At 38.8% G+C, this 115343-nt stretch carries 107 protein-coding genes and 1 riboswitch (1 of these 108 running past the window's edge); of the genes, 55 read left to right on the forward strand and 52 right to left on the reverse strand.

Annotated features, from left to right (window positions below; genetic code table 11):
- Window positions 1-41 precede the first annotated feature (41 nt).
- Complete coding sequence (locus WBF63_RS05800) at window positions 42-308, reverse strand: integrase core domain-containing protein (RefSeq protein ID WP_424368764.1); 267 nt, start codon at window positions 306-308, stop codon at window positions 42-44.
- Between the two features lie 124 nt (window positions 309-432).
- Between WBF63_RS05800 and WBF63_RS05805 the strand changes: the two genes are divergently transcribed.
- Complete coding sequence (locus WBF63_RS05805; RefSeq protein ID WP_424368765.1) at window positions 433-993, forward strand: REP-associated tyrosine transposase; 561 nt, start codon at window positions 433-435, stop codon at window positions 991-993.
- Window positions 994-2252: 1259 nt separating this feature from the next.
- The gene (locus WBF63_RS05810; RefSeq protein WP_424368766.1) at window positions 2253-4037 is read left to right on the forward strand and encodes an aromatic amino acid hydroxylase; all 1785 of its coding nucleotides are present in this window, start codon (window positions 2253-2255) and stop codon (window positions 4035-4037) included.
- Here the strand turns inward: WBF63_RS05810 and WBF63_RS05815 are convergent.
- The 3 genes from WBF63_RS05815 to WBF63_RS05825 form a co-directional block, all read right to left on the reverse strand.
- Window positions 3997-4443, reverse strand: a complete 447-nt coding sequence (locus WBF63_RS05815; protein ID WP_424368767.1) for a hypothetical protein — start codon at window positions 4441-4443, stop codon at window positions 3997-3999. The genes WBF63_RS05810 and WBF63_RS05815 overlap by 41 nt on opposite strands.
- 6 nt (window positions 4444-4449) lie before the next feature.
- The gene (locus tag WBF63_RS05820; protein WP_424368768.1) at window positions 4450-4827 is read right to left on the reverse strand and encodes a RidA family protein; all 378 of its coding nucleotides are present in this window, start codon (window positions 4825-4827) and stop codon (window positions 4450-4452) included.
- A gap of 86 nt (window positions 4828-4913) precedes the next feature.
- Complete coding sequence (locus WBF63_RS05825) at window positions 4914-7511, reverse strand: putative LPS assembly protein LptD (RefSeq protein WP_424368769.1); 2598 nt, start codon at window positions 7509-7511, stop codon at window positions 4914-4916.
- A 61-nt stretch (window positions 7512-7572) separates the two neighbouring features.
- Here WBF63_RS05825 and WBF63_RS05830 point away from each other — a divergent pair, with 61 nt between their 5' ends.
- The 10 genes from WBF63_RS05830 to dgt all read left to right on the forward strand — a co-directional run bounded on the left by WBF63_RS05830 (window position 7573) and on the right by dgt (window position 16346).
- Window positions 7573-8868, forward strand: coding sequence for an N-acetylmuramoyl-L-alanine amidase family protein (locus WBF63_RS05830; RefSeq protein ID WP_424368770.1), 1296 nt, complete (start codon window positions 7573-7575; stop codon window positions 8866-8868).
- Window positions 8869-8911: 43 nt separating this feature from the next.
- Window positions 8912-9871, forward strand: a complete 960-nt coding sequence (locus tag WBF63_RS05835) for an MlaD family protein (RefSeq protein WP_424368771.1) — start codon at window positions 8912-8914, stop codon at window positions 9869-9871.
- Window positions 9872-9874: 3 nt separating this feature from the next.
- Window positions 9875-11203, forward strand: coding sequence for a 4Fe-4S dicluster domain-containing protein (locus WBF63_RS05840; protein ID WP_424368772.1), 1329 nt, complete (start codon window positions 9875-9877; stop codon window positions 11201-11203).
- A gap of 18 nt (window positions 11204-11221) precedes the next feature.
- Complete coding sequence (locus tag WBF63_RS05845; RefSeq protein WP_424368773.1) at window positions 11222-12004, forward strand: (Fe-S)-binding protein; 783 nt, start codon at window positions 11222-11224, stop codon at window positions 12002-12004.
- Window positions 12005-12028: 24 nt separating this feature from the next.
- Window positions 12029-12394, forward strand: a complete 366-nt coding sequence (locus WBF63_RS05850) for a methylglyoxal synthase (protein WP_424368774.1) — start codon at window positions 12029-12031, stop codon at window positions 12392-12394.
- An 86-nt stretch (window positions 12395-12480) separates the two neighbouring features.
- On the forward strand, window positions 12481-12957 hold the full coding sequence (locus WBF63_RS05855) for an ABC transporter ATPase (RefSeq protein ID WP_424368775.1): 477 nt from the start codon (window positions 12481-12483) through the stop codon (window positions 12955-12957).
- 129 nt (window positions 12958-13086) lie between these two features.
- A complete protein-coding gene (locus tag WBF63_RS05860; RefSeq protein ID WP_424368776.1) occupies window positions 13087-13689 on the forward strand; it encodes a LemA family protein in 603 nt (200 codons plus the stop codon).
- 6 nt (window positions 13690-13695) lie between these two features.
- A complete protein-coding gene (locus WBF63_RS05865; RefSeq protein WP_424368777.1) occupies window positions 13696-14127 on the forward strand; it encodes a TPM domain-containing protein in 432 nt (143 codons plus the stop codon).
- Window positions 14108-14917, forward strand: coding sequence for a TPM domain-containing protein (locus WBF63_RS05870; RefSeq protein WP_424368778.1), 810 nt, complete (start codon window positions 14108-14110; stop codon window positions 14915-14917). Before WBF63_RS05865 ends, WBF63_RS05870 begins: the two co-directional genes overlap by 20 nt.
- A gap of 64 nt (window positions 14918-14981) precedes the next feature.
- Window positions 14982-16346 (forward strand): dGTP triphosphohydrolase, encoded by a 1365-nt coding sequence (gene dgt / locus WBF63_RS05875; RefSeq protein ID WP_424368779.1) that lies wholly within the window; start codon window positions 14982-14984, stop codon window positions 16344-16346.
- 91 nt (window positions 16347-16437) lie between these two features.
- Here the strand turns inward: dgt and WBF63_RS05880 are convergent, their stop codons facing one another.
- Window positions 16438-17115, reverse strand: coding sequence for a hypothetical protein (locus WBF63_RS05880; protein WP_424368780.1), 678 nt, complete (start codon window positions 17113-17115; stop codon window positions 16438-16440).
- A 260-nt stretch (window positions 17116-17375) separates the two neighbouring features.
- On the opposite strand from WBF63_RS05880, the gene WBF63_RS05885 reads away from it, so the two are divergent.
- From WBF63_RS05885 to WBF63_RS05895, 3 genes are all read left to right on the forward strand, one after another.
- The gene (locus WBF63_RS05885; protein WP_424368781.1) at window positions 17376-18845 is read left to right on the forward strand and encodes a hypothetical protein; all 1470 of its coding nucleotides are present in this window, start codon (window positions 17376-17378) and stop codon (window positions 18843-18845) included.
- Window positions 18846-19242: 397 nt separating this feature from the next.
- The gene (locus WBF63_RS05890; protein ID WP_424368782.1) at window positions 19243-19716 is read left to right on the forward strand and encodes a hypothetical protein; all 474 of its coding nucleotides are present in this window, start codon (window positions 19243-19245) and stop codon (window positions 19714-19716) included.
- Between the two features lie 96 nt (window positions 19717-19812).
- A complete protein-coding gene (locus WBF63_RS05895) occupies window positions 19813-20004 on the forward strand; it encodes a hypothetical protein (RefSeq protein WP_424368783.1) in 192 nt (63 codons plus the stop codon).
- A gap of 87 nt (window positions 20005-20091) precedes the next feature.
- Here WBF63_RS05895 and WBF63_RS05900 read toward each other — a convergent pair whose 3' ends face one another.
- The 3 genes from WBF63_RS05900 to WBF63_RS05910 all read right to left on the reverse strand — a co-directional run bounded on the left by WBF63_RS05900 (window position 20092) and on the right by WBF63_RS05910 (window position 22912).
- Window positions 20092-21165 carry an iron-containing alcohol dehydrogenase family protein gene (locus tag WBF63_RS05900; protein WP_424368784.1) on the reverse strand — a complete coding sequence of 358 codons (1074 nt, stop codon included), beginning with the start codon at window positions 21163-21165 and terminating at the stop codon, window positions 20092-20094.
- The gene (kdsB, locus tag WBF63_RS05905) at window positions 21165-21911 is read right to left on the reverse strand and encodes a 3-deoxy-manno-octulosonate cytidylyltransferase (RefSeq protein ID WP_424368785.1); all 747 of its coding nucleotides are present in this window, start codon (window positions 21909-21911) and stop codon (window positions 21165-21167) included. Before kdsB ends, WBF63_RS05900 begins: the two co-directional genes overlap by 1 nt.
- A gap of 113 nt (window positions 21912-22024) precedes the next feature.
- Entirely contained in the window at window positions 22025-22912 is an 888-nt protein-coding gene (locus WBF63_RS05910) for a DUF4349 domain-containing protein (protein WP_424368786.1), read from the reverse strand.
- Between the two features lie 252 nt (window positions 22913-23164).
- On the opposite strand from WBF63_RS05910, the gene WBF63_RS05915 reads away from it, so the two are divergent.
- Together WBF63_RS05915 and rsmD are read left to right on the forward strand one after the other, a co-directional pair.
- Window positions 23165-23914 (forward strand): DUF3822 family protein, encoded by a 750-nt coding sequence (locus WBF63_RS05915; protein WP_424368920.1) that lies wholly within the window; start codon window positions 23165-23167, stop codon window positions 23912-23914.
- Window positions 23875-24423 carry a 16S rRNA (guanine(966)-N(2))-methyltransferase RsmD gene (gene rsmD / locus WBF63_RS05920; protein WP_424368787.1) on the forward strand — a complete coding sequence of 183 codons (549 nt, stop codon included), beginning with the start codon at window positions 23875-23877 and terminating at the stop codon, window positions 24421-24423. The genes WBF63_RS05915 and rsmD overlap by 40 nt, the downstream gene beginning before the upstream one ends.
- Here the strand turns inward: rsmD and WBF63_RS05925 are convergent, their stop codons facing one another.
- The 6 genes from WBF63_RS05925 to WBF63_RS05950 form a co-directional block, all read right to left on the reverse strand.
- Complete coding sequence (locus WBF63_RS05925; RefSeq protein WP_424368788.1) at window positions 24424-25470, reverse strand: endonuclease/exonuclease/phosphatase family protein; 1047 nt, start codon at window positions 25468-25470, stop codon at window positions 24424-24426.
- Window positions 25471-25550: 80 nt separating this feature from the next.
- Window positions 25551-25922, reverse strand: coding sequence for a septal ring lytic transglycosylase RlpA family protein (locus tag WBF63_RS05930; protein WP_424368789.1), 372 nt, complete (start codon window positions 25920-25922; stop codon window positions 25551-25553).
- A gap of 190 nt (window positions 25923-26112) precedes the next feature.
- Entirely contained in the window at window positions 26113-27183 is a 1071-nt protein-coding gene (locus WBF63_RS05935) for a phytase (RefSeq protein ID WP_424368790.1), read from the reverse strand.
- Window positions 27184-27189: 6 nt separating this feature from the next.
- Window positions 27190-28182: a metallophosphoesterase gene (locus tag WBF63_RS05940; protein ID WP_424368791.1), complete on the reverse strand. Its 993-nt coding sequence runs from the start codon at window positions 28180-28182 to the stop codon at window positions 27190-27192.
- A gap of 72 nt (window positions 28183-28254) precedes the next feature.
- Window positions 28255-31086, reverse strand: a complete 2832-nt coding sequence (locus WBF63_RS05945; RefSeq protein WP_424368792.1) for a TonB-dependent receptor — start codon at window positions 31084-31086, stop codon at window positions 28255-28257.
- A gap of 89 nt (window positions 31087-31175) precedes the next feature.
- On the reverse strand, window positions 31176-31625 hold the full coding sequence (locus WBF63_RS05950; protein WP_424368793.1) for a GatB/YqeY domain-containing protein: 450 nt from the start codon (window positions 31623-31625) through the stop codon (window positions 31176-31178).
- A gap of 182 nt (window positions 31626-31807) precedes the next feature.
- Here WBF63_RS05950 and WBF63_RS05955 point away from each other — a divergent pair, with 182 nt between their 5' ends.
- From WBF63_RS05955 to WBF63_RS05990, 8 genes are all read left to right on the forward strand, one after another.
- A complete protein-coding gene (locus tag WBF63_RS05955) occupies window positions 31808-33196 on the forward strand; it encodes a trigger factor (RefSeq protein WP_424368794.1) in 1389 nt (462 codons plus the stop codon).
- 80 nt (window positions 33197-33276) lie between these two features.
- Window positions 33277-33939, forward strand: a complete 663-nt coding sequence (clpP, locus tag WBF63_RS05960; protein WP_424368795.1) for an ATP-dependent Clp endopeptidase proteolytic subunit ClpP — start codon at window positions 33277-33279, stop codon at window positions 33937-33939.
- Window positions 33940-33951: 12 nt separating this feature from the next.
- A complete protein-coding gene (locus tag WBF63_RS05965; protein ID WP_424368796.1) occupies window positions 33952-34545 on the forward strand; it encodes a hypothetical protein in 594 nt (197 codons plus the stop codon).
- Entirely contained in the window at window positions 34542-35384 is an 843-nt protein-coding gene (locus tag WBF63_RS05970; protein ID WP_424368797.1) for a hypothetical protein, read from the forward strand. The genes WBF63_RS05965 and WBF63_RS05970 overlap by 4 nt, the downstream gene beginning before the upstream one ends.
- Window positions 35385-35428: 44 nt before the next feature.
- Complete coding sequence (gene clpX / locus WBF63_RS05975; RefSeq protein WP_424368798.1) at window positions 35429-36652, forward strand: ATP-dependent Clp protease ATP-binding subunit ClpX; 1224 nt, start codon at window positions 35429-35431, stop codon at window positions 36650-36652.
- 93 nt (window positions 36653-36745) lie between these two features.
- Entirely contained in the window at window positions 36746-38746 is a 2001-nt protein-coding gene (locus tag WBF63_RS05980; protein WP_424368799.1) for a T9SS type A sorting domain-containing protein, read from the forward strand.
- 31 nt (window positions 38747-38777) lie between these two features.
- Window positions 38778-38990 carry a hypothetical protein gene (locus WBF63_RS05985; RefSeq protein WP_424368800.1) on the forward strand — a complete coding sequence of 71 codons (213 nt, stop codon included), beginning with the start codon at window positions 38778-38780 and terminating at the stop codon, window positions 38988-38990.
- A gap of 74 nt (window positions 38991-39064) precedes the next feature.
- On the forward strand, window positions 39065-40366 hold the full coding sequence (locus WBF63_RS05990; protein WP_424368801.1) for a TlpA family protein disulfide reductase: 1302 nt from the start codon (window positions 39065-39067) through the stop codon (window positions 40364-40366).
- A gap of 17 nt (window positions 40367-40383) precedes the next feature.
- Here the strand turns inward: WBF63_RS05990 and WBF63_RS05995 are convergent, their stop codons facing one another.
- Genes WBF63_RS05995 through WBF63_RS06015 form a run of 5 tightly spaced genes read right to left on the reverse strand, consistent with a single transcriptional unit; the run spans window position 40384 to window position 45708 of the window.
- Window positions 40384-41712: a DUF58 domain-containing protein gene (locus WBF63_RS05995; RefSeq protein WP_424368802.1), complete on the reverse strand. Its 1329-nt coding sequence runs from the start codon at window positions 41710-41712 to the stop codon at window positions 40384-40386.
- On the reverse strand, window positions 41712-42767 hold the full coding sequence (locus WBF63_RS06000; RefSeq protein ID WP_424368803.1) for an AAA family ATPase: 1056 nt from the start codon (window positions 42765-42767) through the stop codon (window positions 41712-41714). Before WBF63_RS06000 ends, WBF63_RS05995 begins: the two co-directional genes overlap by 1 nt.
- Window positions 42742-43965 (reverse strand): DUF4350 domain-containing protein, encoded by a 1224-nt coding sequence (locus tag WBF63_RS06005; RefSeq protein WP_424368804.1) that lies wholly within the window; start codon window positions 43963-43965, stop codon window positions 42742-42744. The genes WBF63_RS06000 and WBF63_RS06005 overlap by 26 nt, the downstream gene beginning before the upstream one ends.
- Window positions 43962-44711 carry a hypothetical protein gene (locus WBF63_RS06010; protein WP_424368805.1) on the reverse strand — a complete coding sequence of 250 codons (750 nt, stop codon included), beginning with the start codon at window positions 44709-44711 and terminating at the stop codon, window positions 43962-43964. The genes WBF63_RS06005 and WBF63_RS06010 overlap by 4 nt, the downstream gene beginning before the upstream one ends.
- Window positions 44698-45708 (reverse strand): stage II sporulation protein M, encoded by a 1011-nt coding sequence (locus WBF63_RS06015; protein ID WP_424368806.1) that lies wholly within the window; start codon window positions 45706-45708, stop codon window positions 44698-44700. The genes WBF63_RS06010 and WBF63_RS06015 overlap by 14 nt, the downstream gene beginning before the upstream one ends.
- Window positions 45709-45803: 95 nt before the next feature.
- On the opposite strand from WBF63_RS06015, the gene WBF63_RS06020 reads away from it, so the two are divergent.
- The 4 genes from WBF63_RS06020 (at window position 45804) to WBF63_RS06035 (ending at window position 49658) form a co-directional block, all read left to right on the forward strand.
- On the forward strand, window positions 45804-46640 hold the full coding sequence (locus WBF63_RS06020) for an RDD family protein (protein WP_424368807.1): 837 nt from the start codon (window positions 45804-45806) through the stop codon (window positions 46638-46640).
- Between the two features lie 132 nt (window positions 46641-46772).
- Window positions 46773-47420: an NUDIX hydrolase gene (locus WBF63_RS06025; protein ID WP_424368808.1), complete on the forward strand. Its 648-nt coding sequence runs from the start codon at window positions 46773-46775 to the stop codon at window positions 47418-47420.
- Between the two features lie 30 nt (window positions 47421-47450).
- A complete protein-coding gene (locus tag WBF63_RS06030) occupies window positions 47451-48266 on the forward strand; it encodes a lysophospholipid acyltransferase family protein (protein WP_424368809.1) in 816 nt (271 codons plus the stop codon).
- A gap of 42 nt (window positions 48267-48308) precedes the next feature.
- Entirely contained in the window at window positions 48309-49658 is a 1350-nt protein-coding gene (locus WBF63_RS06035; RefSeq protein WP_424368810.1) for a UDP-N-acetylmuramate--L-alanine ligase, read from the forward strand.
- A gap of 199 nt (window positions 49659-49857) precedes the next feature.
- Here the strand turns inward: WBF63_RS06035 and WBF63_RS06040 are convergent, their stop codons facing one another.
- A complete protein-coding gene (locus tag WBF63_RS06040) occupies window positions 49858-55173 on the reverse strand; it encodes a hypothetical protein (RefSeq protein WP_424368811.1) in 5316 nt (1771 codons plus the stop codon).
- A 941-nt stretch (window positions 55174-56114) separates the two neighbouring features.
- Window positions 56115-56699: a DUF4126 domain-containing protein gene (locus WBF63_RS06045; RefSeq protein WP_424368812.1), complete on the reverse strand. Its 585-nt coding sequence runs from the start codon at window positions 56697-56699 to the stop codon at window positions 56115-56117.
- A 336-nt stretch (window positions 56700-57035) separates the two neighbouring features.
- On the opposite strand from WBF63_RS06045, the gene WBF63_RS06050 reads away from it, so the two are divergent.
- Genes WBF63_RS06050 through WBF63_RS06070 form a run of 5 tightly spaced genes read left to right on the forward strand, consistent with a single transcriptional unit; the run spans window position 57036 to window position 61031 of the window.
- Window positions 57036-57692 carry a SanA/YdcF family protein gene (locus tag WBF63_RS06050; protein ID WP_424368813.1) on the forward strand — a complete coding sequence of 219 codons (657 nt, stop codon included), beginning with the start codon at window positions 57036-57038 and terminating at the stop codon, window positions 57690-57692.
- Between the two features lies 1 nt (window position 57693).
- Window positions 57694-58320, forward strand: coding sequence for a uridine kinase (udk, locus tag WBF63_RS06055; RefSeq protein WP_424368814.1), 627 nt, complete (start codon window positions 57694-57696; stop codon window positions 58318-58320).
- Window positions 58317-58673, forward strand: coding sequence for an FtsB family cell division protein (locus tag WBF63_RS06060; protein WP_424368815.1), 357 nt, complete (start codon window positions 58317-58319; stop codon window positions 58671-58673). The genes udk and WBF63_RS06060 overlap by 4 nt, the downstream gene beginning before the upstream one ends.
- Complete coding sequence (locus WBF63_RS06065) at window positions 58657-59937, forward strand: methylmalonyl-CoA mutase family protein (RefSeq protein WP_424368816.1); 1281 nt, start codon at window positions 58657-58659, stop codon at window positions 59935-59937. Before WBF63_RS06060 ends, WBF63_RS06065 begins: the two co-directional genes overlap by 17 nt.
- Complete coding sequence (locus tag WBF63_RS06070) at window positions 59934-61031, forward strand: AI-2E family transporter (protein WP_424368817.1); 1098 nt, start codon at window positions 59934-59936, stop codon at window positions 61029-61031. The genes WBF63_RS06065 and WBF63_RS06070 overlap by 4 nt, the downstream gene beginning before the upstream one ends.
- On the opposite strand, the gene WBF63_RS06075 is transcribed toward WBF63_RS06070, so the two are convergent.
- The gene (locus tag WBF63_RS06075) at window positions 61032-62336 is read right to left on the reverse strand and encodes a mechanosensitive ion channel family protein (protein ID WP_424368818.1); all 1305 of its coding nucleotides are present in this window, start codon (window positions 62334-62336) and stop codon (window positions 61032-61034) included. It lies immediately after the preceding gene.
- A gap of 122 nt (window positions 62337-62458) precedes the next feature.
- Here WBF63_RS06075 and WBF63_RS06080 point away from each other — a divergent pair, with 122 nt between their 5' ends.
- The 3 genes from WBF63_RS06080 to WBF63_RS06090 all read left to right on the forward strand — a co-directional run bounded on the left by WBF63_RS06080 (window position 62459) and on the right by WBF63_RS06090 (window position 65813).
- Window positions 62459-63655, forward strand: a complete 1197-nt coding sequence (locus WBF63_RS06080; RefSeq protein WP_424368819.1) for a class I SAM-dependent methyltransferase — start codon at window positions 62459-62461, stop codon at window positions 63653-63655.
- Between the two features lie 244 nt (window positions 63656-63899).
- Window positions 63900-64835 carry a hypothetical protein gene (locus WBF63_RS06085; RefSeq protein ID WP_424368820.1) on the forward strand — a complete coding sequence of 312 codons (936 nt, stop codon included), beginning with the start codon at window positions 63900-63902 and terminating at the stop codon, window positions 64833-64835.
- Window positions 64836-65813, forward strand: a complete 978-nt coding sequence (locus WBF63_RS06090) for a polyprenyl synthetase family protein (protein WP_424368821.1) — start codon at window positions 64836-64838, stop codon at window positions 65811-65813.
- Between the two features lie 2 nt (window positions 65814-65815).
- Here the strand turns inward: WBF63_RS06090 and WBF63_RS06095 are convergent, their stop codons facing one another.
- The 10 genes from WBF63_RS06095 to holA form a co-directional block, all read right to left on the reverse strand.
- A complete protein-coding gene (locus WBF63_RS06095) occupies window positions 65816-65962 on the reverse strand; it encodes a hypothetical protein (protein WP_424368822.1) in 147 nt (48 codons plus the stop codon).
- 34 nt (window positions 65963-65996) lie between these two features.
- The gene (locus WBF63_RS06100) at window positions 65997-66161 is read right to left on the reverse strand and encodes a hypothetical protein (RefSeq protein ID WP_424368823.1); all 165 of its coding nucleotides are present in this window, start codon (window positions 66159-66161) and stop codon (window positions 65997-65999) included.
- A complete protein-coding gene (locus WBF63_RS06105) occupies window positions 66162-66362 on the reverse strand; it encodes a hypothetical protein (protein WP_424368824.1) in 201 nt (66 codons plus the stop codon). It lies immediately after the preceding gene.
- A gap of 7 nt (window positions 66363-66369) precedes the next feature.
- Window positions 66370-67230: an SDR family oxidoreductase gene (locus WBF63_RS06110; RefSeq protein WP_424368825.1), complete on the reverse strand. Its 861-nt coding sequence runs from the start codon at window positions 67228-67230 to the stop codon at window positions 66370-66372.
- A 133-nt stretch (window positions 67231-67363) separates the two neighbouring features.
- Window positions 67364-67939: a ferritin-like domain-containing protein gene (locus tag WBF63_RS06115; protein WP_424368826.1), complete on the reverse strand. Its 576-nt coding sequence runs from the start codon at window positions 67937-67939 to the stop codon at window positions 67364-67366.
- A gap of 192 nt (window positions 67940-68131) precedes the next feature.
- A complete protein-coding gene (locus WBF63_RS06120) occupies window positions 68132-68530 on the reverse strand; it encodes a hypothetical protein (protein WP_424368827.1) in 399 nt (132 codons plus the stop codon).
- 67 nt (window positions 68531-68597) lie between these two features.
- Window positions 68598-69191, reverse strand: a complete 594-nt coding sequence (locus WBF63_RS06125) for a Crp/Fnr family transcriptional regulator (RefSeq protein ID WP_424368828.1) — start codon at window positions 69189-69191, stop codon at window positions 68598-68600.
- 203 nt (window positions 69192-69394) lie between these two features.
- Complete coding sequence (locus WBF63_RS06130) at window positions 69395-69562, reverse strand: hypothetical protein (RefSeq protein ID WP_424368829.1); 168 nt, start codon at window positions 69560-69562, stop codon at window positions 69395-69397.
- A 182-nt stretch (window positions 69563-69744) separates the two neighbouring features.
- Window positions 69745-71064: a Na+/H+ antiporter NhaA gene (gene nhaA, locus WBF63_RS06135; protein ID WP_424368830.1), complete on the reverse strand. Its 1320-nt coding sequence runs from the start codon at window positions 71062-71064 to the stop codon at window positions 69745-69747.
- Window positions 71065-71073: 9 nt separating this feature from the next.
- Complete coding sequence (gene holA / locus WBF63_RS06140) at window positions 71074-72081, reverse strand: DNA polymerase III subunit delta (protein WP_424368831.1); 1008 nt, start codon at window positions 72079-72081, stop codon at window positions 71074-71076.
- On the opposite strand from holA, the gene WBF63_RS06145 reads away from it, so the two are divergent.
- The gene (locus WBF63_RS06145) at window positions 72080-72538 is read left to right on the forward strand and encodes a type I restriction enzyme HsdR N-terminal domain-containing protein (RefSeq protein ID WP_424368832.1); all 459 of its coding nucleotides are present in this window, start codon (window positions 72080-72082) and stop codon (window positions 72536-72538) included. The genes holA and WBF63_RS06145 overlap by 2 nt on opposite strands.
- Window positions 72539-72715: 177 nt before the next feature.
- Here WBF63_RS06145 and WBF63_RS06150 read toward each other — a convergent pair whose 3' ends face one another.
- The 7 genes from WBF63_RS06150 to WBF63_RS06180 form a co-directional block, all read right to left on the reverse strand.
- A complete protein-coding gene (locus tag WBF63_RS06150) occupies window positions 72716-74512 on the reverse strand; it encodes an acyl-CoA dehydrogenase family protein (RefSeq protein ID WP_424368833.1) in 1797 nt (598 codons plus the stop codon).
- 69 nt (window positions 74513-74581) lie between these two features.
- Window positions 74582-75760, reverse strand: coding sequence for an acetyl-CoA C-acyltransferase (locus WBF63_RS06155; protein WP_424368834.1), 1179 nt, complete (start codon window positions 75758-75760; stop codon window positions 74582-74584).
- A 52-nt stretch (window positions 75761-75812) separates the two neighbouring features.
- Window positions 75813-76175 (reverse strand): four helix bundle protein, encoded by a 363-nt coding sequence (locus WBF63_RS06160; RefSeq protein ID WP_424368835.1) that lies wholly within the window; start codon window positions 76173-76175, stop codon window positions 75813-75815.
- A 31-nt stretch (window positions 76176-76206) separates the two neighbouring features.
- On the reverse strand, window positions 76207-78564 hold the full coding sequence (locus WBF63_RS06165) for a 3-hydroxyacyl-CoA dehydrogenase NAD-binding domain-containing protein (protein ID WP_424368836.1): 2358 nt from the start codon (window positions 78562-78564) through the stop codon (window positions 76207-76209).
- Window positions 78565-78575: 11 nt separating this feature from the next.
- The gene (locus WBF63_RS06170) at window positions 78576-79040 is read right to left on the reverse strand and encodes a MarR family winged helix-turn-helix transcriptional regulator (protein WP_424368837.1); all 465 of its coding nucleotides are present in this window, start codon (window positions 79038-79040) and stop codon (window positions 78576-78578) included.
- Window positions 79041-79150: 110 nt separating this feature from the next.
- The gene (locus WBF63_RS06175; protein WP_424368838.1) at window positions 79151-79312 is read right to left on the reverse strand and encodes a DUF5522 domain-containing protein; all 162 of its coding nucleotides are present in this window, start codon (window positions 79310-79312) and stop codon (window positions 79151-79153) included.
- Between the two features lie 17 nt (window positions 79313-79329).
- On the reverse strand, window positions 79330-80277 hold the full coding sequence (locus WBF63_RS06180) for a PhoH family protein (protein ID WP_424368839.1): 948 nt from the start codon (window positions 80275-80277) through the stop codon (window positions 79330-79332).
- Window positions 80278-80346: 69 nt separating this feature from the next.
- Between WBF63_RS06180 and WBF63_RS06185 the strand changes: the two genes are divergently transcribed.
- Window positions 80347-81171 carry an SAM hydrolase/SAM-dependent halogenase family protein gene (locus WBF63_RS06185; protein WP_424368840.1) on the forward strand — a complete coding sequence of 275 codons (825 nt, stop codon included), beginning with the start codon at window positions 80347-80349 and terminating at the stop codon, window positions 81169-81171.
- On the opposite strand, the gene WBF63_RS06190 is transcribed toward WBF63_RS06185, so the two are convergent.
- Window positions 81164-81700 carry a GNAT family N-acetyltransferase gene (locus tag WBF63_RS06190; RefSeq protein WP_424368841.1) on the reverse strand — a complete coding sequence of 179 codons (537 nt, stop codon included), beginning with the start codon at window positions 81698-81700 and terminating at the stop codon, window positions 81164-81166. The genes WBF63_RS06185 and WBF63_RS06190 overlap by 8 nt on opposite strands.
- A gap of 83 nt (window positions 81701-81783) precedes the next feature.
- On the opposite strand from WBF63_RS06190, the gene WBF63_RS06195 reads away from it, so the two are divergent.
- From WBF63_RS06195 to gldG, 5 genes are all read left to right on the forward strand, one after another.
- Window positions 81784-82029 (forward strand): ribbon-helix-helix domain-containing protein, encoded by a 246-nt coding sequence (locus tag WBF63_RS06195; protein WP_424368842.1) that lies wholly within the window; start codon window positions 81784-81786, stop codon window positions 82027-82029.
- Window positions 82026-82358 carry a type II toxin-antitoxin system PemK/MazF family toxin gene (locus tag WBF63_RS06200; protein WP_424368843.1) on the forward strand — a complete coding sequence of 111 codons (333 nt, stop codon included), beginning with the start codon at window positions 82026-82028 and terminating at the stop codon, window positions 82356-82358. The genes WBF63_RS06195 and WBF63_RS06200 overlap by 4 nt, the downstream gene beginning before the upstream one ends.
- Before the next feature lie 282 nt (window positions 82359-82640).
- On the forward strand, window positions 82641-83177 hold the full coding sequence (locus tag WBF63_RS06205; protein ID WP_424368844.1) for a CopD family protein: 537 nt from the start codon (window positions 82641-82643) through the stop codon (window positions 83175-83177).
- A 115-nt stretch (window positions 83178-83292) separates the two neighbouring features.
- Window positions 83293-84021 (forward strand): ABC transporter permease subunit, encoded by a 729-nt coding sequence (locus WBF63_RS06210; RefSeq protein ID WP_424368845.1) that lies wholly within the window; start codon window positions 83293-83295, stop codon window positions 84019-84021.
- 39 nt (window positions 84022-84060) lie between these two features.
- Complete coding sequence (gldG, locus tag WBF63_RS06215; RefSeq protein WP_424368846.1) at window positions 84061-85734, forward strand: gliding motility-associated ABC transporter substrate-binding protein GldG; 1674 nt, start codon at window positions 84061-84063, stop codon at window positions 85732-85734.
- Window positions 85735-86265: 531 nt separating this feature from the next.
- Here the strand turns inward: gldG and purF are convergent.
- From purF to purB, 6 genes are all read right to left on the reverse strand, one after another.
- Window positions 86266-87756, reverse strand: a complete 1491-nt coding sequence (gene purF / locus WBF63_RS06220) for an amidophosphoribosyltransferase (RefSeq protein ID WP_424368847.1) — start codon at window positions 87754-87756, stop codon at window positions 86266-86268.
- Between the two features lie 74 nt (window positions 87757-87830).
- Window positions 87831-88589 (reverse strand): phosphoribosylaminoimidazolesuccinocarboxamide synthase, encoded by a 759-nt coding sequence (gene purC, locus WBF63_RS06225; protein ID WP_424368848.1) that lies wholly within the window; start codon window positions 88587-88589, stop codon window positions 87831-87833.
- Window positions 88579-88935 carry a four helix bundle protein gene (locus tag WBF63_RS06230; protein ID WP_424368849.1) on the reverse strand — a complete coding sequence of 119 codons (357 nt, stop codon included), beginning with the start codon at window positions 88933-88935 and terminating at the stop codon, window positions 88579-88581. Before WBF63_RS06230 ends, purC begins: the two co-directional genes overlap by 11 nt.
- A 78-nt stretch (window positions 88936-89013) precedes the next feature.
- Window positions 89014-92748 carry a phosphoribosylformylglycinamidine synthase gene (locus WBF63_RS06235; RefSeq protein WP_424368850.1) on the reverse strand — a complete coding sequence of 1245 codons (3735 nt, stop codon included), beginning with the start codon at window positions 92746-92748 and terminating at the stop codon, window positions 89014-89016.
- Window positions 92749-92793: 45 nt separating this feature from the next.
- Window positions 92794-92891: riboswitch (purine riboswitch) on the reverse strand.
- 102 nt (window positions 92892-92993) lie between these two features.
- Entirely contained in the window at window positions 92994-93389 is a 396-nt protein-coding gene (locus tag WBF63_RS06240; protein WP_424368851.1) for a DUF1398 domain-containing protein, read from the reverse strand.
- 3 nt (window positions 93390-93392) lie between these two features.
- Entirely contained in the window at window positions 93393-94829 is a 1437-nt protein-coding gene (purB, locus tag WBF63_RS06245) for an adenylosuccinate lyase (RefSeq protein ID WP_424368852.1), read from the reverse strand.
- A gap of 113 nt (window positions 94830-94942) precedes the next feature.
- Here purB and WBF63_RS06250 point away from each other — a divergent pair, with 113 nt between their 5' ends.
- Window positions 94943-95260: a hypothetical protein gene (locus tag WBF63_RS06250; protein WP_424368853.1), complete on the forward strand. Its 318-nt coding sequence runs from the start codon at window positions 94943-94945 to the stop codon at window positions 95258-95260.
- 88 nt (window positions 95261-95348) lie between these two features.
- Here the strand turns inward: WBF63_RS06250 and WBF63_RS06255 are convergent, their stop codons facing one another.
- A complete protein-coding gene (locus WBF63_RS06255; RefSeq protein ID WP_424368854.1) occupies window positions 95349-96635 on the reverse strand; it encodes an adenylosuccinate synthase in 1287 nt (428 codons plus the stop codon).
- A 210-nt stretch (window positions 96636-96845) separates the two neighbouring features.
- Between WBF63_RS06255 and WBF63_RS06260 the strand changes: the two genes are divergently transcribed.
- The 5 genes from WBF63_RS06260 (at window position 96846) to WBF63_RS06280 (ending at window position 103662) form a co-directional block, all read left to right on the forward strand.
- The gene (locus WBF63_RS06260; RefSeq protein WP_424368855.1) at window positions 96846-97169 is read left to right on the forward strand and encodes a cytochrome C; all 324 of its coding nucleotides are present in this window, start codon (window positions 96846-96848) and stop codon (window positions 97167-97169) included.
- Between the two features lie 33 nt (window positions 97170-97202).
- Window positions 97203-99527, forward strand: coding sequence for a penicillin-binding protein 1C (gene pbpC, locus WBF63_RS06265; protein WP_424368856.1), 2325 nt, complete (start codon window positions 97203-97205; stop codon window positions 99525-99527).
- Window positions 99528-99592: 65 nt separating this feature from the next.
- Complete coding sequence (locus WBF63_RS06270) at window positions 99593-101242, forward strand: S8 family serine peptidase (protein WP_424368857.1); 1650 nt, start codon at window positions 99593-99595, stop codon at window positions 101240-101242.
- A gap of 77 nt (window positions 101243-101319) precedes the next feature.
- Complete coding sequence (locus WBF63_RS06275) at window positions 101320-102255, forward strand: hypothetical protein (protein WP_424368858.1); 936 nt, start codon at window positions 101320-101322, stop codon at window positions 102253-102255.
- 60 nt (window positions 102256-102315) lie between these two features.
- The gene (locus WBF63_RS06280; protein WP_424368859.1) at window positions 102316-103662 is read left to right on the forward strand and encodes a dicarboxylate/amino acid:cation symporter; all 1347 of its coding nucleotides are present in this window, start codon (window positions 102316-102318) and stop codon (window positions 103660-103662) included.
- A gap of 147 nt (window positions 103663-103809) precedes the next feature.
- Here the strand turns inward: WBF63_RS06280 and fumC are convergent, their stop codons facing one another.
- Window positions 103810-105195 carry a class II fumarate hydratase gene (gene fumC, locus WBF63_RS06285; protein WP_424368860.1) on the reverse strand — a complete coding sequence of 462 codons (1386 nt, stop codon included), beginning with the start codon at window positions 105193-105195 and terminating at the stop codon, window positions 103810-103812.
- Between the two features lie 184 nt (window positions 105196-105379).
- Here fumC and WBF63_RS06290 point away from each other — a divergent pair, with 184 nt between their 5' ends.
- The gene (locus WBF63_RS06290; RefSeq protein ID WP_424368861.1) at window positions 105380-105586 is read left to right on the forward strand and encodes a hypothetical protein; all 207 of its coding nucleotides are present in this window, start codon (window positions 105380-105382) and stop codon (window positions 105584-105586) included.
- Window positions 105587-105665: 79 nt separating this feature from the next.
- Here the strand turns inward: WBF63_RS06290 and WBF63_RS06295 are convergent, their stop codons facing one another.
- Window positions 105666-106322, reverse strand: coding sequence for an OmpA family protein (locus tag WBF63_RS06295; protein WP_424368862.1), 657 nt, complete (start codon window positions 106320-106322; stop codon window positions 105666-105668).
- A gap of 138 nt (window positions 106323-106460) precedes the next feature.
- Here WBF63_RS06295 and WBF63_RS06300 point away from each other — a divergent pair, with 138 nt between their 5' ends.
- On the forward strand, window positions 106461-107411 hold the full coding sequence (locus WBF63_RS06300) for a UDP-3-O-(3-hydroxymyristoyl)glucosamine N-acyltransferase (RefSeq protein WP_424368863.1): 951 nt from the start codon (window positions 106461-106463) through the stop codon (window positions 107409-107411).
- A gap of 62 nt (window positions 107412-107473) precedes the next feature.
- Window positions 107474-108775: an L-lysine 6-transaminase gene (gene lat, locus WBF63_RS06305; protein ID WP_424368864.1), complete on the forward strand. Its 1302-nt coding sequence runs from the start codon at window positions 107474-107476 to the stop codon at window positions 108773-108775.
- 76 nt (window positions 108776-108851) lie between these two features.
- Here lat and WBF63_RS06310 read toward each other — a convergent pair whose 3' ends face one another.
- Together WBF63_RS06310 and WBF63_RS06315 are read right to left on the reverse strand one after the other, a co-directional pair.
- The gene (locus WBF63_RS06310; protein WP_424368865.1) at window positions 108852-109388 is read right to left on the reverse strand and encodes a hypothetical protein; all 537 of its coding nucleotides are present in this window, start codon (window positions 109386-109388) and stop codon (window positions 108852-108854) included.
- A gap of 118 nt (window positions 109389-109506) precedes the next feature.
- Entirely contained in the window at window positions 109507-110019 is a 513-nt protein-coding gene (locus WBF63_RS06315) for a hypothetical protein (RefSeq protein ID WP_424368866.1), read from the reverse strand.
- Window positions 110020-110189: 170 nt separating this feature from the next.
- On the opposite strand from WBF63_RS06315, the gene purM reads away from it, so the two are divergent.
- Entirely contained in the window at window positions 110190-111179 is a 990-nt protein-coding gene (gene purM, locus WBF63_RS06320; protein WP_424368867.1) for a phosphoribosylformylglycinamidine cyclo-ligase, read from the forward strand.
- Between the two features lie 14 nt (window positions 111180-111193).
- Here purM and WBF63_RS06325 read toward each other — a convergent pair whose 3' ends face one another.
- Window positions 111194-113515: an ATP-dependent helicase gene (locus WBF63_RS06325; protein ID WP_424368868.1), complete on the reverse strand. Its 2322-nt coding sequence runs from the start codon at window positions 113513-113515 to the stop codon at window positions 111194-111196.
- 136 nt (window positions 113516-113651) lie between these two features.
- Between WBF63_RS06325 and WBF63_RS06330 the strand changes: the two genes are divergently transcribed.
- A protein-coding gene (locus tag WBF63_RS06330) for a LuxR C-terminal-related transcriptional regulator (RefSeq protein ID WP_424368869.1) crosses the window boundary here: on the forward strand, window positions 113652-115343 show its 5' portion. It continues 1092 nt past the right edge of the window; only the first 1692 of its 2784 coding nucleotides appear in the window; it begins with the start codon at window positions 113652-113654; its stop codon lies beyond the right edge, outside the window.

A 115343-nucleotide genomic window follows, 5' to 3' on the forward strand; every position in this document is an offset into this window, starting at 1 on the left:
TGTAAGTCCCCCGTTTTTCCGACAATTCAAAACTAAACAAATTACGCACTTCTTTTTAATTTAAATTCGATAGGTGAACAATCAGCTAAACTTGAATGTGGGTGATTATGATTGTAATCCTCCATCCAGTCTTGGGCGATGGTTCTTGCCTGTTCGATATTTTCAAACCAATAAGCATCTAGCACATCTTCTCTAAATGTTTTATTGAACCGTTCACAAAATCCATTCTGCATGGGTTTTCCTTTCTGGATTCGGATATGCCGGATCGAGGAGTTGGAGCAAAAGCCCCGCTGCCGCACGATTAGCATCAGCGTATCGTGTGGCTTCAAACCACCGGAGACGCCAACGATAATGAAATCCCCGAAACGAAAATGTATCGTATGGTAGTTTATATTTTCTTAAATTTAAACCATCCAATTAATCTAAAATCCAATGAGTAGAAACTATAAATTTCATAACTCTGAAGGATTGTATTTCGTAAGTTTTGCTGTGGTAGAATGGTTGGATGTATTTACTCGAAATGAATACAAAGATATTCTTGTAGATAGTCTTATCTATTGTCAAAAAGAGAAGGGAATGGAGATAATTGCATGGTGTATTATGACCAATCATATCCATTTGATTTTTAGAAGTGTGAGAGGACAAAAGCCTGAATTACTTCTTGGCGATTTCAAAAGATTTACAAGCAAGAAGATTGTCAAGGCTATTCAAGAAAATCCAAGAGAAAGTAGAAAAGAAATCCTTTTGGAGCAATTTGAAAAAGCAGGGTCTAAATCTTCAAATGTAAAGAAATATCAATTTTGGAGACATGATAACAAACCAATTGAACTATGGAGTCATAAAGTAATTTTAGAAAAAATTAATTATATTCACCAAAATCCAGTTGAAGCAGGAATAGTCTATAAGCCTTGGAATTATCTATATAGCAGTGCTATTGATTATGCAGGAGAAAAAGGAATGATTGATAAATTGATTATTTATAGAAATTTTTAATTTATAGAAAAGAAATAAAACCACACGATACAATCGTGCGGGAGCGGGGGTTTAAAAAACAGTTAACGTAAGCACAAACACCTTCTACATTCAAACTTCTAACCTCTAAATTCCATCCTCTAAACTCATCAAAAAATCACCCATCCAAAAAATAAAAATACCCCTAAACGGCGAAAAAAATCCCCTTATTCCATAGATACTCCATAGATACTCCCAGTGTACTCCCAGTCAACCCCCAGTCTACTCCCAGTCAGAAAACCCCAGAAAACCATGACATACATGCGTTTAAACGCCATAATAGGACAAAAGCGACATATTGCACAAAAAGCCGATACCCCAAAACGGCGAAATTTGGACTTCGATTTTTAATGCCAAAAACAGCCAAATTCCAGGCCTCATTTTAACTTAAAAATACGGAAATTTACCTTCGAAATTCGGACAGAGATAAAGAAAAAATCACCACACAAACTTCTAACTTCTTTTGAGTTTGAAACTTAATTCCTTAATGGTTAAAATCATACTGAGCTTTGTAGAGATTCTTCACACTCATTCTTCGTGTTCTGAATGACAGCTAACCCCTTTTTTCTTGTCTGCCGAAGCTCCTTGTCATCCAGACGATAGGAAGGATCTAAGGAGCGTGTAGAGATTCTTCACACTCATTTTTCGGGGCTTCGGGAGACAACATCTTTTTTTTTACAGTTGTACTATGTCACTCAAAGCATTTAATATTAAGAATTTGATATTAAGAGGAGAGACCGATAGGTTTCGGAAAAAGGTTCGGTAAAAGTTTTCTGTAATTGCTTTTTTGGCAAAAGGATTTTAGATAACGGTTTTCTGTGAGATTTGATAATAAGATGAAAATCTTCCAGTCGAAGATTGGAAAAGCGAAGCGAAGAGTCTCAGGTTTTCTTGCTGTAAAATGTATATTGTATTCTTGTATATTGTACTTCGAACTTCGCCCTCCTATGTACTACGCAAGTAGCTATGAACACTATACCACGCTCACTAAAAAACTACTGTAACTATCCACCTGCGGCGGACACCTGTGGTTTAAAAAAATATTAGCGTACATCTGCGCAATCAGCGGGGAAAACAATATACATTGCTTTTACCCGAAAATAGGAGGTATGCCCAAGAGTATATTACACAATCATTCAGTCCATCATCTTTAAATAAGACCTTCATTTTCATGAAATCCAAAGGCTTCATTCGAAACTATAATTTATTTTCGTAAATTAGTAAATCCAAAACACGCAAAAATGGCTTACGAAGAAAATGAAGTATTGAGGCGATTGCCGGAACATTTAAAACAGTTTATCAATGACCAGCATTACGAATCCTATACGCCCATCGATCAGGCGGTATGGCGGTATGTGATGCGTAAAAATGTCGATTATCTGAAAAAAGTGGCACACGGTAGTTATGTAGAAGGACTTCAAAAAACAGGAATCTCCACCGAAACCATTCCGAGTATGTACGGGATGAACCGGATTTTAAAAGACATAGGATGGGCAGCAGTTGCTGTGGACGGATTCATTCCGCCGACGGCTTTTATGGAATTTCAGGCGTACAATGTTTTGGTAATTGCGCAAGATATCCGACAAATTCAAAACATCGAATACACGCCCGCACCCGACATCATCCATGAATCAGCCGGACATGCACCCATCATCGCCAATCCCGAATATGCCGAATATTTAAGACGTTTCGGTGAAATCGGAAGCAAAGCGATTTCCTCTTCTCTGGACTATGAAATGTATGAAGCCATTCGACACCTTTCCATCGTAAAAGAAGACCGCGAAAGCGACCCAAAAGTCATAGACCGAGCCGAAGAAAAAGTATTGGATTTACAGAATTCCATGACCGAACTCTCGGAAATGGCCAAAATCAGAAACCTGCATTGGTGGACGGTTGAATACGGACTCATCGGAACCGTTGAAAATCCCAAAATTTACGGAGCAGGACTCCTTTCGTCCATCGGAGAAAGCAAATGGTGCATGGGAAGTGAAGTGAAAAAGCTGCCTTATGATATTTCGGCAGCCGAAGTCAATTTCGATATCACACAGCCCCAACCCCAATTGTTCGTAACGCCGGACTTTGCACATCTGAACTTTGTATTGGAACAATTCGCCAATCAAATGGGACTTCGCACCGGTGGAACCGAAGGCATCAAACAATTAATCGAATCCAAAAATCTGGGAACGATTGAGTACAACACCGGAATTCAGGTTTCGGGTGTATTCAAACGCGTAATTACAGACAGCCACGACAATCCGGTTTATATCCAAACCGAAGGTCCGACTGCGCTTTCTTATCATGAAAAAGAACTGATTGGGCATGGAACGGTCTATCATTCGCACGGATTTGGTTCGCCGGTAGGCAAATTAAAAAATATCAATATCGCCATTGAAAATATGTCGCCTTATGATTTGGAAGCTTATAAAATCAGAGAAGGCGAAATGACCAAACTGGAATTTGAAGGCGGAATCACCGTGGAAGGCGAAGTCATCACTGGCGCCAGAAACCGAAAAGGAAAAGTGCTTTTGGTTTCATTTAAAAATTGTACGGTTAAGCATTATGATGAAATCCTTTTCCATCCGGATTGGGGCGTTTATGACATGGCCATCGGGAAATCTATCATTTCGGCTTATGCAGGTCCGGCAGATTTTACTTCTTTCGATATGATTACGCATCAGCTGGAAACCAAAGTCAAGAAACTGGAAGTTCCGGCCAAAGAACAAAAACTGAGAGAAATGTATCAGCAGCTGAGAGGGATGCGTGAAAATAATTTAATAAACGAAGAGAAACTTTCGCAGATTTTTGAAACGCTAAAATCGGAATATCCGACCGAATGGTTGCTTCCGGTAGAGATTTACGAACTCGCTTTCCTGAACAAATATGTTTTGCAACAAGAGATTAAGGATTACTTAAATAATTTAGCAAAACAGCAAAAAGAAGTGACACATTTGATTGAAGATGGAATTCATCTCTCAGAAAATCCGGTTATTTCAGCTGAGCCAGTTTCTTCGACACCAGATCTGTAACCAGTCCGCCCAGCCAGGAAAAAAAGAAGAGAACCGGCATGATGGAAAGTTCATACCAAGTCGGGTGATAAGCCGTAAAAATCACATCGCCCAATGCGATCAGAAATAAAATGAAGCCTACAAAAACTGCGTAGGCTTTTTTTGCTTTCGTCACAAGGATCGCCGTAACCAGTCCACCGAAAATAGCGCCTACACCGTTTGAAAACAGCAAGGCAAGAAAGAATTCATCCCGGACTTCAGGCGTGCGGGCTGCATATTTTATTACACGATTCCAGTGTTCATACGGAAATCGCGAATAATCGTATTCAATCCAGTTGTCATTGAGTGTAATCCCAAAAGTGATGATGACCATCGCCACCGCCAGTCCCAGAATTACAGCAAAAAAATTTCTTAAAAATGTCAGCATGATGAATTAAAGATGGGCAATCATGGAGATTTCAACTTTGACATCGCTTGGCAGTTTCGCAACCTGAACCGTTTCCCTTGCCGGATAAACGCCTTCCTGAAAGTAAGAAGCATAAATTTCATTTACCACTGCAAAATCATTCATGTCTTTTAAGAAAATAGTCGTTTTCACAACATTTGAAAAATTGGCTCCGGCTTCAGTCAAAATGGCTTCCAGGTTTTTCATTACCTGATGCGTAGCTTCAGAAATTTCTGAAACGATTTCCCTTGTCTGTGGATTTGCAGGAATCTGTCCCGAAATAAACAACAGATTATTAATTGAAACAGCCTGACTATAAGGTCCGATGGCCTGAGGTGCGTTTTGAGTATGTATAATTTTTTTCATTATAAATTTAATTTGTGTCAAAGGATTTAGTGAAAGTCATAATAAAAGGCCTTTGAATTCCTTTATTATGCAAATATAAACAAGTTTTAGAAGTTTGCGTTTCTCAATTGGGTAGATGCATTTTCATCATATTTCACCGCATCTTTCAGGATGTTTGCTTTGATTCCGATGAAGAAATCCCAGGTTTTATATCGTCCGAACGGAACCCAGGAAAACGAAATATTGAAACTTCTCAAATCCCGGTTAAGCGAAATTCTGGCCTGTGAAAACTCCTTTGATCTGAAGTCATAAGAAGTAGAAGTGCTCAGACTCCAGTAAGGTGAAGGCGATACCGAAGCATTAATGGCTAAAACCGTGGTATGTGTACCAATCCGGCTGTCACCACGATTATAATTATGGGTGAAATTCAGTCCGAGTTTCCATGGAATCGTGAAATGTGCATAATCATATTCGTCAAAATAAAAATGCTCATTGCGGACTTCCCCGCGTTTAGAATATTCCTTATCGTCAATAGATCCGCCGCCAAATGTTTTATTGTCAAAATTATATCCGAAATTGATGCTGTAACTGCTCAGCCTGAATGCGCCCAATTCATTAACCGGAGTTCCGAATTCCTGACCTTCTTCAAAGACAATTTTGTACGGATCAAATGAAGCCCGGTATTGTAAATTCAGTTTTTGATTGAACAAACGTGTCATCCCAGAAATATTGATATCTGACCATTTGAATTCTTCCGCCGCCATATTGTAGGAAGATGTAATGTCCAGATATTCAAATATTTTCACTTTTGTATAGCCGGTTGAATCTGTTTTGGAACGAACTTTCATTTCCAAATTATTCCGAAGTCCGAAGTTCATGGAGGCATTTTGACCTCTGGATGGCGCACCATAATATCCACCTTCAAATCTTGAATAAAGAACTTTCCGTCCGTCCGGGCCACGATAATAATCATAATAACCCCATTCTTCCGAAGCAAAATCAGGGCGATAACCTACACCAACCGTAGGAGATATCACGTGCCGTATTCCTTTTATCAAAGCATCTTTATCCTGCGGAGCGATATAAGTTCCATATAAATTTGTGGAAATACTGGCGCCCATATTGAAAGTCCGATAAGAATCAAAACCATTGATATCATGTTCAATCACTGCATTTTCTTCCGGGTCAAATCTTTTTTCGAAGGTTTTCAAATACCAGGTTTCATCATAAGAAGCATTTAATGTAAGCGGGAAATAAGTTCCTAATGTAACGCCGGAATTCAAATCAATCCGATGTCTCGCACCGTTTTTGGCATTGTCCCACATTCGGCTTGTAAACAAATCATCTTCAGTCGTATTGATGCTATTGACTACATTCAAATTATAGCCAACGGCAAGATTTTTGAGCAATCCTTTTTTGCTTCCGGCTTTGGGCGCAAAGGGATAAATCCGGCTCATGTTAAAAGTCAGTTGAGGCAACATAAACTGCATTACACCCGTGTTGAAATTCGAGTTGTTTGATGCCGTCAATGCCAGACTGAAAGGCGAATTCGGGAAAGTTTTATTAATCGAAATGGACGAACTACTGTTGTTTTCATACACATTTCCGTTGATGATGTTTCCGTTGTTGATTCCGTCGCGGTAATACCTCGTACTTCGGTAGTTGATACTTGAATTAAAAATCAAATTCGGATTGGCTTTCGGATCCTGAGAATGGCTCCAGGTCAGTGCATACATCGTGGCTTTGGAATAATTGTCCAGCCCTTTGATGCCCGTTACTCTGTTTTGATAATCAAATCCGAAATTCCCACTGAATCTATATCGTTTGCGATAAGTAGAATTTGTTTTCACACCCCAACTTCCTTTGGTATAAATATCGCCCCTGATTGCCAAATCAAGAAAATCACCGATTGGTAGATAAAATCCGCCGCCTTCCAGGAAAAATCCGACATCATTTCTTTCACCAAAAGAAGGAATCAGTATTCCGGCAGAGCGTGTGTCGCCCATCGGCAAATAGGCAAAAGGCAACGTCAGTGGAGTTGGAACATCATAAATCCGCATATTGATGGGGCCTGTGACCATCGCTTTGTTTTTTCCGTCAATGTATTTGGCCGTTTGGGTACGCAATACATAATCAGGTTCATCAGTTTTTTTCTCGATGAAATAAGTATCGGTCGTATAATCGGCACCTCGCACGTACATCGTACTATCGTTGGCTCTTTTCACACGATCGCCTACCAAAACGCCTTCGCCTTCGGTAATTCGTACATTATAAGCAACTCCTATTTTGGTTTTGAAATTAATTTTGAAGCTATGTTGTTCGTATTCTTGACCGGCTTGTTTAAAAATAGTAGGTTCGGTAATGATGCCGAGCGAATCCCGTTTCCCATCGGCATAAATATCTCCGGTATCCCAGTTGATTTCGATATAATCTGCCCGGATTTCCATATCGGTGTACTGAATAATGGCATTTCGGAGCAGGTAACTCATCTTTTTGCGCCATTCGTGAATTTGGTCATCTGAATTATAAACCAGAATATCTTCCAGTCTTTCTTCTCTTACGGTATCAATTTTGATAGAATCGACAAGCACCCCAGAACTGTCAGTGTCGTTTACAGGGTCTGGATCGACCTGTGAAAAAACAGTGCTGTTGAAAAGCAGTAGAAAAAATAATGCAAATAGATATTTAAAAAATCTTTTATGCAAACTAATAAACTTATTTTTGCGCTAAATCGTGTCAAAAGTAAACAAAAATTGTGGCTGAATAATGAGATTATTAAGGATTAACAAACAAATTTTATTAGCATTTCTATTTATCCTGTTTTCTGGAATGAATTCTTTTGCTCAAAGCAAGCAAAATTTCACCATTGTAATTGACCCCGGACACGGCGGAAAGGACTCCGGAGCGCGTGGTGTGGTTGAGGATGAAAAGAGCATCGTTTTGGATGTCAGTCTTCGGTTTGGAAAGATGATAGAGCAGAATTACAAAGACGTAAAAGTTGTCTATACACGCAAGACCGATGTCTTTCTCGAACTTTGGGAACGGACCCAAATCGCCAATCGAAATCATGCCAATCTCTTTGTTTCCATTCATTGTAATGCCGCCAACAACCGTAGTGCCTACGGAACAGAAACCTTTGTGATGGGTTTGAGCCGGAGCCAGGAAACCATGGATGTCTCAAAACGTGAGAACAGTGTAATCTTGTTGGAGGACAATCAGGAAAAATACCAGAAATTTGATCCAAATGATCCTGAAGCGGTCATTGCATTTGATATTATGTTTTCTGCTTATAAAGACCAAAGTCTGAATTTTGCGAAATATGTAGAAGATGAATTTGTCAGAAACGGACGTTCAAGCCGTGGTGTTAAGCAGGCGAACTTCCATGTTTTACGCACCAATGCATCACCGGCCGTACTTGTAGAACTTGGATTTATTTCCAATCAGGACGAAGGCTCGTATTTGGCAACAGAGCAGGGAAAACAGAAGATGACGCAAAGTTTGTTTGAAGCTTTTGAGAAATTCAAAAAAGAATTTGACCGCAAAACACGTCCGCAGGAAGACGAAAAACCAAAAGAAGTTGAAAAACCTGTAGCCGGAAAAACATATAAAATCCAGATTTTGGTTTCGAAAAACAAATATGGACCGAGTGCCACACAACTCAACGGACTCACAGGTGTCGAAGTGGTGCAGGTGGGAGATGTTTACAAATATTATTACGGAAATACCAATCTGGCTTCAGAGCGTGATGAACTCTTGGCTTATGCCAAAAGAAAAGGCTTCAAAGATGCATTTGTGGCAGAATTCGTGAACAATGAAAAACTCCAGGGCAACCAGAATTATCGCATTCAGTTCCTGGCTTCCAACAAAAGATATCGTGATCGTGATAATAAATTCGGCGGACTTAAAAATGTGTTGAGAGTTAAAAAAGGAAATATGAATCTTTATTTCTACGGTTCGACTAAAACTTACGAAGAAGCGCTCAAAGATTTAAAAACCGCTCAGGACAGAGGATTTAAATCAGCATTTATTGTAACCTTTGAGGGAGAAAAATTAATAGAATAAACTACCCGGAAATTGTCTATTTTTGGGCCAAATTTAAATGAAGATGAGGATCACAAAAGAAGTGAAAACAGGATTTGTTGTAATCGTTACACTGGTAGCTTTTTATGCATTATATAATTTTCTGAAAGGTAAAAATCTCTTTGCAGGTGGAAATACCTACTATGTGAAATATGAAAATGTAAGTGGTCTTGCTCCTTCCAAGCCCGTTACAGTAAATGGTTTGAGAATTGGTCGTGTAGATGATATCCAAATCATTGACAACGTAACGCCTATTTATTTTGTGGTAACTGTCAAGTTGGATCGAGATATAGATTTTTCAACCGAAACTCTTGCCGAAATCCATGAACCAGGACTTATGTCGGGATCCGAAATTCGTCTATTGCTGAATTACGAAGGTAGAAAAGCCGAAAGTGGAGATACACTTCGTGGAACGGTGAAATCTTCTTTGACCGATGTTTTTTCAAAAGAATTAGAACCTACCAAACAAAGACTTGATTCCTTGCTGGTAACTTTTAATTCCACGATGGGAAGTGTGGACAAAATGCTTGATGAAGAAAACCGTCAAAACCTAAAACAAATTCTGAAAAGTCTGGATGCAACATTGGTTTCATTTGGACAAACTTCACAATCGCTTACCAAGACTTCCGATGCTGCCAATCAATTAATCCTTGACAATAATGTTCAGCTGAGAAGCACACTTGCTTCGGCCGAACAGGCAATGGATAAATTCGGTAATGTGGCGGACAAAATGAATAATTTAGAATTAGAAAAAATTATCACCAATTTTGAAGAGGCTTCGGTGAAATTAAATTCAACTTTAGACAACATAAACAACAGTAATGGTACTATGGGAGCGCTTTTGAACGATCGCGAACTTTATGACAATCTCACCAGAACTTCCAAAACTCTTGATGAACTACTCTATGACCTGAAAGAAAACCCAAACAGATATGTACAATTTTCTATCTTTGGGAAAAAGCAGGCAGAGCCTAAAGAAGACTAGTTTATGCAGTACATAGACAACATCATTTTTATCCTGATATTGGGGTATGCGATTTGGTTTTTCAGCCGAAACGTAAAAAAGATCATTCGAAACATCAAACTGGGAAAACCGATCAATCGGTTTGACAACCCCGGCGAAAGATGGAAAACCATGTTCCGGGTCGCACTCGGACAAGGGAAAATGGGCGTTCGTCCCATTCCCGCCATACTACACGGTTTTGTGTATGTCGGCTTTCTCTTGATCAACATAGAAGTGATGGAAATCCTGATTGATGGAATTTTCGGAACTCATCGCGTTTTAAGTTTCCTCGGTGGATTCTATACCGCTATGATCGGATTCTTTGAATTCTTGGCGTTTATGGTGATGATTTCCTGTATCATTTTCTTGATTCGCCGAAACATTGTCAAAGTCCGACGTTTCCTGAATCCCGAAATGAAAGGTTGGCCCAAAGCCGATGCCAATTATATCCTTTATATGGAAGTAGCCTTTATGGTGGCACTGCTCACCATGAACGGAGCCGATGCCGCCTTGCAGAAATTAGGCTCAGAACATTATACCCAAACCGGAAGTTTCCTCATCAGCGGATGGCTGACCGAACCTTTGCTTAGTGGTTTGAGTGAATCTACTCTAATTATCATCGAAAGAATTTGCTGGTGGTTCCATATCGTAGGGATTTTATTCTTCCTGAACTATTTATACTATTCGAAACATTTGCATATCATTTTAGCTTTTCCGAATACTTATTTTTCCAAATTAAAACCAAAAGGAGAATTCAATAACTTGGAATCGGTAACCAATGAAGTGAAACTGATGATGGATCCAAATGCTGATCCGTTTGCAGCACCGCCGGAAGGAACCGAAATGACAGAACCAGAAACTTTCGGAGCCAAAGATATCTTTGACCTAAACGGCGTCCAATTGCTAAATGCTTATACTTGTACCGAATGTGGTCGTTGTACAGCCGAGTGTCCGGCCAATATCACCGGCAAAAAACTATCGCCCCGAAAAATCATGATGGACACACGTGACAGAATCGAGGATGTCAGTAAAATCATCGACGAAAAAGGAAAATGGGAGGATGACGGAAAGAAATTAGTTCATGATTATATCTCTGCTGAAGAACTTTGGGCTTGTACGACTTGTAATGCCTGTACACATGCCTGTCCGATAAACATCGATCCACTTTCGATCATCATGGATTTGAGAAGGTACCTGGTCATGGAAGAATCGGCGGCACCACAGGAATTAAATCTGATGATGTCCAATATAGAAAATAACAGCGCCCCATGGCAGTTCAACCAACAGGATCGACTGAACTGGGCAAAAGATTAAAATATTAAAGGAAGCGAGATGGAAGTAAAAACAATGGCGCAATATATGGCAGAAGGCAAACAACCCGAAGTTTTATTCTGGGTGGGATGTGCCGGAAGTTTCGACGATAGAGCCAAAAAAATTACTCGCGCATTTGTAAAAATTCTGAACAAAGTAGGAACCGAATTCGCCGTTTTGGGAACTGAAGAAGGTTGTACAGGCGATCCGGCCAAAAGAGCAGGAAATGAATTTGCGTTTCAAATGCAGGCCATGATGAACATCGAAGTGCTGAATGCCTACGAAATCAAAACCATCGTGACCACTTGTCCGCATTGTTTCAATACACTGAAAAATGAATATCCTTCGCTGGGCGGAAATTACGAAGTGCTTCACCATTCCCAATTCCTTCAAAAACTCATTAACGAAGGAAAATTAACCATCGAAGGAAATAAACCTTTCAAAGGAAAACGAATCACTTTCCACGATCCCTGTTATTTGGGACGAGGTAATAATATCTATGAAGCACCGCGTACACTGATTGAAAAATTAGATGCCGAACTCGTGGAAATGAAACGTTGCCGTACCCGCGGACTTTGCTGTGGAGCCGGAGGAGCACAAATGTTCAAAGAGCCGGAACCAGGCAGAAAAGACATCAACGTAGAAAGAACCGAAGAAGCTTTGGAAATCCAACCCCAAATCATTGCAACCGGTTGCCCGTTCTGTAATACGATGATGACCGACGGCGTGAAAAGCATGAACAAAGAAACCGAAGTACTGGTAAAAGATTTGGCGGAATTGATAGCGGAAGCAGAAGACTTATAAGATTAATCGAATATTTTTCGGATTATGGAACTTGCAATCATTGCACACGACGGGAAAAAAGCTGAAATGGTCAATTTCCTGATGCAGAATTTCGACAAACTCAAAAACAACGATGTTCAGATAATTGCAACCGGAACCACGGGGAATTTCGTGGAGAAAACCGGACTTAAAGTTCAAAAAATGCTTTCCGGACCCAGAGGAGGAGATGCACAAATTGCCGCAAGAGTCGCCGAAGGCAAAACCAATATGGTGTTTTTCTTTCGCGATCCGCTCGACCGTCATCCGCATGAACCCGACATTGCTATGCTCATGCGACTTTGTGATGTTTGGAATGTGCCGCTTGCCACTAATCCAGCCACAGCTTCTTTATTAATTGATCATCTGAAGTAAAGAATCCACAGATTTAAATTCGTATTAAAACCCCTTCAAGGTTTTTCTCTAATTTTCCCGATATTTGTATTCTAAATAATTAGAAAATGAATTTATCACAAAACTCCAAAATATGGATTTTTCAATCCACACGAAATTTTAACTCCGAAGAAATAACCGAAATCGAATCCACACTTGATGCATTTATGCAGGAATGGAACGCCCACGGAGCCAAACTTACCGCGGCTTATGCCATTCCTTATGACAGATTTATCGTATTGGCAGTCGATGAAAATGTCGAGCCGGCTTCCGGTTGTTCCATTGACAGTATGACGCGGATTGTCAAAGCACTTGAAGAAAAATACAACTTCGGATTGTTAAATCGTATGCTGGTTTCGTATAAAATTGAAGACGAAATTTTCACTTTGCCTTTAAACGAATTCAAACAAAAAGTAAAAAACAACGAAATTCCCGAAGAAGCAAGTGTTTTCCACAATGGAATCACTAAACTCAGCGAATTTGAAGAAAGCTGGGAACTTCCGCTTGCCGAAAGCTGGGTGAAATCTTTATTGGTTATTTCCTGATAATCCGTTTCAAAGAATTCATCAGAAAAACCAAAAAATAATTACATTTACAATTATAATTTAAACTGAAAACTATAAAATGCCTTGTGCATTGCATCTAACCATTATTAACAAAAAAACTAAAACTATATGAAAAAAGGATGTTTAATCGGAGGAATTGTAGGATTACTGGCTTTGGTTGTAATCGTTGTGCTTTGGGGCGTAGGGATTTATAACAATATCATTCCAAAGGATAATGCAGTAAAAGCTCAGTGGGGAAATGTGGAAACTGCTTACCAGAAACGTGCTGACCTGATTCCGCAATTGGTTGAAACCGTAAAAGGAGCCAAAAACTTTGAACAGGAAACATTGACCCAAGTCATTGAAGCCCGTTCAAAAGCAACTCAAACGACAATTGATCCGACTAATCTGACACCGGAAAATATTGCCCAATTCCAGCAAGCACAAGATGGGTTGAGCAGTGCATTGAGCAGACTGATGGTTGTGGTGGAACGCTACCCGGAATTAAAATCCAATCAGAATTTCCTTGCGTTGCAGACAAGTTTAGAAAGCATTGCTGACGAAGTTCGGTTTGAACAAAGGAAATTCAATGAAGCAGCTGAGCTTTACAATAATTATATTCAGACAGTTCCCAATAATATGATTGCGAATTTTGGCGGATTTGACGAAAAAGGATATTTCAAAGCGGCAGAAGGCGCTGAAGTAGCTCCGTCTGTTGATTTTTCAAACTAAAATAAATTGAAAAAATTTTCATTATCCGAAAAGGAAGAGGAAAAAATTATCAGGGCGATTCAGGAAGCTGAGCGCAATACCAGCGGAGAAATTCGTGTGCACATTGACGCTGAGCCAAACGGAAATCACCTTGATATCGCCACTGCGGTTTTTCATTCGCTCAAAATGAATGAAACCAAAGACCGCAATGGCGTTCTTTTTCACGTTTCGCCTAAAGACCACAATTTTACCGTAATCGGTGACATCGGAATCGATGCGGTTACTTCTGAAGATTTCTGGGACGAAATAAAGGATACTGTAATCAAAAAATTCAAAAAAGGAAAATACGCAAAAGGCCTTGTAAAAGGAATTGAAATGGCCGGAATTGCATTGCAGAAATATTTCCCCTATGATGATGAAGATAAAAATGAATTGCCGGATGAAATCAGTTGGGGTTAGAATTTCAGTTTTTCTTTTTTTGTGTTTCGCAGGAATTTCGCTTGCGCAGACACCTTATGACGTAACGAAAAAAGGTTATACACCCGAAGTCAAACTCGTTCACGATTTCGGGAACATGCTGAATGCGGTGGAAAGAAGCCAGCTGGAAAATAAATTGGTGGCTTATGACGATTCCACTTCGGTTCAGATTGTAATTGTAACTTTCAAAAATCTGGAAGGTTATCCCATCGAATTATTGGGAAACGAAATCGGGGAAAAATGGGGCGTAGGACAGAAAGATACCCATAACGGAATTGTGATTGTCCTGAGTGATGAAGACCGGAAAGTGACTTTGCGAGGTGCTTATGGAATTCAGGCCAAAATGCCGCCTACCGTTGAAAAACTTATCATTGACCAAGAAATGATTCCTCAATTCCGAAACGGAAATTATTATCAGGGACTGGACAATGCCATCAATGCGATTCAGCAACAATTAGCCGGACAATATCAGGCCAAACCAAAATCATCTTCATCCGGCGATGGCGGTGGAATACTCGTTTTTCTTTTCTTTCTGTTTGTTATTATAATCTTTATCATCATCGCAAGCAAAGGCGGCGGTGGTGGTGGCGGAAACCGTTCGAAACGCGGATTTAACTGGGGTGATGTGATTTTCACCAGCGGCGGAAGCAGAAGTTGGGGCGGTGGCAGTGGATCATCCTGGGGCGGAGGCGGAAGCTTTGGTGGAAGTGGTGGTTTCGGAGGATTCGGTGGCGGAAGCTTTGGTGGAGGTGGAGCCAGCGGAAGTTGGTAGGTAGCGATGTTCGAAGCTCGAAATTCGAAATTCGATTTTCATCACAAAAAACTATCTTTGCGGTATGACGGATTTGAACTTGATTTATTCGCCAAAAAGGTTGGGCGTAAACCATACAAAAGATACCCGAAGCGAATACCAGCGTGACTTTGACAGAATAATTTTTTCTTCAGCTTTTCGCAGATTACAAAATAAAACACAAGTGTTTCCCTTGCCTGGAAGTGTATTTGTCCACAACCGATTGACACATTCCCTGGAAGTAGCTTCAGTAGGTCGTTCGCTGGGAAGTCTGGCCGGAGAATTCATTGTGAAAAAATTCAAAGATCAGTTAACAAAAGAATCCCGTCAGTTTTATCGGCACAACCTTTACAATGTTATTTCATCTGCCTGTCTTTGCCACGACATCGGAAATCCGGCTTTCGGGCATTCGGGTGAAGATGCGATTGCTTCTTATTTCGAACGAAATGAATCTTCTTTAAAAAATAAATTTACTGATAAAGAATGGGCTGATTTTATTCATTTCGAAGGAAATGCCAACGCCATAAGAATTCTTACCCAACAACAAACCGGCAAATCAGAAGCTTCATTCGGGCTGACTTTCGCAACCTTGGTTTCGATTGCCAAATATCCCTGTGAATCAGTAGCGAAAAATAAAAAAATACTGCATCGCAAAAAATTCGGATTCTTTCAGGCCGAAAAAGAAAATTTCCTGAAACTGGCTGATGAAAGTAAAATGATTCAGGAATCTGAAAATCCGATTATCTACAAACGCCATCCTTTTGTCTGGCTGGTGGAAGCGGCAGACGATATTTGTTATAACATCATTGACTTGGAAGATTCGCATAGATTGGGGATCATTGACCACGATAAATGCGTGAAATTACTCGAAGAACTGATTGCTTCTTTTGATCCGAAAGGAATTGAAAAAGTGAAATTAAGACTGAATGAAATTTCAGACAAAAACGAAAAGATTTCCTATCTGCGTGCAAAATCAATCGGACAATTAATTCGGGTGGCAGCCGAAGCTTTTGAAGAAAATTTTGAAGCCATTTGCAACGGAAGTCTGGAAAAACCTTTGCTGGATTGTGTAAAAGAAAAAAATGAAAATTCCGCCCGGATTTTAAAGGAAATTGAAGCTTTTTCGATTGAATTCATTTACAATCACCATTCGGTAGTGGAAATTGAAAACGCAGGTTATAATGTGATGTACGAATTGCTTTCGCATTTTGCGGAACCAATTCTGAAGTCAAACCGCAGCAAATGGGAAGAAAAAGCGGTAAAACTGATACCTTCTCAATTTCTGTATGAGGACGGAACTGATTACCAGAAAATGCTGGGCGTTCTGGACTTTGTTTCAGGAATGACCGATAATTATGCAACTGAACTTTACCGAAGAATCAAAGGAATTGAAATCGGAATGAGGCGGTAAGTGTTTTGAGTTGAGTGTTAAGGGTTATGAGTTATGAGTTAGAAAAAACTCAAAACGCATAGCGCACAACACAAAACACAAAACTCACAACTCAAAACTTAAAAACCTTATCATCTATCGTCGGATTGATCTGAATGGATGAGAAATGGATAACATATTCGCCGCCGTCTTTGGGTTGCCCCACAATTCGCGTAGCAAATTCAAGACCATTGAACTTTTTATAATCGTAATAGAATAATTTTTCGTCTTTGTTTTCTTCCCAAAGCAAAGCATAATTCTGAGTCGAGAAACAATAAGTCACTTTGTTTACGTTTTTGGTCAGCTCGACTTTATAGCATTCTTTACCGTCAGAAGTTGATTTTCCGGTATAATTAGCCGTAAATCCTTTTTTTGCGTAATCCATTATGTCAGAATCAAATGCATCGGGCTGATAGTTTTTCAGGATTTCGTTTTTTCCCGATAATTCATTGTAGGTCCAGCCATTTTTGCCGTCATAACCTTCGTTCAGCATTTCTTTTCCTTCGACAGTGAAAACTACTTTTTTCTCGTATGGACGACGATGGTAAACGCTCATCGGATAAGATTGATCCAATCCCAGAATTACGTCGCCTTTTAAAATAATGCTATTTAATTTTTTCCAGTTAGCGGTGCCACCCGAACTTTCCAGATGATTGTGGATAATTTGCTCAGCTGTTTGCGCATTCAAATTCAGCGAAGTGAAAATTAATAAAAAACAGAAAATTATAAATCGGAAATCGTGCATTTTCATGATAGAACTTTTTGAAAGCATAAATTAATTCAAATGTAGGACAATCTTAATAATCGGAGGTAAATAGACCAAAATTCATAAGTTAAAAATTTTTAACTAAATTTGTTAAAATGAATATGAAAAAGATAATTTATTTTTTTCTGCTGTGCTAAGCAGGTTTATTGTTTTCCTGTTTAGAAGACGGGGAAATCTCAAAACATGAAGATGTTCATGAAAAACCCCACATTGGATACAAAAGAAGTATCGTGGATTTTCAAGAAATGAAATCAAAACTATCTTTATCAAAAGGGCGGGCAATTTCATTATTTTCCAATTTAGCCAATAAAGGAGGGGATGATTACATTCTGGCAATTGACAGTACTTACGTTATTCAATTCAGTAATGATTCACTTACAACATTTACTATGGGAGTAAGCACATTGGACGATGAGAATTACTCATATTCCAACCTGATTATAAGGCTAATGGATGGCGAAACGGAAGAGTTTATAGCACATTATTCCCCCACAGATGAGTGGCAAACCGCACATAATAATGGAGAATATTTACCTTATGAAGGTACCTTGCAAGTAACAGATGCAGATGGTGTTTCTATTTTGGATAATAATGAAGAAGGGTCTCAGGGGAAATTATCTACATGTTATTTCGCATTAGAATCGGAATATGTTGAATGTTATGGATCTACATGTCCTTGTACTGATGGAAACGGCACTACAAATTATAGCATTACTCTTGTCTGCACAGGATCTGGAGGAGGAGGTACACCTCCGGATTATGGTGACCCCGGATACCCACCAAGTGGAGGAGGTGGAAGTGGATCAGGTGGTTCAGGATCAGGCGGTGAGGATCCAGGTTTACCTACTGATCCTACGGAGTGGGCATTGATGCAACTTGAATACGAATTAGAAGACAACACATACTTACTATTAGATTTAGATTTTCCTTGTAGTCAACTTGACAAATGGAGAGAAGTAATTGATTATGATTTCCCATATGAAGTTCTGCAAAGACTCGATTACATTAATAATCAAATAGGATTCAATGGATTTGATCTACAATTAATTGAGTTTGCAGACGGGGCAAAAGTTAATATGGACTATTATCCTATTACGATTTCAAATTTTCCTATAAACCCTAATACTGGTCAAGCATTTACACCTCAAAGTTTTTTTGAATTAATGAGAAAATCATTAAATTCATTCTTATCTGGAACACCTACATCTTTTAGTGCATATAATTCGACAGAATTGACTAAATGGAATTCAAATGAATATTTAACTAGCATAATGAGGTTTGATATTGATGTTAACGAATGGATTACACAAGATGGAAGTGTAATTTGTGTGGAACAGCATCCCGAAAGATGGAAGTTTGCCACTATGAGAACACCTCAAGATTTTGATCATCCTGTTAGTGGTGTAAGAGAGTTTGGATACTATGAGGATGTTAATGGAAATTATGTGTACTATACTAGAGGGGTAGATAGAGTGCAAAATAATATTCAAGAATGGATTGGTAATGTTGATGGATTACAACAACAATTTGAAGAGGCAGATGTTTTATGGAATAAATTTCAAGATAATATGGTTAATTTTGTTAATGATTTTGGTGGTAATGCAGTTGAAAATAATGATTTTAGATCAATACCTGACTGGAATCAATTGAAGGATGTACTTTTCCATAATGCACCAATATATTCATTACCAGGTTTTGATAATCCATGTGAATAATTCTTAATGAGGATTTTAACAATAGTATTCGTATTTATTTATTCAGTAATAGCTATGGTAAGTCATTTGTTTGCCTATTCTATTTTAAATAATCCAACAAAGTATAATTTTTTATTTTCCGGATATTTTTATTTGTATATGATTTCGATGATTATTCCAATTTCTTTCTTTGGAAGTTTTGCATTTTTTTTATTGTATAAAAAATTTAAATTTCTAAATACTTATATCTATACGTTTATAATTGTATTAAGTCAGATAATTTACTTTATTCCAAAAATAAGTAACAATGATAATTTAGTGAACTTCATTACAATTGGACTAATTATTTCGATTTTTTATGGTTTTTTATTAAATCGTTTCATGAAATATAAATTAATTAATACTAAATAGGTCTAAAATGAATTTATCGCAATCAATATTCTGTTTGATTTTGCTATGCTGTGGGCTTTGTAAGTCATTTTCACAACAAGTTAAAGATTGTGATTCCTTACAATTTATTTCAACAGCGATGGGAAATGGTAAACTTCAATGGTTTGCGCCTGTAAAGCACACAGTGAAGACAGACTCTTTGATGCTTGAATTAGTAGGTGATAAAAAAGTTAATAAAGACGAAAGCTATTTTAAAGTCAATTCAGCAAATTGGAAATGGGATTGTAACCAAAAGAAGGGCATCATCATAATGAGTTTAACAAAAAAAATTATTGCACAAGATAATCCTTTGGATATAAAATTTGTGAATGCAATGTATACAATAGACTTTTTTGAAGAACCACCAGAAATAACATTGAAGTATGAAGATAATCCTATGATTCACTTTTCAGGTGTAGAATTAACTTTGATTCAAGAAGAAAAAGATTCTGATAATAAATAAAATATGCATAATTAACTATGGAAGATTCAATAATTGTAAATCACTTCAGTTAGGGATTAATAATTTTCAAGTTATTGATTAATAAAATAATTCAACATGGAAGAAGCAACCGTAGTAGTCGAAAAAAGTATGGATTCATTTGACTTCCTTTTAATTGTTTGGCAGATTGTTGTTCTGTTATTCTATATTTTACTTGGCTATTTTGTTATAAAAATTTACAAAAAATTATTCCGGTATCTTGATATGAGAATGAAAGAGATGGAGGGCAAGAATAAACCTAAAGATTAATTTGTAAAAAAAAAGGTTCCGGAACGACCCGGAATCTTTTTTATTTTTTGCAAGTTTAAGCCAGAGTAAAGGATTTTTTTAATCCCATTACATTTTTTCATACAATTCTCTAACAGTTTTCTCATTCATTTTTTCTTTCCAATTTTTTCCTAATGCATTTTCCCATAGTGGTGAAAGACTCAGTGCAACCTGAACCATTTTGTTCATTTCATCATCGCTCAAATCCGAACAAACATTTTTCGGAATTTCCACTTGGAATTTCTCTACCATTTTTTTGAAATCACGCACGCCTTCCGGATAGTATGCCTCGATTTTATCAAATGCAATACAATTCCCGACGCCGTGTTTGATCCCCAAAACATAGGAAAGTCCATAACTCAATGCGTGCGCCACTCCGACTTGCGAATAAGCAATGCTCATCCCACCATGCCAGGAAGCCATCATCAGGTCTTCATTTGACTCATCATCCCATTGCGGTTTTTCCAGGTAAATTTTCTTGCAGAGTTCCAATGCTTTTTCGCCATAACTCTTGCTGAACGCGTTCAGAAAAGTTCCGTTCAGAGATTCGATGCAATGAATATAACAATCCATTCCGGTAAAAAACGCCTGATCTTTGGGTGCATCATGCGTCAAAGCCGGATCGAGAATTACCTGATTAAAGGGTGTGAAATCAGAATTTAATCCGAGTTTTCTTTCTGGCCCGGTCAGTACGCAGGTTCTGGAAACTTCAGCTCCGGTTCCACTCAGAGTGGGCACTCCGGCATGGTAAACGCCTTCATTTTTGATGAGATCCCAACCCTGATAATCGGCAGATGAACCCTCATTGTTCATCATCAGTGAAACCGCTTTGGTCATATCCATCACGCTTCCGCCGCCATATCCGATGATACCGGAAACTTTTCCGAATTCTTCTTTAAGCTCATTTCTGATTTGGTCTACGTCAGAAGTTTTAGGCTCTTCGGTGGTGTCAATGAAAAGAATTTTGTCGTTTCTTTTGACCGGAATATTTTCAACAAGTTTTTTTCCTTTGAAGCAATGGTCGGCAAAATAAATAATCGGATATCCGTTTTTGCGGAGTGGTTCCACAATTTCTTCTACCTGCTGCGAACTCCCGCGTCCATAAACGACGCGCGGAACCATGGGGAAATTTTTGAAACTCATCACTCAGTTGTTTGTAATATTTTTAAATAAGCATTTGCTTTTTCAAGGTCTTCCGGCGTATCGATTCCGATTCCCATAAAACCCGTTTCCAGAACTTTAATTTTCATACCATATTCCAGGTAACGCAATTGTTCCAGTTTTTCTGCCCTTTCATTCTGCAACATAGGCAATTTTGTGAAATTCAGCAAGGCAGATTTTCTGAATGCGTAAATTCCTATGTGCTGATAATATTTTGCTCTGAAATTGGTTTCTCTCGGATAGGGAATAGGGCTTCGCGAAAAATAAAGCGCAAAATGATGAATGTCCCAATTGACTTTCACGCTGTTTGGATTCTGAATGTCTTCTTCGTCGGTGATTTCTTGTGCTAGTGTCGCCAGCGAAATTTCTTCGTTCAAATCATTTTTGTACGCATCCACCAGCTTTTGCAAGGCTTCTTTTTTGACAAAAGGTTCGTCGCCCTGAACATTTACCACGATGTCGCAGTCCAAATCTTCAATAGCTTCAGCGATGCGGTCGCTTCCGGTTTGGTGTTCAGTTTTACTCATTATGGCTTTGCCGCCGTTTTGGGTGATTTCTTCAAAAATAACTTCAGAATCGGTTACTACAAATACATCCTCAAAAAGTCCGGTTTTTAATGTATTTTCATAAGTCGTCTGAATGACTGATTTGTCTCCCAGACGAGCCATCAGTTTTCCCGGAAAACGTGTGGCCGCAAAACGGGCCGGTATAACTGCAATTGTTCTCAAATAATACGGTTTAGCGTAAGTTCAAAATTACAAAATTAAAATTGAAACCCACCCAAATAAAATACCCCGAATGATGATTTCAGTCGGGGATTTTAATTGTTTTAGAATTAACTTTAAACGGTTTTTTTAAATTGAAATTTGATGAAGAAGAAAAGCAGAATTCCGATCAGCCAGAGCGGCCAAATGTAAAGTGCAGCCACCAGAACTGATTGGAAGAAATAAAATCCGTCCTGAACCGAAATTCCGGCACGGTACCAAAACCCCGGACGGAATTTATCGTCATAGGTTTTCGGATTAATTACGATGGTTTCTGCAATTTTTTCTTTCTCTGAAATGGCAAGCGTCAAACTGCTGTAAGCCACATCATCTTTGAGTTTCATGGTGGCGACTTTTTGATGGTTGATTTCGGACTGATTTCTGTCCATATTATTTACGACATTCTGGTTATCTGAAATTTTCCCATTTTTATTTTGAACATTTTCAAGTTTGTCATGGGTGGAATTCAAGCGATTGTTTTCCAAGTCGGCAAGTGCAAAATTCAGGCTGACATCATCGGCCGAAATATTTCGGTAATGCAGAAATTCAATTTCTTCGCCAAGCGAATTCAGAAAATTACCCAATTCTTTTTGGGGAATTCTCAAACTCATCTGGTTACTGACGCGGTATTTCTTGACTTCTATGGCGCTATCCTGACTTACTGCAAAACTTTCCTTGCTGAGAACACGGCTTTCCAACTGGCTGTTGGTAACAAATCCGCCAAGTTGCGCGAGTTTTGATTCAATTCGCATGGTGGAATTGTAAACATTTTTTACTTCCATCGATAAATCGGCGGTTCTCACAAACTGACGCTCTTCGTCCTGATATGTTGCTGCAGTGGAGCTGACCGGAACTGCGGATTCTTCTGCCGCTGCTTCCATCATTTCCGCAGATTCTGAATATTCACTACAGGAATGAAGGAACAGAAATAAAAGACTCAGCGAAATGATTTTTAAATTTCTCATAATGAATGATTTTAAAGGTTTTTCCGAAATTCTTAAATCAATTAGAGAATCTTTTGTTTTGGACTTGTAAGAATTTTGAATAATTACAACAATCAGATAAACAGTGATTTGTAATTGATTTTACAAGCCAAATTGATTTGATTTACAATGAAAATTCTGAAAATATGAAATTCGCGGAGAATGAATTATCTTTACCGCTCAAAAATTTAAGCCATTTCAGCATCAAGTGAACATATCAGGTCATTAAATCTCATTTTTTATCGGGAAGGATTTTCTTTTCTTGTGAAAGATCAAACAGAAAAAGCTTCCAAAGTTTCGCATATAAAAGTTACGCATCTCAATCGCTGGGAAACCGAAATCATCAAAGAACTGGAAATTAATCTTCGTCTCAGACGCAGTTTCGATGAAGTTTATGTGGCTTTTGTTTCATCGTTTTTCAATTTGGTTCCCCAAGAATTTTCAACTGAAAATCCGGAAGTTTTATTGAATTTTTCCGAAGCTGAATTTGAAGACAACCAGATTTTGAAAAGCTTTACCGCAAAGGATTCCTGCTTTGTTTACGGAACTTCCTCGGCATTGATTCAGAAGCTAAAAGAACTTTATGGGAATCCTGTTTTTACGCATTCCGGACAAGTTTTGATGGATTCGGTCGATAAGACAGAGGGGCCAACAGTCTATTTAAACCTGATTCACCATCAGCTTGAAATTCTGGTGACAGCCAATCAAGGCATTCGTTTTTACAATCTATTTGAAACGCCCACCGGCGAAGATATTTTGTTTTTTACCCTTTTTGCGATGGAACAACTCGGTTTGGACACCAACAAAGTGGAACTTAAATGCTATGGTGAACTTCTTCCCAACACAAAAGTCTTCCAGATTCTGAAAAAATATGTGCGTTTTATGAGCGCTGCCATTAAAGACGAAGAGTTTTTGGGTAACTTTACACTTCATAATTTATCAAAATGCGCATCATCTCAGGCTCTTTCAGAGGCAAAAAAATAAATGCTCCGGCCAATCTTCCGGTTCGTCCCACAACCGATTTCGCAAAAGAAGCGCTATTCAATGTGCTCAATAATCATTATGATCTGGACGAAATCTCTGTGCTGGATTTATTTTCGGGAATCGGAAGTATTTCACTTGAATTTGCTTCGCGTGGAAGCCAGCGGGTTCTTTCGGTGGATCAGGACGCAGGCTGTGTCAAATTTCTTTCGGAAACCGTGAAATCTATGAATTTGGAAGAGGTCGTTTCAGTTCTGCGAAATGATGTGTTCCAATTTCTGAAACGAAATACACAAGGGAGTTTTGATGTGATTTTTGCCGATCCGCCTTTTCACTTCGAACAAGAAGAATATGATAAAATCATTGAGTTTGTTCGAGACAACGACTGGCTGAAGCCAGAAGGAGAACTGGTTCTGGAACATTCGTCCAATATAAAGTTTGAAGACCATCCCAACCTGATTCAAACCCGGAAGTACGGAAATGTGAATTTTTCCTTTTTTGAATTCAGTTGATTATCGGGCTTCCTCAATTATTTCATTGGCTTCTTCACGGTCAGATTTTGTCGCATCGAGTTCCTTTTCTTTCAGTTCAAATTTGAAAGACAAATGAATGCTAATCGGGAAATGATCGGAGCCGATTCCTTTTTCGACTTTTAAATCCATTAAACGGAAGTGACTGCTCACAAAAAAGTGGTCAAGTGGCCAGCGCATAAGCGGATATTTCGCATGAAAAGTGCTGTACATACCACGCCCGATGCGCGGATCGAGCATTTCGCTGATGCGTAAAAACAATCGGGTGGTATGGCTCCATGCAACATCATTCAAATCTCCGAAAACGATCGACGGTCCGTTAAAGGCTTTGGCTTTTTTACCTACGATCAGAATTTCCGCGTCACGTTCTGTGCTTTCGGAATTTTCCTGCGGAACAGGAGGCGTCGGATGGATGCCAAAAAGTCTGACCGTTTTTTCATTTAGTTTTAAATCGGCAACGATCGAAGGGATTTCTTCATCGATCAGGTAATTAATTTCCTGATTTTGAATAGGTAATTTCGAATAAAAAAGAAGTCCGTATGTGTTTTCCTTCGGAACTTCAATGAAATAAGGAAATTCCTCTTTCAAAACTTGCATGGCTTTTTTCCATTCGGTATTGGTTTCTAGTAGAAAAACAATGTCGGGAGAAACTTCAGAAATACGTTCGATTGCTTTTTTATAATTTTTATTTTCCTGATACACATTGACCGTCAGAAGTTTGATTTGGTGTTCCGGATTGTTTTCGGTTTCATCAATCAACATTTTTTTGGAAAAAAACGAATAAGGATAAATAAACCAAAACAAAAAGACAAGAGTTGCGAAGAGCAAAGCCAGGGCTACCCATTTGAGCCAGAAATCGAATTTCACAAAAAATCCGGCAAACATAAGAATCATTAAAACGATACAGAAAATCTGAAACCGCGGAAAATCCCATACCCGAATCGTCCAATGTGGTGATTTGATAAAGGGCAGAAGCGTCAGAATTATAAAAATAGCTGAAAGAGTGTAAAAAATATAGTCCGCCGGCATAGGGAAAAGATTTCAAAATGAAAGGTACAAAAAAAGCTCCCTGAGTCGGGAGCTTTCTTGATATATCTTATATTAAGATATTAATTAACCACTTCGTAATCAATGGACATAATACCTCGGTTTATGTCTCCAATTTCTTCAAACGCAGCTTTGCTTAGGTCAAATTGACGTGATTTTACAAAGGGTCCTCTGTCATTAACTTCAACCACAACAGATTTTCCGGTTCTGTGATTCGTAATTTTTACTTTAGTTCCAAAAGGAAGTGTTTTGTGCGCGGCTGTGAATTCGTGCATATCGTACTTTTCACCGCTTGCAGTCAATTTACCATGGAATTTATCTCCGTACCAGGAAGCCTTTCCACTTCCAGATAACCAGGTTGCTCCATTGTAAAGCCCTGCTCCACCGAATGTAATAAATCCGACTAGTAATACGAATGTAAATACTGATTTCATTTTTATTTATTTTCAGATTTGCTCCGGCAAAAGTACAACGGCACGCTAATCTGAAAAATCAGCGGTCTGGGTATCAACTGAAATTCTCTTGAAACTTCTCTCAAACCCTTATAAATAAAGAACTTCCTCATGGGGTTAAACTTCTGTTAAAAAATTAAGAATTGTTAATTTTTTTAACAATTGATTCCTTTCAAGGTTTATAATTAACATCAATTAGTTCCTGAATTTTATTCCAATCATAAATGTGGAAAACCATTCCATTGCTCATGGCTACAAGGATTCCGTTTGGGAATTTAGGTCCGAAATTGACGCTCGAAGCATCGGCTCCGTCACACTCAATTGTGGAAACGGGTATTTCGGCGAGTAAAGTATGTTCATTTGGATTGCCATTTGCACCTTCTCTGGGATAAACCAAAAAAGTATTTCTTTGTTGGTTCGACACCAAAATATATCCGGTAGCAGCATCTTTTTTATAAATAGCAATTCCTTCATGATCACGTTTCGCATCTTTTTGTCCAAAAAAGGCCAGTTCCTTATTTCCTTTTTCCGGGTCTGCGTAGTATTTCTTTACGCCAGCTGTTTCGTCTGAATAATAAACATAACCTAATTCATTATCCACAGCGATGGCTTCGATTTCTTTTTTACCGCTATAGGATCCAAATTTTCGGATGACCTCACCATTTAGGTTTCCTGTTCCGTCGTCTGATAATTTATATTGCCATAAATAACTTCCGGAAGGACCAGTTTTTCTACCGACGATGGCGTGAATTTCAGTTGATAAAGAATCGATTTTCTTGGTGTAGAGGGCTAAACCCATTCCATCTCGTTCATCTTCTCCGGTTTCACCGACAAAAACTTCAATTCCTCCGTTATCAATTGGTTTTAAATCGGGTAAACTGAAGATTCTGATTTTATGTGTTTTTCGTTCGGTTGTAACGGCGATGTCGGTTTTCTTTCCATTTAAGATTAATCCGTAGGCAATGTCCACATTATTTGGACGGGCCATATCAGGAAAACTATTTACGATTTTCCCATTCAGATCGTAAGCATATAGTCCACCGCCAACTTCTTTATCGGTTCCGATAATCAAACTTTTGGAAGCGTCTTGGGGATGTATCCAAATCGCAGGATCATCTGTGTCATGTGGTGTTGGTTCTGTAACTACATCGGGTTCTACTGCATTTGGAAGAACGGGAACAAGTTTATCTTCACAGGAAAATAGTAAAATGGAAAAACTAAACAGGTACGCTATTTTTTTCATGGTCAATTATTTTTTTATTTCAAATGAGTGAAGGATTTCGGCTTTGTCATTTGCTGCTTTAACGGTTTGGACTAAAAGTTTATTTCCCTTGATGGAGAAACTCATAAATCCCGGCTCAGCAGCAAAAAAGACAGTACCTTCTCTTTTTCCGGAAGCACGAACTTCACTTGCAGCACCAGAAAGGAATTGGGTTGTATATCTGCCTTCTGGTCGGATAATCTGTAAATCATGTTCGTGACCGCAGATGTATGCATCGACTTTTAATTGGTCAAATAAATCTGCAAATTTTTTCTCAAAAACTAAAGTGTCTTCATCGGTTTTTCTTTTCCCTCCACTATACAAGGGATGATGCCCTACGACCATTTTCCATTTGACAGAAGAATCTTTTGTGTCCAAAGTTTCGGTCAGCCATTTCATTTGATCCGTTGTGTTTTGTTTATGCAGGTCACCGTATTTTTCCGGATCTTCCTGATAGCCTTCGATAAATGGATTGGTGTCCATTACGACCAATAAAAGTTTTTCACCATCTTCCAATTCAAATGTTTTGCTGTAATAGCGATCAGGCATATTCCAGCGACGGCTGATGTTTGAATAGTCGATTTGAGCCTGTACATTTCCTCTGTAATCATGATTTCCTAAAGCCACATACCAATCGGCATACAAAGCAGGATTTGTATAAATTTCTTCAAATGAAGATTTCCAATGATAATCCTGTGTGCTGGCTACGCCGTTCGGATAAAAATTATCCCCGACTGAAACGATGAATTCCGCATCCAAAACGATCATTGCATTCCCCATTTCTCGCGCAACGTTTTTTTGGTAATAATCGCCTACACGTCCAAAATCTCCAAGTACCAGAAAACTGAAACTATCTTCTTCATATTTCAGTCCGGGAATGTCGCTTCCACTATATCCTGTGCTTTTTTCATATTCATACGGAGTTTGGGCAAATAGGAAAGAGGTGGTAAATAATATAAAGCTAAAGAGTATTTTCTTCATAATGAAATTTTAATGACTTAAGCCGGCAGAGAAATCTGTCGGCTTGAGTTGATAATGTTATGTTGATAATGTTTAGAAGTCAAATTTTACACCTAAATTAAATCTCGGTCTGTAATATTCCATCTGCATCGTTCTATCTGCAATTCCTTGGTAATAACGAAGCGGTTGGTTGGTTAAATTATTAGCTTCGGCAAATACACGGAAATTATTGGTGATTTTATACGAAGCATTGGCATCTAAAAATAATTGTTCGTCGTAATATCTGTCTTCAAATTCACTTCCACCTAATTCGTCTAAATAATCGGATGAATAATTCAGTGAAACACGGGCAGAAAAACGATTGTTTTCCCAAGAAAGAGAACTGTTGAACATATGAGGAGCTGTCCCCGGAAGTTCTACATCTGTTCTTTCTTCGCCACTTTCATTCGTAATTCCCTTTGCATCTGATTGGGTATAAGTATAGTTCAAATAAATCCCTAAACCTTTCCAGAATTTTCCCGGAATGAAATCAAATTGTCTTTGTAAAGACACCTCGAATCCGTATACATCCACGTTGTCACCGTTTCTTTGCTGAACGAAACTCCATTGGTCACCGGCATCAATTGGATTTAATTGATTGGGAAAATCATTGGCGAAATTCTCTCTTGTATATCGGTTGTTACTATAGGTGTAAATGAAATCGTTCAAATTTTTATAGAAAACACCTCCCGATAGAATCCCTACAGATTTGAAATATTTCTCCACCATCAAATCGAAGTTGTAAGCGTAGGTTGCGTCCAGATTTGGGTTACCGGCAGCCAGTTCCATGTCTTCTGTAAATGAACTAACGTAAGGAGCAAGTGCGTAATAGTTCGGCCTTGCCAGCGAAGTTGTGAAAGCAGCACGGATGATGAAATCTTTCTTGATGTCGTATTTAAAAGCGATGCTCGGTAATATATTTGTGTAATCATGCGAAGTATTTACCTCACCGATTAAGTCCTCTTCATCTTGCACATAATTTCCGGTATAGTCAATCTGTGTATTTTCTACACGCAAACCTAAAATCATGGACAATTTTGTGTTGAAGTCCTGATCCCAACGAAAATATCCGGCATAAATATTTTCTTTTGCTTTGTAATTTTGTGACAAATATTCGGCAGGAACCAGTTCGCCTTCAAATAAATTAGGATTGGTTAAATCCAAATTTCCTAAATATCCGGGCGTTGCAAAATAGCCGGGAATGTATTGTGATCCGGCTTGAAAATTATTTCCATCCCAGAAAACATTTGGAATCTCATTTAATCTTCCAAAATCATCAACCGGCGAATATTCTGTCCAAATATTATTTCTTTCTTTTTCTTTTATTCTAACTCTACCACCAAACCTCAAACGTCCTTTCTGGTCTGAAATGATGGAAAGCGGAACACGGAAATTTAATTTTGCTCCAAATTCTTTTTCCTCAGTCCAGTCATGATTTTCAGAGATTTCTTTTAATTCATAATGACTCATATCTTCTCCGATTGGCCGTAAGTAGGGCTTTCTTGAATTGGACAAATCAGATTCAAATTCATATCCTTCGCTTTCAAATTCTATGTAACGTTCGTTTGGCCGGTCTTCACTGGCAACTGCATAATTTGCCGACCAATCCATATCGATTTTTGAGCCCAATAAATGCTCGCCACCCAGAGCGTAGTTCTGAACGATTTGTCTTTCCAAACGGGTGTTTTTGTTTTTATTATTGTCTATTCCACCTTTAGTCTGGCGGCGTACATCGCCTTCGTAGCCAACCAAGGTTGCTCCGTCCCAGATCGGTTCGATGTTTCTATAACGAGTCCGGAAGCGGTTTTCACGGTCATCACGGAAGTTGTAAATTCCGTTGAAATAGATTTTATGGTTGGAGTTAAATTCATAGTCCAAGGCCAGAGCTACACTTCTTCTGATCCGCTGAACATCATATTTTCTGATGTCCATTTCTTCTATATAATCCAGGTTTTTCCCTTCGTTGTCCTCATCTTCATACTGAACCCAAACAGCTTCAACGTTGTCAGATCCGAAATTGTTGTTGTTATAAGAACCACTTAAGACGAAACCGAATTTATCATCAAAAAAACGGTTAGCATAAACCAGTCCGGCTGTATAGTTTCCGTTTTCACGAATAGGATTATAACCACCGGCCAATGTTGCGGAAATTCTTTCTCCGTTTGGAGAAGCACGGGTAATGAGATTGACTGAACCACCGATTGCATCGGCATCCATATCAGAAGTAAGGGTTTTGTTTACTTCGATGGTCGAAATCATATCGGACGGAATCAAATCCATCTGAACGTTTCGGTTGTCACCTTCTGCAGACGGGATTCTATCGCCGTTTATCGTAACAGAATTTAAGTTAGGAGCTAAGCCTCTGATGATGATATTTCGGGCTTCTCCTTGGTCATTTTGCATCGTAATTCCCGGTACACGTTTTAAAGCATCTCCGATGTTTGCATCGGGAAAACGCCCTACTTGGTCAGAAGAAATGACGTTGGTAATGTTTTGGTTATTTTTTTGCTGGTTGAGTGCCTTTGCCTGACCTTTTAGTCGGTCTCCTAGGATTAAGACTTCCGATAAAACTGCAGTTTCGGTCGTTAGTTCGAAGTTCGCTACCGTATTTTCACCCCCAACTACCGTGATGGTTTGGGAAGTTATTTCATACCCTAAATAATCAACTTCGATTTCGTAATTTCCTGATGGGACATTTAAGAATTCGTACGAACCATCTTGGTTCGAAATCGTGTAGCGATTACCTTCGCTCAATGTAATTACCGCACCGGGTAAAGAAAGATTCCCTTCTTTTTCCGTTATTTTTCCGGAAATGACTCCGTTTGATTGGGCAAAACTGAGTGAAGCAAAAGCAAATAGAAATAATACTGTGTTAAAAATCCTCATATAGCAAATTTGTATGCAAAATTAATTTGCAAACAGAGCGTTGGGGTTAACCTAGTATTAACTATTTATTGTGATTGATTATGTTTTCATTAACTGTTTAATAGTCTTTTCACAGTTTCAGCAATCATTTTTCCTTCTGCTTTTCCGGCCAGTTCTGAAGAAGCCATTCCCATCACTTTTCCCATATCTGCTGGGCTGGAAGCGCCTGATTTAGAGATGATTTCTTTTAGTTTGGCTTCCAATTCCTCTTCTGAAAGTTGTGCAGGCAAAAAGTCTTGAATGACATTGGCTTGGGCGATTTCTTTTTCGGCCAGCTCCGTTCTGCCGTTGGCAGAGAATTGTTCGGCTGCTTCTTTTCTTTGTTTAATTAATTTTTGAAGCAAGGCAATTTCCTGTGAATCGGAGACTTCCTGATTTGTTCCCGAAGTTTTAAGCAAAAGGATTTCCGATTTGATAGCGCGCAAAGCTTCCAGTGCAATCTGGTTTTTGCTTTTCATCGCCTCTTTCATCTGATCCATGATTTTATTCTCTAAACTCATCTTTTTTGATTTTGCACAAAGATACAAACACAGTCTTATTCCTGATTCATGTTTTCAGTCAATTAATTTGCCGGAATTACGTAATATAATACAACCAATTCCAACTCAAATTGAAATTCTTAAATCTAAACTCATAAATTCTATTAAAATACCTACCTTTGCAAACCAAATTTTTTAGAGAAATGAACATTACCCAAAACAGTATAGACAACTTAAATTCTGTACTTTCCGTTACAATTGTAAAGGATGATTATAAAGAAAAAGTAGAAAAAGCGCTGAACAATTACCGCAAAAACGCTACAATCAAAGGTTTCAGAAAAGGTCAGGTGCCGATGAGCTTTGTGAAAAAGCAATTTGAAAAAAGCATCATTTTTGATGAAGTCAATCAACTTTTACAAACGGGACTTAATGATTTCATCCAGAAAGAAAAAATTTCCATCTTGGGAAATCCACTTCCGAAAGTGAATGAATCACTGGATTGGGACGCTGATACTTTGAATTTTGAATTCGAACTGGGGCTTGCTCCGGAATTTGATGTGGATCTGACCAAAATCAAAGCCGATACTTATAAAATCGAAGTAAACGAAGAAGAAGTTCAGAAATACGTTGATAATTTTTCCAAACGTTTCGGAACCATGAAAACACTTGAAAAAGTGGAAGACGGGGCCAACGTGAAAGTTCTGATGAAGGAATTGGATGCCGATAAAAATGTAGTGGAAGGAAGCGAAAAAGAAATCTATCTTTTTGTGGATGAATTGGCAAAACCAAAAAAACTCATCGGAAAGAAAATCGGTGATCTGGTGGTTTTGAAATCAAAAGAAATCAGCGAAGACGCATTAAACCTTGAGCAAATCCTTAGCTGGACACCTGAAAAAGCAAAAGAATTTACAGGCGAACTTCAATTTGAAATCCTTGAAATTACCGCAATGGAAGCTTCGCCGGTTGATCAAAGTTTGTTTGACAAAGTTTATGGGGAAGGAGCTGTGAAAGACGAAAAAGAATTCCGTCAAAAAATCAAGGAAGAAGCCGAGAAAATGTACGTACGTGAAACGGACAAACAAATGATGAATGAAGTGGTGGAAGAATTAATCAAAGAAACGAAATTTGATCTTCCGACTGAATTTTTGTCACGCTGGTTGGTTTTCTCAAATGAAAACATCGAAACAGAAGAAGAAGCTGCCAAGCAGTTGAAAAAAGAAGAAAACGGATTGCGTTATCAGTTAATCGAATCCAAAATCGCTGAAAAATACGATTTGAAAGTCGAATATGCCGACGTGGAAAATGCAATGCGCAATATTATTAAAGAACAATTGGCCATGTACGGACAAGCCAATATGCCGGAAGAAGATTTGGAAAGAATCGTTCAGGGATCTATTCAGAACCAGCAGGAATTCCAGCGAATGGCAGACCAGGTATTTGCTGATAAAATGATGCAGGCATTCAAAGACAATGTGAAACTGAAGGAGAAAAAGCTTACATTTGATGAGTTTGTGAAACTGATGGAAGAGAAAAATGCTCAACATCACAATCACGATCATGCGCACGACCATGACCATGATCACGAACATTAATAAATTAAAGTTGACATTTCGTCAGTAAAATAAGATTTGTATTATTTTTGAATGATTGACTTTAATTATAAAAAATAAATATGGATTACGGAAAAGAATTTAAAAAATACGCAATAGGACATCAAGGAATCAATAGTCTTCACGTGGATAGTTATGTGGAAAGCATGACACCTTATATCGTAGAGGAAAGAAAACTGAACGTTGCACAAATGGACGTTTTTTCTAGGTTGATGATGGACCGAATCATTTTTTTGGGAACGCCTATCAACGATGAAATCGCCAATATCATTCAGGCGCAGCTTTTGTTCCTTGAAAGTGTGGATGCTTCAAAAGATATTCAGATTTACATCAACTCTCCGGGAGGTGGTGTTCATGCCGGATTGGGGATTTATGACACCATGCAGATTGTAAAACCAGATGTAGCAACAATCTGTACAGGTATGGCAGCTTCTATGGGAGCGGTTTTACTTTGTGCAGGCGCTGCCGGAAAACGTTCGGCTTTGAAACACTCACGTGTGATGATTCATCAACCCTTGGGTGGTGCACAGGGGCAGGCAACCGATATGGAAATTACCCTGAAACAGATTTTGATGTTGAAAGAAGAATTGTACAACATCATTGCACATCACTCCGGACAGTCCTTTGATAGAATTCAGAAAGACGGAGAACGCGACTATTGGATGACTTCTTCCGAAGCCAAAGAATACGGAATGGTAGACGAAGTATTGGCTCCGCGAACTTAATATCATTTTATAATGAACCCGAAAAGGTTACTTTTTACACTTTTTCTGCTTTATTGGGCAGGCGTGTATGGAGTAACCTTTTTTGCAGGAGATAACTTAAAGAGCAGTTTCAGAGATACAATTCCCACAGGTTACCGGATGTTTGCACCTGTGACTGATACGAATTATGATGTTTCTTATGAATTTTTTCGGGATGGTGAACTCATCAGGGAAATCAAATTTTCTGAATACATTCATAAAGAATACGATAAACCATTTTATCAGAATAAATCTGCTTACGTAAAGGAAAAGCTATATTCCGGATCCCTCAAAATCCTGGATTTCCGTTACCAGAAATCCTTGTATGATGAAGTTTATCGGAATAAAAAAAATGATTTTGATTCATTGACAGTTTCATCAAAGGAACTTATGGGAATCATTGACAACCTCAAAAATTTTCCGAAACTTTATCTGGCCGAAAATCCGGAGATTTTCGCAGACAGCGTTTGGATTTCGGCTTCCCGAAAGCCTATGATTTTGCCATTCGATTCTTTATACAAGGGAGATTTCACTTATAGAATCGGAAATAAAATATTTTTCACAACCTCTCAAAAATTAAATCAGTGAAAGAATTCTGCTCAACTGACAGAACTATTTATCCGTCCGTTTTCAGAATTCTCATCGGATTGGTTTTGCTGGTGGATTTAATTTCAACGGTTCCATCGGCAGGTATTCTATTTAATTCGGGGCTTAATTCGCTTTTATCCGAATCCGGACTGATAAAATTTCTTGCTGCAAACTCATCGGTTTTCTTTTCTGTTTATGGCTTGATTCTTATCGCCTTTATTTTGGGTTTTGGCAGGAATTTCACGGCCTTTCTGGTTTTTTGTTTTCATTTTTTCATGATGGAACTGACGCAGCCTTTGCTTACCTGGGGTGATATTATCCTGAAATTCAGTTTGCTTTATTTTGCTTTTGCCGATAGTTTCAGGTATTTGTCGTTGCAGAAGACAAAAGGAAAGTATCATTATGTTTCCAAACTTGCCGTCTGTTCAATTGTACTCCATATTTTTCTGGTTTACCTTAATAATGCCTATTTCAAAATGACCGATAAAGACTGGCAACAGGGGATTGCTGTTTTTTACAGTTTTTCGCAATATCCATCATTTGAAAGCAGTATCTGGTATCCGTTGATATCCAATGAATATCTCTCAAAATCAATTAATTATTTTATAATTCTCCAGCAGCTGAGTTTCGTTCCGTTTGTAATCTGGAAAAAAACAAGATATTTTGCAATTCTGCTTTCTTTGATTATTCATTTTACGATGATGTATGAATTCGGTTTGTGGAAATTTGAAATCATCGTGATGCTTCATTATGGATTTCTTTTAAATGATAAAGAATGGATGAGAATAATTCCTGCTAAAATATGGGCGAATTGGTTTTCTCTATCAAAATCAAGCTGAAAACTGCGCAAAATGCGTAACTTTACACCCTAAATTTTTGAAAATTGGAAGAAAACAAATGTTCATTTTGCGGAAGAGGTAAAAGCGAGGTTAGTTTGCTTGTAGCTGGAATAGACGGACATATTTGTGACCAGTGTATAGAACAAGCGCACGGAATAGTGCAGGAGGAAGTGGCTTTTAAAAACCAAAGTCAGCTTGTAAATCCCTTGCCTTTGAAGTCTCCGCGTGAAATCAAGAAATTCCTGGACAATTATATTATAGGACAAGACCACGCAAAAAAAATATTGTCTGTGGCGGTATTTAATCATTACAAAAGAATCTTGAATCCGTCCAAAGATGAAGGAGAAGTAGAGATTGACAAATCGAATGTCATTTTGGTAGGTGAGACCGGAAGCGGAAAAACTCTTCTGGCTAAAACCATTGCCCGCATGCTGAATGTTCCCTTTGCCATTGTAGATGCTACTGTTTTGACAGAAGCAGGTTACGTGGGGGAAGATGTAGAAAGCATTTTGACGCGATTACTGCAGGACGCTAATTACGATGTGGCACTGGCTGAAAAAGGGATTGTCTTCATTGATGAAATTGATAAAATAGCAAGAAAAAGCGATAATCCCTCCATCACCCGTGATGTTTCAGGGGAAGGAGTACAACAAGCTATGCTCAAAATTCTGGAAGGAACCATTGTAAATGTTCCGCCAAAAGGTGGTCGCAAACATCCTGATCAGAAATTTGTGGAAGTCAACACAAAAGACATTCTTTTCATAGCGGGAGGAGCCTTTTCGGGAATTGAAAGACATATTGCCAACCGATTGAATACCCATATCATCGGATTCAAAAATGAAGAAAACAATAAATATTCCGGAGAATTGTTAAGAGATGTTAATGCGATGGATTTAAAATCCTTCGGACTCATCCCTGAACTTATCGGAAGGTTGCCTATTATAGCTAACCTTACACCACTGGACGATATTGCGATGAAAAGAATCCTTACCGAGCCTAAAAATGCATTAATCAAACAGTATGAGAAATTATTTGCTCTGGATGGTGTGAAGCTGGAGGTGAAAGATGAAGCACTGGATTTGATTGTGGAGAAGGCTGATCAGTTAGGGTTGGGAGCCAGGGGGTTACGTTCAGTTACAGAAGAAATATTCACAGATTTAATGTACACCATTGATGAATTACCGGAAACTTTCGTTCTGACCCGCGAAATTATTGAAAATCAAATCGACGGAAAAGATGCAAAAAATAACGTACGAAAAACCGGTTAATTTTGAATACAAAAAAAAAATATTATATATTTGTAGCAAATTTCCTAACCATCCAGGTTTTGAAATGGAATAAACCAACCCTAAAATAAACATATGAAAAACAATTACAAATTAATTTGGACGGTATGTATTGCTCTGTTTTTTGGTATTGCTCAAGGACAAGATGCTTACATCACCGGGACTGCAAAAGTTAAAGTTCAGCCCAACACCTTATTTTATTTTGGAGACAATCTGACCGTCTCTTCACCTGTAAACGGCGTTTTTGAAAATGCCGGTAATGTGAAGGTTGAAGGGGATTATGTGAATTCTGTATCGGGTTCAACCGGTGCTAATTTCGTTAGTACATGGACTGATAATACAAATTATGGTCAGGTAATCATCAATCAGGCTTCTGCTAGCGGTTATCTTTCTATGGAAAAAGGAAAAATTGATCCGGCAACTTACAACTGGGGTCAGTTTGCTGTTCCTTTTGTTTATGCAGACGCTCAGGAAGCTATGCAGGGTCTTTTCGGAACGAATTACTCAAATGGTGGAAATCGTTATTATGCGTCCATGATGGTTTGGGACAATGTCAGCAAACCGGAATTTGACCATTTGAACAATGCAAGCAGCATTTCACCGATCAGCTATGTAATCCTGAACCTTACTTACAACAGTGCCAATATCAAAGGACTGATGACGGGAGCTGGTAAATTACAATATTACGGTCGCCCTGCAAATGGTCTTCATTCAGGCGCTATGAATCCATCTATGTATTTTCCCGCGCTTAACTGGGACGGATGGAAAAATCAGCTGAACTCTCATAATGAGCGTTACCACACTTATATAGATGATAAGGCAAGAACGGCTACAGATCCTGATTACAATTTAAATTTTGGTAAATATTATTTCCAGTTTGGAAATCCTTATACTTCCAACATCGATTTGGCTTACATAGGTTTGCCAAACGGGGGAGCTAATTATGATGACGGAGTTTATTTCAGTAACCTTCTGGGTGTTGTGAAAAGCACAAGTGCTACATGGACTGCCGGCGTAGGTTTGAATACTTCAAGTATGCAGGTTGCTAAATTTGATGCCGTTTCCGGTGCTTGGTCTGGTTCTGCAGATGCGCTTATCGCAAGACCATTCGAGCCTTTTGTAGTGGTTTTAAAGGATGATGCAGGTGTCGCCAACTTCGAATTCAGTGATAAACTGAAAACATTCAGCATGATCCCGGGACAATTGGGAAGCGGATATGTATTCAATAAAATGGCTGCCAACGGAACCGAAATCGATACAGATACTGATGCTGTTGGATCTTTGTCGGAAGTATGGACAGGTGCCAGAAAACGTTTCTATCAGTTAGGACTACGTCTGGAAAATCAAGATGGTTCACCAACTGAAAATTCAGTCTATGTTGCTGTTACAAGCTTTACACCAAATGGAGTAGCCAATGATCTTGAAGCTGATTATTATGATTTTGGTTCAAGAACCGGGTTCTACCTTGATCAGGAAAATCCAACCGGATTATCAGTTAAGAATTCTGTTACCAAAATGCATATCAACGCTGTAAACACAGACTATATAAATAAACCGATTCCATTGTTCTTCAACAGAGCATCGGGAGATTTGAACAGTTATTACCTGAAAGCAGACTTGTTCTTCCAGACTATTTTCAATAAGCTTGAAGAAGAGGCTGTTAACTATGCAGACGGGAATTCATTCTTTTTCTATGACGGAGCAAATGATGTTCTATTGCCTGTAACAACTGATTTTTCATATTTGATTACGCCTCATGCTTCTAATTCAAAAAGACCTTTCTACCAGTTGTACTGGAATGGGGGACCTCAGTTGAACAAAAAAGAAATAGGTGATGAGTTTGCATTGAATTCTACCATAATCTACAAAGACAGAGATTTACACAAAGTACGTTTTGGTGAAAGCTGGGATAATGCAATTGTGAAAGTTTATGATCTTACAGGAAGAAACATTCAGTCCTATAGTAATGTAGATGCTTCAGTTGAATTCAATATTGAACTTCCAAAAGGAGTATATGTCGTAAGACTTGAAGAAACCAACACCGGAGAAGTATATACACAAAAACTGATAAAATAATCGACCAAACGAAACCTTAAACTCTAAATTGATGAAAAATACAATATTAGCCCTCCTTTGCCTTTTTATCCCTGTGATTAATTTATTTGCACAGGTGCCACCGCCCCCAACCCAGGGTGAAGATGCCTTTACACCTGGAACGCCCGATACTCCTGTTGATCAGTATGTTATTGTATTGATTCTGGTAGCTGTATTTTGTGGAGCTTACTTCTTGTGGAGTAAAAAGAAATTAGCTAAAGTTTAATTATATATAACTAATAAATCATAAAAACCCTTTCCTCTCAGAAAGGGTTTTTTATATTTGACAAAAAATAAAATATGAAGAAAATTGCTGCATTTATGCTCCTCTGTATTTCATTCTCACTAAACGCACAATTCAAAGTTTCAGGTGAAATTCAGAATTATGCCGGACAAGATATCATGGTGAGAATCTTCAAAGGACCTTCTGATGTATTAATCAATAAAGTGAAAACCGATAATAACGGTAAATTTACAGTCAATATTCCTCAGAAATACAGTGGAATTCTAAGACTTACCGATGCTTCCCGATATGCAGTCATCGATATGCTGAGCGATAATGAAAATGTCAGCTTTACCGCCTTGTTTGAAAACAATGCTTTTTCAAATATCCGATACAAAGAAGGAAAAACTGCCCAGGCTTTTCAAAATTATAGTTCATACGAAGGTCTTTTGGATATGAAAGCCAATATATTTCCGATTATCAAAACACTTTATTCCGAAAACGATGAATTCTATAAAGCTATGCTCAAAGAAGAAAATCGTATAGGAGGCCTGACAACCAATACAGATTTACCTTTACTGAAGTATTATGTTTCGATAAATGAAATCGCGAATATCCAACTGGATAACAAACAGATTGCTGATGTACATAAGCAAACCATCTTGAATCGATTGGTTAACGATAATAATTACCTGGAAGGTTCCGGGTTTATGTTCAAACTTGTACTGGATTATCTTCGTGCTTCAATATTTGGCTCGACTTCTCAGGAACAAATCAATAACACTCTGGAAAAAGAAATTGATAATTTATTAGTCCAAACTGATTTGGAAACACCACGTGGGCAAAATGTATTGTCTTCTGTCTTCCTGGCTCTTCCTGCAGAACAATTTCCCACTCTTCTTGAAAAGTACTATGCAAAAGCAAATGCTCTTACCTGTGAAATGACAGATGAACTCAAAACTTCTCTGACTGCGCACAACAATACAAGCATAGGCAGTGTGGTGCCCAATATTCTTTTTGATAAACCTATCAAAGGAGCAAAATCACTTTACGATGTGAAAGCCGATAAGAAAATTCTGATTTTCTGGGCTTCATGGTGTCCTGCATGTAATGATGAAATGCCGTTCGTTAAAGAATACTACCGAAATTTTAAAGATGCCGGAGGAGAGATTGTAAGTATTTCGCTTGACTATGACCAGAACGCATACAATGAAGCCACAAAAGATTTTGAGTGGATTTCCTATACCGACCTTTTACAATGGGATACAAAATCTGTAATGGACTTTGGTATAACTTCCACACCTACCTTGCTTTTACTTGACAAAGACAATAAACTCATCAAAAAAGCCGGACATATTTCAGAACTGGTTGAATTATAAATTCAAAAGAAATATTTTTATATTATACCTCGGGATTTAATCTCGAGGTATTTATTTATGGTATTAACCGTCAAATCTTCCGGGCGCGTAAGCACAGTCTGAATGCCGTGTTTATTTAATTCCAGTACGATTTGCTGCTTTTCATAAATGAATTTCTCGACCAAAGTTCTCTCGTACAAATCCGTTTTTTCATCCGTCGAAATCAGGAAATCCTCCAATTCCGTATTTCGGAAGAAAACCACAACCAGCAGATGACTTTTGTTGATGGCAAGCAAATAGGGAAGTTGCCGGTGAAGTGAATCCATACTTTCAAAATTGGTAAAAAGCAGAATCAGACCACGTTGCGTGATTTTATGTCGGATGTAATTATACAATTTACCGAAATCAGTTTCCATAAAATTACTCTGAATCCCGTACAGAGTTTCCGAAATCTTCTGAAGCTGGCTCGTTCTTCGCTCTGCTTTGACCAGATTTTCCAGTTGATTTGAAAAAGTAAAAACACCCGCACGGTCATGATTTTGCAAAACCACATTACTGAAAATCAAACTCGCATTGATGGAATAATCCAACAGCGTTTTTCCGTCAAACGGCATTTTCATAACTCTTCCCTTGTCAATCGCACAATAAACCTGCTGGGATTTCTCGTCCACATATTGATTTACCATCAGTTTCTGATGTTTGGCAGTAGATTTCCAGTTGATCGTCCGGAAATCATCACCCGAAACATAATTTTTAATCTGTTCGAATTCCATGCTGTGACCAATCCTTCGGATTTTCTTCTGCCCGATTTCGTTGATATGGGCTTTGAAATTCTGCAGACTGTATTGATTCAGACGCAGAAATGACGGATAAACTTTAATCTGATTTTCCGTGTGCAAAACTATTTTTCTTTCCAGAAATCCAAGCGGCGAACGAACAAAAACATTGGTTTTCCCGAATTTATAAATACCGCGTTCATTCGGAATCAAATCATACTTCAAATCAATTTCCTTTTTCGAAGAAAGTATTCCGCTCATTTCAAAATCAAAAATCTGAAACTGTTCCGGAATTTCATCGAGAATGGTATAATGAATCCGAAACGGGAAATAATTCTGCAAATGAATCTGAACCGGGTTCTTATCGAAATTTGAAAGTTTATCCTGAACGGTTCGCTCACCTGAAATCCCTGTTTTATGGGAAAACAACAAGATCAAATCCATTAGCGAAATCAGAATCAAGGCAAATAAAAGCAGATGGGAAATCTGGATCATGACGGGAAAATAAAATCCCAATACATATCCGGCAATCACCAGTAGGAACGCAAAAAAGAAAGTTTTGTTCAAAAATATCTGCTTGAAAAAATTCATCAGCGTGGGATTTCTATACTTTCAATAATTTGTAAAATAATCTGAGACGAAGTCGTTCCTTCCATCTCTTTCTCGGGCGAAACCACAATTCTATGCTTCAAAGCCGGAACCGCCACGAATTTTATATCTTCCGGAATCACAAAATCACGTCCTCTGATAGCTGCAACTGCTTTGGCCGTATTCAAAATCGAAATCGAAGCTCGCGGAGAAGCTCCCAGAAACAAAAACGGATTATTTCGCGTGGCATTTACAATCGAAGCGATGTATCGGATTAATTTAGGTTCCACCAAAACATCCTGAATGATTCGTTGAAATTCTGTGATTTCATGCGACTTGAAAATTGGATTAATAAGGTTTGTCGGATCTTCGTTTTTGCGTGTATTATTGCCTTCAATGATGCTTATTTCCTCTTCCAGCGTTGGATATCCGACTTCAATTTTAAAAAGAAAACGATCTAGCTGCGCTTCGGGAAGACGATAAGTTCCTTCCTGCTCCACCGGATTTTGGGTAGCAAACACCAAAAATGGCGGCTCCATATCATAGCGTGTTCCGTCCATGGTGATTTGTCGCTCGGCCATTACTTCAAAAAGCGCAGCCTGGGTTTTGGCCGGTGCACGGTTGATTTCGTCAATCAAAACAAGATTGGAAAAAACAGGTCCTTTTTTGAACTCGAATTCATTCTTCTTGATATCAAAAACCGAAGTTCCCAATATATCAGAGGGCATCAGGTCGGGCGTGAACTGAATTCGGCTGAACCCTACATCCATCGTACGTGCGAGGAGTTTGGCCGTAATGGTTTTAGCAACGCCCGGAACGCCTTCAATCAGGGCATGACCGTTGGCAAAAATACTGACCATCAGAAGTTCGATGAATTCTTCCTGTCCGATGATGACTTTCCCTAATTGGTTCCTGATTTCATCCACGCCGTTTTTAATTTTGGACAAATCAATACGGTTCGTAAATTCAAGTCCCGAACTGTGTTGGGTTTCGTTTGGAATAGCTTCCGGTTGTGGTGGCTGATAGGCAGGATTATTTTCTAGTGGTTGTTCTTCCATAATTTTTTGATTTATATGTAAATGATTCGATTAGCGATTGAATTTTAAAGAAATCTTCTTTGTCAAGATAAGGTCTGCTCCTGAAAATATCAATGGTCAGTACCAGTTTTTTGCACAATCCAATATCCACTCCCGATTTTGCACTCAAAAGTTCGGAAAAATCCTTTTCGGTGTCTTTAGAAGTGATATTATAATGCAGGCGAAGCTGTTCCAGGAAATAATTGATTTTATAACGAACCATCGCCGTATGATCGCGATTGTACCGGTACAATTCCGAAAGGGTTTTGGCAAAATCCAAAGTATAATTCGGATAGGGAAGCACAATCGGAACGGCTCTCTGTCTGCGTTTGGAATTGAAAAACAAATACAAAACGCCCAGAATGACCAACAGTAAAAATGCAATACGAAGTCCTTCCTGATGCATGATGAAATTCAATCCGTTAAATAATCCACCATCATTGCGCTCACCGGAATACCTTCTGAACATACGGTGATTGTCCCACATGATGTCTTCCGTATTCAGAAACGAAAACACATCGGTCACATATTGTGCATTTTCATTTTTCAGCATATAATAATTTGTAAAAGCAATCGGTTCGGTATGCAGAAGCAGATAGCCATGACCATAATATACTTTCAAAAAGTTGGGATGCTTCTCGCCATTGTATTCCAAATAGCCGAGAACCTCTGTCGTTTCTTCTTTAAATCCTTCAAAATAAGAAGTTCCGGTGCCTTTGTCGTAGGTATATTTCTTCTCATTTTCAGGAGTTTTGACCGATAAAACAGCTTGTTCCTGACCGGGAACAGAATTCAGGTTTTTAACCGAAGTTCCTAAATTTTTTTCAAAAACAGAGTTATTCACGGGCAAAGAAATAAAGGCAGAACCGCCCTGATTTACATGTGCCAAAATCATTTCCCAGGTCGGTTCATCCAGCAAAACATCATCATAAATAAACATATAATGATCGCTGAGATAATCGTATTGAATTTCAAAGAAATGATCGTAAGTATTTTGGCTGATGTTGGAAATGCGTGAATCGGGAAAGATTTCTGACAATTCCTGACGAAGTACAAGCGTTCCGAAAGGTAGACTGTCTTTCGAATCAAAAGTCCGGCGCCAGTCCACAGGCATTTCGCTGCATCCCAGAAAGAGAAACGAAATCAAAACAAACGTATATCGGATCAAAGACTTTTTCATCTGAGTTTGCTGAGCATTCTTTGGAAAATCGATTCGGCAATGTCAAATTCTTTCGGATTGATTTGAAAATTCCCGTACCAGATGTAATCATAAACATAAACACTGTCGGAAAAATCATTTTTAACCGGATTTTCACCTAATTCACGGTAATAATCATAATCGGTTTTGTCCTTGTTCCATCTGATTAATTTTTTGTCAGACAAAGTTTGTAAAACCCAAAGATGGTAATATCGGATAGCCTTCCGAAAGTCCTTATCCGATTTTGCTTGTTCAATTAAGGATTTGAAATCATTGTTGGCAATGTCTTCTGTATCTTCCGAATGTTTTTCTTCCGAAGTATCAAATTTGATTTTCTTTCTTTCACCTCCAAATGAAAATCCACCTGCATTTTTAATGATCTGATAAATAACGACCAGAATAATTACCGCAAGCATTATATACATCAACACCTGAAAAAGTCCGGTAGGTAAGGAAAAAGCGGGAGGAGAATAAGTTTTCTGCTTCACCACACGGTCGTAGTCAAACTTTTTTCCTTTGTAATCTTCTTTGAATTCAGGATCGAGATTCCGTTTCTCAAAATGCAAAGGACCGATTTCTTCTTTTGAAGGCGTCGGATAAACCGTGCCTTGATCTTCATAATAAACTTCTTCAGCTACAATCGGCGGATTAATGGTTTCCACAATTTCTTGTCCGTTCAAAAAGGGAAGCAGGAGAAGTCCGAAAATTAAAAATTTAAACTTTCTCATTTCCCACTTCTTTTAATAAAAACGAAAGATCTTTTTGATTTTTCCGATAAACTTTATGCGGATAAACCAAATAATACCAACTGATGAATGCCAGAGTTCCCAATACAATCAGTCCGGCAACCGGAATCGGCATTTCGTTGGCGTATTGCGTGAGATATCCTTCAATCAAAGCAGCAGAAATCGTAAAAGGAATCGTGCTGATTACGATTTTAAGCGCAGCTTTTCCTTTTTGGAAAAAAGCCTGCTTTCTTGTGAGTACACCCGGAAAAAGGTAACTGGTTCCCATCAGGATGCCGGAACCGATTTCGATACACATGGCGAAAATTTCCATTGCGCCATGCATCCAAATCGTGCGCAGCGAAAGGAAAAAATGTCCTTTTTCAAAAAACATATATTGGAAGCTTCCCACCATAATGCCGTTGACCAGCATAAAATAAAGCGAACCCACACCGCCGAAAATTCCGTAGAGAAAAGACATCAGTCCCACGCGTAGGTTATTCAGTGCAATTCTGAAAAAACTATTGAAATCGCCGAAACTCGTTTCATTGTTATAAACCGCAAGCGGATCACCATTTTGGATGTTGTCTTCGGTCATATCCACATAGGCATCGCCCAGAAAAGAGCGCACAAATTCTGGTTCGTAAATCGAGGAAATCACGCCAATGAAAGCCATGAGAAAGAAAGCCGCAAATGAAAAATAAAAGTATTTTCGGTATTGGTACATAATCATCGGCACTTCATACGACCAAAAACCTGCAATTCCTTTTCCTGATTTTTTCTTACCGTAGATTTTATGGTAAGCCGTAGCCGTGATGGCATTCAGGTATTTGATGACGTTGCTTTTCGGGTAATAAGTCTGTGCATACGCTAAATCATTGTTGACCTGAATAAAAAGTTCGGCCAGTCTTTCCGGCTTGTTTTCAGACGAATTGTACAATGATCTTTCAAATTCCAACCATTTTTCTTTATTTTGTTTGATGAAGGCTGCTTCTCTCAAAGCGGAAATAGGATTAAAATTGATGCGTAAATATATAAAGTTAGAACTTAATAAATAACTTTGAGCAAATCTTTCTTAGCTTTCCCTCAGAAATTATGCAAGCGATTAAAATAAAAACACCTCTAAACGTAAATGTTGACATTCAGCACGCCGGAGTGGGACTCAGACTTGCCGCTTTTCTGCTGGATATAGTTTTTATTTGGGTTTATATCTGGGCGATGTCTTCCACTTTTTACCGCATTTTCGGAGTGGACGCAGGTGTTTTTGAAGATTCCGGTTTGTACAATGATTCCAATGTATTTCTCGACATCTTGTTCACGATCTTACTTTTTCCCGCTCTTTTTTATTCGCTCTGGACCGAAACTCTTTTCAACGGACAGACTTTAGGGAAACTGATTTGTAAAATCAAAGTCGTAAAACTCAATGGATACCGCGCCGGATTTACCGAATATTTTACACGCTGGGCTTTCAGGCTCATCGACTTCTGGACGGGAAGTTTCATGTTGCTTTTCTTTATTCCGATTTTCGGAGAAGAAACGGCAGTTATTCTCGCGGGAATGCTTTTGATGATGTCCGGACTGGTGGCCTTTATTCTGATTATCAGAACCCGAAACTCACAAAGACTCGGTGACATCGTAGCCGGAACCACCGTATTGAAACTCAGGGAAAAACATTCCATCGATATCACGATTCTCGAAGATATCAAAGAAACTTATGTGCCGCGCTACAGTCAGGTTATGCGCCTTACCGACAACGATGCCCGCATCATCAAAGATACATTTGTCATCGCACGAAAGAACCGTGATTACACCACATTAAAACGCCTTCGTAATAAACTTGAAAATGTCATGGATGTCAAAGCCGATCAGTCCGATGTGGAATTCATCGACACCGTCATGAAAGATTTTAATTATTATACGCAGAAGCTTTGAGTGGTTGTGTGATTGAGTGGTTGTGTGATTGAGTGGTTGAACTTTAAACCTGACACGAGCGAAGCGACTGTACGCAGTAAAACTTGAAACCTGAAACCTGAAACCTCAAACTTTGAACCAGAAACTTTAAATTTGACAAAAAATAACGCATTGTATTTAGACGAATTAAAATATAAATTAGAAAACTACGAATCTGAACTTCCCGGAATTGAAGCCCAACTCCGGCTTTCACCACCTTATCGGGAAAATTATGATTTAGAAGAAATCAAAAAGACAAATCCGAGGATTGCTGCCGTTATGATTCTTTTGTATGAAAATGAAGAAGGCGAAATAGAATTTCCGGTTACGCTTCGTCATACCTACGAAGGCGTTCATTCCAACCAGTTTTCGCTTCCCGGAGGTGCTTTTGAACCCGAAGACATCAATCTTTCCTATACCGCGCTGCGCGAAACGGTGGAAGAGCTAGGGGTGGAAGAAGATAATATTGAAATCATCGGTCAGCTAACCGAATTGTACATTCCGCCGAGCAATTTCCTGGTTTATCCTTTCATTGCGCTTCATCATGGTTCTCCTGAATTTTTACCAGATGACAATGAAGTTGCCGAAATTGTTCCACTTAACCTGGAAGCCTTTATGGCAGCTCAACCCATTACTTTTGAAAGAAAATTCTCAGAATACCTGGTGGATATTCCGGGTTATGAACTCGGCGAAGATGCTTATATCTGGGGTGCGACCGCAATGATTTTAAGTGAATTCGGTGCATTGATGGAAAAACTTTAAATTTGCAGTTCAAATAACTACGAAGCAGTAATGGCGAAACAAAAAGCAGTAAAGAAAAATGTGTACAGAGATGCTTTCGGCCACTTGTATTTTCTCAAAAGGTCATTGATTTTTCTCTTTGGCGCATTTACCTATAACCGCTACAACGGTTACAACAAACTCAAAGTATCGGGAACCAAACATTTGATTGATCTGCCGAATACCAATGTTTTGTTCGTTTCCAATCACCAGACTTATTTTGCCGATGTATTTGCGATGTACCACGTTTTCTGCAGTGTGAAAAACGGATTTGTCGATACCATCAAAAATCCGGTTTATCTTCTGAATCCCAAAACCGATTTCTATTATATTGCGGCAGAAGAAACCATGAAAAATAATTTTCTGACGAAATTATTTGCTTACACAGGCGCTATCATGGTAAAAAGAACCTGGCGGGATGCCGGAAAAAATATAAACCGAAAAGTTGATATTTCTGAAATAACCAATATTGAGAAAGCACTAGAAAACGGCTGGGTGGTAACTTTCCCACAAGGAACAACCACTGCTTTTGCTCCGGGAAGACGGGGAACTGCACTTTTGGTAAAGAAAACCCAACCCATTGTAGTACCCGTCGTGATTGACGGATTCCGCAGGGCTTTTGACAAAAAAGGACTGAAACTCAAAAAAACAGGAGTAAAGGCAACCATGCGTTTCAAAGAACCTTTACACTTTGATTTCGAAAATGAAGATTACGATGCCATCATGAAAAAAATTATGGATGCAATCGAACAATCACCTGAATTCCTGAAAGTGAAAACCATTGAAGAAATCAAAGAAGACCGCGAGCCTCAGGATTTTTTCAGTTAAAAGATGTTAGATTCCGAATTTCTAAAGGCGAAAAATTAAATTATGCAAAAAGTTCATTTCATTGCGATAGGAGGTAGCGCTATGCACAATCTGGCCATCGCGCTTCACGAAAAAGGATATAAAGTAAGCGGTTCTGACGATGCCATTTTTGAACCTTCGGCAACCCGACTTAAACAACGCGGACTTTTGCCCGAAGAAACCGGATGGTTCCCTGAGAAAATCACCGAAGATCTCGATGCCGTTATCCTTGGAATGCATGCCCATGCCGATAATCCCGAAATGTTGCGCGCACAGGAACTCGGACTGAAAATTTATTCTTATCCCGAATATTTATACGAACAGTCCAAAGACAAAACAAGAGTGGTCATCGCCGGTTCGCATGGTAAAACTTCCATTACTTCCATGATTCTCCACGTCTTGCATTACCACGGAAAAGAAGTGGATTATATGGTCGGGGCACAGCTGGAAGGTTTTGATGTGATGGTAAAACTGACCGAAGAAAACGATTTCATGGTGATGGAAGGCGACGAATATCTTTCATCTGCACTTGACAGAAGACCGAAAATTTTATTGTACCAGCCCAATATCGCCCTCATCAGCGGGATCGCATGGGACCACGTAAACGTATTCCCGACTTTTGAGAATTATATCCATCAGTTTGAATTATTTGTGGATTCCATTACGCCCGGCGGTGCTTTGATTTATAATTCGGAAGATGAAACTTTGTTGAGGGTAGTGGAAGAAAACCAAAAAGCACTGAAGAAATTTCCTTATTCGACACCCGATTTTAATATCGATAATGGCGTGACTTATCTTTCGACGGAAGAAGGCCCTATTCCCTTGGAAATATTTGGCCAGCACAACCTCAATAATCTGGAAGGAGCAAGGCTCATCTGTAATCAGCTCGGCGTGATGGACGATGATTTCTACGAAGCCATTCAGACTTTCAAAGGCGCTTCCAAACGTCTGGAACTCATCAACCGTACACCTGGATTTGTGGCTTACAAAGATTTTGCACATGCACCCAGCAAAGTGATTTCCACGACCAATGCCGTGAAAGAACAGTTTCCCGACAAACAACTCATCGCCTGTCTGGAACTGCATACTTATTCCAGCCTCAACCCGAAATTCCTATCGGAATACAAAGGCGCACTGGACAAAGCCGACGACAAAATTGTGTACTATAATCCCGAAGCACTGAAAATCAAAAGAATGGATTATATCTCACCATCCGATATTCAGGATGCATTTGGAGATTCCAATATCAAAGTCTTCACTTCTTCGGAAGAACTAAAATCTTTCTTAAATCAAACCGATAAATCCGGCAAAGTCTTTCTGATGATGAGTTCCGCCAACTTTGGAGGCATTGACCTGAAAGAAGTTTTTAGTTGATTTCTAAAACTTATTTTCCTTAATGGTTTAGAAAGATCAGACCGAACTTTCTGACTTCTAAATTTAAAATCCTGTCATTTTGAGCAGACTGAGAAATCTAAATTCTTTATATCCAGATCAACTGAAATCTCCCCTGATTCTTACTTGCATAGATTTAAATAAAAACCCGACTTAAAGACGGGTTTTCAAATTTATCAGACTATTTATTGATAATCTTTTTCGTTTCCGTTTTTCCTGATTCGGTCTGAACATTTACGATGATAATTTCTTTACCAAACTGAGAAGCCGGGATTTTCAAAATATTTTCATTCACCTGTTCCGCTTTATAAACTGACCAGCCCGAAAGATTGAATATTTCAACTTCTGTAATTTTTTCAACTGAAGAACTGATTTCAATCTGATGATCACGTTTTTCAATTTTCAGACTATTGAGGGGAGAAGCAGGATTCACCGTTGAGCTCAGCGATGGTTTGAAAACAATCTCAAAACGATCGTTGAATTCTCCGGCCTGTGCATCTATGAGGTAAGGTCCATTTGCAGAAAGATTATGAGTAATATTCAGGTATTTGTCTTTGACATAAATATCCTGATGCTCTTTGAAAATGCCTTTCGTTTCTTCCAGTTGAATCTTGTGAATTCCATATTTAAAGAATCTCACCCCCAAAAGAATAATATCTTCATTGCTGAAATTTCCTTTTCTTCCCTGAATGGACAATTTTACATCATCCTCGCTCAGCGTATAAATATTATCAGAAGCGTCCTCATTCATCACCTTGGAATCAAAACGCTCAAAACTGTTTTCAGCCTGGGTAAAATACCCTACTGCTGCCTGAATGTGTAAATCATCTGCCGTCACCAGTTCCACCCAGAATTTATCGTTTCTCGGACGTTCCCCATTGTGCTCAGCAGACAGATTTCCGGTTTTGAAATATACGGCCTCGTCATCATCGGAAGTCCTTTTTATCAGCGTAGTTCGCATATCATTTTTCAAAGTTAGATGATCTGCACCTTCAGCAGCTCTGATGATAAATCCCTGACCGGGCTTTACAATTCCATTGGGCTTTTTACCTGACCCGACACCAGAACAAGTTGCGCTGTTACACGGCGCAGCCGTTCCTATTCCCGAAGATAGATTCAACAAAGCATAATTACTTTGATTATAATTAGAACCTTGCTGGGTCATTTGCGTATTGCTGACATTATCCCAAAAGTAAACCGTAGGTGTGTCTTCAGTACCATCATCAAAGAACTTGGTGTTATTATCGGAATCGTTATATAAAGCAATCAAATCCAGATTGGAAGGGAATGGATTTCCGATTAAATTATAATGATTACCCACGTCTGATAGAGGGATTCTATTTTCAGAAATAGTTAAAGATTCATTTCTTGGCGTACCTATAAAATTAGCCACTACTTCAATACCACCAGAAGGAGTTGGTGGCGCATTTGTTACAGGTCCTTTGATGGAATATCCAATACCAAATTCAGATTGATGAGGATTGGGCTTAATTGTGAAATAGTCGGTACCTGTATTATAAGTCATAACTCTGTTATTGGGAACATTGTAAATCTCATATAAATTTTGTCCTGATACAGGTGAAGCCCAATAATTATATTGATTGGAAGGAACATTTGCCTTTCTCAGCATGCTGATCTTCCCGGAGTTTGCTGCGCCCGGATCCTGCATCAGATTGGCGTTGTTTTCAAAAAGAGCGGTTGCTCCCGAGACTACCTGAATTCCTTTTCGGGCGGTAAGAACGTTTGGAGCAACATCATCATTTGTTTCTGCAACGCGTAAGGTAGCAGCATCTACATAAGTGATATTATTGACAACTAGATTACCCAAAGCTGTGGTCTTCACTCCAGATCCTGAAACTCTAAGATTTTCATAGTGGGCATCACTCGGCGTTGTTACAATTCCATTGGTGATGGTCTGGTCGCCGGAGCGGGAGTATTCCACCGTACTATTAGGATGTAAAATGATATTTTCAATATTATTTCGAATGGAAGTAGTTTGACCTGGATTGGAAGTTCCATCGCCACCACTAAATCCATCAGCATTGCCTGTTCTGAATGTTCCATTACCTTCAATTTCTATCGTTTGGTTACCCTCAGGTCCTACAATGCTATTAGTATTTATTGTAAAGATACCGTTGGGTTTAACTAGAAAAGTTCCATTTTCGTTTAAAACAAGATTTCCGCCACTAGTTCCCACGCTATTTCCAGTCACTTCGATGTTTTGATAGGAATAAGCATTTGTAGATCTTATGGTTTGACCGCTAGCACTACTGTTTGCAAATTCTATCACACCTCCGCTTAAGTTATAAGTGCCTCGCATATTGGGTTGTGTACCGCCCTTACCGAGTATTAATCTTCCACCGTCCATATTGAAATTTACATGATTCAGTGCTGTTGGCCCTAAATTATTGCCACTGAAATCAACAATTGGATTTTCTGTAATAGTAATTGAGCCATATTGAATAGAGTCAATCGTATAAAAGTTTATGGGACTTTGACTTTGCGGAGTTTTAATTCCTCCACCCGATAAAATAAGATGGTAATATTCTTTTCCTGTGCTTATCGCCTGGTTTTCTGTTGCATAATAATCAATTGTACTTCCCGTTTCCATTGTAAATTTCGTGGCATCTACTATCGCTGATTCGCTGCCAAATAAACCACCTGTATAACGGGTTCTCAAAGTCCCACCGTCTTTTACTGTAATTCCACCATCTGCTGTGTTTACAATTCGCATATCGGTAATGTCTAATTCACCGGAGATATCGAGATTGCCTCCAATTCTTGAAAGAGTATTCGGATTACCTGTTCCCGAACTTTCAATTTTCACTTGGGCAGAAGAGGGAACTTCAATGTTTTGAAGTTGCAAAACGTTATGAGGTACGTTCAAAGTTAAACTGCCAGTATTTCCTAAGGTGGGATTGCCGAAAGTATCCCCAAAAATTAATTTGCCTGAGCCTGTTGTCACTACGGTTAAAACACCTGTTCCTTGAATTCCTCCTCTAAAAGTTTTATTGCCATTGCCTTGAAGTTTTAATTGCCTGTCTCCAGGTATTTCCATAACTGCATTAAATGAATTATTTGTTCCACTTCCATAATTAGAGCCAAATGTTTGTGTCATTCTGAAAATAACAAAATCACCTGGATTTACAACATCAAATATTTCGTCGAAACCAGAGGAACCCAAAGTATTGGTATTCGCCCATTCGAAGATGGAATGATGTTCAAATTTATTGTAAGATCCTCCCACTTTTAAATAATGGGACATTAAATTATCGGAAGTGAAATTAAGAATTTTAAAATTCCCAGCTGTTTCAATAAGGGCAGTTCCAGTGCTTGAATTAGTAGGTTTTCCACTACCATTCAAAATTAGTTCTGCTCCGTTTTTAATTTTCAAAGCATGGCCTGTTCCCATTAGTTGAAAATCATGATCAACTATTTCCAATTGACCCTTCACTTCGGTATTGGCAATCTTTATACCTGCAGAATTTAGGATTACCTTATGGTTTTCTCGAATTACAACATCAGTTGCACTTTCATCTGGATACGTACTTGCAGGCCACCAGTTAGTGCCATCTGCAGAAGACTCCCAAGTCGCATTGTTTGTCCAATTTCCGTTGGCTTTACTTCGGAACAAAGAACTGACGGGAGCGGTTACTTCACCTGATAATGAAACTTCTGCATCTGTACCATAACCACCTATCAGAATAATGTCGGAATAATTGCCGACAGGTAATCCCGATTTTAGTCTTACGTAGATATCAGTTGCCGTTCCATCATAAGCTGAAAGTGTTTCTTCTTCAAAGTAATCAACATCATCCAATGAAATCTCAAAACCACCACCTGCTAAAATTGTTATATCCTCTGAACCATCTAAATTAATTCCTGATAACGCAAAACTTTGTGAAGCAGAAGGACCGCTGCCTAAACCATAAACAAAATCTGACAATTCAGTTACTGAAGTTGTAAGAGTAGGAGTTGGAATAGATGGACCATTTATACAAACAGCAACATTATCTATAAAAAATCTTCTTTCTGATGTTGAATTTGTTTCAAATGTTAAAGTTGCATTAGGCTCTATATTTTCAAAAACAACCTCATAGTCAGATAATCCATCCGTCCAATTACTAGCAGCAGGTAAATTTACCACTTGGCTTTGTGTACCAAAACTTATTAAAATACTTGAAGCATTTGTTCCCCATGCTTTTGAAGAGAAACTTACAACAACATTATGTCCTGCATATTCTGTTAATGGAAGAGAAGTAATAGAACCGTTATTACCTGAACTTCCTAATCTTACCGCTCCTCCTGCTTGATATGCTCTATCTACTGTTGGAAAATTATCGTTTCCATCCCATGACGAGTTTGAACCAGTTGAACTTGTTGAATTTCCAGCTGTAATACCATCAAAATTTTCTTCAAAACATCCTATTGCAGGCATTTCATCCGTCACGCCACTCAAAGCAATCACTTCAGAAAGTGAGCCGTTGGATACGGTCAAAGTAGCAGAATGAGTTGCTGGGCTTGCCGAAGGTGTATAAGTTACCGTTATAGTTCCTCCGCTTGCTGATAAAGTATTTGGATCAATTGAGAAATTTGTATCTCCGGTCAATGAAAGAGCGATGTCTCCTGTGAGGTTTGCTCCGTCGATTGTGATGTCTTCTGTTGCACTTGCACCTCCTGCAAAAGCAGTCAATGAAAGGCTGTTGGTAGAAACTATCAATACAGGTTCGGTTGAAATCACCGTCAATTCATAAGTTGCAGTTCCTGCACAATATTCGGTAGCGTTATGCGTACCGGCTTCTTGGTTGGCAGTAATGCTTGTTGTTCCTAATCCTAACAAACTAACTTCTCCTGTAGAAGGATTTACCGTAGCAACTGCTTCATCAGAACTTTCATAAGTAATAGCTGTAGTTTCGTTTAGCGAACTAGCCGTTTGTGTAAATGTACCATCCGCCAAATCAGCGGATACTTCTGTAGAAGCAAAAACGAAGTTAGAATCTTCGCATGCTGTACCATTTGTATAAGTTACAGTTACTCCAGTTAATCTTAATTGATTACCACTACCACTTGTATTAGTATTCGCATTTTGAAATTTTAATGAATTTGAAATGTTTTCATTAATTGTGTAAGTATCACTACTGCTCATTGTTTGTTCTTCTCCACCATCAACAAAATATTTAATAGGTTGATTTTGAGAAGATATAAATGTAACAGATGTAATAATATATCCCTCATTTACATTTAAAGTAATAGACCCTCCATTGCTTCCGCCCGGATATAATCTTATCGTTGCATCACTATCAAAGTAAGCTGGATCAGTATGAGAGCTGTTCTTTTCTGTAGTGAAAGATATATTTTCATCTAAATTTCCAGAAGGAAAAGTTTCAGTATTCTCAAAACCAAAATCAGAAAATTGTTTGGTCACTGTCGTCTGCCCCCAGATTTGTCCAATTCCGAGGAATACTACACTTAAGAAAAGTAAAAATCTAAATCTCATAAATTTTATAGTTAGGTGAAAGCTTTGCTTTCTTTTTTCATTCAGTTAATAAGACACAAAATTCACAAAAAGGTCACTCCTGCAGAGCGTTTTTGCGTTTTCAAAGTTATAAGTAATGGGGAGAGGCAGCGTTAGATTTGGGTTATCTTTAGTTCATCTTTAGGTTTAAAGGGATGGCAAAGTTAAAAGATTTTCTCATTCGCTTTCAAAAAGCATTCGTTATCAAAATGTTAAAAACATTTATTTTTTTTGATATTTTATCACCTCTCTGCTTAAACAAGCCCACTACAAACTCACCGGAAACCCACTACAACGCCACTAGAATGCCACTACAAAGCCACAAGAACACCACCGGAAATTATGAGTTTAGGAAAATTAAGGAAAAATATGGAAGACAGGAGAATTTTAATCATCGAATCCTTATATATATTAAATCTTTAAAGTTATGATAGGACGATTCAGGTATATTTTAGGACAAAGTCATGCCCTAACCATCCCCATAGACACTCCCTACTTAAGCCCAGTATAAGCCCAGTATAAGCCCAGTTATCAACAATCTGAATTTTACTGTTAATAACTCATTTTTTATCCTTTTTTTAAATTTTGAATGTCCTTGAAAATGGGTTAACCCATTATTAATTTTTTCAGCTTTCCAGAAAATTACAGCTATTTTACACCGGCAGGTAAATTTATCCCGATTCCCCCAACAGAATATTGAAAAATGGCAGAACCTATATCACTATTATCACCCCGACCAATGTCACTATTGTCACTATTGTCACTTCGAGCATTTGATATTAAGAGGAGATTCTCCAGTGGAGAATCGGGCATAATCGAGAAGTCGAGCATTTGACCCCGATAGCTATCGGGGTAAGAGGAAACCTCCAGTGGAGGGTTGGTAGAAATCGGGAAGAATGTCAGGCCGAGCGGAGTCGAGGCCCTCACTCCGCCAGAAACCTCCGGCTTTTCTTCCACAACCTGTACACAAAATAAAGCACAATCAGCACCAGCACAAAAGCTAGCGGCGCCCAGATAAATGAAGTCAGACTCAGCACAGAAGCCGCGGCCGTTTCACCTGTATTGACCACAAAATTACCCGTTCCGCCCGTGGTGCCTGTCGAAACCGCCCTCGTCGCGGCAGTTGTTCCGCTCACGGCGGCTGCCGTTCCGCCACCGGCAATGATAGCCAGCGCCCAGGTAGCCACTTCGCCCATATCGAGCAGGGTAGAAGCCATGAGAATTGTTCCCGCAACTGCGGCGAGTGGCACTGCAATCGTATCCAGGAGATTATCCACAACCGGAACATAATAGCCGGCAACCTCAATCAGCGTGGCAACGCCCAGCGTAATCATCGCCGGCCAGCTGCCCACCCATTGCCAACTCTCATTCAAGTCCAGCAAATCTGCTCCGAAGTGCGCACCAATGCTCAATGCAAATAGCGGTACAAATACCCTGAATCCGGCAGAAGCAGCCAATCCGATTCCTAAAAAAAAGGACATAATGGTCGATGAGTCAAGAAATTCCATGCGGTAAGTTGTTAAAATTAAAATAAAGATACAGATTTTTTGAATGACTGAATGGGTGAATGATGAATGGGTGAATGATGAATGAGTGAATAATAGAATAATTGAATGATGAATAATTGAATTTTAAACCTGAAACCTTAAACCTGAAACCTGAAACCTTAAACCTGACACGAGCGAAGCGACTGTACGCAGTAAAACCTTAAACCTTAAACCTGACACGAGCGAAGCGACTGTACGCAGTAAAACCTGAAACTTTAAACTTTAAACCTGAAACTTCAATCCCCTCCATTTACTTATTTTTTCCGACCTTCGGTCATCGAAACTGGACTTTGAAAAATGAAAACGATATTCAGAAGATTTTGGAAATTACTTCTCGGGGGAATTATCCTCTTTACCGCCACGATTTTATTGTCGAACTATTGGGTGACCCAGCAAGCCGAAGGGAAAACCTTTGACAACATTGTGGAAGTACCCGACAACCCCACCGGACTGGTGCTCGGAACCAGCAAACGCGTGCGTGGAGGTGGAGAAAACCTTTATTTCAAATACCGGATGCAAGCCGCTGTGGAACTCTTCAAAGCCGGTAAAATCAAATTCATCATCGTAAGTGGTGATAATTCCATCATGGAATACAATGAAACCCGAGACATGAAAAACTCACTCATCCAAATGGGCATTCCCGAAGATAAAATCGTGGAGGATTTCGCCGGTTTCAGTACACTCGACTCGGTCCTCAGAGCCAAAGAAGTATTTGGACAAGATTCACTTACGATTATTTCCCAGGAATTTCACAATGAACGCGCAATATTTATCGGTAAAAATCACGATATTTACGCCCTGGGATTCAATGCACGCGATGTGCCCAAAAGATACGGTACGGTAACCGTAACACGCGAATATTTCGCAAGGGTCAAAGCCATGCTGGATGTATATATTTTGAAATCCATGCCCAAATTTTATAAGGATAAAGAACCATTTCCAAACGAAGAATGATATGCTGATAATCGGAATTGCAGGCGGGACAGGATCGGGAAAAACAACCGTGGTCCGCAATATTTTAAAACATCTGAATACAGAAAACGTACTGGTCGTTTCCCAGGACAATTATTACAAAGACCATAACGAACTTTCGCTGGAAGAACGTCAGAAAATCAATTTCGACCATCCGCGCTCCATCGATTTCGAACTTCTGACCGAACATGTGATGAAACTAAAAAAAGGTGAAGTGATCAACCAACCTGTTTATTCCTTCATCACACACAGCCGTACCGACGAAACTTTGGTTACACATCCCAAAAGCGTCATCATTGTAGAAGGAATTCTCGTACTCACGAATCCTGAACTTCGTGAATTATTTGACGTCAAAATATTTGTTCATGCCGATTCTGACGAAAGATTAATCCGAAGAATCCAGCGTGATATCACCGAACGCGGACGTGACCTCGAAGAGGTTTTGAACCGATACCGAACTACACTCAAACCCATGCACGAACAGTTCATTGAACCTTCAAAAATTCATGCCGACATCATCGTTCCCAACATGAAAAAGAAAAACGAAGCAGCCATCAGGCTTTTGTCAACACTGATTAAAGACAAATTAACCACGCCTATAGAATCATGAATCCCGAAAAAGACAAAATAAACAGCGGTTCAGGGAAATGGTATCGTTTCTTCCTGAATAAATACCTGATTGTTACGGTCTTATTTCTTGTCTGGATGTTCTTCTTTGACCAGAATTCCTATTTCATTCACAAAGAACTCGATGAGGAAGTCAAAGTCCTCACAAAAGACAAAAGACTTTACGAACAGAAACTGGAAAAAGAAACCATACAAATTCATCAGATGAAAACAAATGCTTCTGAAATTGAGCGTATTGCGCGTGAAAAGCATTACCTGAAAAAAGAAAACGAAGACGTATTCATCATCGAAAAACAAAAAGTTAAAAAGCCGGAAACCAATGAATCAAAAGATTGAGGAATTTAAACAATTGACACCACAGGAATGGAAGCTCAAAGTGCAGGCTGAACTCGCCGGACTCGATTACAATGAAGTCCTGGTTTGGGATACCGCCGAAGGAATTCAGGTGAAACCGGTTTATACAAATGAAGATCTGCCCGAAGAAATCTCAGCGATCCAATCCACAAATGACTGGAAAATCATCGGAAACTTCCGAAACGATTCCCATCAGGATTTTTCTTATCTCTATGGTTTCAAAGTCAATGAAAGTCATTTCGACCAAGTTTTAAAACTTCCCGAATTCCTGGATTTGTTTTTTGAAATCAAAACATCAACGGATTCACTTAATCAATTGAATTTCTCCGAAATCAAAAACCTAAAATACTTAGGACTCGATGTTTTGGGTAAATTCGCAGAAACCGGAAACTGGTTCCATTCGCAAGAAAAAGATTTAGCTTTAACCCAAAAAATCCTCAACGAAAATACATTTGAAAAAAACATCGAAATAAACGCTTCACTCTATCAGAATGCCGGTGCAAACCATCTGCAGCAAATTGCCATCGCAATTTCTCATGCTGTGGAATATTTGGAAAACCTAGGGGCAGAAGCCACTTCGAAACTCTATTTCAAAGTCGCCATAGGCGGAAATTATTTCTTCGAAATTGCCAAACTTCGTGCACTCCGTCAACTCTGGAATTTGATTCTGAACGAATACAATTCCGAAGCAGAAACTTTTATTTATGCCGAAACTTCAGCTCGTAATAAATCCCTGCTCGATGTTCATAACAATATCATCCGCAGCGGACTGGAAGCCTCCGCAGCCGTTCAGGGAAAGGCCGATGTCGTAAATGTTTTTCCTTATGACGAAATCAGCGGTTCCACCGCATTCAGCGAAGAACTTGCTTCCAAACAGCAATTACTTTTGCAGAAAGAATCCTATTTCGATAAATTCATGGATCCCGTTGCCGGAACTTATTTCGTGGAAAATCTAACCGAACTGATGAGCCGAAACGCCTTGGAGTTATTTAAAAATATAGAAGCCGAAGGCGGATTCCTCAAAGGATTATTTGACGGAAGAATTCAGAAAATGATCCAGAAAAGTGCCGACAAAGAACAGCAGGCGTTTGACGAAGGAAAACTGACTTTAATCGGTGTAAATAAATTCAGAAATCCTTCGGATAAAATCCATCCGACACCAAAAACTGAAAATCCGGTTCGAACGCAAATTAAACCGATATTCAGAAAAAGATTGGCCGAAAAAAACGAAAACGATAACTCATGACACCTAAACAGCTTTCCTATGGCATTCTAAGAGCGCTGGGAATAGCTGCTTTGATTGGCGTTGCCCTTTATTTTCTTTGGCAAATCCGATCGGTTTTTGCCTACCTCGCCATTGCATTTGTGCTGGCGATGATCGGACGACCGCTGATGAATCTGATGAACAATAAACTTCGGATCCCCAATGCGATTGGCGCTATCCTTACGCTATCGCTCTTCATTTTTTTGATTTTTGCCTTTGTTAGCTTGTTCATCTCACTCGTGCTCAACGAACCTTATCGACTGTTTGGAAATTTCGTGCACCTCGATCGCTTCGAAGAAGCCATTTCCAATCAGCTCAAACTACTCGGCGACTCACTCGGGTTCCTTAACATTCCTTTCCTCGAAAACCTATTGAACGACGCAGTCGAAAATGTAAATGTGAAAAGCCTTTCGGGAATGTTTGGCGATTCCATAACCACTGTGGGCGTGATCATGATCGATACTTTTTCAGTAATGTTCATTACCTTTTTCTTCCTAAAAGATCGGGACTTAATCAACAAAATGATGGTGGCCATTGCCCCCAACGGCGAGGAAAAAAGATTTGAATCCGTACTCGACAAAACCAAGGATTTATTGTCCCGCTACTTCATCGGACTGACCTTGCAAGTCCTGATTATGTTTACTTTTTATTTCATCATTTTACTTTCTTTCGGAATCAATTACGCAGCGATCATCGCCTTGCTTTGCGCTTTGCTCAATCCACTTCCTTACATCGGACCACTTCTGGGTGGAGTCATCATGGCGAGTTTATCGATAAGTGATTTACACGGTTTGGGACTGGATTTCCGAGCAGAAATCATTCCAACGGTTTTATGGATTATGTTTTGGTACATCCTCACGCACGTTTGGGACAATTTCATCAACCAACCGCTTATTTATTCGCGAAGCGTAAAATCAAATCCTTTGGAAATATTTCTTGTTATCTTAATCGGAGGAATCCTTTTCGGAATCATCGGAGTGGCAGTGGCCGTTCCGGCTTATACCGTTTTACGAGTCGTGCTGAAAGAATTCTTTTCCGAATATAAACTCGTGCAAAGTATCACCAAGAATTTGTAATTAATCCGGAAGAACTTTAGGGTTCAAAGCTTTGCCAATGCTTCGCATATCATCCGAAGCAGGTGCTTCAAAGGTTTCCAGATTGAAAAATTTAATCGCCGCCAATAAATGGTCGAAAATATCCGACATAATTCCTTCGTAAACGACCCAACGAACATCGGCCGTAAACATATAAAGTTCGATCGGAAGACCGTGTTCAGTCGGTGATAACTGACGAACCATAATCGTCATATCCTTGTGGATGCCCGGATGGATTTTCACGTATTGATTGATGTATTCACGGAAAAGCCCGATGTTCGTCATATTTCTTCCGTTCACCGGCATCGTACGGTCCGGGAAATGTTCGGCATTGTACGCATCGATTTCTTCCTGTCTTTGATCAATGTAATTCTGAAGAAGTTTGATTTTTTTCAATTCCTTCAATTCCTCCGGACTTACATAATGAATCGAAGAAATCTTAATATTGAGCGCACGTTTGATCCGTCTTCCACCCGAATTCTGCATTCCGCGCCAGTTTTTAAAAGAATCGGTAATCAGATAATAAGTCGGAACCGTGGTAATGGTTTTGTCCCAATTCTGAACTTTTACCGTATTCAAATTGATTTCAATCACATCGCCATCGGCACCGTATTTCGGCATTTCAATCCAGTCGCCCACACGCACCATATCGTTGGTCGAAACCTGAATGCTCGCCACAAATCCCAAAATCGTATCCTTGAAAACCAACATCAAAACCGCAGAAGCAGCGCCCATCGCCGTCAGAAAAGCCCAAGGCGATTGCCCCGTAAACGTGGTGAAAATTAAAATTCCAGCAATGAAAAACAGAAAAATATTGGCGACTTGTAAATAACTATCAAGCGGTTTGCCACGGAAACTTTCTTTATCGCCCAAATAATCCCGAATCGATTTCATTACCGAAATAACCAGAATCGTCCAGTTGATAATCAGTAAAATCTCCACAAACTTTTCGGTAAAAACCACACCACCCGGAAATCCCGAAAATAAAACAGGAATCAAGGAAGCGAAAATATACAGCGGAATCAATCGCGCAAGGTTCGCGAAAACTTTATTCTTTAAAAGATAATCATCAAATTTCGTCTTGGAACGCTTGGTAAATTCTGTTGTAAACTTGATCAAAACGCGACGAACCACGAAATGAATCAGCCACAATAAAATAAGGGAAGCGATGAGTAGCGAAACAAAGGTAAATAAATGTGTCAACATTGCTTCGAAACCAAGTGTTGAATATTTTTGAAAAGTCCAGTTGTAAATAAAATGGGTAGAATTATCAATTTGAAAACTCATAGAAATTTTTTGATTTTTTTGCCCGGAATGGGCTTGAATGATTTGCAAAGTTATGAATTTTAAAAAGGATGCTAAAATCCACCGGATTAATTTAAGGTAAAACCCAACTCATTTTCCGGCTAATGAATTTAGTTTTAACTTTGAACTTTATGAATCCAAATCTCTTAGAACCCGAAGTTCAAAACTATATTCGTGCGCAAGAAAACCAAGATGTACGCAGTATTTCTTTGAAAAAATCTCCTTTTGAAAACCTCAGTTCTTCGGAACTTGCCCAGCAAATCAAAGGTTTGCAAATTGCACGCAATAAATTTCCTTTTTTCTACCAAACGGGAGGAATTTATTATCCGCCTTCGCTCAACCTTGAACAGGCTTCTTCTTGGATTACTGCCCAATACAAATCAGAAATTATCAAGGGAAAAACTTTGATTGATTTAACCGCCGGAATGGGAATCGATGCATTTGGATTTGCCCAAAAATTTGAAAAAGTCACCGCTTTGGAACGGAATTCTGAATTGGTGGAAATTTCAAAACATAATTATAAAGCGCTAAATCAAAATAACTTAGAATATATAAATTCCGATTTTGAAATCTTTTGGAAAGAAAATCCGAAAGAAAAATGGGATATCATTTACCTCGATCCTTCGCGACGAATTGATTCCCAAAGAAAATTCGTTTTGGAAGATTTGGAACCCAATATTCTCGAATGGATGGATGAATTTATAAGTCGTTCCCAAACATTAATGATCAAACTTTCGCCTTTGCTGGATTTGAAATCAACGGTGGAGAAAATTCCTCAAATTCAGGAAATTTACATTGTTGCAGTTAAAAACGAAGTCAAGGAATTATTGCTGATTTGCAAAAAAGAAATCCAAACCAATCCCAAAATAATCGCTACAAACCTGGAATCCGATCATCTGCTTTTTGAATTTCATTTAAAGGAAGAAGCAACAGCTGTTTCCGAGTTTTCATCACCCGAAAAATTCATTTACGAACCCAATTCTGCCGTTTTGAAATCGGGCGCTTTTAAATTATTGGGAGAGAAATTAAATTTAAAAAAACTGCATATTCATTCGCATTTATATACATCGAAGGAATTGTTGAAGTCCTTTCCGGGTAAGGTTTTCGAAGTTTTGGGAGAAATAAAAAATCCGAAAAAAGAAATTGAAAAATCAGCCTTTCATGTGATTTCAAAGAATTATCCACTCAGTGTGGAATTAATCCGAAAAAAATATAAATTAAAGGAATCCTATAGTCAGACTTTAATTTTCACCCAAAGCCAATCGGGAAAACATATTCTGCTTTGTAGAAGATTGTTGTAACCTGTTCAAGAAACGTTCCTACGGAACGAATGTCGGAACACCTTATTTTTTCTACCTACGAATTGTTCCTACGGAACAAGTATTTTGAAGCATCCTGACTTTACCTCGTAAATCGTATATCTTCCCTTGTATATCGTAAATCGAACTTCGTCTCACGAATTTCGAACTTCGACTTTATTCATAATACTTTGTACAGTTTCACTTAAAATAATACCTTTGGAAAGCAAAAGAGAATTCATCGTCAATGATTAAATATTTAGCTTCTGCTTTATTGGTTTTGAGCGCCCTGAACCTGTCGGCGCAAATGAAAATTGATACTTTGGACATTGAAAATTACCAAATCAAAACCTTGAAGATTTCCGAAAAACTGGACGAAATTTCTTCACTTGAATTTCACGACGGATTTTATTGGGGACAAAACGACAGCGGAGGAGAAGCGGAATTGTACAAAATCAGTCCGCAAACGGGTAAAATTCTTCAAACTGTTAAGATTACCAATGCCGAAAACCGCGACTGGGAAGAACTGGCTTTCAGTGAGGACTATGTTTTCATTGGGGAATTTGGGAACAATAACGGCAACCGGAAAGACCTTTCCATTTTTTATTTTCCGATTTCAAAATTGAATTCCAAAGACGAAAGCATTTCGGTAGAAGTTCAGAAAATCGAATTTACCTATCCCGAACAGAAAAACTTCAATCCCGGAAATCGCAAAACCAATTTCGATTGCGAAGCTTTCTTTTTTTATAACGAAAAACTCCACCTTTTTACGAAAGAATGGACCAATTTGTCCACAACTCATTATACGCTCGAAGTCAAGCCCGGAAAGCAACAAGCTAAAAAATTGGAAACTTTTAAAACCAATTATATGGTCACCGGTGCAACGGTTGATGACAGCCCTATTTCCAATACCCACGGATTTTACCTGATCGGATATACGCCCGACGGTTTCGGATTTATCTCCGGATTTTCTTTGCCAAAACGCGGTTCTGATTTGTTGTTCGATGAAAAATTGAGTAAATTCAGTTTGCCGCTTGGGTTTACCGCGCAGGTGGGGCAAATTGAAGGCATCGCCATAAAACCCGAAATTCCGAATGTGATGTGTTACAGCAATGAGGATTTTAAATTCAGAAATTTCCACGTCGAACAAAGCATTCAGTGTATTCATTCTTTAGCCGAATAAATGAAGAAATCGATTGAAAAAATAAAAGCACCGATTGCCGAAGAGATGAAACTTTTTGAAACAAAGTTTTATCAGTCGATGAAAAGTAACGTTCCTTTGCTGGACCGGATTACGCATTATATCGTACGCCGAAAAGGAAAGCAAATGCGTCCGATGTTTGTCTTCCTGACGGCCAAATTAACCGGCGAATTTCAGGAAAGAAGTTATCGGGCAGCGGCTTTGATTGAATTAATTCACACCGCCACTTTGGTACACGATGACGTAGTGGACGATTCCGATATGCGTCGTGGGTTTTTCTCGTTGAATGCTCTTTGGAAAAATAAAATTGCGGTTTTGGTTGGCGATTATCTTTTGTCCAAAACCTTAATTCTTTCCACTGAAAACGAAGATTTTGATTTGCTGAAAGTCGTTTCGGTAGCGATCAAAGAAATGTCGGAAGGAGAATTATTGCAAATCGAAAAAGCAAGAAAATTAGATATAACCGAAGATGTTTATTTCGAAATAATTCGTCAGAAAACCGCGACTTTGATTGCGGCTTGTTGTGAAGCCGGCGCTCGTTCGGTAGGTGCTTCGGAAGAGGTTTGCAAAAAGATGAACCGTTTCGGAAACCTTGTGGGAATTGCCTTTCAGATTAAAGACGATTTATTTGATTATACAAGTTCGGATTTAATTGGAAAACCGGTTGGAATCGATATCAAAGAACAAAAAATGACCTTGCCTTTGATTCATGTTCTCAATAAAGTTTCCAAAAAAGACCATGACTGGCTAATTAATTCGGTAAAAAGACACAACCATAATAAAAAGCGTGTTCAGCAAGTGATTCAGTTCGTGAAAGACAATGGCGGCATCGAATTTACGCAAAAAACCATGCAGAAATACAGTGACGAAGCACTTGCCATTTTGGATGAATTCCCCGATAGCGAATACAAAGAATCACTTCGAACGATGGTCAATTATGTGATGGAACGCGAGAAATAAATTCAGGGTTCTACACGGTCTTCCATTGTTTCTTTATCCAGTTTTTCCGCTTCCCGATTGAATTTAGGTTCCGGTTTTCGGCTGATGAACCAATAAGCTACGATCAAAACTGCCGCGGTGGCAATTACTGACATTATTACGATGAACATTTCCATAAAATTTAATTTTTATTGTTAATTCATTTCAGGCTATAGTTTCTAATTTTTTTAAAGCCTTTTCCATATCAAATCCTTTTCCCAAAACGGGTTTGAACAAATCGCTTTTCTTTTCGATTCTTTCTAGGGCATTGTAAATATTGAAATCTGTCGGGCTTAATCCGGGAACGACTTCGTCCCATTCCAGCGGCAACTAACCTAATCCAATGATTACCACCAATTCGAAGATGGAAAGTTGTTTGACACCACGGCGACCCAGAATTTTCACGCCTGCAATAATGATGAGGAACATGATGGCAGACCGCACGAGAATTTCCCATGCAAATTCCCATTCTTCATTTCCGATGAAAAATTCTTCATCAAAAATTCCGGCAAAAATCAACAAGAAGTTCATACAAATTTTATCCGTTTATGATTTCCCCACCGTTTGGATGGAGAATTTGTCCGTTCATATAACTCGAATCTTCACTTGCCAGAAACAAAAAGCAAGGTGCTACTTCGTCGGGCATTCCGGGGCGTTTCATGGGAACGTCACTTCCGAATTCCGAAACCTTTTTGGAATCAAAAGTGGAAACAATCAGCGGGGTCCAAATGGGACCGGGCGCGACACCGTTCACGCGAATTCCTTTTTTGATGAGGTTCATGGCGAGGCTTCGCGTAAAAGAAACAATGGCACCTTTGGCAGCGGAATAATCAATCAGTTTTGGACTTCCGCGATAGGCAGTAACCGAAGTTGTATTGATAATGCAGGAACCTTTTTTCAGATGGGGAACTGCATATTTGACAATCCAGAAATAGGCAAAAAAATCGGTGTGGAAAGTTTTGAGTAGTTGACGTGTGGTGATATCTTCGATTGATTCGGCTTCCCAATGAAGTGCTGCATTGTTGATAACGATGTCGAGCTTACCGAAATGCCGGATGGTTTTGGCGATTACATTTTTACAATGTGGTTCCCGGCTTAGGTCGCCTTTGATCAGGTAACATTTTCCACCTTTGGCCTCGATTTCTTCACGGGTAGTTTTGGCATCATTGTCTTCGCTCAGATAAGCAATGGAAACCAAGGCGCCTTCTTGGGCAAAAAGTAATGCGGTGGCTTTGCCAATTCCGCTGTCGCCGCCGGTAATCAAAACAACTTTATTGTGTAATTTACCTTTTGGAAAGTCCTGCGGTTCGGTTTCGGGCACAGGTTTCATTTTGCTTTCAACGCCGGGTCTCGATTGTTTCTGTTTGGGATTTATTTTCTTTGGATCTTGTTTTTTCATACTTGAAGGATTAATTAAACAGTAAGAACGCAACATCACAGGATTCGCCTTTTCAGAAGAAAACTGCATGAGTGCGTGACCCATGCAGTTTTCCGGATGGAAAAAAGATGTAAAAGAGCGTATGAGTGATAATTTATTCTTCTTCTTCCGCTTCGTTATTGATTGCGTTTTCGGCAATTTCAGTCAGAAGCATATCGGTTTGCTTTTCTTCTTCGAGGATTTGTCCTAATAATTCTTTGGCTTTGGTGTGTTCCATGGTTTTGGCCAATTGAGCAAGTCCGCCGTATGAAGCAATTTCATAGTGTTCCACTTTTTGGGCTGCTATGATAAGGGCTGCGTCTCTTGTCATGGTTCCAGCATCTGTGTCTTTGATGATTTCTTCTGCTTCTTTAATCAATCCATCCATCGCTTTGCATTTTTTTTCTTCCGGCTCTTCGCCCAAAGATTTAAAGACTTTTTCCAATGTAGAATAATGTTTTTCAGTCTGACTGCGGTGGTCTTTGAATGCTTTTTTCAACTCTTTGGAGGTGGCTTCTTTTTCCATTTTTTTCAGCGCTTCAACCAATGCATTTTCTGCATAGTACATGTCTTTTAATCCATCAAGAAAGAATTCGTGTAGTGGTGTTTCTTCCATTTTTTTTGATTCAGATGCTTTCGTTTTTTTTGCACCTGATGTGGATTTTTTCTTAGTTTCTTTTGTTTGTGGCATTTCACTCAATTTTTAAGTTAAACTTTGATCATCCTATATTCTGATAATCACTCTGTTTTTTGAGAATTCCCCTGAACCGGAATCGGAATTATGTTGGGAATTCCCGGAATCTGCGTTGTAGTAATAAAAATCTGAATTTCATTTATCTCTGATTCTACTTCGGCATTTTCATTGGCTGAAAATTCAGTTATATTAAGGTTTGTTGTTTCTTGTAAATTTGATCCCGCTCTCATCATCATCAGTACTGTTGCCATCATTATCATAATTGCCAATAACTTTGTGGTTAAAATTCCGGAAGGGTTTGTCATCTGTACTTTCATAATCATGATTTTTTGGTGAATGCTGATTCTCGTTTGCAGTTGGCTCAATAAAGTCAGGATTTATTTCGCCCGGATAGGTTCCCATAAATTCATGTTCGTTGTACGGAATAAAATCTTCCGGGATGGAGTTCACCGAATCTATGTTGGTGCCGGTGTTTCCAAATCTTTCGTTCGAATTGTTGGTGTCCATAACTCTGAAATTTTGATTATTATCAATAATTTGCTTTTCAATGGTTGTGGAAGGAATGAAAAGCGGTGAAAACTTTGTCACCCTTTATGATTTCAAAGCTATGATGGAAATGATGGTCAATTTATGACCCTAATCATAACGGCAGAAATTAATAGTGAATTTTTCTGTCTTTTATTCTAATTATATCATTTTTAGCCATCTTCTTGCTGGTGCGGATAACGGTTTCAACGCACAATCCCGTAAGATTTGCTACTTGTTGACGTGTAAAAGGAACCACAAAAGAAAATTTTTCTTTTTTGACTTGGAAGCTTTTCAAATAATTCAACAAAGTCATCATCCTTGTCGCAGGATCTGAGCTTGATAAATTTTGCAGCATCACGTATTTATAATATAATCTTTGAGAGAGAGCCTTATTAAGCTCTATGGAAACTTCAGGGCGGTTGTCCAAAAGTTCATAAAAATTAGATTTGGGTAATTGTAAAATATAACTGTCTTCTAGACATATCGCGTTCATAGGATATTGGACGTCTATAAACAATATTGATTCACCAAAACTTTGACCGTTTGAAAAGATATTCTGAATGAATTCTTTTCCATCTTCTTTAAAATTGTTTAGTTTGATTTTTCCGGATTTTAATTGGTAATAAAAAAAAGGAATATTTCCTTCTTCAAATACGTAATCTCCTTTTGTGAAAAATTTCACTTCCGCTCCAAATTCATACAATAGTTTTTCATCAATCATGATTGTAAAGTTTTTAAGTTAAAAACAAATGATTGGAATTGGATAGGATTTTAAAGGTAATCAAAAACTATGCGTAAATGGTAGTAAATCAAAACTTTAACTAACTTTAGCTTTTGAAGTAAACACTTTAAACTGAAAAAAATTATTTGAGAAAACCATTTAAGTTTCCACCAAATAACTTTTTTCAATTATGTAAAATTTGATTAAGGCATTGTAGAATTTACAGTATCAACGCGCATAGTTGCGGTATCTACCGGCTCTATCATATTGAGTGTGTCAGGAGCGATTTCAATGTCTGTTGAAAGTGTATCTTCGATGATAATTTCCTCTTCCGGATACATATTATTTACGGATTCCTTTTTACACCCCATAACTAGAAATGCTGAAAATGCTATTAAAAATGTAATTGCTTTCATAATTTTTTTTATTCAAACTTATCTCACAAACCAGCTATTTTTTATGATCGAAATCATAAAAAATGATTTCAAAATTAAAATCAAGCCTTTATATTGCTGAATTTCATAAAGTTATGGATTTAATGCGGTTTGAATAATTATTTTTTGATGCGGCTCAACAATGCGTAACCTAAAATCCCACCAATTATAGAGGCTGCAAAAATTCCAATTTTAGCTTGTGTAATATATTCAGGGCTTTGAAAAGCCAATGAAGTAATGAATAATGACATCGTAAATCCAATCGAAGCCAAAAGTCCGAGACCGAAAAGATTCTTTACATTCATACCCTCGGGAAATGGTGAAATTTTCATCTTAACACTCAGCCATGTGAATCCAACTACACCAACAACTTTTCCTAAAAGAAGTCCGAGCGCTACACCCAAAGCTACGTTGGTGCTGAACAATTCTTCGAATTCTATATCAATTACCGTTACACCGGCATTAGCAAGCGCAAAAATGGGTATAATCACAAAAGTAACGAAGGGATGCATCGCATGTTCCAGTCGTTGGAGCGGAGGCGTAGCATTGTTTGCGTCAGTTTTAATTTCTTCCAAATAATGTAATTGTTCGTTTGTAAGCGTTGGAATTTTATCGTTGGGATCAATCGCACTAAATTTTTGTAAGGATGTTTGAATTTTGGAAATGAGGAAATTTTCCCGAATTCGGACGTCGGCCGGAATCGTAAACGCAGCCAAAACGGCCGCAATAGTAGCATGAACCCCAGAAAGCAAAAAGGAAGTCCATACTCCAATGATTCCAAAGATTGCATAAAATAAAATATTTCGAATCCCCAATTTATTGCCGGCATACATCACGGTCAAAAAGGAAAATCCTGCAATTAAACTTACCGTAGAAATTTCGGATGTGTAAAAAAATGCAATCACCAAAACCGCACCTAAATCATCTACAATCGCCAAGGCGGTAAGGAAAACTTTCAAAGAAAGAGGAATTCGATTTCCCAATAAATACAATACACCAAGGGCAAAAGCGATGTCGGTTGCCATCGGAATTCCCCAACCATTACTTACTTCACCTGATGAATTCATCGAAAAATAAATCAGAGCAGGAACCAGCATTCCACCGGCTGCCGCAATGATGGGAAGCATGGCTTTTCGAGGATTGGAAAGTTCGCCTGCGACTATTTCACGTTTAAGTTCCAGTCCGACCACAAAAAAGAAAATGGCCATCAATCCATCGTTTATCCAATGAAGTAAATCGTATTCTAAATAAGGTATGCCGTCAAATGTAAATCCAAATTTATGTTGAAAGAATTCAAAATATTGGTCAGAAAAGGGAGAATTGGCCAGAAATAATGCTAAAATCACACAAATTCCCAATACCAAACCACCCGATTTTTCATGGCGTATGAATTTTTGAACCGGTTTTACGACTTTGTCAATCGGATAATTTTTTTCCATTTTATGTGGTTAAATATTAAAAATTTTAAATAATAACTCATTGAGCAAATCGCCATCGGAAACGTTTCCTGTAGAGCCAACGCCCTTGCTTTTTACATCGGTCTCCCGAAGAAAGGAAATAATTCTTGTTGCTTTTTTAAGGGGATAATTTTTTGCGGCGGTCACAGCATCTTTTACGAAATAAGGATTGATTCCTAATTCTTTCGCTACATTTCCTTGTGATTTATCGGTAATCGAATGGTAGATAATGATATTTGAAAAAGTTTGGTGCAAAATCGAAAGCGTTACCACCAGTGGATTATCTTTTGGGTTTTGACTGAAATAATTCACAATTCGGAATGCTTTGGGCGCATTACGGGTTTCAATGGCATTTCGTAATTCGAAATTATTGTAATCCTTGCTGATTCCGATGTTTCTTTCTATAATTTCAGGTGTTATTCTGCCATCTTCAGCTAGAATTTTCAGCTTTTGCAGTTCGTTGTAAATCCGACCCAAATCAGCCCCTAAAAATTCAGCCATCATAAATTTCGATTTGGTTTCCATTGTCATTCCCATTTCTTTGGCTGCGTTTTCAATCCAATCGGGAATTTGGTTATCGTACATTTTCTTGGTTTCCAAAAAAACCGAATTCTTCTGAAGTGTTTTGTAAAGTTTCTTGCGTTTATCCAGCGTTTTTCCCTTGTAATTAAACACCAAAATAGTCGAAGGCTGTGGATTTTCTGCATATGATTCCAACTGATCGATGGTTCGCGAAAGATGTTGTGCCTCTTTTACAATTACAACCTGGCGTTCGGCACCCATCGGGAATTGTTTGGCCATTCCCAATATGTCGGTCATTTCCACATCATTTCCGTATAAGACACTTTGGTTGAAACCTTTTTCATCTTCAGTCAGAACTTCATTTTCGATGGTTTTAGAAATCTGGTCGATGAAAAAAGGTTCGTCGCCCGAAAGAAAATAAATAGGAGCGACCTTTTTGTTTTTAATATCTTTGATGATGCTATTTGGTTGACTCATGAATGAATTAAAATTACAAGAATTAAATTTTCCCGAAAATTACCAATTTCGATTTAAACAAGACCAGAATTCTGTTTATATCTTTTGCAACACACGAAAAAAATGGTTGATTCTGACACCTGAAGAGTGGGTAAGACAAAATCTTGTACAATTCCTGATTCAGGAGAAAAAATATTCGCAGTCAGCTATCAATACAGAAGTCGTAGTGACAGTAAACGGAATGAAAAAAAGAGCAGATGTAATTGTGTACAAAAAGGAAAAGCCTTTTCTGATTGTGGAATGTAAGTCTCCATCAGTTACAGTTTCTCAGGAAACTTTTGACCAAATCGCACGTTATAATCTACAAATCGGTGCCGATTATTTGATGGTTACAAATGGCTTGAGTCACTATTATTGTCAAATGGACATAGAAAATGAAAAGTATATTTTCCTTTCCGATATTCCATGTAAGGAATGATTAATTTTATATAATTAAGGAATAATTTGCTGAATGTAGGGCAAAAAAAAACCCCGGCATTTCTGCCGGGACCCTCTCTACTAAAACTTAAGTACCATGAAAACTCAACTACCTTATGAAAAGAATAGTACTTAACTTGTCTAATTACAAAGCTCGTGCCAAACTTTGTAAATTACACTAAAAAGTGTATTTATTTTGTTTAATTAAATATTCTGCGATTTCAGATTTCAAAAGAACCACGTTTGGATACTCATTATATCGTGTAAATCTTCTTAATCCGGAAAGCATCATCCGCTGTTCATCTCCTTCTGTAAAAGAAATAATACCGGCGGTAGCGTCTCTTTTGATTGTTTCAACTGAGTCAAACAACTGCAATTTAGCAAATTTAATTGAAATTTCAGCGTCCGATTTTGATTTTGTTTTGGCAATCCTCTCGGCACGCAATATAGTACTTTCTGCCATATAAATTTCAATTAAAATCGATGAAGCTTTCAAAATTAACTGTTGATGCTGTTCCAAATCGGCTCCAAACTTCTGCAAAGCCGCTCCAGCAACCATAAAGAAAACTTTTTTCAAATTTGTTAAAATTTCTTTTTCCTGTGCAAAAAGTTCAGAATAGTCTGGAATATCGAAAGAAGGAATGCTCATTAATTCATCGGCAATGCCCATCGCCGGTGTCATCAAATCAATTCTTCCCTGAAAGGCTCTTTTCACCAACATACTCACGCACAGCAAACTGTTGATTTCGTTGGTCCCTTCGTAAATTCTTGAAATTCGCGCATCTCGCCAAGCTGATTCCATAGGCATTTCTTTTGAATAACCCATTCCGCCATAAATCTGAATTCCTTTGTCGGCTGCAATCTGTGCCATGTCCGAAATCCAGACTTTCAAAACGGAAGCTTCGATGGCATATTCTTCAATTCCTTTTAATTCGGCTTCGTTATGAGGCATTCCGTTTGCGATATTTTCTGCAATGGCGTCTTCCATATTTTTTGCAGCGCGATAAGCACCTGCTTCCGAAGCAAAAGTTCCCACTGCCATTTCGGCTAATTTTTCCTGAATAGCCCCAAATGTATTGATCGAAACTCCAAATTGTTTTCTTTCCGCGGCATAATTAATGGCATTGGAAAGAATTCTTCTTTGGGCATCCAAACAAGCTGCGCCTAATTTAATTCGTCCGACATTCAGTGCATTCATTGCAATTTTAAATCCACCATTTCTTTCGCCGAGCATATTTTCAACCGGAACTTTTACCTCATTGAAAAATACCTGACGCGTCGAAGAGGAAACGATTCCGAGCTTGTCTTCTTCTTCGCCCAATGAAAAACCTTCGCCGGCCTGAGATTTCTCTACGATGAAAGCCGTGATGTTTTTATCATCTTCAATTCTGGCAAAAACGATGAATAATTCTGCAAATCCGGCATTGGTGATCCACATTTTTTGTCCGGTAATTTTATAATGTTTGCCATCTTCTGTCAAAACTGCTTTGGTTTTCCCTGAATTTGCATCAGAACCTGCTTCGGGTTCCGTCAAAGCATAAGAAGCAAACCATTCGCCGGTCGCCAGTTTGGGTAAATATTTTTGTTTTTGTTCTTCGGTACCATAAAGCGTAATCGGCATAGTACCAATTCCCGTGTGCGCTCCATAGGCTGTTGCCAAAGAGCCGGTGGCACCTGAAAGGTAGTCACAAACCAACATTGTGGTGACAAATCCCATTCCCAATCCGCCGTATTCTTCCGGAACGGAAATCCCTAAAAATCCCAATTCGCCCAACTTTTTCATCAAATCTTCAATCAAAGCATAATCTTTTTTCTCGATCTGATGTTTTTTAGGCCAAACTTCTCTGTCGATGAATTCTTTGGCAGATTCCAGCATCATTTTTTGTTCTTCGCTGAAGTCTTCATGCGTAAATATATCTTCCCAAGTCAAATCTTTGACCAGAAATTCTCCTCCTTTTAGTCTATCGTTGCTCATAATTATTCTATTTTTTTTATCTGTATAATTTCAATTTACGAAAGTCGAAGTTCGAAATTCGAATTTCGATTAAAGAATCTCAAACACCGAAGCCGCTCCTTGTCCGGTTCCCACACACATCGTAACCATTCCGTATTTTTTATTCTGACGTTTCATTTCGTTGAACAATTGAACCGTTAATTTTGTTCCGGTACAACCCAGCGGATGCCCCAAAGCAATCGCTCCTCCGTTCACATTCACGATTTCAGGATTTAAATCCAGTCCGCGAATGACCGCCAATGATTGCGAAGCAAAAGCTTCGTTTAATTCAAACATTTCTATGTCGGATTGATTCATGCCTGCTTGTTCCAATGCTTTCGGAATGGCATACAAAGGCCCGATTCCCATGATTCTAGGCGGAACGCCCACTGTTGCATAAGAAACCAATCTCGCCACCGGCTCCAGATTTAATTCTTTCACCATTTCTTCTGACATCACCATGACGAAAGAAGCTCCGTCTGACATTTGGGAAGAATTTCCGGCTGTTACTGATCCACCTTGGGCGAAAACAGGTCTTAGTTTTGCCAAAGCTTCGAGCGAAGTGTCGGCTCGTGGCCCTTCGTCTTGTTTAAATGTAACTTTCTTTGTCTGAACTTTTTCCTTTTCGTCCAAAGAAGAAAACTCCACATCAATCGGCACAATCTGATTTTCAAACCGTCCTTCTTCAATCGCTTTGATCGCTTTCTGATGTGAATTAAATGCAAATAAATCCTGGTCTTCTCGGGAAATATTGAATTCGTTAGCAACCGCTTCAGCAGTCAATCCCATTCCCCAATAGTAATCGGCATTGTGCTTGGCGACATCGGTTCCCGGAATGGGTTTGTATCCGCCCATCGGGATGTAGGACATACTTTCGGCTCCTCCGGCAATGACACAATCGGCCATCCCCGTACGGATTTTGGCAGTTGCAATCGCAATGGATTCCGAACCCGAAGCACAATAACGATTGACTGTCACGCCTGGAACTTTATCGGTGTTCAATCCCATCAACGAAATCAAACGTGCCATATTCAGGCCTTGTTCGGCTTCGGGCATGGCACATCCGACAATCACATCATCAATTCTGTCTTTATCCAGATTCGGGACATCCTGCATCATGCGTTCAATAACGCTTGCAGCCAATTCGTCAGGTCGGGTAAATCTTAAAGTTCCGCGGGGAGCTTTTCCAACTGCGGTTCTGTATCCTGTTACTATATATGCGTCTTTCATTGTTTTATTGTATTAAGATTAGAGTATTAAGTATCAAGACTTAATCTCTAAATCATTCGTTATTATTTTTTAATGTTTTCTGAAAAGAAAAATTCATATTGGAAACCTCTACTAATTGATTTATTATAGGCTGAACCATTTCTTCACCGATTAGTTTTAATCTTTTAGCAAGAATTAATTGCGTTATTAATTCAAATGTTGACCCGTTTGCAATTCCTAAAAACTGAACGAACTCTTTATTTGAATTCCTCCCTGAACCCTCGGCTATATTGGAAGAAATAGATACCGCACATTTTTTAATCTGATGGATTAAATTAAACTTTTCATCTTCCGGTAAAAGCAAAGAAATTTCATAAACAGACACAGCAATGTCCATTGCTTTTTGCCATATTTTTAATTTTTCAAAATTGTGCATCGTCTTAATTCTTAATACATCTGTCTTAATACTAATTTCTAAGCGGTTTCCCTGTTTTCAACATATGCTGAATTCGCTCCAAAGTTTTACGTTCTCCACAAAGTGATAAGAAGGCTTCTCTCTCCAAATCCAATAAATATTGTTGCGAAACTTCAGTCGGTTCGGAAAGATTCCCACCGGTCATCACATATCCCAATTTATTGGCAATCAAACGGTCGTGTTCCGAAATATAATTTCCGGCCACCATTTGGTCAGATCCTACATAGAACATACCCATGGCTTCTTTTCCTAAAACTTTTACTTTTTTAGCAATTGGCTGGGTGTATCCGGCTTCTGCCATAATCAAGGCATGTTTTTTGGCTTCGGCAATTTGTCGGTCTTTATTTACAACAATCACATCTTCGTTTCGGATGAAACCAAAGTTTTTTGCTTCATAAGCAGAAGTTGCCACTTTTGCCATCGCTACCGTCATATAAGCTTCGCGCAAATGATTGGTTTTCACATCATCTGAAATCAAGAATTGAGATGCTCTTCGGGTCATTTCTTTGGTTCCGCCACCGCCGGGAATTACCCCAACTCCCGCTTCTACGAGTCCCATATAAGTTTCGGCAGCCGCCACGATTTTATCGGCATGAAGCGAGATTTCGCAGCCGCCACCCAAAGTCATTCCATGTGGCGCAACTACGACCGGAATGGCACTGTAACGAACTTTCATCATCGTATCTTGGAAAGTTTTGATGGCCATATTCAATTCCCACCAATCCTGTTCGGAAGCCATCATCATAATCATCGCCAAGTTCGCTCCGACTGAGAAATTATCGGCTTGATTTCCAATCACCAATCCCTGATAATCTTTTTCTGCCAAATCTATCGCTTTGTTGATACCGGTAATCACACCTCCGCCGATGGAATTCATTTTGGATCTGAATTCCAAATTGATAATTCCGTCGCCTAAATACTGAATGCTCGCTTCGGCATTGGACCAAACTTCTTTGGTTTTTCTAATGTTATCGAGAATGATAAAGGCATCTTGACCAGGAATGAGCTGATAATCTTTTGAATGAATATCGTAGAAATATTTCTTTCCATCTTTTATTTGGTAGAAACTTTCTTTACCGGATTCGGCCATTTCCTTGACCCAGTCAGAAACTTCATAACCTTCTGATTCAATCAACTGAATTCCGGTTTTCAATCCTACCAAATCCCAAGTTTCAAAAGGTCCGTATTTCCATGCATATCCGGTTTTCATCGCATCATCGATGCTGTAGAAAACTTCTGTAATTTCCGGAACTTTATCGGCCACATAGGCAAACAAAGAAGCAAAATGTTTACGAAGTAAATCACCTGCTTTGCTTTTATCTTTCAATAAAACACCTAATTTATTTCGGGTGCTTCCGGCTTGTTTTGCCGTTTCGACTGCTGCAACTTTTGAACGTTCCAGCGGGCGATATTCCAATTTCTCCAAATCAAGTGCAAAACGATTGGTTTCACCAGTTGATTTATCGAATTCTTTATAATAAAAACCTTTTTGGGTTTTGTCCCCGAAGAATTTATTCTCCAAAAGGAAATTCATCACTTTGGATTCTTTTAAATCCTGAATAAATTTATCATTGGGTAAATTTTGCTGTAAACCTTTGGTTACGTTGGAGGCCGTATCGAGTCCGACTAAATCGGCGAGTTTAAAGGTTCCTGTTTTAGGTCGTCCCAAAATTGAACCGGTCAAGGTATCGGCTTCTTCGATGGTCAAACCAATTTCCTGTGCGAGTTCCATCACTTTTGCCATCGAATAAACCCCGACACGATTCCCGATAAAACCAGGCGTGTCTTTGGCCAAAACCGGTGTTTTTCCTAAAAATTTCTCCGCATAAACGGTAAAGAAATCAATGACGGATGGATCCGTTTTCGGTCCCGGAATGATTTCAAATAATTTAAGATAACGTGGTGGGTTGAAGAAGTGCGTTCCGCAGAAATGTTTCTGAAAATCTTCAGAACGCCCTTCTGACATCAGTTGGATGGGAATACCCGATGTGTTGGAGGTGATTAATGTTCCTTCTTTTCGGAACTGATCAACTTTTTCAAACATGGATTTTTTGATATCGAGCCGTTCGATGATGACTTCAATTACCCAGTCTGAATTTTTAATTTTCTCTAAATCGTCTTCAAAATTCCCCACCGTAATTCGCGAAGCAAAAGCTTTGTCGTAAATCGGGGAAGGATTGGATTTGAGCGCATGGTTGAGATGCTCTCTTGCGGTTTTATTTCTGTCTGCGCCTTCAGACGGCATGTCGAGCAATACTACTTCGACGCCGATTCCGGCCAAATGACAGGCAATCCCGGAACCCATAACTCCGGAACCTAATACTGTAACTCGTCTTATGTGCCTATTCATTTTATGTTTTATTAATGATTAAGTAATTCTTTCTTCTTTTTAAACGTATTTTCATCTGTAGCAATCGAATTGATTTTCTGCAAAACGCCATAGAAAACATCCAGTTCTTCTTGGGAGATTTTCTCATTCAAAGCCTCATAAAAACTCAAAACGACCTCTTTGGAAACATCACGCATTTTCAATCCGTCTTCGGTCAGGATGATTAAAACACTTCGTCCGTCCTCCGGATTGGGTTTTCTGATAATCAATCCACGCTCTTCCAGATTTTTCAAAGTTCGGGACAAACTTGTCGGTTCAATTCCCATTTTGGGTCCAAGTGAAGTACTTGGTGTTCCGTTTTTTGGGTCGATGGATAAAAGTGTAAACCCCATTACCATCGTTGAATTGAATTTGGAAGCCTGTTCGTTGTACATTTTCTGAACAACAAGCCATGTAAATCTTAAATATTGGTCAATTGCTAAGTCGTTGTGAGTCATCTTATTTATTAAGAGAAACACAAATATAATGATTTTTTATTATGCGTGCATAATAAATTGAAAATAAAACTGAAATTGGAAGAGATGGAGTGTAAAGGAAATAAACAGGATTATTTTTTCCTGAACGTATCTGTTTTTTTATCATAACCATACGGACAATGACGACATCCGCTTTTGCAGCAATAGCCACGACGCAAAAGATATTGTTCCGTAAAAACAATGAATCCTTCCGGTGTTTTGTAGAAATCGCCTTCTTGTAAGGGCTGTTTCATTTCTTTTTATGAATAATTTACTGTTGATCGAGTTTCTTATAGGCATGTAGAATTTTCCCGACTAATTTATGTCGGACCACATCTTTTTCGGTCAGTCTGACCATTCCGATGCCTTCCACATCGCTCAGAATGCTCATTGCTTCTTTAAGTCCCGATTTTTGTTTGGGCGGCAAATCGATCTGATCAGGATCTCCGGTAATGATGAATTTGGCATTTTTTCCCATTCGGGTCAGGAACATTTTCATCTGTGCGTGCGTAGTATTTTGAGCTTCATCGAGAATTACAAAAGCATCGTCCAGCGTGCGCCCCCGCATAAATGCAAGTGGTGCTACTTCAATGACTCCTTTTTCATAATAAGAATTCAGCTTTTCGAAGTGAATCATATCTTTCAAAGCATCGTAGAGCGGTTGCAGATAAGGATCCAATTTCTCTTTGAGGTCACCGGGCAAGAATCCCAGACTTTCACCGGCTTCTACCGCAGGTCTTGTCAGAATGATTCTTCGGACTTCTTTGTTTTTCAACGCCTGAACTGCCAATGCAACACCGGTGTAAGTTTTCCCGGTTCCGGCAGGTCCTATGGCAAAAACCATATCGTTTTTATAAACTTTTTCTACCAGTTCTTTTTGTCCGGGCGTGTGTGCTTTGATAAGTTTTCCGCTTACACCGTGCACCAGAATTTCATTTGAATTTGCCATATTTATGCGAGAAGGACTGTCAGATTCTAGAATTTCTTCTATGTCTTTTTCTTTAATTTGATTGTAATGTTGGATGTGTGAAATGATCTGAGCAACTTTTGAATTTAATAGGCTCAATAATTCTTCATTTCCTACCGCCGAAATATTTCTACCGCGTCCGACAATTTTAAGTTTCGGAAAATAAGATTTTAATGCCTTAAAATTTTCATTATTCGGGCCATAGAACTCTTGTATATTCACATCGGCCAGTTCTAAGTTTAATTCTGTCAAATGTCTTTTGTTTAAATTTGATTCATTACAAAAATACGCAATATATTTGTTTGCGGAATTGAATTTTTAATGTCTATTATAACTTTAACAACAGATTTTGGTTTAAAAGATCCTTTTGTTGCTTCGGTGAAAGCGCGTATCTATAGCGAATTACCAGATGCAGTGATTGTGGATATTTCTCATGGAATTCAGCCTTTTGATATTGGGGAAGGTGCTTTCATCGTCAAAAACAGTTATAAAGATTTTCCAGACGGAACGATTCATATTTTGGGTGTGGATGCTTTGGTAAATCCTGTCAAAAAGCCTGTGGCAGCCGAGATTGACGATCATTATTTCATTACGAGCGATAACGGAATTCTTTCTTTGATTTGTTCTGAAGTAGCGCCAAAAGAAATCGTGGAAATCAATCTGCCACATGTTCAGCAAAATTCAGTTTTTCCGACTCGGGATTTATTTGTTCCGGTAGCCTGCCATTTGGCAAGAGGCGGAAAACTCTCTGTAGTAGGGCAAAGAATCAAAGAATACAAAGAACTTTCCACACTTCGTCCGGTGGTGAAGGACGATAAAACAATCATCGGTTTGGTAATTTATATTGACAATTACGGAAATGCGATTACCAATATTTCGGAACGAATTTTTGATAAAGTAGGGAAGAAGCGGAATTTCCGGATTTACCACCGCAACCACGAATTCACCGAATTGTACAGAAATTACAGCGATTTTGTGAAAGATTTTGACAATGAATCGGAATATTTAGGAAAGGGAATGGCTTTGATGGGTTCTTCGGGTTATCTGGAAATTGCGATTTATAAAAGCAATCCCAATAATTTCGGAGCAGCAAGTACACTTTTCGGCCTGAAAAAAGGAAGTGAAGTTTACGTTGAATTCACTTAAAATTATGCCAATCCTTTTTTTGGATTTCATACTGAAAATTCAATCGGTCGGGTTCACCGAAATAAGCCACTACGATTTCATCGGTTTTTATTGCGCTTAATTTTTCCATCGCTTTTTGCGAACGAATGTTGGATGCGCCGACGTGAAAAATGACTTTGTTCACAAACTGAAAAATATAATCAAGCATCAAAGTTTTGGCCTGATGATTTAAACCTTTTCCCCAAAATTTGACCGCATAAAATGTATAACCGATGAAAATACTGTTCTCGGTTTCGTCATAATCATAAAATCTTGTGCTGCCAGCAATTTCGCCCGATTTTTTATCCAAAACCAAATAAGCGCCGCCACTTTCCACTGCTCCCTGAAAAAATATTTTAAAAGTTTCCAATTGATATCGATTGGGATTGGGATGATTAGCCCAAACCGCAGGATCAGAACCAACTTCGTACAATCTTTCAAAGTCATTTTCCTGAAGTGGAATGAGTTCGATATTTGAGTTTTCTAATTTGGGTTGAATGGAAAAATTCATTGGATAAAAATAATAAAAGACTTTGATTTATTTTTTATTAAATTTCATAAATAATTAATATATTTATATTTTATAAATAAATTATGGCAACATTCACATCATCACTACCGGACGATTTGCTTCAGCAATTGGCTGATTATGCAGATAGGATTGGCGTAGCCAAAAACAAAATCATTGAAAAGGCACTTCGGGTTTACTTGGATGAAATGAAACGTGCAGAATATGCGCAGTCCTATCGGCGTGCGAGTCAGGACGTAGATATAATGATGGTCGCAGAAGAAGGAATGGCTGAATACATTCGTCATATTGATTCAGAAGATAAAGAATGAGACAGGGCGAAATCTGGGAAATGTATTTTGATCCGGTAAAAGGAAGCGAGCAGGGCGGAAGAGGACCAGCGGTCATCATCAGTGGAAATTTAATGAATCAATATTTGAATGTAGTGATTGTTTGTCCTTTAACCACAAAAATCAAAAACTACAAAGGAAATCTAATCATTGAGCCAAATGCGGAAAACGGGCTGGAAATGAAATCCGAAGTTTTGACGTTTCACATTCGTTCGGTGGCAAAAGACCGCTTGAAAAGTCGCTTGGGTGAAATTCCACCAAAAGATGTGGAATTTATCAAATTGACTTTGGATGATATTTTGAGGTATTGATTAATTTGGAAATTGTATTTTTGATGAACTATTTTGATAGTTTGAATGCTAATTTTAGAAATCATAATAAATATAGTTTTTGAATTTTTTATGGGTGAAATAATCGGACTGAATGTTCGATATTACATTTTAAAATTATTCAATCCAAAAATTACAAGAGAACAGTTAAGTGGTAATAAATCTAATTTTCATGGCATTTATAATTTGATAGTTGGATTACCCGTATTTTCAATTATTTGTATTGCGATAGCTTATTTTATATATTATCTAATTAAATTATAAATGCAATTCTACCCAATCATAAAAGCAGTTCACATCATTTTTGTGGTCAGTTATTTTGCCGGACTTTTTTACATCGTCCGACTTTTTATTTACCATACCGAAACACAAGATAAACCGGAAGCGGAACAAAATGTTTTGCGGAAACAGTTTCGATTTATGGAAGAAAGGCTTTGGAACATCATAACGGTTCCGGCAGGAATTCTGGTGCTGGCAACGGGAATTACGATGTTGATTCTGAATTCCGCTTTGCTGACTCAGCCCTGGATGCACATCAAACTGACAGCCGTGATTTTACTTCTCGGCTATCATCTCTGGAGCTGGCGAACGTTGAAAGAAATTCAGAAAGATCAATATAAAATGAAATCCGTCCGACTGCGAATGATGAATGAAGTTGCAACTTTGTTGCTTTTTATCATTGTTTTTGCCGTGATTTTAAAAGGACTTTTTATGCAGTATTGGTACTGGATTTTGATTAGTTTTGTAGCCGTTGGCGTACTAATTATGCTGATTGTTCGTTTGGTGAACAGAAAGAAATGATAAAATAACTTTGTGAACTTCGTGTCCGCCGCGGCGGATTGTGGACTTCGTGGTTTAATTTTACCACAAAGAACGCTAAGAAGTAACAAAGAACACAAAGGAAATTGAAAAATAAATGCTGAAAATATTTAAAAAGGAACTTGCCAATTATTTCTCGGGCTATATGGCCTACATCGTGGCTTCGGCTTTTGTGCTGATTTGCACTTTGTTTTTGTGGTTTTTTGACAATGAATTCAACATTTTCAACATCGGAACCGCGACTTTGAGCAGTTTCTTTTTCATTGCACCTTGGATATTGCTTTTCCTGATTCCGGCTTTGACGATGCGGACGATTGCGGAAGAAGAAAGCAGCGGAACTTTGCAATGGCTTTTTACGCAACCGATTAAAATTTGCGGAATTGTTTGGGGGAAATACCTTCCGGTCGTTGTGGTTTTGCTTTTCGCGCTGATTCCCACTTTACTATTTGTTTATACTTTGCAACAATTCATCGTCGATGCAGACCAATTGGATTTCGGAGCGATTTTCAGCGGATATTTGGGCTTGTTTTTGTTGGGAAGCAGTTTTGCAGCGATAGGATTGTTTACGTCTTCGCTGACCAAAAATCAGGTTGCAGCCTATGTTTCGGCCATATTTTTATGTTTTGTATTGTTTTATGCATTTGAAAGTCTGGCGTCTTATAATTTATTGGGCGGTGCCGATTATTATGTACAAAAAATAGGGATGTATCAGCATTATCAGCAGATGCTGAAAGGGATTATTGACACAAGAGATTTGATTTATTTCATAGTAATCATTGCTTTGTTTTTGGTGTTGACGAATTATAATTTAGAAAGAAAAAAGTAATAGCGAATTTCGAGCTTCGAACTTCGTATTTCGAATAAAATGAAAAAACATACCCGAAATATAATTGGAATTCTGATTCTCCTTGTGGGAATTGCGGTTTTGTCCGAATTCGTTTTCAAACGATTCGATATGACACGCGATAAGCGTTATACACTGACGAATTCTACCAAAGAAATTCTTCAAAAAATTGATAAACCACTCAAAATTAATGTTTTGTTGGGTGGTGAACTTTCCGGAGATTATCGGACTTTAAAAAATGAAATTTCATTTCTTTTGGATGAATTCCGACAAATAAATCCTAAAATTTCCTATCAATTTTTAAATCCGTCCAAAGATTTTACCGCAGCCCAATTACAGGAAAACGGTCTGGCGCCGGCACCGGTAAAAACCGATAAGGGCGTGCTGAATGTTTATCCGTATGCCCAATTGAAATACGATGGAAAAGAAGGTTGGATGGAAACTTTGGTCAATGATCCGGCTCTGCCTTTTGAAGAATTGGCATCTGCTTCTACCGAAAAACTCGAATATCTTTTCATGGATGATTTGCGGAAAATCACGCAGACCGAACGAAAAAACATTGGATTTTTGGTGCATCATGACGAATTGAGCCAAATTCACATGGACGGATTTGGTCGCGCATTGGCCGATAATTACAATGTGGATGTGTACATTCAGCCCATTCAAGATTCGACTTATACATTGAAACAATCCGATTTAAAAGCATTGGAACATTTTGATGCGTTGGTCGTGGCCAAACCGACTTTGCCTTTTACGGATTCCGATAAACTCGTGATGGATCAATACATTATGAACGGTGGAAAGATGATGTTTTTGACTGAAATGGTCGATGCGGAAATGGACAGTATTTTTCGAAGCGGAAAAATTGTGGCTTTTCCTCGGGATTTGAAACTCAATGAATTCTTTTTCAATTATGGTGTTCGGATCATTCCGGCGATTGTGAAAGACTTGGAAGCAGCCAAAATCGTTCTCGCTGACGGAGAAACAACTGCCGGAAATGTGAGTTACAATACTTATACCTGGCCTTATTTCGTACGCGGATTTCAAGCCGGAGAAAACCCGATAACCGAAAGTATTTCTTCGGTGAAATTTGAATTTGCCAATCCATTGGAATTATTGGAAAATCCCAATGTGGAGCATACCGTTTTGCTGGCGACTTCGCCTTATACGACTTTGCAGCCTTCGATGAGTTTGGTGGAATTGGCCGAAGTGGATGAAATCGTAGCGGAGGAATACCAAATGGGTCGAATTCCATTAGCTGTTTTAGCCGAAGGAAATTTAAAGTCAATGTTTGCTTCGCGTTATGAACGAAATGAAATTCCGAATTTTAAATCGGAAACGACCGAAGGGAAATTGATCGTGGTTTCAGACGGTGATGTAGCGAAAAATCATGTATTGATGGGACGTCCGATGCGTTTGGGTGAAGATAAATTCTCGCTTCGACCCGACAATCCGAGACAACGTCCGGTGGCTTATGACAATCAGAATTTCCTGTTGAATTGTATCGATTATCTTTTGGGCGAAACCGATTTTCTCAATCTGAAAAACCGAAAATTAGAAATTCCCGTTCTAAACGAAACCAAAGTCCAATTGGATAAATCAACTTGGCAAATGACCAATTTGATTCTTCCGGCAGTAGTAATCTGGCTGATCGGATTAGGAATGATTTGGTGGCGGAAGAAGAGGTTTTCTTAAAATTAATAAATGAATAGGTTAAATTATAAGATACTATTCGGGCTTTCATTGGTTTACCTAACTTCCTTTTCTATAAGTTTATTAACTGTCCTGTTTATTACTTTGATGGGGCTTGGTTGGGGAGGAAATGAAATAGATATTGCTCAAATAATTCTTTCTTGGTTTTCTTTGATTTTAATAGAATTCGTATTGATTATCAGTACTATAAATCTATTTCGAAGTAAATTATTAGGAGTGATTATTGGAATTGCAGTTTGCCTTTCGCTTTTAATATTTACGCTGATTGACTTTATAGAATCCAATTTTTGGACAACAAGACAATTTAAATATTTCTATTCATTTGAATTTCTGATGGGTTCAATTTTTCCTTTTTTCTATTTGGTAATACTGCTTTTGTTTCTGAAAATAAATAAGATTAAATTAGAATCAAAAGACATATTAAGAATGCTGCTTGTGATTTTGATTCTGATTATTTGTCTCTATTTGAATTTTTATACAATTCCGGTTCTTTCCGCATAGAAAATTCGAATTTCAATACTCAATCTTCTTCTGATAAAACTCGTCTTTTTGGGTGGTCCTTTCCACCGGATATTTCTCAGTAAAACATCCGAAACAATGATTGGTGGAGCCCAAAATTTCAATCAGATTGGGAACCGATAAAAAGTCCAGACTGTCCACACCGAGATAATTGACCAGTTCTTCCGGTGTCATATTGGCCGAAATCAAATCTTTTTTTGTCGGCATATCAATTCCCAAAAAACAAGGCGCAATGATCGGTGGAGAAGCACTTCTGAAATGAATTTCCTTTGCACCGGCTTCTTTCAGAATTTTGACCAATAATTTACTCGTCGTTCCACGCACGATGGAATCATCCAAAATGACCAAACGTTTTCCTTTGATTTTATTGGCAATCGGATTTAATTTCAAATTCACAATCCGCTCGCGCATTTCCTGTGAAGGAACAATAAACGAACGGCTCATGTATCGGTTTTTGACCAAAATCGGCTCAAAAGGAATACCCGAAGCTTCGGAAAATCCGATCGCCGACGGCACACCCGAGTCGGGAACACCGATTACCACATCGGCTTCCACAGGCGATTGTTCAAATAATTTTCGACCGCTCTGCACCCGCAAATCATAAATATCGGTCCCTTGAATGGTCGAGTCGGGACGTGCAAAATAAATATATTCAAATGCACAAATTCTATTTTTGGAAGCTTGTTCGAGCGAATAGGAGTGAAGCCCGTTTTCGTCGGCCACTACAATTTCTCCTGGTTCTACATCTCGCAGGAATTCCGCTCCCACAGCATCCAAAGCGCAGGTTTCCGAACTGAAAACATAAGTATCATCGCCTATTTTTCCAATTGATAATGGCCGGATTCCATTCGGATCTCGAAAGGCAGCCAATGAATTTTTGGTCAAAAGCAAAACCGAATAAGCGCCACGAATCTCTTTCAATCCTTTTTGAATCGCTTCCTGAACCGTTAAATCTGAATATTTCTGAATCGAACGTAAAATGACTTCGGTGTCAGAAGTTGCCAGAAAAGGCAGACCTTCTTTGATCAATTCTTCTTTTAATTGGTCAGTTTCAATTACGTTTCCGTTGTGGGCAATCGAAAAATGCGGTTTCCCAAAATAATTGACCGCATATAGCGGCTGAATGTTTTTGGAACTTCCGCCTCCGGCTGTGGTATATCGGGTATGACCAATCGCAGCGTTTCCCTGAAAATCTTCGATTTCTTCGATTTGTTTGAAAACATCCAGCACCAAACCTGTGGATTTGTAGGTTTTGATAACGCTGTCTTTCAAAACCGAAACGCCCGCTGCTTCCTGTCCGCGGTGCTGCAAAGCAAACATCCCAAATTGAGCCAAAGAGAAAGTGTCGATGTTATGAGGCGAATAAATCCCAAAAATGCCGCATTCCTCTTCCAGGCTGTCCAACGAATCATCGAATATCTTTTTTAGATGGTTTCTCTGATAGAATTCAGTACAAGATTTTGATGTTTTCTTACAGGTTTTCATTTTGATTTTGTTATCCTTGCTATGTTTTTTCTTCAGCCCTGTTATGGTTTTAAACCCTAATAGGGCTAATTAATTTATTTCCCTAAAGCAGTCAGAAGCCGGTTATACACTTCGTGATAAGCTTCGGAAACTTCTCCCAAATCTCGTCTGAAACGGTCTTTGTCCAGTTTTTTCAAAGTATCCTTGTCCCAAAGTCGGCAAGTATCCGGACTGATTTCGTCGGCCAGAATGATGTTTCCTTTGGAATCTTTTCCAAATTCGATTTTAAAATCAACCAGAATCAAATTGGCTTTCATGAACAATTCTTTCAAAGCTTCATTGATTTTATCGGTCATTTCATACATAAACTTCAATTCTTCATAGGTCGCCGCACCTAATAAAACCGCATGATGGTCATTGATCAACGGATCGCCCAATTCATCTTTTTTATAACAAATATCAAAAATCGTCACCGGAGATTTCGCACCTTCTTCCAGCCCCAAACGTTGTGCCATCGAGCCGGCTACATAATTGCGAACCACCATTTCCAAAGGAATGATAGCTACTTTTTTGACCAATTGTTCACGATCGTTCAAGGTTTCGATGTAATGCGTGGGAATTCCCTTTTGGATTAAATATTCAAAAATTAAAGTCGAAATTTTATTGTTCATTTCGCCTTTGTCGGCAACGGTTCCGCGTTTTTGTGCATTGAATGCAGTCGCATCGTCTTTGTAATAAACGATGACCAAATCCGGATCCTCAGTGGAATAAACCTGCTTGGCTTTTCCTTCGTAGATAAAATCTTTCTTGCGAGGTTCGAAATTCGAAGTTCGAAATTCGTTATTATTTTCCATTTAATTTCGTTTGTAATTTATAATTCATTTTTTGAATGTCTTCAATGAGTTGAGTGATTTCGTTCAAATCATTTTGATTGATATAACCTTGTCGGTTCGATATGATTAATTGAGTATCAAGTTCTAATGTGGAGCCGTTCGAATAGGATAAAAAATTCTGAAATTGAGAATTAGAATTTCTACCTGCGCCCCCTGCGATGTTCGATGGAATAGATACTGCTGACCTTCTGACTTGATTGGTTAGTCCATAAATCTCTTCTTTTGGAAAATTCTTGGTTAAAGAATAAACCATATCAACTAAATCCATTGATTTTTGCCAAATGTGTAAATTTTTGCAGTAACTCATAATTTTAATTTTTAGGTTTATATTGAATTAAATTTTAATTTACAAATTCCATCAACGAACTTCGAATTTCGAGCTTCGTCAAGCGAAATATTTCACCCCGTTCTTAAAAATATTCATCACTTCCATATCGGGAATGTTTTGGAACAATCCTTCTTCATATCGCTCCGGATGGCCCATTCGTCCGAAAACTTTTCCGCAAGGACTGGTAATGCCTTCAATACCCAACACAGATCCATTTGGATTATACGGCATTTCAGTCGCTATATTTCCATCCAAATCTATGAATTGGGTCGCAATCTGATTTTGTTCGAATAAAATTTTCAGATTTGCCTCATTGGCCATAAACCTTCCTTCTCCATGTGAAACCGGAATCCAGAATTCCTTTCCGCTCATTCCATTCAACCAAGGCGAATGCGAGTCATTGACCTTGACTTTCGCTAATTGCGAAATGTGTCGCCCGATTTCGTTGAAAGTCAAAGTCGGTGTATCTTCTTCCAGCGGACGAATTTCGCCGTAAGGCAATAATCCTGATTTGATTAAACCTTGAAATCCATTGCAAATTCCCAATACCAATCCATCGCGTTCCAATAAACGATGAACGCTTTCTCTAATTTTTTCGTTTCTCAAAACCGTCGCGATGAATTTCCCGGAACCATCCGGTTCGTCCGCAGCGGAAAATCCACCCGGAATAAAGAAAATTTGTGCTTGGTCAATCGCTTTGCTGTAAGCCTCAACGGTTTCTTCAATGTCTTTTTCCGAAAGGTTTTTAAACACGATGATTTCGGTTTCCGCACCTTCTTTTTGGAAGGCTTTTGCCGAATCATATTCCGAATTCGTTCCCGGAAAAGCAGGAATGAAAACTTTAGGTTTTGCGTTCTGCGTTTTGGGTTTTGGGTTTTGAGGCTTTATGTTTTGCAAAACAAAATCGCTTTTGCCTTTTGCCTTTTGCCCTTTTACTTCGTAAGGAAATAGCTCCGAAAAAGTCGATTTCCAAGCTTGTTTGGCTTCAGAAATTGAAATGGATATTCCATTGAAGTTAAATTCTTTCGGTGAATTTGTATTTCCTAACAAATGAAAATTGGATTGTAGTTCAGACGGAATATTTAATTCTTCGGAATGTTCCACTATAATCGCTCCCGGATAATATTTCATTAAATCCAAATCAGAATTTAATTCAAAACCAATTTCATTTCCAAATGCCATACTGGCCAGCGTTTCCGCAATTCCGCCAGATTTAACGGTTGAGGCAGAAATGATATTAGAATTATTGGATTGAATGCATTCGAAAATTTCTTTCAGATTTAATTCATCAAATAAAAACTCATCATTTAATTCTGGAATGAAAACTGAAAGTTTCGAATTTGTTTTTTGAAGGGTTGCAGATTTGATTTTATATGATTTATTGGGCGCTACCGCAAAGGAAATCAAAGTCGGCGGAACATCGATGTCCTGATAACTTCCGCTCATGCTGTCTTTTCCGCCAATTGCCGGGATTTCCAGTTGTTTCTGTGCTTCGATGGAGCCCAGCAAAGCGGCAAACGGTTTTCCCCAGCGCTCTGCTTCGTCACGCAATCGTTCAAAATATTCCTGAAAGGTCAGACGGATTTCTTTGAAATTTCCACCTCCGGCTACGATTTTCGCAACTGATTCCATTACGGCAAAATAAGCACCGTGATAAGGTGACCAGCGGCTGATTTCGGGATTGAAACCAAAACTTGCCATGGAGACTGAATTCGTAAATCCGTCCGTCGGGAATTTCTGAACGCTCACATCCTCCGGCGAGTCCATTGTTTTTCCGCCAAAGGAATTCAAAACCGTACTTCGCCCGATGTTGTTGTCAAACATTTCAACCATTCCCTTTTGGGAAGCATGATTGAGCTCTTTTAAGAGTTCGATGAAACTTTCTTTTGAGAAATCTTTTGCTTGAAACGGATTGAGATTTTCTCCGTCTTGAACTTCTGCTTTTGTTTGTTTTCTTACACCGTTTGTATCGAGAAATTTACGGTCGAGTTCGACGATTTTGTCGCCTCTCCACCACATCGTCATGGTTTCCTCAGTTGTTACATCGGCGACTACCGTGGCTTCCAGATTTTCGATTTTGGCAAATTCAATGAATTTTTCCACATCCGCCGATTCGACCACAACAGCCATTCTTTCCTGTGACTCGGAGAGGGCGAGTTCCGTACCGTTCAGGCCGGTATATTTGAGCAATAGTGTGTCTAAATTTATATTTACGCCTCTTGCGATTTCCCCAATCGCGACCGAAACTCCCCCCGCACCGAAATCATTGCATTTTTTAATGAGCGCTAAAACTTCTTTATTTCTAAACAAACGTTGAATTTTCCGTTCAACAATTGCATTTCCTTTTTGTACTTCTGAACTTAATTCTTCGAGATTTTGTCCGTCGTGTGTTTTGGAGGAACCTGTGGCGCCACCCACACCGTCACGTCCAGTTCTTCCACCCAACAAAATTACTTTGTCGCCCGCTACGGGTTCTTCTCTGCGAACCCAATTTCTTTTCACTGCACCTGCTACAAAACCAACTTCCATTCGTTTAGCTTTGTAACCTTCGTCATAAATTTCTTTGACAAACGTCGTTGCCAAACCGATTTGATTTCCGTATGAACTGTATCCGTTGGCAGCTTCTTTGGTGATTTTTCTTTGGGGTAATTTACCAGGAAGTGTATCTTCTATTTTTTCTAAAGGATTGGCCGAACCCGTAATCCGCATCGCCTGGAAAACATAGGCACGCCCTGACAAAGGATCGCGAATGGCTCCGCCCACACAAGTCGAAGCGCCACCGAAAGGTTCCACTTCCGTTGGATGATTATGGGTTTCGTTTTTGAATTGTAGAAGCCATTCTTCTTCCACGCCGTCCACATCGATGGGAACGACGATGGAACAAGCGTTGATTTCTTCCGAAATATCTATGTTTTTAACTTTACCTGATTTGCTCAGGTATTTTCCCATAATCGTTGCCATATCCATCATTCGGATGGGTTTGCTAATGCCCATTTCACGGCGTAAATTCAGGTAATAATCAAAAGTTTTCTGTAAGGTTTGTTGAAACTGATTTTCAAATTTCACATCGGTGATTTCGGTTTCAAAAGTGGTATGACGACAATGGTCGGACCAATAAGTGTCGAGGACTTTTAATTCGGTTTCGGTCGGATTTTTTTGAATGGATTTGAAATGTTCCTGAATGAATTCCAAATCGTCCATTCCCATTGAAAATCCAAAATTCTGATGGAGTTTTTCCAGTTGATTTGTATCGAAATCAATAAATCCGTCCATAATAAGTACCGGTTTGATTTCTGTTTTTTCGTGGATTTTTAATTCGTTCAGATTTTTTTCACGCGCCTCAATCGGATTGATTAGATAATTTTTCACCTTATTTAAATCCGTTTCTGAAATATTTTCAAAAACATATAAAAATCCGGTTTTGACTTCGGGTTCGCGAAAGCCCAGCAGTTGCAAACATTGATCGGCAGAATCGGCGCGCTGATCGTATTGTCCGGGGAGAGGCTCAATAGCGATGCTTCGACTAGGCTCAGCAACCGAAGTTCGATCCCGGGACTTCGGGGCGAAATTCGCTAAAATCTCATCCAAATTATGGTAAATAACATCCGTCACCGGATCAGCAAAAACCTGAAAAATAGATTGTTCCAATTGGTTTTCAGTGATTTCAAAAAGGTCATAAATAACGAAAACCTTGCACGCAATTCCGGGAACAAGGTTCTGTAATTCTTTGGTGACTTTCTTGCTGTGAATGTCAAACTGAGGTTTTTTCTGAATAAAAATTCGTTTATTCATAGAGTTTTAAATCTTTTTATAACTACAAATGAAGTAAACGAAAATGAATTCATAAACTTCATTTGTAGAGGAAAATTAACGGTTTTCCGTAGAAACGCCCGACCTTATTACGGGTTTATACAAATGAAATGAGCCATTTCGGCATCCATCTATTAATTCTGAGAATTGAAACAGATGAAACATTAACTTTAAAAACAAGTGGCAAATTTACGATTTATTTTCTTGATTTTAAGCCTAAAAATATTTTAAAAATTCCGGAGAATTACTTCCTGATAAACAAGTGTGTTGTCTTTCGCAAAATAAACGCAAGTCATCTTGTTCAAATCCACTCTCCATCGTTCAATTCCCGCATCTGCACAGTTTTTGCAAAAGCTGAGGTAATCAGTTTCTCCTTTTTTATGGATGGTCAGGTATTTTTTAAATTTCCCCGGATTGTATTCAGGCGCAATTTCCAGATCGGTGTACATAGAAGGAGTGATCAGATTTTCATTTCTCTCGTTGAAATAAATGGTCTTGTTGTCCTTTAATGAAGTCTCAATTTTTGTTACTCCCAAATTTTTGATTTCTCGAATGAAATTTGGGAAATCCATTCCTGTTTTAACTTTTGAAAGTGCTGCCTGTATAGGCTCAATTGTAAACATAATTTAAACTTTTAAATCTGTTTTCAGACCGATTAAATCTTGATTTTTATTCAAAATGGGTTGTACATGTTCTGCTAAAAATTCTTCTGTCTGGATGGGAGCAAAACCTATGAAATTCATCGGATCCAAAACTTGTTGAAGTTTTTCTTTGTCGATGTTAAATCTTTCGTCTGCCAAAATTCTTTCTACCAAATCATTTGGTTTTCCTTCCATTTTAACTTGTCTTGCCGCTTCCATACTATGTTCGCGAATTAATTCGTGTAATTCCTGACGGTCGCCACCGTTTTTCACGCCTTCCATGATGATGTATTCCGTCGCCATGAAGGGAAGTTCTTCGTTGATGCGTTTTTCAATGATTTTAGGATAAACGACCATACCGTCCAAAACATTGTTCCAAATAATCAAAATCGCATCGATGGCCAGAAATGCTTGCGGAATGCTCAGTCGTTTGTTGGCCGAATCGTCCAAAGTTCTTTCAAACCATTGCGTGGAAGCCACCATTGCGGGACTCGAAGCCAATGAAATCACAAACTTTGCCAAAGCCGAAATTCTTTCGCTTCGCATCGGATTTCGTTTGTAAGCCATGGCCGATGAACCGATTTGCGATTTTTCAAAAGGTTCTTCGATTTCTTTTAAATTCTGAAGCAATCTTAAATCATTTGTGAATTTATGTGCGGATTGTGCGATGTTGGAAAGTGTCGCCAAAACTTCTGCATCGATTTTCCGGTCGTAAGTCTGTCCGGTTACGCCCAAAACTTTTTTAAATCCGAATTGTTCTGACAATCTTTTGTCCAAAGCTTTTACTTTTTCGTAATCTCCGTCAAATAATTCCTTGAAACTCGCAGCTGTTCCGGTGGTTCCTTTTACTCCACGGAAACGCAAAGTTTCAATTCGGAATTCCAATTCTTCAAAATCCAACAAAACCGATTGTAACCAAAGTGTCGCTCTTTTCCCGACGGTGGTTAATTGTGCAGGCTGAAAGTGGGTGAACCCCAAAGTGGGTAAATCTTTGTATTCCAATGCGAAATCATTCAGTCCTTTGATGACGTTGACCAGTTTTTTCTTCACAATCAAAAGTCCTTCCCGAATTTGAATTAAATCAGTATTGTCACCCACAAAAGCGGAAGTGGCACCGAGGTGAATAATCGGGCGGGCTTTCGGAGCGACATCACCCAAAGTGTGAACGTGCGCCATCACATCGTGACGGAATTCTTTTTCATATTTGGCGGCGGTTTCGTAATCGATGTTGTGAATATTGTCACGAATTTCCTGTAGTTGTTCATCGGAAATATCCAATCCCAAATCTTTCTGGATTTCAGCTAAGGAAAGCCAAAGTTTTCTCCAAGTTGAAAATTTCATATCAGGAGAGAAGTTATAAAGCATTTCATCGCTACTGTAACGGGATTCAAGGGGATTTTGATATTTGGCGTTTGAACTCATGGAAATATATTTTTCACAAAATTAAGCTTTCAAAAAGAATACTGAAAGAATTCGATGTATGATTTGGCATTAATTATGAAGTAGAAGAATTAAACCTTTAAAAATTTAAAATCATGGAAGAGAAAAGACAATACAAGTATGCCGATGCGGAAACGGCGCTTGAAGATTTGAAACAGAAAGGTTATGTGAAAGATTATAATGCTCATTCTGAAGAGATTACACACAATCCGGCTGCTTTCAAAATCATGTACATTTATCGGTACGAAGGGATGAGCAATCCCGATGATGAGTCCACGGTTTATGGAATTGAACACCTGAACCATGGGGAAAAAGGCGTTTTTGTAGCCGGAAATTTGAGCTTTAATGAAGATGATGCTGCCAAAGTTCTCTTGCAATTGGAAATTGATGGTAGAAAGGAGGAGTTGGAATAAAAAAACTTTGTCAAAGCTTTACGAATAAATTTTTGACAAAGTTTAATTTGAAATCGGCTTTTGAATGCCGATTTTTTTATGTTTTAAATTAAAACAATTCCTTTCTGATGATATTCTGCGACCGGTCCGGTCCGACTGAAACCAGATAAATCTCAATTCCCAAATATTCTTCAATGAAGTGAATGTACTCCTGTGCATTTTCTGGTAATTCACTGAAGGAATTGATGTTGCAAATGTCTTCCTTCCATCCGTCCAATTCCTTGTAAACCGGAGTGTATTTGTCCAGTTTGGTAGTGGAAGCTGTGAAATTATGTTTGATTTCGCCGTCTTCGGTTTGGTAATCGGTACAAACTTTAATTTTATCAAATCCGCTCAAAACATCCAGTTTCGTGATGACCAAATGCGTAATTCCGTTGATGCGACAAGCATGTTTCAAAGCGACTAAATCCAGCCAACCACATCTTCTCGGACGACCTGTTGAAGCGCCGAATTCATGTCCGACTTTGCGGATGTGCTCTCCGACTTCATCGTCCAATTCCGTCGGGAAAGGACCGTTACCTACTCTAGTGCAATAAGCTTTGGAAACCCCAATCAGATTTTTCAGTTTGGTAGGCGGAACGCCCGCGCCTACACAAACACCGCCCGTTGAAGGCGAAGAGGAAGTTACGTATGGATAAGTTCCATAATCGATGTCCAGCATCAAGGCTTGAGCACCTTCAAATAATACATTTTTTCCTTCGTCAATTGCATCATTTACTTCCACAACAGCATCGATGATTCTGTGTTTTATTTTTTCGCCGTAGGCTAAATAATCATTGTAAATTTCATCAAAATCCAATGCCGGTTTATCAAATAATTTTTCAAACAAAGCATTTTTGATTTTCAGATTGATTTCCAATTTTTCTCTTAAAACTTCAGGGTTTAATAGATCAATCGCACGGATGCCGACTCTTGCGACTTTGTCTTCATAGCAAGGCCCAATTCCGCGTTTGGTAGTCCCGATAGAATCTTTTCCAGCAGCTTCTTCGCGGTACCCATCCAGTAAAACATGGTAAGGCATGATGATGTGTGCGCGACGGTCAATGAAAATATGACCACTGCTGATCCCACGACTTTCCAAAGTGGCTACTTCATCCAGAAAACTTTGAGGGTTGACAACTACACCACTTCCGATGATGCATTTCCCTTGTGATTGCAAAACGCCTGACGGCAGCAGGTGCAATACAAATTTATCCTCGCCTACATAAACCGTATGGCCGGCATTGTTTCCGCCCTGATAGCGGACTACGTAATCTGATTTGGCTGAAAGTACATCGGTAATTTTCCCTTTTCCTTCGTCTCCGAACTGAAGACCTACTACAACGTATGTTGACATTTTCTGAATTGAAATTTAGAGTGCAAAAAAAACTTGCATGTTACTGCACAAAAATAAAGGATTAAGATGGGTAAGGCAAATAAAACAATCAACAAAAGCTGGAAGTTTTCAAGAATTCCGAAATCGTTTAGCATCAATCTAAATTATGCTAGGATTAAAATATAAAAGTCATAAATGCTTAATTTTAAAGGCATTTAAATATCAGTCATTATGAAATCATTACTTAAAACACTTGGATTAGTTCTGATCGTTTTGTTTGTGGTCAGTTGTGCGGCTCGTGTTGTCAATACCGTTGCACATCTGGAACCAGTGCCGACCAAAGCAGAAGTTCATGAAAGTTTTTCTGCTGAAGAGCTTGGTCAAGGCGGAGCTTTGTTTACCAATAACTGCGATAAATGTCACAAATTGTTTGAACCGGATTCTCGTGATGCGGAAAAATGGAATGAGGTGCTGAAACGTATGATTCCCAAAGCTAAGCTGAATTATGAAGAAGGAAAACTAGTGCGTGCTTATATTATTGCCCATTCCGAGTAATTTGGAATCATATTTGAGGAACAGCGATTCTTCATGTGGAAAAAGGTCAAAATATTTTACGGAAAGTTTAAAATCCCAATCTGGTCAGTTTTTGGGATTTTTTTGATTTGGTATTTGTTTTTTTCTTTGCCAAAACCACTTTTTAAAGAAGAAACTTCCACACTGATTTATAGTCAGGACAATAAACTGCTTGGCGCAACTATTTCAGGCGATGAACAATGGCGATTCCCTGCGAATGATTCGGTTCCAAAACGATTTGAAATTTGTATCACCCAATTTGAAGATGCTTATTTCAGAAAACATCCGGGTGTAAATCCGGTTTCTTTGTTTCGTGCTTTCAGACAAAATTTATCTTCCGAAGGAATCGTCAGCGGTGGAAGTACGATTACCATGCAAACCATCCGCCTTGCCAAACAAAACCCCAAGCGAACTTATGGACAAAAGTTACTGGAAATCATTCAAGCCACCCGTCTTGAATTGACCAATTCAAAAGATAAAATTTTAAACCATTATGTTTCCCATGCGCCTTTCGGCGGAAATGTAGTAGGGCTTGATGCCGCTGCCTGGCGCTACTATGCAAAATCGGCAGATCAGCTTTCCTGGGGTGAATCCGCAACGCTTGCGGTATTGCCTAATTCGCCTTCCTTGATTTTTCCAGGGAAAAATCAGGATTTGTTATTAAAGAAAAGAAATCGTCTTTTGAAGAAATTATGGGAGGAAGAATTCATCGACAAAGACGATTATGAACTGGCGATTTTGGAACCTTTACCGGGAAAACCTAATGCATTGCCTGATATTGCACCGCATTTATTGCACACTGCCATCAAATCACACAAAGGAAAACGCCTGAAAACCACGCTGGATTCCAATCTTCAGGAACAACTTAGTTTAATTGTGGAAAATCACAAACAGCAACTTTCTTCAAAAGAAATTCATAATATGGCGGTTTTGGTTTTGGAAGTGAAATCGGGGAATGTAAAAGCTTACGTCGGAAATACATTCGATCAAAATAATTCTTATTCAAATCAGGTAGATATCATTCAGGCGAGAAGAAGCAGTGGCAGCATTCTGAAACCATTTTTATACGCTTCTATGATTCAGGAAGGAAAACTTTTGCCAAAAATGCTGCTTCCTGACATACCTATGGATATCACAGAAAATTATGAAAGAAATTATTCGGGTGCCGTTCCGGCCGATGAAGCGTTGGCTCGTTCGCTGAATATTCCTTCTGTTCATATGCTTGAAAATTATAGTGTTGCTAAATTTCATCATCGTTTGCAGGAATTTGGATTTACAACTTTTGATAAAACGCCTAAACACTACGGATTGTCGTTGATCGTAGGTGGAGGTGAAGTAACCTTATGGGAACTGGCACAGGCTTATCGGAATATGGCATACAATGTTTTGAAACCTAATAATTTTGTATTTAATCATAAAATAAATTACCTGAAAAACGTTCCGGGCGAAGTAAGTAAGTATCCGGTCAGTGCCCAGTCATCTTATCTTACATTGCAAGCATTAAAAGATGTCGCCAGACCTGATTCTGAAGCCGGCTGGCAGGTTTATTCTGCAAAAAATATTGCGTGGAAAACGGGAACAAGTCACGGATTTAAAGATGCATGGTCCGTGGGTGTTTCGGGAGATTATGTAGTGGCAGTCTGGGTTGGAAATGCCGATGGCGAAGGTCGCCCGGGCATCATTGGTGTAAAAGCTGCGGCACCGGTTATGTTTGATGTATTTAGTCGTTTAAAATCAAACACCCAATTTGAAAAGCCAAAAGGAAACTGGATAGAAGTCAGAACCTGCAAGGAAAGCGGATTTCTACTTGGAGAAAATTGTGCAACATTTGTTCGTACGACAATTCCGGCTTCAGCAGAAAATGGTCCGGTTTGTCCTTATCATAAAAAAATTCATCTCGATAAAACGGCAAGTTTTCGGGTGAACAATGAATGTTATCCGGTAAGCGAAATGATTACAGAAAAACGGTTTGTGCTTCCGCCCATCGAAGCTTATTATTATCAAAAAAATCATCCTGAATACAAACCGCTACCTGCTTTTGGTGGGAATTGTGTCAATCCCGGAAATCAAAAACCTTTTGATTTTGTTTATCCGAGAAATTTTACCCGGATTTTCCTTCCACGTGATTTCTCCGGAAATCAGCAGCCTGTGGTGTTTGAAATCGCTTATATCCAACCCGAAAAATCTCTTTTTTGGTATTTGGACGGAAAATATGTGGCAACTACGCAAAATATTCATAAACTTGCGCTGCAACCTGAAGCCGGTCTGCACAGCCTGACCGTGAGCGATAAGGAAGGTAACCGGATTCAGAAATCTTTTACAATTGTGAACAAAGAATAGAAAAACTTCTGTAACAATTTATTAAATTCGTAAACTAATTGATGTATCAAATAAATTTAGAGTATATGAAAAAGCACATTATGTCTTTGTTTTTGCTGGTTTTGAGCTTCCATATGTTTGCTCAAATTACCGAGCCGGACAAAGCGGAATTGGAAAAAAGAAACTGGCAGCACCAGAATTTTGCTGAAACCGGTATCTATGGAATCGGAACGGATGCCGCTATCGAATTTTTAAAATCAAAAGGTCTCACTCCGCAGACTGTAGTGGTGGGAGTATTGGATAGTGGAATTGAAATCGATCATGAAGATTTAAAGAACAATATCTGGGTCAATCCTAAAGAAGTTGCCAACAATGGAAAAGATGATGACAAAAATGGATATGTTGATGATATTCACGGTTGGGATTTCAATGTTGATGGAAAAAATGTAGATTACAATGACGAAACCTATGAAGCAACGCGTGTTGTGAAGAGATTCATGCCCCTATTTGCTTCAGCCAACAAAAGAGCCAATGTGGAAAACATGAAAAAAATGCCTGCGGAATACCAGGAATATTTGCGTGCAAGAAAATATTGGGCTGAAAAATATTATGGTGCTCAAACGAATCTTGAAAATTTAGAAAAGGATAAAAAAGAAATTCTTCCGGCTTTGAACGGATTGAAATCTACTTTTCAATCGACTAAATTGTCAAAAGAATACGTTCAGAATACAGCTGATTCAGACAAAATCGGTAAAACGGAAAAAGAACACATCGAACTTTTATTGGCTAAAAACGTAGATTTCGAAGGACATACTTTGGCAGAAATCATTGACCGCGTTGAAAAACGATTCAATGCGATGCAGGAAAGATATGAAGGCGAAGTCAAATATGCTTTCAATCTGGATTTTGATCCAACCGACGGAAGAACAGCTTCCACGCCTAAAGGATTTGGAAACAATGAAGTGGAAGGACCGGATGCATTTCACGGAACGCACGTTGCGGGTATCATTGGTGCCGAAAGAAACAATGGTTTGGGAATGAATGGAGTTGCAGGTGATGTGGTGAAGTTGATGTCTGTACGAATGGTTCCAAACGGTGACGAACGCGATCTGGACGTAGCTTTGGGAATTCGTTATGCGGTAGACAACGGAGCAAAAGTTTTGAACATGAGTTTCGGTAAAGGTTTTTCTCCCGACAAAAAAGTGGTAATGGATGCCATCAAATACGCCGACAGAAAAGGAGTTTTGATGTTCCATGCGGCAGGAAACGATAATAAAGATTTGGATTTCAATCATAATTATCCGTCCAATTTCAATCACAATGAAATGAAAAACTTGTTCAAACACTGGATTACGGTAGGAGCAAGTACAAGAGATCCGCAAAATCTGAAAGCTCGTTTTTCCAATTACGGAACCATGAAAGTTGATATTTTCGCACCAGGAACCGAGATTTATTCGACTATTCAGGACAATACGTACCGATACGCACAGGGAACTTCTATGGCATCTCCGGTTGCAGCAGGTGCGGCAGCTTTGATCTGGGCTTATTTCCCGCACATGAAAGCGCATCAGGTAAAAGAAGTTTTGTTTGAATCGGTTAATAAATCAGATCAGATTTCCAAAATCGGTTCCGAAAACGATGAACGTAAATTCTCTGATTTGTCTGCGACAGGCGGTGTGATTGACGTGAACAAAGCGGTTCGTCTGGCTTACGAGCGTTACGGAAAAAAGAAATAAATTGTTTTTTTTATAGTTTGAAATCCCCGAAGGAAACTTCGGGGATTTTTTTAAATTGCCAACCCAAATTTAACTACATGAAAAATTATTTATTTGTTATTATTTTCACATTTTCCTGTGTGTTAAATGCACAGATTGTTTTCAACGTCGGGGGAAATAATTATTATGAAGCAAAACTTTATTTAGAGAACGGAAGCATAAAGGAAGGTTTGTTGCTTGATTTTAATGATAAGAAAGTCGTTAACTTCAAACCACAACTGATAGCCGAAGGGTTTTCATCGGTTGAAACCCGATTGGGACTGACCAACAAATTTTATTATTTCAAATCAGACAAAGATTCTAAAGACGAAAAAATAGATTTCAGTGACATAAAAAAAATTGAAAGAAAGGAATACCGCCCCGGTTCAGATGAAGCTCACACAGTCACTTATGAAAAGATAAAACTGATAATGTATGATAACCAGCTTAACAAGGATACGGAAGTGCCTGATTTTTTTGCTCCCGTACAATTTACCAATGGTAAAATAAATGTGTTTAGTTTTTTAGAATCAACTTGCTACGGAAAGTCCATTAGTAGTTGTAAAATTTCAGGTCTGCATTTTTACTTTAAACCTGTAAACGGTGACTTTGGAATAAAACCTACGAACTTTACTTTCGGAAATTTTTTTACCATCAGTAAGCTGACAGATAAATATTTTCTTTCTTTTAAATTATTGGGAGAAAATTGCCCTGAATTCTTAAAATATGTGGAGCAGGAGGAAGCTGTGAAAAAAGAGTCTTTTCAGCCTGAATTCGTCAGATTGGTTAAGGATATTTATGCTAAAAAACTCACTGATACTTATTTGGATGAATATAAATCCCAACTAAAATCAACCAAAAAGAAAATGTCAAAAGATGATTTTGAAAAATTTGAAGGCCAGTTATATCAGAAATACCTGGATGACAGCGGAGAACTATTCTACAAGACTTTATTTGAAGAAATGTTAATCCGATACATGAATACATGTGAATAATCCGAATCTCTCAACCCATGAAATTCTTATTCGTATTTTTGTCGGTTAAATTTTGATTCGATGACGGAATATGGAATTGACCGATTACAACCGGTAAAAGATCTTTACACTTATCTACAACGCTTTGTTCAGAAACGTTTATGGCTTCGTGTGATGATTGCCATGATTGCCGGAATTCTTTTGGGTGCTTACTTCGCCACCAAACCGGAATGGATCGAAGCAAATACTTTGGAATCAGTTGTGAATTGGATTGCTTTCCCCGGAAACCTATTTATCCGAATTGTTCAAATGATTATGATTCCGCTAATGTTTTCATCGGTTGTGCAAGGTATTGCTGGCGGTGGAAATGCGGATTATCTCAAAAAATCCGGCCCCAAACTTTTGTTGTATTATATGATGACCACCACCACGGTTCTGATTTTCGCCGTGGTTTTGGTAAATATAATGAATCCGGGCGCGTATATGGATGCCGGAAATCTGATTACGCCTGATATGGCCATTGATGCGGAAGCAGCAACAAATGGTAGATCTGCTACAAATTTTGGCAATATTCCCACAATGATCATCGACTTGTTGCCTGCAAATCCACTTGCGGCATTGGTTTCAGGTGATATGTTGAGTATCGTGATTTTTGCGGTTATCATTGGGGTTTCGCTGGCCAATATACCTTCGGACACTGCTATACCTTTGCTGAAAGTATTGTATTCCGTTCAGGAAATTACCATGGCGATTACCCAATGGGCAATGAATATCGTGCCTTTGGCGGTTTTTGGTCTGATGTGTCAGGTAACTTCTCAAGTGGGAATTGGAACCATCATGGGGCTTTCCATGTTTATGCTGACGGTGATAATCGGACTTTTCCTTGTGGTAATTGTGTACAGTTGTATTCTTTTATTTGTAGCAAGAGTCAATCTGAAAAAGTTTTTTATAGACGCCAGAGATACTTTATTATTGGCATTTTCGGTAGCAAGTTCCGCAGCGGTGATGCCACTTACATTGAAAACGGCCGAAGAAAAAATGGGAATTCATCCTTCGGTCAGTCGGTTTATCATTCCGGTCGGGGTTTCATTGAACATGGATGGAACCGCAGTTTTCCAAGCGATTGCTACTTTGTTTATCGCGCAGGTTTACGGATTGGAACTGGATTTGGCGACGATTATGATTATCATTATTACTACGATTTTGGCTTCAATCGGTACGCCATCTGCGCCCGGAGCGGGTGTAATTGTTTTGGGTTCGGTACTCGGAACCATTGGAATTCCGATGACCGCTATTGCTTTGATCATTGGCGTTGACCGACTTTTGGGAATGTTCCGAACTTCTGTTAACGTGATGGGTGATTTGGTAACTTGTAATGTGTTTAACCGATTTCATATTGAGGAGCCGAAGAAACCTGAGCAATCTTAAATCAATTTGTTGAGGCAGATTATTTTTTATTCTTCGAATTAATTAAAAAAACATAAAAATCCCGGTCACTGAGGTTCTCGAAGTGCCGGGATTTTATTTTCAAATTATCTATTTTAATTCTTCCTGTCAGGGGAGGTCAGGAGGGGCTTATACCATTTCCTCAGGTTTCACCCAAGCATCAAAATCTTCCGCTGAAACATAGCCCAAACGAACTGCTTCTTCTTTCAAAGTCGTTCCGTTTTTATGTGCGGTTTGAGCAATTTCGGCCGCTTTGTAATAGCCAATTTTAGTATTCAAAGCCGTAACCAGCATCAATGAATTATCCAGCAATTCTTTGATTCGTTTGTGGTTCGGTTCAATTCCTTGTGCACAATGTTCGTCAAAAGAAACACAGGCATCGCCAATCAATTCTGCGCTTTGTAGGAAATTATAAGCCATCATCGGTTTGAAAACATTCAGTTCATAATGACCTTGGGTTCCACCAATGGTAATGGCAACGTCATTTCCCATCACTTGGGCAGCGACCATCGTCAAAGCTTCGGCTTGTGTAGGATTGACTTTTCCAGGCATAATGGAGGAACCCGGTTCGTTTTCTGGAATGAAAATTTCGCCAATTCCTGAACGGGGACCCGAAGCCAGCATTCGGATGTCGTTTGCAATTTTATTCAGTGAAACAGCCAATTGTTTTAAAGCGCCGTGCGATTCCACGATGGCATCATGGGCAGCCAATGCTTCAAATTTATTTTCAGCTGTTACAAATGGAAGTCCGGTAAATTCGGCAATGTATTTCGCTACGAGAACATCATAGCCTTTCGGAGTGTTCAAGCCGGTTCCAACGGCCGTTCCGCCCAGGGCCAGTTCAGAAAGATGAGGTAAAGTATTTTTCAAAGCTTTCAATCCGTGATCCAATTGGGAAACATACCCGGAAAACTCTTGTCCCAAAGTTAGGGGAGTGGCGTCCATCAAATGCGTACGACCGATTTTTACCACATCTTTGAATTCTTCAGATTTTCTTTTCAGGGTATCGCGTAATTGTTCCACACCCGGAATTGTTTTTTCCACAACGGCCTTGTAACAGGCAATGTGCATTCCGGTTGGGAAAGTATCATTAGAAGACTGGGATTTGTTTACATCGTCATTGGGTTGCAAAACTTTTTCTCCTTCACCGATTTTTCCACCTGAAAGTACCTGGGCACGATGCGAAATAACTTCGTTTACATTCATATTGGACTGAGTACCCGAACCCGTTTGCCAAATGACAAGTGGGAACTGATTGTCAAGTTTTCCTGCCAGAATTTCATCACACACCTGCGCAATTCGGTCTCTTTTTTCTTGCGGTAATGCACCGAGTTCAGAATTTGCATAGGCGGCTGCTTTTTTCAGATAAGCAAATCCATAAATAATTTCTTTGGGCATGGAAGCCGCCGGCCCGATTTTGAAATTATTTCGGGAACGTTCGGTTTGTGCGCCCCAATATTTATCGGCAGGAACTTTCACTTCCCCCATTGTGTCTTTCTCAATTCTGTATTCCATTCTATTTTATTTAAAATACGATTAAACTATTTTATTTTTATTATTTCAAATGAATTCTATCTATTTGAAAATTAAAGCCCAAAGTTAAGAAACCTCTACAAAAGAATTTTTAAAAGTGATAATTTTCAGTTTCGTTTTGGAATTGGATTAAATTTTATAATTTTGTCAGGATAAATTTACAGTTATGGCACAGTACTTAGGGTTTGTATTTTTCTTGTTTATGGCGGTTTGTGGTTTTTGGGGAATTTTGTTTTTCTCATCCATCATTCCTTTTTGGTTAACCGGTTGGTTCAGAATGAAAGCCAAAGAAAGAAAAGGTGGGCTTCATTTGGAAGTTCGTCCTACTTTGCCAGAACAGGAAGGTGTTACTGTACTTTACAGCAAGAATTAATTCGAAATAATTATAAAAAATAAATCCCGGCACTTCGAGAACCTCAGTGACCGGGATTTTTAATTGTCTCAAAACCAACTTATTTTTTGGTAATTCGGATATCCACTCTTCGGTTTTGCGCTTTACATTCATCCGTATCATTTGCCGGACATACAAAATGCTGGGCACCGTAACCTTCACTTTCAATTCTTGAAGCGTCTACACCACCCGCAATGATTTTATCGGCTACAGCCTTGGCTCTTTCCGTTGAAACGCGTTGATTTACAGCTGCATCGCCAGTGCTGTCTGTGTAACCACCTACTTTTATGCTGGCATTAGGAAAAGCTTTCAGCAAAGTAATCAGGTTAGCAACCTGCGCTTCTGAATTTGGCGTCAGCTGAGAATTTCCGGTTGCGAAATAAACACGGTCAAGTGTCACCCAACCTTGTGTTTTATCGTCACTTACTGTAAAATTAGCATTGTTCAACATTCCGAATAATTTGTTTTCGGTTGAATTTTCACCTACCTCGATTTTACCACCGTCCGGAAGTGCAATTTCGGTGTTGTTACCGATGTCATAAATATAATTTCCGTCTGCATCCAATTTAGAAGCAGGCAGATCGTCGGCATTTGTGTCAATTCGTAGAGTGTCTTCTGCGGGAGCCACCGCAATTCCTTCTTTTTTCTCACATTTACAAGCAGTGAAAATCAAAGACGAACCGACCAATACTGCTAAAATTCCTTTTTGTAATTTCATAATTCTATTGATTTTTTAGGGTTTTGAATAATTAAGAACCTATGCTCTCAATTTTTATTCCAGTTGTTAAATATTAACCGAAGTTAAAAGAAACATTCCAAAAAGAAAAAAATATATTTGCGGTAAAATTATATTCTGATGAAATTTCCACGCATTCATACTTTGAAAGAAATTGCCACTTTGATTGATTCAAAATTTATCGGGAATGAAGATTTCCCGGTGGAAGGACTCAATGAAATTCACGTGGTCGAACCGGGTGATATTGTTTTTGTGGATCATCCGAAATATTACGATAAAGCTCTTCAAAGTGCCGCAACTGTGGTTTTAATCAATAAAGAAGTGGATTGTCCCGAAGGTAAAGCATTGTTGATCTCCGATGATCCTTTCCGTGATTTTGTAAAAATCGGTCAGTATTTTAATTCATTCAAAATTTCCAATCAAAGTATTTCTGAAACGGCTGAAATCGGAGAAGGAACTCATATTCAACCGGGCGCATTCATCGGTCAAAATGTAAAAATCGGCAAAAATTGTCTGATCCACGCCAATGTTTCGATTGGAAACGATTCAGTCATCGGAGACAATGTGATCATTCATTCTGGAACGGTTTTGGGCGGTGATGGATTTTATTATAAAAAGCGCGAAACCGGATTTGATAAATTGAAATCCGTTGGAAATGTTGTCATAGGAAACGATGTGGAAATCGGAGCGAATTGTACCATTGACCGGGGCGTGACGGCCTCCACGAGGATTGGAGACGGAACCAAAATGGATAATTTAATTCAAGTCGGGCATGATACTATCATCGGTAAGAAATGTCTGATAGCTTCGCAAGTTGGGATTGCAGGCTGTGTGATCATTGGAAATGAAGTCACACTTTGGGGGCAAGTTGGGATCAAAAGCGGAATTACAATCGCCGATAAAGTCGTGGTGATGGCACAGTCCGGAGTGGGACATAATTTAGAGGAAGGGAAATCTTATTTCGGTTCTCCGGCCGAAGAAGCACGTGCGATGTACAAGAAAATGGCGGCAAGTCAGATTCTTGTTCAGGATTATCTCAAACGCAAAAAAGAGGGCAAATCCGGCGGTTGATTTCTAAGTTATTTGTCTTTAATTTCTTAAGTTTGCAATCCGCATAACAAAATATTTATAAAATGGAAACACAAACAATGAACGTACACGAAAGATTGGGAAAACATATATTGGCCGATGGTTATCCGCTTGTGATGGATATCGTGAAATCGCACGGTTCTTATATAGTAGATGAAAATGGAGAAGAGTACCTGGATATGTTCAGTATGTTTGCTTCGGCTTCCATTGGTTACAATCATCCGCATTTGGTGAAAAACCTTGAGTTTTTAGGTCGAATGGCTGTAAATAAACCAACGGTTTCGGATGTTTATACAGAAGAATACGCCGATTTCGTCGATACTTTTGAACGTGTCGCGATTCCAAAGGAATTACAATATGCTTTCTTTGTGGAAGGAGGTGCTTTGGCAGTTGAAAATGCTTTGAAAGCAGCTTTTGACTGGAAAACAAGATTGAATAAATCCAAAGGAATTGACAAAGAAGCCGGGAAAGTCATCCACTTTCAGCAAGCTTTTCACGGTCGTTCCGGATATACATTGACATTGACCAATACGAAAGACCCGAGAAAATATATGTATTTTCCGAAGTTTGACTGGCCAAGAATTATCAATCCGAAATTGTATTTCCCGATTACAGAAGAAAATTTAGCCAAAACGATTTCACAGGAAAAACTGGCCATCGAACAAATTATGTCGGCGATTTCAGAAAATCCAAATGAAATTGCTTGTTTGGTAATTGAAACCATTCAGGCCGAAGGAGGTGATAATTTCTTCCGAAATGAATTCTTCAAAGAATTGAGAAGAATTTGTGATGAGAATGAAATCCTTTTGATTTTAGATGAAGTTCAGACCGGAATCGGATTGACCGGAAAAATGTGGGGATTCCAGAATTACGACATCATTCCCGACATTATTTCTTTCGGAAAGAAAACACAGGTTTGTGGAATTCTTGCCAATAAAGAAAAATTGGATCAAGTGGATCATAATGTCTTCCAAGAGTCCAGCCGAATTAATTCCACGTTTGGCGGAAACTACATCGATATGATTCGTTTCAAACTGATTCTGGAAGTAATCGAACAAGAAAATCTTTTGGAAAATGTAAGAGTTCAGGGTGAATTTTTGAAATCAGAATTGGAGAAATTACAAGATAAATATTCAAATGTGAGCAATGTTCGCGGAATGGGATTGTTCCTTTCGTTTGATTTGCCTTCTGATGAAGAACGAAATGCATTTATCAACAAAGCATTTGAAAACAAATTAATCGTTCTTTCTTGTGGAAATCAATCTGTTAGGTTCCGTCCGCATCTGAACGTAAAACGTGAAGATTTGGAAAAAGCAGTTGAAATCATTGATAGTATTTTAGCTTAAATTAATTCAAAAACAGACATAAAAAATCCCGTCTTGGCTCAGCCGAGACGGGATTTTTATTTTTTTCAGGTATAGATTAAAATTTAAAGGCAGCTCCAACACCGATTGAACCGACGTTGTATCTGTCATCCCAGTCCGGGTTTCCAGGTCCGGGTCCGTCCCAATTATAATTGATAGCTTTGTAATAGCCGTATAAATCAACTATCGGTAAACTGAACCCAAATCGAGGTCGCGCTAAGAAACCACCATCGCCGGCGCCATCACTTACACCAATTGCATATCCTAAATCCAATCCTGCAAATAATTGAGGTGTGATTTGAAATTTAGCAGTTGCTGCCAAAGGAATGAAAGTCGCTCCTTCATATTCGTAAGTAGTATTGCCCCAACGGTAATCTTTGCCAAAGAAATGATCTACTCCAATGAGTCCACCCAATTGCCATTTAGGCGCTAAGTTAACATAGTAAGCAAATGTTGCACCCGTATTAAAACTCAGGGCATCTGCATCCCCAACTGGCGCTCCTAGATAAGGACCTACTTCAAAGCTTCCGCTTTGTGCATTTACTCCTACTAATCCGATTATTGAAAGTAATGCTGTGAAAATAATCTTTTTCATAATTATTAGTTTTTATACGGAGTTGAATTTTACAAATACAATGCCATAGCAATTTTAACAATTAAAAAAGGCATCTGCCAGAGATGCCTTCATTTGATTTATAAGCGTTTAGTTTTAATTAAAATTTGAAGTTTAAGCCCAATGTTATAGAAGACAAACTAGAAACCGCCGCATAATTGTATTGAGATTCTGAGTAATAATCCTGTGTAGCAAAAATTCCTTTGTAAGCGATGTATAAATCGGTCAGTCTGGTGCTCCATCCAAATCTAGGACGTACCATAAAACCGCCATTGTATCCTTCTTCTAAGGCAACAGCATATCCAAGATCCAACCCTCCAAACAATGCCGGTATGAAATTATATTTTGCAGAAGCTGCTATATCTAAGAAAGAAGCATCTATTCCTTGAGCATCATTGCTTGCAAAATGGTCAAATAAAACCATAGGTCCAACTCTTAACTTATCAACAGGTTGGAAATAATAAGCAACACCACCTCCGATATTGCCGCTTCGGCTTCCGTAAACTTCGTTGATTGTAGTTCCGAAAATAACACCAATTTCAAAGTTAGATTGTGCTTTGAGACTAAAAAAAGTTAGCAAACTCATAAAAACCGATAACGTAATTTTTTTCATAATATAATAAGTTTTAAAGACAAAATTAAGTTGTCTTTGCATGTTCGGAAATACCCACAAGTAGCGATTTTGGAAGCTTTCATAAGCAAGAGAAATTTGTCCTTGCAGTTTAGGTAGCTGTTGAATTATTGGTTATTTTTGTGCCACCATTCAATCACAATTAGAATTTCATGAGTAATACCTACAAATCAGCGGGCGTAGATAAAGAAGAAGGTTACCAAACCGTTTCAAAAATCAAAAGAGCAGTTTCTGAAACTCATAATGCCAATGTTCTGAACGGTATCGGCAGTTTTGGTGCTTTTTATCAACTTTCAGGTTATAAAAATCCGGTTTTGGTTTCCGGAACCGACGGAGTAGGAACAAAGCTCAGAATTGCGCTGGACGTGAAAAAATATGATACGGTTGGGATTGATTGTTTTGCGATGTGTGCAAACGATATCCTTTGTCACGGAGCTAAACCTTTGTTTTTTCTGGATTATCTTGCTTGCGGAAAATTGGATTCTGACATTGCCGCCGAAATCGTAGGTGGAATTGCTGCCGCTTGCAAAGAAACGGGAACGGCTTTAATCGGTGGGGAGACAGCCGAAATGCCAGGAATGTATCAAGTCGGAGATTATGATGTAGCCGGATTTTGTGTAGGTGTAGTGGAGAAAGATGAAATCATCGATGGTTCAGAAATCCGAGAAGGTCAAATGATTATTGGACTCCCATCCAGCGGATTTCATAGCAATGGTTTTTCATTGGTTCGAAAAATATTTTCTGATTTCAATGAGGAATTTGAAGGGAAACCACTTTGGGAGACGCTTTTGGTTCCTACGAAATTATATCAAAACGATATTTTTAAAATCAGGGAAAAAGTTCAGCTTTCCGGAATTGCGCACATTACGGGTGGTGGATTGATTGAAAATCTCCCAAGAATTTTACCGAAAGGTTTGAAGGCTGTCATCAAAAAATCAAAAGTCAAAGTTCCGACTGTGATGCAGGAATTGATGAAACGCGGTGGAATTCCAGAGGATGAAATGTTCGGTACTTTCAATATGGGTGTAGGAATGGTTGTCGTTTGTGATACAAAAGATGCCGATTCTGTTTTAGAATTAATTGAAGGTTCGATGTTGATTGGGCAAATCGAAAAAGGAGAAGAAGAAATTATTTTAAAATAATTTCCTCTTCTTAATTATCCAATCACTTTCAGCTTGGCGAAATTCAGCAATAATTTCTTCTCGCCGGCATTGTCAAACAAAACCGTAGCTTTTACATTGTCTGGATCACCTTCCAGCGAAATTACTTTTCCTCGCCCGAAACGATCGTGCATTACGATTTTTCCGGCCGATAAATCCACGTTTTCACCATTGGACTGATTCACGATTTTGGCCTGAGCAATCGGTTTGAAACTTGCTTTCGGTTTCAAAGGATTGTCCGGTTTTTTCGGTTCGGTTTTCTTTCTTTCGAATTTTGGAACTTGCGAATAATCATCATCAAACAAATTAACATTCAATCCGCTTTTGTTCACAGGAAGTCCGGCGTTGAGGTTTTTCCATTCCAAATATTTATCATCAATTTCTTCCAAAAAACGACTCGGTTCGCTGTCCACAATTTTTCCCCAACGAAATCTTGAAACCGAATACGTCAGATGCGCAAACTTTTCCGCACGCGTTAGTGCTACATAAAACAAACGACGTTCTTCTTCCAATTCCTGACGTGTGTTCAAATTCATCATGGACGGAAATAAATTTTCTTCCAAACCCACAATGAAAACCGCCGGGAACTCCAATCCTTTGGCCAAATGCACGGTCATAAGCGAAACTTTATTGTCGTCCTCATCATCATTGTCCGCATCGGTAGCGAGTGCGACATTTTCTAAAAATCCGCTCAACGAAGGATCGCCTTCATCCAATTGTTTTTGTTCATCTACATAACCCTGAATACTGTTCAGCAATTCCTGAATGTTTTCCAACCTTGAAATTCCTTCAGGCGTATCATCTTCTTTTAGTGTTTTGATGAGTCCGGTGGTTTTGGCGACATGCGAAGCAACTTCATACACATCATGATTTTGGAGCATCACTTTGAAACTTTTAATCATGGTAATGAAATCGTTCAGTTTTTGAGCCGTCGGATTGTTCAAACCGATTTTTCCTGCATATTGACCAATGTTTTCCAGGATTTCATAAATCGTTTTCTCGTATTCCCCCGAAGCAACTGTTAATTTATTCAAAGTTGTCTGACCAATTCCACGCGTCGGATAATTGATAATCCGAAGCAAAGCTTCTTCGTCATTCTGATTAATTAGTAGTCGCAGATAGGAAACCAAATCTTTGATTTCCTTTCGTTGGAAAAACGAAGTTCCGCCATAGACCCGATACGGAAGATTTCTTTTTCGCAAAGCTTCTTCTATCGCACGCGATTGTGCATTGGTTCGATAAAGAACCGCAATATCTTTGTGTTTGAGGTGTTCGTTCAATTGAAGTTCCCAAATTTGTGAAGCCACATATCTTGCTTCATCGGCATCGGTCAAAGCCCGATAAACCGGAATGGTTTGTCCATCATCATTGGCTGTCCAGACATTTTTTTCCAATTGGTCACGGTTTTGCGCAATGATTTGATTGGCAGCACCCACAATCGTTTTGGTGGAACGGTAATTTTGTTCAAGCGGAATAACTTTTGCGTCCGGATAATCTTGTTGGAACGATAAAATATTGCGAATGTTCGCCCCACGGAACGCATAAATACTCTGCGCATCATCGCCCACTACACAAAGATTTTCATAACGAGAAGCCAAAGCTTTTACGATTAAATATTGCGAATGGTTGGTATCCTGGTACTCATCCACCAATATGTATTTAAATCTTTCCTGGTATTTGGCCAGAACTTCAGGAAATCTTGTCAGGACTTCATTGGTTCGCAACAGCAAATCATCGAAATCCATGGCTCCCGATTTAAAGCAGCGATCTACATATGCTCTGTAAACTTCGCCCATTTTGGGACGCATGGCAGCAGCATCGGCTTCAATCAATTCCGGTGTATTATGATACGCCCGAACGGTAATCAGATTGTTTTTAAATTGTGAAATTCGGTGCAAAACCTGTTTCACTCTGTAAATATCTTTATCGAGTTGAAGTTCGTCCAGGACTTTTTTCATCACGCTTTGGGTATCTTGCGTATCATAAATCGTGAAATCGGAAGGATACCCCAAACGAGTAGCTTCGACACGGAGAATTCTCGCAAAAACCGAGTGAAAAGTTCCCATCCAAAGGCTTTTGGCTTCGCTTTCGCCGACCACTTTTGAAATCCGGTCTTTCATTTCTCGCGCAGCTTTATTGGTAAAAGTCAGGGCGAGGATATTGAAAGGATCAACGCCTTTTTCAATTAAATGAGCAATCCGATAGGTAAGGACACGGGTTTTTCCCGATCCCGCACCCGCAATGACCATCAGCGGTCCTTCGGTAATTTCAACAGCTTGTCTCTGGGGTTCGTTCAGTTCGTCTAAATAATTCTTCATGGGAGGACAAATTTACAAATATTGCCTTGTTAATCCGGTTAAAAGATGGGAATTTAGAATATGCTTTAAACAAAGTTCAGGTAGGAATATAGACAATTCTAATTAAGTTTCTATTTTTGAATTGAAGAAGTTGTCTATGAAATTTAAATTCCTGTTCTTACTGATCTGGATTTCTACTTGCACAATGTCGCAGGAATTACCGCCAGTTCAGAATTTTTCAAAAGAAGAATACAACGGTGGAAATCAAAACTGGATGATTTCACAGTCAGATGCGAACTTCATATATGTGGCCAATAACAAAGGTCTGATGGAATTTGATGGTTCCGTTTGGCGGGTTTACAGTTCGCCTAACAACACCATCATCAGGTCGGTAAAAGTGGTGAAAGACAGGGTTTATACAGGATGTTACCGGGAATTTGGATATTGGGCGAAAGCCGGAAACGGTACGCTGAAATATACTTCTTTAAGTGAAAATATCATTGAGAAAATCAGTACTGATGAGCAATTCTGGAATATTATTGATCATGGCCGTTATGTGATTTTTCAGTCTCTGAATCATTTGTTTATTTATGATACAGTACAGGAAATTTTTAAAATTATTTCGGTTTCCAATACGATTTCAAAGGTTTTTAAAGTAGATAATCGTATTTTTTATCAGGCTTTTGGCGAAGGAATGTTTGAAGTGGTGAACGGCGAAAGTAAACTCATCAACAGCGATCCGCTTTTCCGGGATAACAAAGTGGTTTCGGTTTTTGAAAAGGAGAACTATCTGGAAATTCATACTCAGTATGAAGGGATTTATAAATTTAAGGATGGAAATCTCACCAGAATTCAGACAGAACTTCCACCGATAAATCTCTATGCGAGTAGGCAGTTGTCGGGTGGGAATTTTGCTTTGGGAACGGTTTCCAATGGTTTGTATATTACCGATGCTTCTTATAAAATTTTGTATCACATTGATCAGTCCGAAGGACTTCTGAACAATACGGTGCTGAGTTTGTACGAAGACAGTGAAAGAAATTTATGGTTGGGGTTGGACAATGGCGTGAGTTGTATCAATCTCAATTCTTCGGTTTTGGTTTATGAGGACAACAAAGGTTTTCTGGGTACGGTTTATACTTCGGTTTACCACAAAGGACTGCTGTATGTCGGAACCAATCAGGGGCTTTTTGTCAAACCACTTCATTCAAAAGAGGAATTTCGGATGGTGGAAAATACCAAAGGTCAGGTTTGGAATCTGACGGTTTATGATGATGTGCTTTTTTGTGGTCATGATTTGGGTGCGTTTATCGTAAATGGTTTTCAGGCTTTGCCGATTCTCAAAGGAAATAACGGAACATGGAAATTTATTCCGACTAAAAATCCGTCGATACTGATGGCCGGGAATTATGAAGGCTTGAGTTTTTTTGAAAAGCAAAATGGTAAATGGACTTTCCGAAATAAATTGGAAGGATTTGACATTTCCAGCCGTTTTGTGGAGTTTATGGGTGATGAGGTTTATATCAATCACGAATACAAAGGAATCATCAGATTGTCGATGGATGCTGATTTCCAGAAAGTGACTTCTGTCTATCATTATAAATCTCCTCAAAAAGGAAATGCTTCGAGCATCGCAAAATTTGACAATCAACTTTTTTACGCTTCATCAGAGGGGATTTTTAAACTAAATCCCAAAACGAAAGAATTTCAGAAAGAAGAATCACTGAGCCAAATTTTTGACAAAGGAAATTTCGTTTCAGGAAAACTGATTTCGGTTGATAATTCGCTTTGGGTTTTTGGGAAGGACAATGTCAACCGGATTTCCAATCATTCGCTGGGGAAAGAATTA

It is taken from the genome of Moheibacter sp. (genome assembly GCF_049672845.1).
GTDB lineage: Bacteria > Bacteroidota > Bacteroidia > Flavobacteriales > Weeksellaceae > Moheibacter.

Excerpts from the sequence above, each read along its gene's own strand:
- WBF63_RS05955 (WP_424368794.1), top strand. The coding sequence starts at position 31,808 with ATGAACATTACCCAAAACAGTATAGACAACTTAAATTCTGTACTTTCC.
- WBF63_RS06205 (WP_424368844.1), top strand. The coding sequence starts at position 82,641 with ATGCAATTCTACCCAATCATAAAAGCAGTTCACATCATTTTTGTGGTC.
- WBF63_RS06005 (WP_424368804.1), bottom strand. The coding sequence starts at position 43,965 with ATGAAAAAGTCTTTGATCCGATATACGTTTGTTTTGATTTCGTTTCTC.
- WBF63_RS06060 (WP_424368815.1), top strand. The coding sequence starts at position 58,317 with ATGAATCCCGAAAAAGACAAAATAAACAGCGGTTCAGGGAAATGGTAT.
- purM (WP_424368867.1), top strand. The coding sequence starts at position 110,190 with ATGAGTAATACCTACAAATCAGCGGGCGTAGATAAAGAAGAAGGTTAC.
- WBF63_RS06085 (WP_424368820.1), top strand. The coding sequence starts at position 63,900 with ATGATTAAATATTTAGCTTCTGCTTTATTGGTTTTGAGCGCCCTGAAC.
- WBF63_RS05930 (WP_424368789.1), bottom strand. The coding sequence starts at position 25,922 with ATGAAATCAGTATTTACATTCGTATTACTAGTCGGATTTATTACATTC.
- lat (WP_424368864.1), top strand. The coding sequence starts at position 107,474 with ATGGAAACACAAACAATGAACGTACACGAAAGATTGGGAAAACATATA.
- WBF63_RS05885 (WP_424368781.1), top strand. The coding sequence starts at position 17,376 with ATGAAATCAAAACTATCTTTATCAAAAGGGCGGGCAATTTCATTATTT.
- WBF63_RS06170 (WP_424368837.1), bottom strand. The coding sequence starts at position 79,040 with ATGACTCACAACGACTTAGCAATTGACCAATATTTAAGATTTACATGG.
- WBF63_RS05835 (WP_424368771.1), top strand. The coding sequence starts at position 8,912 with ATGAGGATCACAAAAGAAGTGAAAACAGGATTTGTTGTAATCGTTACA.
- WBF63_RS05855 (WP_424368775.1), top strand. The coding sequence starts at position 12,481 with ATGAATTTATCACAAAACTCCAAAATATGGATTTTTCAATCCACACGA.
- WBF63_RS06240 (WP_424368851.1), bottom strand. The coding sequence starts at position 93,389 with ATGTTTACAATTGAGCCTATACAGGCAGCACTTTCAAAAGTTAAAACA.
- WBF63_RS06210 (WP_424368845.1), top strand. The coding sequence starts at position 83,293 with ATGCTGAAAATATTTAAAAAGGAACTTGCCAATTATTTCTCGGGCTAT.
- WBF63_RS05830 (WP_424368770.1), top strand. The coding sequence starts at position 7,573 with ATGAGATTATTAAGGATTAACAAACAAATTTTATTAGCATTTCTATTT.
- WBF63_RS06125 (WP_424368828.1), bottom strand. The coding sequence starts at position 69,191 with ATGATTGATGAAAAACTATTGTATGAATTTGGAGCGGAAGTGAAATTT.
- WBF63_RS06275 (WP_424368858.1), top strand. The coding sequence starts at position 101,320 with ATGAAAAATTATTTATTTGTTATTATTTTCACATTTTCCTGTGTGTTA.
- WBF63_RS06070 (WP_424368817.1), top strand. The coding sequence starts at position 59,934 with ATGACACCTAAACAGCTTTCCTATGGCATTCTAAGAGCGCTGGGAATA.
- WBF63_RS05800 (WP_424368764.1), bottom strand. The coding sequence starts at position 308 with ATGCTAATCGTGCGGCAGCGGGGCTTTTGCTCCAACTCCTCGATCCGG.
- WBF63_RS06260 (WP_424368855.1), top strand. The coding sequence starts at position 96,846 with ATGAAATCATTACTTAAAACACTTGGATTAGTTCTGATCGTTTTGTTT.
- WBF63_RS06255 (WP_424368854.1), bottom strand. The coding sequence starts at position 96,635 with ATGTCAACATACGTTGTAGTAGGTCTTCAGTTCGGAGACGAAGGAAAA.
- WBF63_RS05985 (WP_424368800.1), top strand. The coding sequence starts at position 38,778 with ATGAAAAATACAATATTAGCCCTCCTTTGCCTTTTTATCCCTGTGATT.
- WBF63_RS05820 (WP_424368768.1), bottom strand. The coding sequence starts at position 4,827 with ATGAAAAAAATTATACATACTCAAAACGCACCTCAGGCCATCGGACCT.
- WBF63_RS05900 (WP_424368784.1), bottom strand. The coding sequence starts at position 21,165 with ATGAGTTTCAAAAATTTCCCCATGGTTCCGCGCGTCGTTTATGGACGC.
- WBF63_RS06295 (WP_424368862.1), bottom strand. The coding sequence starts at position 106,322 with ATGAAATTACAAAAAGGAATTTTAGCAGTATTGGTCGGTTCGTCTTTG.
- WBF63_RS06010 (WP_424368805.1), bottom strand. The coding sequence starts at position 44,711 with ATGAGAAAGTTTAAATTTTTAATTTTCGGACTTCTCCTGCTTCCCTTT.
- WBF63_RS05845 (WP_424368773.1), top strand. The coding sequence starts at position 11,222 with ATGGAAGTAAAAACAATGGCGCAATATATGGCAGAAGGCAAACAACCC.
- WBF63_RS06020 (WP_424368807.1), top strand. The coding sequence starts at position 45,804 with ATGCAAGCGATTAAAATAAAAACACCTCTAAACGTAAATGTTGACATT.
- WBF63_RS06150 (WP_424368833.1), bottom strand. The coding sequence starts at position 74,512 with ATGAGCAACGATAGACTAAAAGGAGGAGAATTTCTGGTCAAAGATTTG.
- WBF63_RS05840 (WP_424368772.1), top strand. The coding sequence starts at position 9,875 with ATGCAGTACATAGACAACATCATTTTTATCCTGATATTGGGGTATGCG.
- WBF63_RS06310 (WP_424368865.1), bottom strand. The coding sequence starts at position 109,388 with ATGAAAAAGATTATTTTCACAGCATTACTTTCAATAATCGGATTAGTA.
- WBF63_RS06040 (WP_424368811.1), bottom strand. The coding sequence starts at position 55,173 with ATGAGATTTAGATTTTTACTTTTCTTAAGTGTAGTATTCCTCGGAATT.
- WBF63_RS05965 (WP_424368796.1), top strand. The coding sequence starts at position 33,952 with ATGAACCCGAAAAGGTTACTTTTTACACTTTTTCTGCTTTATTGGGCA.
- WBF63_RS06115 (WP_424368826.1), bottom strand. The coding sequence starts at position 67,939 with ATGCCACAAACAAAAGAAACTAAGAAAAAATCCACATCAGGTGCAAAA.
- WBF63_RS06145 (WP_424368832.1), top strand. The coding sequence starts at position 72,080 with ATGAATGAATTAAAATTACAAGAATTAAATTTTCCCGAAAATTACCAA.
- WBF63_RS06235 (WP_424368850.1), bottom strand. The coding sequence starts at position 92,748 with ATGAATAAACGAATTTTTATTCAGAAAAAACCTCAGTTTGACATTCAC.
- WBF63_RS06185 (WP_424368840.1), top strand. The coding sequence starts at position 80,347 with ATGTCTATTATAACTTTAACAACAGATTTTGGTTTAAAAGATCCTTTT.
- WBF63_RS06160 (WP_424368835.1), bottom strand. The coding sequence starts at position 76,175 with ATGCACAATTTTGAAAAATTAAAAATATGGCAAAAAGCAATGGACATT.
- WBF63_RS05860 (WP_424368776.1), top strand. The coding sequence starts at position 13,087 with ATGAAAAAAGGATGTTTAATCGGAGGAATTGTAGGATTACTGGCTTTG.
- purB (WP_424368852.1), bottom strand. The coding sequence starts at position 94,829 with ATGAGTTCAAACGCCAAATATCAAAATCCCCTTGAATCCCGTTACAGT.
- rsmD (WP_424368787.1), top strand. The coding sequence starts at position 23,875 with ATGCGCATCATCTCAGGCTCTTTCAGAGGCAAAAAAATAAATGCTCCG.
- WBF63_RS06030 (WP_424368809.1), top strand. The coding sequence starts at position 47,451 with ATGGCGAAACAAAAAGCAGTAAAGAAAAATGTGTACAGAGATGCTTTC.
- WBF63_RS05925 (WP_424368788.1), bottom strand. The coding sequence starts at position 25,470 with ATGCCGGCGGACTATATTTTTTACACTCTTTCAGCTATTTTTATAATT.
- WBF63_RS06290 (WP_424368861.1), top strand. The coding sequence starts at position 105,380 with ATGGCACAGTACTTAGGGTTTGTATTTTTCTTGTTTATGGCGGTTTGT.
- holA (WP_424368831.1), bottom strand. The coding sequence starts at position 72,081 with ATGAGTCAACCAAATAGCATCATCAAAGATATTAAAAACAAAAAGGTC.
- WBF63_RS06270 (WP_424368857.1), top strand. The coding sequence starts at position 99,593 with ATGAAAAAGCACATTATGTCTTTGTTTTTGCTGGTTTTGAGCTTCCAT.
- WBF63_RS05810 (WP_424368766.1), top strand. The coding sequence starts at position 2,253 with ATGGCTTACGAAGAAAATGAAGTATTGAGGCGATTGCCGGAACATTTA.
- WBF63_RS05895 (WP_424368783.1), top strand. The coding sequence starts at position 19,813 with ATGGAAGAAGCAACCGTAGTAGTCGAAAAAAGTATGGATTCATTTGAC.
- WBF63_RS06000 (WP_424368803.1), bottom strand. The coding sequence starts at position 42,767 with ATGGAAGAACAACCACTAGAAAATAATCCTGCCTATCAGCCACCACAA.
- purC (WP_424368848.1), bottom strand. The coding sequence starts at position 88,589 with ATGGAAAATAATAACGAATTTCGAACTTCGAATTTCGAACCTCGCAAG.
- WBF63_RS06130 (WP_424368829.1), bottom strand. The coding sequence starts at position 69,562 with ATGGGGTGTAAAAAGGAATCCGTAAATAATATGTATCCGGAAGAGGAA.
- WBF63_RS05910 (WP_424368786.1), bottom strand. The coding sequence starts at position 22,912 with ATGAGAAATTTAAAAATCATTTCGCTGAGTCTTTTATTTCTGTTCCTT.
- WBF63_RS06105 (WP_424368824.1), bottom strand. The coding sequence starts at position 66,362 with ATGAACTTCTTGTTGATTTTTGCCGGAATTTTTGATGAAGAATTTTTC.
- dgt (WP_424368779.1), top strand. The coding sequence starts at position 14,982 with ATGACGGATTTGAACTTGATTTATTCGCCAAAAAGGTTGGGCGTAAAC.
- WBF63_RS06165 (WP_424368836.1), bottom strand. The coding sequence starts at position 78,564 with ATGAATAGGCACATAAGACGAGTTACAGTATTAGGTTCCGGAGTTATG.
- WBF63_RS05935 (WP_424368790.1), bottom strand. The coding sequence starts at position 27,183 with ATGAAAAAAATAGCGTACCTGTTTAGTTTTTCCATTTTACTATTTTCC.
- WBF63_RS05870 (WP_424368778.1), top strand. The coding sequence starts at position 14,108 with ATGAAATCAGTTGGGGTTAGAATTTCAGTTTTTCTTTTTTTGTGTTTC.
- WBF63_RS06200 (WP_424368843.1), top strand. The coding sequence starts at position 82,026 with ATGAGACAGGGCGAAATCTGGGAAATGTATTTTGATCCGGTAAAAGGA.
- WBF63_RS05940 (WP_424368791.1), bottom strand. The coding sequence starts at position 28,182 with ATGAAGAAAATACTCTTTAGCTTTATATTATTTACCACCTCTTTCCTA.
- WBF63_RS06325 (WP_424368868.1), bottom strand. The coding sequence starts at position 113,515 with ATGAAGAATTATTTAGACGAACTGAACGAACCCCAGAGACAAGCTGTT.
- WBF63_RS06190 (WP_424368841.1), bottom strand. The coding sequence starts at position 81,700 with ATGAATTTTTCCATTCAACCCAAATTAGAAAACTCAAATATCGAACTC.
- WBF63_RS06155 (WP_424368834.1), bottom strand. The coding sequence starts at position 75,760 with ATGAAAGACGCATATATAGTAACAGGATACAGAACCGCAGTTGGAAAA.
- WBF63_RS05980 (WP_424368799.1), top strand. The coding sequence starts at position 36,746 with ATGAAAAACAATTACAAATTAATTTGGACGGTATGTATTGCTCTGTTT.
- purF (WP_424368847.1), bottom strand. The coding sequence starts at position 87,756 with ATGAAAACCTGTAAGAAAACATCAAAATCTTGTACTGAATTCTATCAG.
- WBF63_RS06175 (WP_424368838.1), bottom strand. The coding sequence starts at position 79,312 with ATGAAACAGCCCTTACAAGAAGGCGATTTCTACAAAACACCGGAAGGA.
- WBF63_RS06230 (WP_424368849.1), bottom strand. The coding sequence starts at position 88,935 with ATGAGTTACTGCAAAAATTTACACATTTGGCAAAAATCAATGGATTTA.
- WBF63_RS05805 (WP_424368765.1), top strand. The coding sequence starts at position 433 with ATGAGTAGAAACTATAAATTTCATAACTCTGAAGGATTGTATTTCGTA.
- WBF63_RS05950 (WP_424368793.1), bottom strand. The coding sequence starts at position 31,625 with ATGAGTTTAGAGAATAAAATCATGGATCAGATGAAAGAGGCGATGAAA.
- WBF63_RS06250 (WP_424368853.1), top strand. The coding sequence starts at position 94,943 with ATGGAAGAGAAAAGACAATACAAGTATGCCGATGCGGAAACGGCGCTT.
- WBF63_RS06075 (WP_424368818.1), bottom strand. The coding sequence starts at position 62,336 with ATGAGTTTTCAAATTGATAATTCTACCCATTTTATTTACAACTGGACT.
- fumC (WP_424368860.1), bottom strand. The coding sequence starts at position 105,195 with ATGGAATACAGAATTGAGAAAGACACAATGGGGGAAGTGAAAGTTCCT.
- clpP (WP_424368795.1), top strand. The coding sequence starts at position 33,277 with ATGGATTACGGAAAAGAATTTAAAAAATACGCAATAGGACATCAAGGA.
- WBF63_RS06065 (WP_424368816.1), top strand. The coding sequence starts at position 58,657 with ATGAATCAAAAGATTGAGGAATTTAAACAATTGACACCACAGGAATGG.
- WBF63_RS06095 (WP_424368822.1), bottom strand. The coding sequence starts at position 65,962 with ATGTTCATCGTAATAATGTCAGTAATTGCCACCGCGGCAGTTTTGATC.
- WBF63_RS05880 (WP_424368780.1), bottom strand. The coding sequence starts at position 17,115 with ATGAAAATGCACGATTTCCGATTTATAATTTTCTGTTTTTTATTAATT.
- WBF63_RS06080 (WP_424368819.1), top strand. The coding sequence starts at position 62,459 with ATGAATTTAGTTTTAACTTTGAACTTTATGAATCCAAATCTCTTAGAA.
- WBF63_RS06090 (WP_424368821.1), top strand. The coding sequence starts at position 64,836 with ATGAAGAAATCGATTGAAAAAATAAAAGCACCGATTGCCGAAGAGATG.
- WBF63_RS05995 (WP_424368802.1), bottom strand. The coding sequence starts at position 41,712 with ATGAATTTTTTCAAGCAGATATTTTTGAACAAAACTTTCTTTTTTGCG.
- WBF63_RS06315 (WP_424368866.1), bottom strand. The coding sequence starts at position 110,019 with ATGAAAAAAATTACGTTATCGGTTTTTATGAGTTTGCTAACTTTTTTT.
- WBF63_RS05945 (WP_424368792.1), bottom strand. The coding sequence starts at position 31,086 with ATGAGGATTTTTAACACAGTATTATTTCTATTTGCTTTTGCTTCACTC.
- WBF63_RS06280 (WP_424368859.1), top strand. The coding sequence starts at position 102,316 with ATGACGGAATATGGAATTGACCGATTACAACCGGTAAAAGATCTTTAC.
- WBF63_RS06300 (WP_424368863.1), top strand. The coding sequence starts at position 106,461 with ATGAAATTTCCACGCATTCATACTTTGAAAGAAATTGCCACTTTGATT.
- gldG (WP_424368846.1), top strand. The coding sequence starts at position 84,061 with ATGAAAAAACATACCCGAAATATAATTGGAATTCTGATTCTCCTTGTG.
- WBF63_RS06050 (WP_424368813.1), top strand. The coding sequence starts at position 57,036 with ATGAAAACGATATTCAGAAGATTTTGGAAATTACTTCTCGGGGGAATT.
- WBF63_RS05850 (WP_424368774.1), top strand. The coding sequence starts at position 12,029 with ATGGAACTTGCAATCATTGCACACGACGGGAAAAAAGCTGAAATGGTC.
- WBF63_RS05815 (WP_424368767.1), bottom strand. The coding sequence starts at position 4,443 with ATGCTGACATTTTTAAGAAATTTTTTTGCTGTAATTCTGGGACTGGCG.
- WBF63_RS06035 (WP_424368810.1), top strand. The coding sequence starts at position 48,309 with ATGCAAAAAGTTCATTTCATTGCGATAGGAGGTAGCGCTATGCACAAT.
- WBF63_RS06045 (WP_424368812.1), bottom strand. The coding sequence starts at position 56,699 with ATGGAATTTCTTGACTCATCGACCATTATGTCCTTTTTTTTAGGAATC.
- nhaA (WP_424368830.1), bottom strand. The coding sequence starts at position 71,064 with ATGGAAAAAAATTATCCGATTGACAAAGTCGTAAAACCGGTTCAAAAA.
- WBF63_RS05890 (WP_424368782.1), top strand. The coding sequence starts at position 19,243 with ATGAATTTATCGCAATCAATATTCTGTTTGATTTTGCTATGCTGTGGG.
- WBF63_RS06195 (WP_424368842.1), top strand. The coding sequence starts at position 81,784 with ATGGCAACATTCACATCATCACTACCGGACGATTTGCTTCAGCAATTG.
- WBF63_RS05990 (WP_424368801.1), top strand. The coding sequence starts at position 39,065 with ATGAAGAAAATTGCTGCATTTATGCTCCTCTGTATTTCATTCTCACTA.
- udk (WP_424368814.1), top strand. The coding sequence starts at position 57,694 with ATGCTGATAATCGGAATTGCAGGCGGGACAGGATCGGGAAAAACAACC.
- pbpC (WP_424368856.1), top strand. The coding sequence starts at position 97,203 with ATGTGGAAAAAGGTCAAAATATTTTACGGAAAGTTTAAAATCCCAATC.
- WBF63_RS06110 (WP_424368825.1), bottom strand. The coding sequence starts at position 67,230 with ATGAAAAAACAAGATCCAAAGAAAATAAATCCCAAACAGAAACAATCG.